At 42.8% G+C, this 89,290-nt stretch carries 71 protein-coding genes, 4 tRNA genes, 1 other RNA gene and 1 pseudogene; 19 read left to right on the top strand and 58 right to left on the bottom strand.

Annotation, left to right across the window (positions count from 1 at the left end):
* Positions 1 to 302 precede the first annotated feature (302 nt).
* From EO93_RS13295 to EO93_RS13280, 4 genes are all read right to left on the bottom strand, one after another.
* The gene (locus EO93_RS13295) at positions 303 to 1,409 is read right to left on the bottom strand and encodes a rod shape-determining protein (protein WP_048162979.1); all 1,107 of its coding nucleotides are present in this window, start codon (positions 1,407 to 1,409) and stop codon (positions 303 to 305) included.
* Positions 1,402 to 2,199 carry a hypothetical protein gene (locus EO93_RS13290; protein ID WP_156161325.1) on the bottom strand — a complete coding sequence of 266 codons (798 nt, stop codon included), beginning with the start codon at positions 2,197 to 2,199 and terminating at the stop codon, positions 1,402 to 1,404. The genes EO93_RS13295 and EO93_RS13290 overlap by 8 nt, the downstream gene beginning before the upstream one ends.
* A 489-nt stretch (positions 2,200 to 2,688) precedes the next feature.
* Positions 2,689 to 3,438: a cell division protein FtsA gene (locus tag EO93_RS13285; protein ID WP_200898120.1), complete on the bottom strand. Its 750-nt coding sequence runs from the start codon at positions 3,436 to 3,438 to the stop codon at positions 2,689 to 2,691.
* Between the two features lie 794 nt (positions 3,439 to 4,232).
* Complete coding sequence (locus EO93_RS13280) at positions 4,233 to 6,221, bottom strand: cation:proton antiporter (RefSeq protein WP_048134032.1); 1,989 nt, start codon at positions 6,219 to 6,221, stop codon at positions 4,233 to 4,235.
* 604 nt (positions 6,222 to 6,825) lie between these two features.
* Here EO93_RS13280 and ablA point away from each other — a divergent pair.
* Both ablA and ablB read left to right on the top strand, forming a co-directional pair.
* Positions 6,826 to 8,085: a lysine 2,3-aminomutase gene (gene ablA / locus EO93_RS13275; protein WP_048134030.1), complete on the top strand. Its 1,260-nt coding sequence runs from the start codon at positions 6,826 to 6,828 to the stop codon at positions 8,083 to 8,085.
* 144 nt (positions 8,086 to 8,229) lie between these two features.
* The gene (ablB, locus tag EO93_RS13270; RefSeq protein WP_048162976.1) at positions 8,230 to 9,105 is read left to right on the top strand and encodes a putative beta-lysine N-acetyltransferase; all 876 of its coding nucleotides are present in this window, start codon (positions 8,230 to 8,232) and stop codon (positions 9,103 to 9,105) included.
* A gap of 42 nt (positions 9,106 to 9,147) precedes the next feature.
* Here the strand turns inward: ablB and EO93_RS13265 are convergent, their stop codons facing one another.
* The 6 genes from EO93_RS13265 to ffs all read right to left on the bottom strand — a co-directional run bounded on the left by EO93_RS13265 (position 9,148) and on the right by ffs (position 16,349).
* A complete protein-coding gene (locus tag EO93_RS13265; RefSeq protein ID WP_048162973.1) occupies positions 9,148 to 9,765 on the bottom strand; it encodes a hypothetical protein in 618 nt (205 codons plus the stop codon).
* Positions 9,766 to 9,977: 212 nt separating this feature from the next.
* On the bottom strand, positions 9,978 to 11,927 hold the full coding sequence (locus tag EO93_RS13260; protein WP_048162972.1) for a type II secretion system F family protein: 1,950 nt from the start codon (positions 11,925 to 11,927) through the stop codon (positions 9,978 to 9,980).
* Between the two features lie 10 nt (positions 11,928 to 11,937).
* The gene (locus EO93_RS13255) at positions 11,938 to 14,382 is read right to left on the bottom strand and encodes a type II/IV secretion system ATPase subunit (RefSeq protein ID WP_235284266.1); all 2,445 of its coding nucleotides are present in this window, start codon (positions 14,380 to 14,382) and stop codon (positions 11,938 to 11,940) included.
* Between the two features lie 495 nt (positions 14,383 to 14,877).
* Complete coding sequence (locus EO93_RS13250) at positions 14,878 to 15,576, bottom strand: ATPase domain-containing protein (RefSeq protein ID WP_048134025.1); 699 nt, start codon at positions 15,574 to 15,576, stop codon at positions 14,878 to 14,880.
* A gap of 222 nt (positions 15,577 to 15,798) precedes the next feature.
* Positions 15,799 to 15,883 (bottom strand) — tRNA-Ser (locus tag EO93_RS13245).
* A 151-nt stretch (positions 15,884 to 16,034) separates the two neighbouring features.
* An RNA gene (gene ffs / locus EO93_RS17000) (signal recognition particle sRNA) lies at positions 16,035 to 16,349 on the bottom strand.
* A 430-nt stretch (positions 16,350 to 16,779) separates the two neighbouring features.
* Between ffs and EO93_RS13240 the strand changes: the two genes are divergently transcribed.
* Positions 16,780 to 18,405 (top strand): methylamine methyltransferase corrinoid protein reductive activase, encoded by a 1,626-nt coding sequence (locus EO93_RS13240; protein ID WP_048162970.1) that lies wholly within the window; start codon positions 16,780 to 16,782, stop codon positions 18,403 to 18,405.
* Positions 18,406 to 20,258: 1,853 nt separating this feature from the next.
* Here the strand turns inward: EO93_RS13240 and purB are convergent.
* Complete coding sequence (gene purB, locus EO93_RS13235; RefSeq protein ID WP_048163018.1) at positions 20,259 to 21,605, bottom strand: adenylosuccinate lyase; 1,347 nt, start codon at positions 21,603 to 21,605, stop codon at positions 20,259 to 20,261.
* A 556-nt stretch (positions 21,606 to 22,161) separates the two neighbouring features.
* On the opposite strand from purB, the gene EO93_RS13230 reads away from it, so the two are divergent.
* The 4 genes from EO93_RS13230 to EO93_RS13215 all read left to right on the top strand — a co-directional run bounded on the left by EO93_RS13230 (position 22,162) and on the right by EO93_RS13215 (position 25,857).
* Entirely contained in the window at positions 22,162 to 22,311 is a 150-nt protein-coding gene (locus tag EO93_RS13230) for a 50S ribosomal protein L40e (protein ID WP_048134021.1), read from the top strand.
* Positions 22,312 to 22,317: 6 nt separating this feature from the next.
* On the top strand, positions 22,318 to 23,061 hold the full coding sequence (locus EO93_RS13225; protein ID WP_048134019.1) for a geranylgeranylglyceryl/heptaprenylglyceryl phosphate synthase: 744 nt from the start codon (positions 22,318 to 22,320) through the stop codon (positions 23,059 to 23,061).
* Between the two features lie 256 nt (positions 23,062 to 23,317).
* A complete protein-coding gene (locus tag EO93_RS13220) occupies positions 23,318 to 23,608 on the top strand; it encodes an MTH865 family protein (protein ID WP_342764210.1) in 291 nt (96 codons plus the stop codon).
* 512 nt (positions 23,609 to 24,120) lie between these two features.
* Positions 24,121 to 25,857 (top strand): ABC transporter ATP-binding protein, encoded by a 1,737-nt coding sequence (locus tag EO93_RS13215; RefSeq protein ID WP_048134195.1) that lies wholly within the window; start codon positions 24,121 to 24,123, stop codon positions 25,855 to 25,857.
* Positions 25,858 to 26,025: 168 nt separating this feature from the next.
* On the opposite strand, the gene EO93_RS13210 is transcribed toward EO93_RS13215, so the two are convergent.
* The 3 genes from EO93_RS13210 to EO93_RS13200 all read right to left on the bottom strand — a co-directional run bounded on the left by EO93_RS13210 (position 26,026) and on the right by EO93_RS13200 (position 29,003).
* Entirely contained in the window at positions 26,026 to 26,763 is a 738-nt protein-coding gene (locus EO93_RS13210; RefSeq protein WP_048162969.1) for a flavodoxin family protein, read from the bottom strand.
* Positions 26,764 to 26,925: 162 nt separating this feature from the next.
* Positions 26,926 to 27,534 (bottom strand): flavin reductase family protein, encoded by a 609-nt coding sequence (locus EO93_RS13205; protein WP_048134007.1) that lies wholly within the window; start codon positions 27,532 to 27,534, stop codon positions 26,926 to 26,928.
* A 254-nt stretch (positions 27,535 to 27,788) separates the two neighbouring features.
* Positions 27,789 to 29,003 carry an ABC transporter permease gene (locus EO93_RS13200; RefSeq protein WP_048163016.1) on the bottom strand — a complete coding sequence of 405 codons (1,215 nt, stop codon included), beginning with the start codon at positions 29,001 to 29,003 and terminating at the stop codon, positions 27,789 to 27,791.
* Positions 29,004 to 29,595: 592 nt separating this feature from the next.
* Between EO93_RS13200 and EO93_RS13195 the strand changes: the two genes are divergently transcribed.
* A complete protein-coding gene (locus EO93_RS13195; RefSeq protein ID WP_342764209.1) occupies positions 29,596 to 30,936 on the top strand; it encodes an ATP-binding protein in 1,341 nt (446 codons plus the stop codon).
* Positions 30,937 to 31,379: 443 nt separating this feature from the next.
* Here the strand turns inward: EO93_RS13195 and EO93_RS13190 are convergent, their stop codons facing one another.
* From EO93_RS13190 to EO93_RS13145, 9 genes and pseudogenes are all read right to left on the bottom strand, one after another.
* Positions 31,380 to 32,636 (bottom strand): COG1361 S-layer family protein, encoded by a 1,257-nt coding sequence (locus EO93_RS13190; RefSeq protein ID WP_048162967.1) that lies wholly within the window; start codon positions 32,634 to 32,636, stop codon positions 31,380 to 31,382.
* A 241-nt stretch (positions 32,637 to 32,877) separates the two neighbouring features.
* Positions 32,878 to 33,504 carry an ABC transporter ATP-binding protein gene (locus EO93_RS13185; RefSeq protein ID WP_200898121.1) on the bottom strand — a complete coding sequence of 209 codons (627 nt, stop codon included), beginning with the start codon at positions 33,502 to 33,504 and terminating at the stop codon, positions 32,878 to 32,880.
* A gap of 392 nt (positions 33,505 to 33,896) precedes the next feature.
* The gene (locus EO93_RS13180) at positions 33,897 to 34,382 is read right to left on the bottom strand and encodes a GbsR/MarR family transcriptional regulator (RefSeq protein ID WP_162198708.1); all 486 of its coding nucleotides are present in this window, start codon (positions 34,380 to 34,382) and stop codon (positions 33,897 to 33,899) included.
* A gap of 255 nt (positions 34,383 to 34,637) precedes the next feature.
* Positions 34,638 to 35,852 carry an ABC transporter permease gene (locus tag EO93_RS13175; protein WP_048162961.1) on the bottom strand — a complete coding sequence of 405 codons (1,215 nt, stop codon included), beginning with the start codon at positions 35,850 to 35,852 and terminating at the stop codon, positions 34,638 to 34,640.
* Positions 35,853 to 35,895: 43 nt separating this feature from the next.
* On the bottom strand, positions 35,896 to 37,143 hold the full coding sequence (locus EO93_RS13170; RefSeq protein WP_048162959.1) for a COG1361 S-layer family protein: 1,248 nt from the start codon (positions 37,141 to 37,143) through the stop codon (positions 35,896 to 35,898).
* Between the two features lie 12 nt (positions 37,144 to 37,155).
* Positions 37,156 to 37,860: an ABC transporter ATP-binding protein gene (locus EO93_RS13165; RefSeq protein ID WP_082107659.1), complete on the bottom strand. Its 705-nt coding sequence runs from the start codon at positions 37,858 to 37,860 to the stop codon at positions 37,156 to 37,158.
* A gap of 3,195 nt (positions 37,861 to 41,055) precedes the next feature.
* Positions 41,056 to 41,195 (bottom strand): annotated as a pseudogene (locus EO93_RS18260) (IS1634 family transposase); the annotation flags it as partial.
* Positions 41,196 to 41,500: 305 nt separating this feature from the next.
* Positions 41,501 to 43,297, bottom strand: a complete 1,797-nt coding sequence (locus tag EO93_RS13150) for a DEAD/DEAH box helicase (protein ID WP_048131495.1) — start codon at positions 43,295 to 43,297, stop codon at positions 41,501 to 41,503.
* Positions 43,298 to 43,810: 513 nt separating this feature from the next.
* Entirely contained in the window at positions 43,811 to 44,239 is a 429-nt protein-coding gene (locus tag EO93_RS13145) for a hypothetical protein (protein WP_048131494.1), read from the bottom strand.
* A 321-nt stretch (positions 44,240 to 44,560) separates the two neighbouring features.
* Between EO93_RS13145 and EO93_RS17605 the strand changes: the two genes are divergently transcribed.
* Positions 44,561 to 44,725, top strand: a complete 165-nt coding sequence (locus EO93_RS17605) for a hypothetical protein (protein WP_156161324.1) — start codon at positions 44,561 to 44,563, stop codon at positions 44,723 to 44,725.
* Positions 44,726 to 44,756: 31 nt separating this feature from the next.
* On the top strand, positions 44,757 to 45,098 hold the full coding sequence (locus EO93_RS13140) for a carboxymuconolactone decarboxylase family protein (protein ID WP_048162956.1): 342 nt from the start codon (positions 44,757 to 44,759) through the stop codon (positions 45,096 to 45,098).
* A gap of 108 nt (positions 45,099 to 45,206) precedes the next feature.
* Here the strand turns inward: EO93_RS13140 and EO93_RS13135 are convergent, their stop codons facing one another.
* Positions 45,207 to 45,512: a helix-turn-helix transcriptional regulator gene (locus tag EO93_RS13135; RefSeq protein ID WP_235284265.1), complete on the bottom strand. Its 306-nt coding sequence runs from the start codon at positions 45,510 to 45,512 to the stop codon at positions 45,207 to 45,209.
* Positions 45,513 to 45,928: 416 nt separating this feature from the next.
* Here EO93_RS13135 and EO93_RS13130 point away from each other — a divergent pair, with 416 nt between their 5' ends.
* The gene (locus EO93_RS13130; protein WP_048162954.1) at positions 45,929 to 46,633 is read left to right on the top strand and encodes a class I SAM-dependent methyltransferase; all 705 of its coding nucleotides are present in this window, start codon (positions 45,929 to 45,931) and stop codon (positions 46,631 to 46,633) included.
* Between the two features lie 421 nt (positions 46,634 to 47,054).
* Positions 47,055 to 48,476 (top strand): hypothetical protein, encoded by a 1,422-nt coding sequence (locus tag EO93_RS13125; RefSeq protein ID WP_235284264.1) that lies wholly within the window; start codon positions 47,055 to 47,057, stop codon positions 48,474 to 48,476.
* Positions 48,477 to 48,554: 78 nt separating this feature from the next.
* On the opposite strand, the gene EO93_RS13120 is transcribed toward EO93_RS13125, so the two are convergent.
* From EO93_RS13120 to EO93_RS13070, 10 genes are all read right to left on the bottom strand, one after another.
* On the bottom strand, positions 48,555 to 48,875 hold the full coding sequence (locus EO93_RS13120) for a DUF6951 family protein (protein ID WP_048131486.1): 321 nt from the start codon (positions 48,873 to 48,875) through the stop codon (positions 48,555 to 48,557).
* A 318-nt stretch (positions 48,876 to 49,193) separates the two neighbouring features.
* Positions 49,194 to 50,246 carry an ACR3 family arsenite efflux transporter gene (gene arsB / locus EO93_RS13115; protein ID WP_048162952.1) on the bottom strand — a complete coding sequence of 351 codons (1,053 nt, stop codon included), beginning with the start codon at positions 50,244 to 50,246 and terminating at the stop codon, positions 49,194 to 49,196.
* Between the two features lie 124 nt (positions 50,247 to 50,370).
* Positions 50,371 to 51,348 (bottom strand): universal stress protein, encoded by a 978-nt coding sequence (locus EO93_RS13110; protein WP_235284263.1) that lies wholly within the window; start codon positions 51,346 to 51,348, stop codon positions 50,371 to 50,373.
* 240 nt (positions 51,349 to 51,588) lie between these two features.
* Positions 51,589 to 51,909 (bottom strand): DUF6951 family protein, encoded by a 321-nt coding sequence (locus EO93_RS13105; protein WP_048162951.1) that lies wholly within the window; start codon positions 51,907 to 51,909, stop codon positions 51,589 to 51,591.
* 146 nt (positions 51,910 to 52,055) lie between these two features.
* Entirely contained in the window at positions 52,056 to 52,286 is a 231-nt protein-coding gene (locus tag EO93_RS13100; protein WP_048162949.1) for a thioredoxin family protein, read from the bottom strand.
* Positions 52,287 to 52,437: 151 nt separating this feature from the next.
* Positions 52,438 to 53,409, bottom strand: coding sequence for a permease (locus EO93_RS13095; protein ID WP_048162947.1), 972 nt, complete (start codon positions 53,407 to 53,409; stop codon positions 52,438 to 52,440).
* A gap of 531 nt (positions 53,410 to 53,940) precedes the next feature.
* Positions 53,941 to 54,201 (bottom strand): helix-turn-helix transcriptional regulator, encoded by a 261-nt coding sequence (locus tag EO93_RS13085; protein WP_235282810.1) that lies wholly within the window; start codon positions 54,199 to 54,201, stop codon positions 53,941 to 53,943.
* A gap of 147 nt (positions 54,202 to 54,348) precedes the next feature.
* Complete coding sequence (locus tag EO93_RS13080) at positions 54,349 to 54,732, bottom strand: putative zinc-binding protein (RefSeq protein ID WP_048131479.1); 384 nt, start codon at positions 54,730 to 54,732, stop codon at positions 54,349 to 54,351.
* An 83-nt stretch (positions 54,733 to 54,815) separates the two neighbouring features.
* Positions 54,816 to 55,049 (bottom strand): thioredoxin family protein, encoded by a 234-nt coding sequence (locus EO93_RS13075; RefSeq protein ID WP_048131478.1) that lies wholly within the window; start codon positions 55,047 to 55,049, stop codon positions 54,816 to 54,818.
* Positions 55,050 to 55,165: 116 nt separating this feature from the next.
* Positions 55,166 to 56,218 (bottom strand): permease, encoded by a 1,053-nt coding sequence (locus EO93_RS13070; RefSeq protein WP_048162944.1) that lies wholly within the window; start codon positions 56,216 to 56,218, stop codon positions 55,166 to 55,168.
* Between the two features lie 495 nt (positions 56,219 to 56,713).
* Here EO93_RS13070 and EO93_RS13065 point away from each other — a divergent pair, with 495 nt between their 5' ends.
* Positions 56,714 to 57,649, top strand: a complete 936-nt coding sequence (locus EO93_RS13065; RefSeq protein WP_048162940.1) for a magnesium transporter CorA family protein — start codon at positions 56,714 to 56,716, stop codon at positions 57,647 to 57,649.
* Between the two features lie 173 nt (positions 57,650 to 57,822).
* Here EO93_RS13065 and EO93_RS13060 read toward each other — a convergent pair whose 3' ends face one another.
* The 8 genes from EO93_RS13060 to EO93_RS13025 all read right to left on the bottom strand — a co-directional run bounded on the left by EO93_RS13060 (position 57,823) and on the right by EO93_RS13025 (position 63,204).
* Complete coding sequence (locus EO93_RS13060; protein ID WP_048131475.1) at positions 57,823 to 58,107, bottom strand: hypothetical protein; 285 nt, start codon at positions 58,105 to 58,107, stop codon at positions 57,823 to 57,825.
* 213 nt (positions 58,108 to 58,320) lie between these two features.
* Complete coding sequence (gene tusB, locus EO93_RS13055; protein ID WP_048131474.1) at positions 58,321 to 58,620, bottom strand: sulfurtransferase complex subunit TusB; 300 nt, start codon at positions 58,618 to 58,620, stop codon at positions 58,321 to 58,323.
* Positions 58,621 to 58,676: 56 nt separating this feature from the next.
* On the bottom strand, positions 58,677 to 59,021 hold the full coding sequence (locus EO93_RS13050; RefSeq protein ID WP_048162938.1) for a DsrE family protein: 345 nt from the start codon (positions 59,019 to 59,021) through the stop codon (positions 58,677 to 58,679).
* A gap of 38 nt (positions 59,022 to 59,059) precedes the next feature.
* A complete protein-coding gene (locus EO93_RS13045; protein WP_082105886.1) occupies positions 59,060 to 59,440 on the bottom strand; it encodes a DsrE/DsrF/TusD sulfur relay family protein in 381 nt (126 codons plus the stop codon).
* Positions 59,441 to 59,477: 37 nt separating this feature from the next.
* On the bottom strand, positions 59,478 to 60,275 hold the full coding sequence (locus EO93_RS13040) for a (Fe-S)-binding protein (RefSeq protein ID WP_048131471.1): 798 nt from the start codon (positions 60,273 to 60,275) through the stop codon (positions 59,478 to 59,480).
* Positions 60,276 to 60,533: 258 nt separating this feature from the next.
* Positions 60,534 to 61,331 carry a (Fe-S)-binding protein gene (locus EO93_RS13035; protein WP_048162936.1) on the bottom strand — a complete coding sequence of 266 codons (798 nt, stop codon included), beginning with the start codon at positions 61,329 to 61,331 and terminating at the stop codon, positions 60,534 to 60,536.
* 323 nt (positions 61,332 to 61,654) lie between these two features.
* Positions 61,655 to 62,848: an ammonium transporter gene (locus EO93_RS13030; protein WP_048131469.1), complete on the bottom strand. Its 1,194-nt coding sequence runs from the start codon at positions 62,846 to 62,848 to the stop codon at positions 61,655 to 61,657.
* An 11-nt stretch (positions 62,849 to 62,859) separates the two neighbouring features.
* Positions 62,860 to 63,204, bottom strand: a complete 345-nt coding sequence (locus tag EO93_RS13025; protein WP_048162934.1) for a P-II family nitrogen regulator — start codon at positions 63,202 to 63,204, stop codon at positions 62,860 to 62,862.
* Between the two features lie 478 nt (positions 63,205 to 63,682).
* On the opposite strand from EO93_RS13025, the gene EO93_RS13020 reads away from it, so the two are divergent.
* Positions 63,683 to 64,564 carry a class I SAM-dependent methyltransferase gene (locus tag EO93_RS13020; protein WP_048162932.1) on the top strand — a complete coding sequence of 294 codons (882 nt, stop codon included), beginning with the start codon at positions 63,683 to 63,685 and terminating at the stop codon, positions 64,562 to 64,564.
* A gap of 89 nt (positions 64,565 to 64,653) precedes the next feature.
* Here the strand turns inward: EO93_RS13020 and EO93_RS18680 are convergent, their stop codons facing one another.
* Positions 64,654 to 64,935 (bottom strand): PEF-CTERM sorting domain-containing protein, encoded by a 282-nt coding sequence (locus EO93_RS18680; protein WP_048162931.1) that lies wholly within the window; start codon positions 64,933 to 64,935, stop codon positions 64,654 to 64,656.
* Positions 64,936 to 65,638: 703 nt separating this feature from the next.
* On the opposite strand from EO93_RS18680, the gene EO93_RS13010 reads away from it, so the two are divergent.
* The gene (locus EO93_RS13010) at positions 65,639 to 66,394 is read left to right on the top strand and encodes a hypothetical protein (RefSeq protein WP_200898119.1); all 756 of its coding nucleotides are present in this window, start codon (positions 65,639 to 65,641) and stop codon (positions 66,392 to 66,394) included.
* A 379-nt stretch (positions 66,395 to 66,773) separates the two neighbouring features.
* A complete protein-coding gene (locus tag EO93_RS13005; RefSeq protein WP_048162929.1) occupies positions 66,774 to 67,964 on the top strand; it encodes a geranylgeranyl reductase family protein in 1,191 nt (396 codons plus the stop codon).
* 80 nt (positions 67,965 to 68,044) lie between these two features.
* On the opposite strand, the gene EO93_RS13000 is transcribed toward EO93_RS13005, so the two are convergent.
* The 7 genes from EO93_RS13000 to EO93_RS12970 form a co-directional block, all read right to left on the bottom strand.
* Entirely contained in the window at positions 68,045 to 68,443 is a 399-nt protein-coding gene (locus EO93_RS13000) for a tetratricopeptide repeat protein (RefSeq protein ID WP_048162927.1), read from the bottom strand.
* Positions 68,444 to 68,751: 308 nt separating this feature from the next.
* Positions 68,752 to 69,669, bottom strand: a complete 918-nt coding sequence (locus tag EO93_RS12995; protein WP_048162926.1) for a hypothetical protein — start codon at positions 69,667 to 69,669, stop codon at positions 68,752 to 68,754.
* A 195-nt stretch (positions 69,670 to 69,864) separates the two neighbouring features.
* Positions 69,865 to 71,298 carry a pyruvate kinase gene (gene pyk / locus EO93_RS12990; protein WP_048131500.1) on the bottom strand — a complete coding sequence of 478 codons (1,434 nt, stop codon included), beginning with the start codon at positions 71,296 to 71,298 and terminating at the stop codon, positions 69,865 to 69,867.
* 98 nt (positions 71,299 to 71,396) lie between these two features.
* A complete protein-coding gene (locus EO93_RS12985) occupies positions 71,397 to 72,320 on the bottom strand; it encodes an aldolase (RefSeq protein ID WP_048162925.1) in 924 nt (307 codons plus the stop codon).
* Between the two features lie 418 nt (positions 72,321 to 72,738).
* A tRNA-Asn gene (locus EO93_RS12980) sits at positions 72,739 to 72,811 on the bottom strand.
* 73 nt (positions 72,812 to 72,884) lie between these two features.
* Positions 72,885 to 72,959: transfer RNA gene (locus tag EO93_RS12975), tRNA-Ile, on the bottom strand.
* 109 nt (positions 72,960 to 73,068) lie between these two features.
* A tRNA-Asn gene (locus tag EO93_RS12970) sits at positions 73,069 to 73,141 on the bottom strand.
* 894 nt (positions 73,142 to 74,035) lie between these two features.
* On the opposite strand from EO93_RS12970, the gene EO93_RS12965 reads away from it, so the two are divergent.
* Positions 74,036 to 74,275 carry a hypothetical protein gene (locus EO93_RS12965; RefSeq protein ID WP_048133506.1) on the top strand — a complete coding sequence of 80 codons (240 nt, stop codon included), beginning with the start codon at positions 74,036 to 74,038 and terminating at the stop codon, positions 74,273 to 74,275.
* A 357-nt stretch (positions 74,276 to 74,632) separates the two neighbouring features.
* Here EO93_RS12965 and cobT read toward each other — a convergent pair whose 3' ends face one another.
* From cobT to EO93_RS12925, 8 genes are all read right to left on the bottom strand, one after another.
* On the bottom strand, positions 74,633 to 75,682 hold the full coding sequence (gene cobT, locus EO93_RS12960) for a nicotinate mononucleotide-dependent phosphoribosyltransferase CobT (RefSeq protein WP_048162923.1): 1,050 nt from the start codon (positions 75,680 to 75,682) through the stop codon (positions 74,633 to 74,635).
* Positions 75,683 to 76,185: 503 nt separating this feature from the next.
* Positions 76,186 to 77,628 carry a proline--tRNA ligase gene (gene proS / locus EO93_RS12955; protein WP_048162921.1) on the bottom strand — a complete coding sequence of 481 codons (1,443 nt, stop codon included), beginning with the start codon at positions 77,626 to 77,628 and terminating at the stop codon, positions 76,186 to 76,188.
* Positions 77,629 to 78,104: 476 nt separating this feature from the next.
* Complete coding sequence (locus EO93_RS12950; protein ID WP_048133503.1) at positions 78,105 to 78,755, bottom strand: ZPR1 zinc finger domain-containing protein; 651 nt, start codon at positions 78,753 to 78,755, stop codon at positions 78,105 to 78,107.
* Complete coding sequence (gene sepF / locus EO93_RS12945; protein WP_048133502.1) at positions 78,752 to 79,132, bottom strand: cell division protein SepF; 381 nt, start codon at positions 79,130 to 79,132, stop codon at positions 78,752 to 78,754. Before sepF ends, EO93_RS12950 begins: the two co-directional genes overlap by 4 nt.
* A gap of 173 nt (positions 79,133 to 79,305) precedes the next feature.
* On the bottom strand, positions 79,306 to 79,791 hold the full coding sequence (locus EO93_RS12940; protein ID WP_048162919.1) for an RNA-binding protein: 486 nt from the start codon (positions 79,789 to 79,791) through the stop codon (positions 79,306 to 79,308).
* A 174-nt stretch (positions 79,792 to 79,965) separates the two neighbouring features.
* Positions 79,966 to 81,129: an MFS transporter gene (locus EO93_RS12935; RefSeq protein ID WP_048162917.1), complete on the bottom strand. Its 1,164-nt coding sequence runs from the start codon at positions 81,127 to 81,129 to the stop codon at positions 79,966 to 79,968.
* A 227-nt stretch (positions 81,130 to 81,356) separates the two neighbouring features.
* On the bottom strand, positions 81,357 to 82,490 hold the full coding sequence (locus EO93_RS12930) for an MFS transporter (RefSeq protein ID WP_048162916.1): 1,134 nt from the start codon (positions 82,488 to 82,490) through the stop codon (positions 81,357 to 81,359).
* Positions 82,491 to 83,731: 1,241 nt separating this feature from the next.
* Positions 83,732 to 85,747, bottom strand: a complete 2,016-nt coding sequence (locus EO93_RS12925) for a sodium-translocating pyrophosphatase (RefSeq protein ID WP_048162915.1) — start codon at positions 85,745 to 85,747, stop codon at positions 83,732 to 83,734.
* Positions 85,748 to 86,795: 1,048 nt separating this feature from the next.
* On the opposite strand from EO93_RS12925, the gene EO93_RS12920 reads away from it, so the two are divergent.
* Both EO93_RS12920 and EO93_RS16995 read left to right on the top strand, forming a co-directional pair.
* Complete coding sequence (locus EO93_RS12920) at positions 86,796 to 88,823, top strand: sodium-translocating pyrophosphatase (protein WP_048136524.1); 2,028 nt, start codon at positions 86,796 to 86,798, stop codon at positions 88,821 to 88,823.
* Between the two features lie 368 nt (positions 88,824 to 89,191).
* The coding region (locus EO93_RS16995) for a helix-turn-helix domain-containing protein (protein ID WP_156161322.1) at positions 89,192 to 89,290 on the top strand (99 nt) is incomplete at its 3' end.

Below are 89,290 nucleotides of genomic sequence, written 5' to 3'. Positions count from 1 at the left end.
GAACGCGGGGAAGAGCTTGGGGACTTGCCCTCAATAGAGGGAGGAATGAACCAAGAAGCCACTCAGTCTTTAGCTGAGTGGTAGTTCACCTGCACACAGAGGGCTCAAGCTGCTTGCGGCGCACAAAATGAGGGGAGAATAATTAGATAATTTTAAGGAGAGCTGAAAAAAGAATGAAAAATGAAAATGAAAGACCGAATAAAAAGGGAATGAGAAGGGGTTTGGCCCCTCAAAACACATTACTCTGAGAATTCTGGGAAATTCTCTAAATTCTCTAAAATTCTCTGAAAATTTAATCCTGTTCAGTCCCCGCCTCCAGACCCGACAGCCACTGCTGCCTTGCCATGGGCTTTAGTCGCCTGGAATTTGGGTGCCTGGTTTTCCTGGACTTCCGGGATAAGGCTTGCTTCTTTTGTGAGGGCTGCGATCAGGCATCCTCTGGCGATTGCATAGATTGGGTCCCGGGAATCCGTACCTGCGGGGTTTACGAACTTGCTCTTCTTTACACCGGAAATCCTGATCGGGAGGTTAGCTTCTTTCAGCCTCCTTTCAAACATTTCCACAAAGCCTCTTGCCCTTGTACCTCCTCCGGCAATTGCCACCTGGAATTCAGCGTCAGGGGGGGCGGTTTCCGAGAGTTTGCGTTTGAGGTGCTGGAGGACGTATGTCAGGAGAGCATCATAGTAAACGGCAAGGGCTCCCTGAACGCTTCCTATCTCGTATTCGGAGCCTATTGAAAAGTCCGTTTCCTTAATAGAGGTGATTCTTTCCTTTGCCATGCCTGTGGCAATTGAAACCTGTTCATCGATCCAGTCTCCTCCTCGGGCAATACTGAAGGAGACTATGGGAGTTGCCATGTAGGCCACAGTGACGTTTGTCATCCCGGCCCCAATACTGACCCCTATTCCTGTAAAGTTTGAGTCGCTGAGTTCGGAGTACACGACTGCAAGCCCTTCATCAATCGGGAAGGTATTGTACCCAAGCTTCCTGGCAAGGGCTTCTACGGTCTTGCTGTGATAGAGCACATTTAGCTGGTTGTCCACAGGGTTTGCAGGGACAGAAACATACAGGACCTCGTCATCTTTTTCTGGAGTTCCGATCACTCTTTCGAGGATGATCCTTATCATCGGGATTGATTCTTTCTCATCTGGGCTGATGATCCCCTGTTTCATGGGCCTCCGGATATTCTTGTTGAAAACGGTGGAAAATTTAAAGGCATCTTCCCCGAGCACATTTAGCTGGTTGTCCTTATGTGTGTACAGAACTTTGGAATTGTCAAGCATGTGTCGTGTCAGGTCATTTGCTTCCATTTCCAGAAATGCATTTCTTTGCTGTGTAAAGGAGATCGACCCATCTCCTTTGATCGCACAGATAATGTTCATGGTTCCTACGTCAAGTCCTTTAGCCACTTTTGTGCCTCCTTATAAATTTCTTTTTGTTATCGAATATCCCTCTTCTTTTTTTATTCTTGGAGTCCGGACTGATAGCCCTGGCAAGAAGCAGCGATGCAGAATCAAGCCCGTCATCGAAAACTTCAAGCTTTCCGGTACTGGCAAGCTTCAAGCTTTCAACTTCAGAAATATCATCCTTAATAACGACCTTCTTCTCTTCCGAGTCGGTAAGAGCTTTTCCAAGAATAAAATCATATTCGGAATCTTTCAGCCCCAGGTTAAAAGTCGAAAAACCATCTTTTTCTGAGAGAGATCTCTCAAGGGTCTTCTGAACCTCTTTTTCGATCTCATCTTCACCGTAACCCTTCGTCTTTTCAGCTTCGGTTTCAAAAAGCTGTCTTGCCCTCTCCTCAATCTGGTTTAATACCGTGTTTGCAAAGGCATTTCCTGCGAGCAGGCAGATCCCGGAAGCGTATGCAATTGCCACATAGGTAACATTCGGATATCCCCAGGCAGGGTATCCTCTGGGATAGAGCGTAAGAAAAGCTCCAGCCCCAATCCAGCTGAGTGCAAGCCCTGTTCCCACAACATACAGGTGATATTCCTTCGGGTACTTGATCATCAGGTTAATTCCCGTAAGGATCAGGGATAAACCGAAACCGATGAAACCATAAGTTATGGCTATTTCCCCCGGATCAGACTTTCTCGTAAGATGTACGGAAAGGGCATAAACAATACCTGCTAACGCCAGGAGAAATCCTGACAGCAGGGTCATCGACGCAGAATAGTGGTTTAATTTAGATTTCATCGAGATCCACTATCTAAATTATCAGAAGGAGATATATACGTTTCTATTTTTTTTATGATGTTTTTCTGGAGTATTGAGAATTTTTTTCCTGGGACAAATATTAAAAAAGATAAGCAGCCATATAGAAACAAGGACTCTACACAAGTAGAATATACTTCAAGATTACGTTTTTACACATTGATGCATCTGGGGTAACCACAGATTCAATTGGAAAAATGACTGTAGAACTCGAGCACAAAACAAAACAAGAATATCTCTGACTAGATATATTTATAATGAAATATCCAATACGGCAGTAAATTATTTGAATTAGATGTATTCCACACTTGAAATTCCCGGCAAAACCGGAATATTTCATCAAATCTTTTATTCTACTAAATCTATAATAATCTTAAAAAAATGGTTTGAAAAAGAGGTTTGAAAAAGAGGTTTGAAGAAATAATATTTGAAGAAGGGTGTTTTCCTTCTTCAAATTTATCGATATAAGTTTCAGTCAGGTTCAGCTCTTGTTAGCGATTCCGACTGGCTCTGGCTTTTGAGCTGAGAATTTTGAGACGTGGGGTTCGGGGGAGGGCTCGGGCGAGGGGCGAGGCTTGCCTCCTTAGAGAGAGCTGCAATCAGGCATCCCCTGGCAATCGCGTAGATAGGATCTCTGGAATCTGTTCCCGAGGGGCTTACAATCCTGTTCTTCTTGACACTTGAAATTCTTATTGGCAGGTTAGTTTCCTTTAATCTTTTCTCAAACATTTCCATAAAGCCTCTGGCTCTGGTGCTTCCGCCAGCAATTGCGACCTGGAATTCAGCATCTGGAGGAGCAGTTTCCGAGAGTTTGCGCTTGAGGTGCTGCAGAACGTATGTCAGGAGGGCATCGTAGTAAACAGCAATTGCTCCCTGGACACTTCCGATTTCGTACTCTGAACCCAGTGCGAAATCTGTTTCTTTTATTGAAGTGATCCTTTCCTTTGCCATGCCTGTGGCAGTTGCGACCTGCTCATCGATCCAATCCCCTCCACGGGCAATGCTGAAAGAAACAATGGGAGTTGCCATGTAAGCTACAGTTACGTTTGTCATTCCTGCTCCTACACTGATCCCGATCCCTGTGAAGTTGGAGTCACTGAGTTCGGAATACACGACTGCAAGCCCCTCATCAATAGGGTAGGTGACATATCCTAGTTTATTACTATGGGAGCGCAGAGGGTCACGAATACCCTGACCTTTAGAGGTTGTCCGACAATTCAATTTCAGGGCAAAAATATGTATAAATAAGGCACCTAAAGCCTTTAAATCGAAAACAAATAAATTAAGATATTACTGGCAGTAATTGTCGGACAGCCTGTTTAGGGTGGGGTGGCCGCACGCAATTTGATTGCTTGGGCATTATCTTTCTTAAGTGGGCTCTATTATTCGAGTCAACTGTTTTACTTATTTAAGTATATCTATTCGGGCCGACTTCTTTTGACTGTGGCATTTTTCAAAAATCGTAAGTCGGATTGCAAAACCGATCAAAAATACTAAAAAATATTGGGGCAGAAAAATACCGATTGAAAAAGTTGAAAGTCCGAAAGACAAGAATTCAAATGTTTAAATCTGCTCAGCTGTCCAAAACCTGCTCAGCTGTCCATCAACAATAGTTCATCTTTTTCCAGGATATTCTTTAATCACACTCAATGTCTTATTTTTTATTTGCGCACATTCTCTATATTGCAGGGCCTCATCCTGTTTTAGAGCGTTTTTCGCATTCAAATCCAGACTGTGGAAATAATTTATATAAGATTGGAGCACTATTAAAACTATGGAGGATAATTTTTTAAGATATGCTGAAATTATATTTTGTATTATCCTCTTTGTACTTTTTCTGATTTCCTGCAGTAATACGCCTGTTTGAAATCAATTCGCAAACAGATTACAGTAAATAGATTGACATCCCTGGGTTTACTCCTTCAGTTTTATAAGAACAATTGATTTTCTGCTCTATCATACAGGAGTACGGGATTATACAGGAAGAGAAAGTATTTGCGAAAAAAAGAACCTTCTCAAATCCTATCTTCAAAAAGCTCTCTAAGTTCCTCAAGCCTTTCCGGAGGGCTTATTACAAGCAGGATATCATCGGGATTAAGTTCTGTTTCAGCTCCCAGATCATAAATAAGTTTGTGGTTCCTGGAAATTGCAAGAACAGAAACTCCATACTTCTTCCGGATATTAAGGTCCCCCAGACTTTGTCCTGCAGCTTCGGAATGTTTTCCTACTCTTATGCTTCGGATATCTACATCCGTAAAGTCAAGGGAAAGTTCACAGAGACTTTTCCGGCGCATTTCAGGGCTGCGAAGTATCATGTAGTGGTCAGCCCGGAGTTGCTCACCCATAGTTTCAATCTCACTGTAAGGAACCATGTACTTGTGAAGCACCCGGGAAAAGAGTTCTATGGAGCTTTCAAACTCGTCCGAGATGACCTCATCAGCGCCCAGAGCATAAAACCGATCGAGTTCGCTCAGGAAGTGGGTTCTTGCAATAATATGGATCTCCGGGTTCAGCCTCCTTGCCGTTTCAATGATCCGCTTTGCACTTATAGGGTCTCCTGCAGTCACAACAACTGATTTTGCAGCCCTTATGTCCGCATGTTCCAGCACGGCTTTCTGGGCTGCGTCCCCGTACATAATAGGTTCTCCTTTTGACTTTTCCTTTCTTACGGTATCCGGGTTGATATCGATTATTTTGTAGGGAATCAAAGCTGCTCGGGCAGCGGTCGCAACGTTTTTCCCGTTGACTCCGTAGCCTATTATGACCAGGTGGTTTTCAAACCTTTTTTCCAGGCCGGACTCCACAAACTCCCTGTACCGGCCGGATTTCAGCACCTGAGGAAGGGAAAGCCTCTGGGCGAAAGCCGCAGCCTGATGTCCCATTCCCATGATGAAAGGGGTAAGCGCCATAGAAAGTACTGCCACGTTCAGGAACTCCTGATAGATTTCCGCGGAAAGGAGTCCGTTTGCAAAACCAACATTCGCAAGGATCAGGGAAAACTCCCCCACCTGGGCAAGGGAAAAGCCTACCAGAATCATCGTATTCAGGGGAAAACCGATAATGAAGGTGCTCAGGGCATTTACAAGAGCCTTGAGAAGTAGCACCGCAAAAGTGACAGCCAGGATCAGGAATAAGTGCTGCCTCAGGATGTCCAGGTCAAGCAGCATCCCTATGGATATAAAAAAGATGCTCATGAACATGTCCCTGAAGGGGATCACGTTTCCAAGAGCCTGGGTAGCATACTCTGACTCGGAAATGATCAGCCCTGCCAGAAAAGCCCCGAGGGCAAGGGAAAGCCCTGCCATGGAGGTCAGCCAGGCAACGGAGAGCCCTATTACCACCACGCTCAGGAGGAAAAGTTCACTGTTGCGCGTCCGTGCCACCTGATGCATAATAAAAGGAACCAAATACCTGGCGCTGAGAAGGGTAAACAGGACAAGCCCCAGGGCCTGCAGGATAAGCTCGAAAAAGCCGTTTTCTTCTCCCGGAACGCCTGCTAGTAGTGGGGTCAGGAGGATAATTACCACTGCTGCCACGTCCTGGAAAATCAGGATTCCCAGTGAAGTTCTCCCGTGGGCACTGTAGATTTCTCCCTTTTCCTGCAGGATTTTAAGGACAATTGCCGTGCTGCTCAGTGCCACCAGCAGCCCCATAAAAATAGAAGTTTCCCTGGAACTCCCCAGCAAGAAGGTAATGAATGCAACAACAAGAGTGGTAATTGAAAGCTGAAGCCCGCCCCCCAGGAGTACAATGCGCCGGAGCTTCAGGAGGTCGCGCAGGGAAAACTCTATCCCTATGGTAAAGAGCAGGAGCACAACCCCTATCTCAGCCAGCATCTCGATTTCCCCGCTCTCTTGAATCAACCCGAACCCAAAAGGTCCGGCAAGGATACCTGCAAGTAAAAAGCCCACAAGCGGAGCAATCCTCAGTCTGGAGAAAGTAAAGACCACAGGGATCGAAAGCCCGAAAATTATCAGGAGGTCCCTCAGAAGCAGAGATGACATCAATTGTAGATTGACTTTTCAATTAATATAAATTTCATTGGCGTGAACCGAGGATGGCCCTATACAATAAAATAATTTATGCGGATTATATCCAAAAATAAGGGTAAAATTGGATTATTGGGCATTAAAATCCATTTTTAACCCTTAAAAATTGAAATCTGCTCTATTGGGTAATTAAAAGGATATTCTAGCTTTTAAAAACTTCAGAACGCATTATTATTCCCCTGATACTGCTAATAAAAGAAGTAATTGTTTTTCTTCCTTTTTATGCGCATATAATCCCCTAAGAAGATGTAAAATCGAGAATGCCAGAAGAACTGTAGTTTTAAATGAGTATAAACGGGCAGGAAAGCGTAAAATCAGAAACAGTGTCAAATAAATAGAGCGTATTATGAATTATTTTTAAAAAAGGAGATTTATTAAAACTTCTTTAGACAATAAGTATTTAATATATGTATTAAATCTTAATGTTGTCTAATTTATGACGCATTTTTCTTCAAATAAGCTGGAAAAGATCGGATTTCATTTGCTAAGCAGGATTCCATTTGCTATATTCTGGACCTCGGTCCCTTAATTTTTCTTCCAGCTTTCACGAGGGTTGAACGTGATATCTAAAATTAAAGACTGTTTTAACGCATCTAATGAAGAATTTTCAGACTGGAAATGGCAGTACAGGCACAGAATTACGACCGTAGAAGAGCTTGAAAAACTGATCCCGCTCTCGGAGCCTGAAAAAGAAGACATAAAAAAAGCTCTTGAAGTATTTCCCATGGCGATATCTCCTTATTACGCTTCTCTTATTGATCCTGAAGACCCGGAATGTCCCATTCGGATGCAGGCCGTGCCCCTTTCAGCCGAACTTCAAAAATCTTCCGGGGAACTTGAAGATCCTCTCTGTGAGGACAGTGACTCCCCTTCGGAGGGGAGCTGCATAACCCACAGGTATCCGGACAGGGTGCTTTTTCTGATCTCAAACCGCTGCGGGATGTACTGCAGGCACTGCACCCGCAAGCGCAGGGTCGGCAACAGGGAATATGATTATTCTGAAAAGGTAATCAGGGAGGGGATCGAGTACGTCAGGGAGCACCCTGAAATAAGGGATGTCCTGCTTTCGGGGGGAGACGCCCTGCTTGTTTCCGATGAGAGGCTGGACTGGCTCTTAAGGGAACTTTTTGATATTCCCCATGTGGATATTGTAAGGATAGGCACAAGGGCTCCTGTAACCCTTCCCCAGCGCATAACCCCGGAACTATGCGAAATCCTTGGGAAATACCCTTCGGTCTGGCTCAACACCCACTTCAACCACCCAAAAGAGATCACTCCTGAAGCTAAAAAAGCAATGAATATGCTTTCACGTGCCGGAATTCCCCTGGGCAACCAGTCCGTACTTCTCAGGGGAGTAAACGACTGCCCTACGATAATCAAAAAACTCTGCCACGAACTCCTGAAAATAAGGACCAGACCTTACTACCTCTACCAGTGCGACCTTTCCTTCGGGCTGGAACATTTCAGGACATCGGTTGCAAGGGGCATAGAGATCATAGAGATGCTCAGGGGGCATACCTCGGGGCTTGCTGTCCCTACTTTTGTGGTCGATGCCCCGGGTGGGGGAGGAAAAATCCCCGTCGGGCCCAATTACCTTATCTCAAATTCGGACAATGGGGTCACCCTCAGGAATTACGAAGGGGTGATCTGCATGTACTCGGAACCTGCAGAATACTCTGCGGTGTGCCAGCAAAAATGTTCAATCTGCGATAAGCACCCCGGGCTTAAAAGTGATACGGGCCTTGCAAAACTCTGCGACGAAGAAAACGATATCATATCCCTCGAACCCGAAGGCCTTGAAAGAAAACAGCGGTTTTGAAGGAAAAACCCGGAAAACCCGGTGTTCCGAATGCAAAAAATGTGTTTAAATACTTAAGGAGGAGTTACTGCGGAAAAAAACGTTCCCTTAACGCTTGAGATTAAAGAAGAACTCCCCGACTACTGGAAAAAAGCAGAGTTGAAGATGCCCGGGGCAAGGGCTGAACTTGTAATTGATTACTACAATAGAAGAATTAAAGTCATGGATTTTACCGGGCTTTTTGAAGAAATCTCCGGGACCCTCGAAGCCCTTGCCGAAGCAGAAGAAATGGGTAAAATAATCGTATACACTCCTCCGGAAAAAGGAAACGAGCCCAAAACCTGCGGATATGCGGAGGAAGGGACCATCAGGGGATACTACGCCGGAAAAGACTGCCATATTTTCTCAAGCTATCCTAAAAACTCCAGGGGAATTTCCTTTCATAAGGAAAAAGAAGACCAGGTAATCAAAAATTGTTTGAGAAAGGGTAGAGGAGAGGGAAAAAACCCACATAAATTAGGAGACTCCCTGAAAAAAGGGCGCTGGAAACTACAAAAAGAGAATATCCGGCTTCCGGAAGAGTACACGCTCAGGCCCGCAGTCCAGGCCGATGCCTCCACAATGGCAACCCTTTACAGTCAGGGATTTCAATTCTATCCCACTCCCCTGCACATGGAAAGCTACCTGCTAAAAACCATGGATTCCAATGTCCTTTACCTCCTTGTGGAAAAGCAAGGGGAAATCGTGAGCCTTGCCTCGGCAGAAATGGACTCCGAAACCGGGAGTGCTGAAATAACCGACTGCCTGACAGTTCCTTCAGAAAGGGGAAAAGGGCTGATAAAAGAGCTTATCACAGCCCTGGAAAATGAACTTTCATGCCGAAACTTCCTGAGTTCTTATACCCTTTGCAGGGCTTCGTCTCCTGGCATCAACGCAGCCTTTGCTTCCCAGGGCTATGCCTACACAGGCAGGCTTGTGAACAACTGCAGGATCGAAAGGGGATTTGAGGATATGAACATCTGGTGCAAGAGGCTGAAATAAATGCCCCTGCAAAATTTATTCCTTAATTTTGCATTCTGTACATCAGGGAAAAACGCTGATTTGCTGCTGGAGTTGTTCTACTGTTTTCCTTGCAGCTTCTTCAGCCAGGTGCATCCTGTGGGCTTTTTGCGAGACAATCCCTTTTGTTGAGTCCTGCAATTCCAGATCTCCCCGTACCAGTTTTTTCCCTTCCGGAGAGCCAGTGTTTACAAAGGCTACAGTTACATTTCCTTCTTTGAATTGTTCAAAATATTTTGTGTCCTCTCCTGTGGAAGTATAGAAGAACAGGATATTCAAGTCCGAAGAAGCGTAAACAGGTGTATAGAGCCCTTCGGATTCGGTTACATTAACCAGCAGAGTCTGGGAATCATATTTTTCCTCCACACTATCTACAACCAAAACTTCCATCCCTGATTTTTCCAGTTCATCCCCGAGGCTTTCAGTTAGGGATTTTAACATGAAATCGTCGCCTTCGACATAGAGGTAGATCCTTCCCGGAAAGTCAATTTGTGGGTCGCCTGTGGAGTAGGCACTTACGACGGAGTTAGCTAGGGTCTCGCTCCGTGCCGCCTTGAAGTCCAGGACATAAAAGGAAGAGAGGACAACTGCAAGGACGAGCGCGGAAAGGACTATTTTCTTTATTGCTGCGTTTTCTGCCATATTTCTCAAAATTATATGTTTATCGTTAAAAAGAAATCGGATTTATGGGGATTAAGGGTTTAAAATGGGAAATAAGGTCTTAAAATGGGAATAAATAATTGTCGGGAAATCGGGACGTACCTGAAAAGAAAATATAGAAAATCGTGTTAAAAAAGAGAAATGAGAATTCCGGATTTGAAATCTCCTGAAGGACAAAACCGGAATCCCGAAATTCAGATAAACACGATGAACAGCACATAGGACACCGTCATCATTGCAAGGGAGTGCTTGAGCCCTGAAGCCGTACTTCCCGAACCCATTTTTCCTGCAACCAGCCCTGAGCCTAAGCCCTGCAGAAGCGCTGCATGGAAGAAGAGAAGGGTATACTCCTTCAGATCAAAGCCTCCCATGGACATTGCCGGATTGCTGGAACCGTCGAGGGCAGGGAGGAAGAACGCAGCAAGCACATATACTATGACCAGGAAGACGCAGAAGGTCACGAAGATGATAAATACATAGATAAACATCTCTGCAGAGCGCTCTTTTTTAAGGTATTTCTCAATATCGGCATCATCCGCAACCGTGCTGATTACCTGGTGGATATCCCCTGTGGATTCGCTTGCTTTGGCTATGAGGGTCAGGCTGCGCCGAGTCATGTTTGTCCGTATCCTGGCTTCAAAACGTTTCAGGGCTTCTACGAGGTTTGAGTTCCAGCGGATATCCGCAACCGTACATTTGATTTCGGATTTCAGCCTGCCCATATTTGACTGGGCTGTAATGGCAATAGCATCGGCAAGTAGAATCCCTGTCCCGTTTATACTTGCAAGCCTTTTAAGGAACTCCGGGACCTGATCCTCAATCTGCCTGATCTTCCGAACTTCGATTTCGTGGAAGATAATGTAAGGAATGAAAAGGACAAGAATGGTTACATAGATATAGTCGTCAAGGGTAGATGCAGTTTCAACAAACCCTCCATAGTAAGGCCTGTGTTCCAGGAAAGCAGAACCAAAGTACACGAGTGCAACGGGAGCGCTTATTACAAAAGCACATGCTGGCCTATCAAGCATAGTCTTTATAGGGTGCAGGAGCACACTTTTGACCCTGTATACCTTTTCAAAAAACTCCATTTTCTTAAGCAGTTCCTCATCTTTTTCTGTTATTGGCTTTACCCTGACATCACTGAAAGAATCCTGCTTAACTCCGGAGATTTTCTCCTCAGGCATCTTTTCCGCATCTCCTGTAAGCATATCCAGGAAGACAAGGAAGATCATTGTCCCGAAGGGAATTGCTCCGTATACAAGGATATACAGGTTTGTCGCATCCCCGCTATCAATCATATTCATGACCACGAGGATAACCATAAGGAACAGAGGGCCCACAACGAATACAGTAATATAAACCTCTGCCAGGAGCCCAAGAGTCTCAAGGAAACGCTTTTGTTCTTTATTGGCATTGGATTTATAGAGGTCAGTCTTATTTTTCAGGTAAAGGGTAACGTCTCCTCCGCTGGAAACTATTGAAATCAGGCCGTCTACAAGGTCTTTGAACTGTTCGGAAGGCGTCCTGTCGGCTGCATCCCAGAGAGATGCTTGAAGGTCTTTTCCAAAATATTCTATGTCCCTTATAATATTTCCGAACTCCCTTGAGGCAGTCCCGTAGAGGTGAGAATATTTAGAAAGTGACTTCATGATCTCAAAGATAGTCATGCCCCCGCCCCTCTGCATAACATAGAGAAAAGCTGTTGCATGGGGCATTGCTACATTGATAGCCCGCTTCCTGCTATCAGCTTTCATGGACGGGTATGCCATAATAAGCCCGTAGGTAAGGGCTCCGATCATCGAGAACAAGAGGAGGCCCCCTACAACCGTAAGGATGAAGGGAAGCTGCGCTTCAATAAAAGTAGGGGTATCAACTGCCCTGGTTACCCTGCTCGAAATGCCAAAAGTCGAAACAATGCTTTCCGGGGTGATGCCCCTGAAAATCTGCCCTCCTATCAGTAAACCTGTAAGCCCGCCGAAGACTCCTGCAAGCAGGGAATATAAAATTGCAGTTGAGACATACTGTTCCACAGGCAGTGGAATCTGGGCCTGGCGAAGCTTTATCCTGAACAGGGAAAACCTGTCTTCTTTCTCAAGGATTTTTTCTCCGAAGATCCTGAATGCCAGGGTATTTATAGCGTTCATGGATACCCCCTTAACCGTGGTGCAGTACCATATCCCGCAAGGTGTCATTTTCAACCGCTTCCATTACAAGCTGCGGGTTTATGGCATACATGTGCACTATCAGGGAAACACTCACGTAATCACGGATCTGTTTTGCTGTCATGTAGGCAAGGATCTGTTCCCGGTTTTTAAATTCAATAAAGAGCTTCTCTGGTTTCCAGCCCCTTGCTTTCATAATCTCATTAAGCACATAGGAATCCCCGGCCCGCTTGAAGTTGTCATGTACCGGGTCCCAGCGGTAAAATTCATTGATCCTGAGACTTCCTGACCTTGCATCAAGCCCTGTAATCTCTACAATGGTGTTGGTTCTCCTTACCCTGGTCTCATTGACATAGGTCTGTATCTGGATACTGATTACTCCAAGGGCCTGCATCATCACGTGTGGGACATTGATTGGTTCGTTTTCAAGCCTGTTAACCACTGTCTGTACATCGCTCGCATGCATTGTCGAATAGGTAGTGTGCCCTGTTGACATTGCCTGGAAAAGGGTAAGAGCCTCCTTTCCCCGGACCTCACCCACAATGATATATTCCGGGCGCTGCCTGAGGGCGGCTTTCAGGAGTTCGTACATGGACACCTCTCCGGTACCACCTACCGTGAACGATTTCCTGGTTGCACCTGCGATCCAGTTTTCGTGGTGGAGCATGATTTCCCTGGTATCTTCAATGGACACTACCTTTGACAGCCTCGGAATGAAAAGAGAAATCGCATTCATAAGGGAGGTCTTACCCGAAGCAGTACCTCCTGCCAAAAGTACACTGATGTTGTTTTCAATGGAAATCCAGTAGTAAGCCATCATCTCGATGCTGCATGTCCCATATCTGATAAGGTCAATTGGGGTTATGGGGTCTCCTTTGAATTTACGGATTGTGTAGGAACTGCCCCTTGTTGTGATCTCTTTTCCAAGGATTGCCTGAATCCTTGAGCCGTCAGGAAGAGTTGCGTCTACAATCGGTTCTCCTATGGAGATATGCTTGCCGCTCCTCTGACAAAGCTTGACAACCAGAGAGTCCAGTTCCTTCTCCCCAAAATTGATATTGGTCACGATGTTATTGTGCTTTCTGTGGTAGAGATAGATCGGGATCTCAATACCTGAACAGGAAATATCTTCGATATTCGGGTCCAGAATGAGTGGATTTATCCTTTCGTATCCGATGAAATTTCTCCTGAGGAAATACATTATCTTGTGAATCGAGGGAACTTCCAGGGTACTGTAATACTGGTCCAGAAGCCTCATGCCTCTGTTAATGAGAATAACGTCCTTCTCCTGTCCGGATATCATATCATCCTGGGTAAGAACATCTTCCAGATTGTCCCGGACCCTATCAAGAACGGCTTTTTCATAGGTGGTGAGAGTGGGCTCAACAGCATTATAATATTTCATTTCCATGTTTTCAATTATGCTGATAAAGGCGTAAGGCTCCTCTACCCAGTAGCGTTCTATTTCAGTAAATCCTGCAGGAATTTCATACTCAAGAAGCGGACCGTAGGTATCAGGGTCATATGGGGGGAGAACCCGGATCTCCTCATCCTTAAGACTCTGGATTATTTCTGCAAACTTCTTTTTTGCCCCTTCAGGGGTTTTTACTTCTTTAAAGAACTCTTTAAGCTTATCACTTAATTTTTCGCCTTCTTTGATCCCAACTATATCACGGCCCAGATCCTTCAGATTCCCGGCGAATCCGGATTTTTTCTTAATTTTTGCTTTTTTGGAAATCTTTTTATTTTTACCTGAAGTTCGGACTTTTTTATCCTTTTTTGTTTCCTGCAAACTCTTTAATTCTTCAACTCCACCTTCGTAATCTGGGCTGTTCTCATTGCGAGGGCCGGATGGAGGGAAAATACCTTTGTTTTCGGTTTCAAGAATAAGTTCAACTTTCTTTTCAGGAGCAGTTTCTGCAGAAACAGTGGGTTTTGGTTCAAGAGCTACTTTTGAATAAACGGAAGGGTTCGGTTCAAGAGCCTCACTTTCTTCCGGTGAGGTGGTTTTTTGAGTTCCGGTCGCTTCTACAAACGGAGGAGTTTCCGATATGAATTTATTTATCGGGTTTTCCTCATTCTCAGTTTCCTGAGAAATATTCGTAAATTGAACAGTTTCGAGTACAGGTTTAGGTTTCCGGCTTTCAATCTTGATTTTCATGTCAGGAAGGTCGGTATTCGCGTTTTCTGTATTTTCATTCCCTGTATTATCAGTTCCTGAAGCTTTCGGAAGAATATTTTCCAGATCCCTGTTGTCATTATCAGCCTGAAGGCTGTTAATATTAGCTCTATTCAGAGTATCTTTATAAAAAGTCCTTTTGACAGGCACCTGTAGAAGACAGGATTTCCCTGCCAGAACATCTTCTCCCTCACCTTTATGTATATTCTTGTCTGGTTTTTCTGAGTCATCCGGAGATTTCTCGTTTTTGGAAACCATAGAAGCTCACCCCATCAAGGATTTGTCCCCTCTCAAATTTAGTTATCAGTGTAATATAATGCATAATAAACTGTTTAAATCTTTTCTCTAAGATATAACAACTTTTCAATATTCCTAGTTATATTACTTAATACTTTGTGTATTCTTATATGGCCTTTTTTATTCCTTTTATTGGTATAATAAGGGGAATTTCTGGAATTTTCATTTTTTAATCCTATAAGAAATAGAGTTCAATAGTATTAACCTTTTCATTAATTTATTTCATATGTCTATAATTATCTTTATGCTGTAATATGGGAATTAAATGTATAAATTAAATAAGTAATCGTTTACAGTTTGAAACACAAAAACGAATGTTTTAAAAAGGACCGGAAAATCAAAAGAGATGAAGGGGAAATAAAGTAGAAGTAAAAAGAAGCAAATGAATGAAAAAGAAGCAAATGAATGAAAAAGAAATTAAGAATGAACAATAAGATTAGAGGGAATGTGGATTTTTCAAAGGAGTTTAATCCCCGATGAGGTTATTTCAAACCTGATCGGATTCAGACTGAGGCATGTCCTTCGCATTTTAGGAATCCTTATGTAGCGCTCAATATTCCCTGTATAGGGATTTTCGTCTACCATAAGTCGGAGAGAACCGCTTACCGAGTATTCTGCAAGGTTATGGGTCATCTTTAATGCAGTATCGTCCATGACGAACATAGATGTGCAACCTGCCTTTGTACTCAGGATGAAGTTAAGAGCATCAAACTGGTCCCTGAAATCCTGGGTCGAGAGGCGAAGAGTAAAAACGCCGATATTATCAATGACTACAATATCGGTTCCTTCAGGCACATAATCCGAAAGTGTGGGTAGATCTATCTCCAGACCTTCAGGAGTAAACCCAAATTTGGAAGTCTGGACTTTCTCGGAACGTTTTTGAAAAGCCTTTTCGATGGTCAACTGACCGGATTCATAATATTTAGTAAGCCCAAGGTCCAGCATTTCAGACAGCTCGAGGATATCTTCGGGAAGTTCTTCTGTTGCGACCAGGACACATTTCTTGCCATCAAGGCACGCCCTATGCAGAAAATGAACCGTAAAAGTAGTTTTGCCAGTCCCTGTATCTCCGGTGATAAGAAGAACTCTGCCTGGCAGGTATCCGCCGCCGATCCTGTCGTCAAATCCAGGTATTCCTGATGATATCCGTTTCATTGTTTTGACTCAATCCATTTCTGTGTAGTAAAGCCTTAAAACTCTTGAATTATGAGATTGATGAGAGAGGAAGTAAATGATGAGTGAGGGAGTAAAACTGAACTTTTACTTACTGGGTATAAGGCGAAGTCTTATATAAAATTTACATACAGATGGTTGGGGAAAACTGTAGTAAATAACGGAATATGAAGTGTCGAGAAAAAAATATTTGAAAAAAAGAAACGACGAGAGGGGGACTCGAACCCCCGGGATGCGGGGCATCACGGGATTAGCAATCCCGCGCCATACCGGGCTTGGCTATCTCGTCATATCGAACTTTAGAAACGCGATCCCTAAAATGCATTTCATATATTTAACCTTTTCCGGAGAAAAATACTTTAAATAAATTGTTCATCCAGAAAAATTACAGTTCTTTTATATTACCAAGCTCTTGAAAACTACTAAAGTAATGTGCTTAGTGATGAGCACACCGCAGGTTGTTGTACCTCGAAGACTTCAGTAGGCTGAGATCTCTTCTCCACCCCGCGACCCCGCAAGCGACGGTTGCCCACGGTGAGTCTGCTCCCTTCCGGGCCTCGACCGGTTTCCGCGGTTAGGGCATGAGAACCTGTTTTCCAGCAAGTCCGCATACCTGCACTATCCAAGCAGGACGGGGTTTCTCAGTTGAGATCACAGGCTGAAATCTCTTTGACGCATCTTCCTTTGGCTTCGTCCCCCGCATATCGGCGATTTCGGGTTATAGGTAACGCCGGGCTACCCGGACTAGCTCATCAGCTATACAAAGACATTAGTCACTTATAAAACTATCCCTTCCGATATGTATTTTAAATCCCCCTTTCATAAACAGACAATGCGTCCGGGTAAAATAAATAAACATATCATGAAAGCATTTATTGAGAAAAAATACATATGGGAAAAACCAATGGGCTGGAAGGTTTTTTATAGAATCCTTCTTTAAAATCGATTTTTAAAAGCTATTTTTAAAAGCTATTTTTAAAAGCTATTTTTAAAAATCAACAAAAGGTTAGTGAGAGAGCTTTCCTTTGAAATATATATTATCATGAATAAAACGCCTTATTTATTTATATGCCGTTTTTCAAAGTAATAGATACATAAAATATATGATAAAATATATGCATAAAATTCCAAACGCTTGCAGGGTGTTAAAACACCCTGCAAAATAAATCCACTAGGGGAGTTTGTATGAGATATGGAGTTGCAATTGACCTGGGGACAAGTGGGTATCGGGCTCAGAAGATTGACCTTGATACTCAGGAAATTAAAAGGACAGTAATAACATTGAGAAATCCCCTTCCCGGAGCGAATGTGGTGGATCACATGGACTTCGCAATTCACTATGGTCAGGATCTTGCGCACGGGCTTTCCGTAAATGCGGTAAAGACCCTGCTCCAGACCCTTGATGTGCAAAGCGGAGAACTTGACAGACTTTCAATCTGCGGAAACCCTATTCAGTTATCCATTTTTCAGGGAATCAGCATTGAAGATCTGGCTTATGCAGGGGAACGGAAGAAAAAAAAGTACAATATACAGGAACAGAACAGGAATGCGAGAATAATATCCAGCAGCGAAATTTCGGGGCTTGAGGAATTTAACTGTGAAGTTGTAGTCCCTCCTGCAATAAAACATGAAGTTGGAGCCGATGCCCTTGCCCTTATTATTAAATCGGGCATGCTTAACAGCGATGAGATTTCGATTGCAACGGATTACGGGACAAATGCCGAGATGGCACTCAAAGTAAAAGATATTATTTATACAGGTTCGGCAGCTGCAGGCCCGGCTCTTGAAGGGCAGCAGATAAAGCATGGGACCCTTGCTTCCCCCTTTGCAATTTCTGATTTTGAATTCGAGGACGGAGCATTGAGGAATTATGTATTAAACGAAGAGATGAAACCTTATCCCGGAGATCTTGTAGACCCCAAAACCGGAGAAATTCTTGAAGAGGGGCAGATCAAAGCAAGAGGAATTACGGGTACAGGAGTGATCGCCCTTATAGAAAAAGCCATGGGTCACGGCCTGGTTGAACTCCCAAAAATCAAGACTCCGGACGAACTAATTCACCTGCAGAACAAAATCACTTTCTCGGAAAAAGACCTCAAAGAAGCCGGAAAAGCCATTGGTGCGATCAGGGCGGGGCACATTACTCTCTGTGCGGTTTCAGGTATCGAACTGACAGATATTGATACCGCGTATATGGCAGGCGCTGCCGGCACATATATGGATGCGGAAAAAGCCCAGAAAATTGGCTTGATCCCTTTCTCTACAGGAAAAATTGCCCAGCTAGGGAACACCTCTCTTGCTGTTGCAAGGGAAATCCTGCTTTCGGAGGAAAGGCTGTGGGAACTTCAGGATATTGCAAGTCAGATTATAGGCACTCACACAATGTTTGCGACTGCTCCGGAGTTCCGGGACGCCTATGTCCTTGAACTTGCGTACTGGGAAGAGGGAATGCCCTTTAAGATGTTTAAGAAATTCCTTAAAAAGAAAGGGCTTCCGTCACTTGATGAGCCCATAGAGAACCCTGTGGTAGATAAGCGCGTGGAAAGAGATATTCCTGTACTTGGTGAAGAAGGGCTGTATGTGCTCGAAAGGGTCGGGACCTATATGACAATGGTTGTTGACTGTCCCGAGTGCAGGCAGTGCATAAAAGTCTGCCCCAACGACGCCATTACAATTGACGAGGAAAACAGGGTTATGATAAGTACCGATCTCTGCGAAGGTTCACACTGCCAGAAATGTATAAGAGCCTGCCCACCTGACAAATTTAACTGGGCGAATCTAGAGGTCTTCAAACCACAGCAACAGGAGTAAGATTAATCTGATTGTCAATGGATCAGCACTCAGGTACTTATGATATCGAAAAACGTTATTATACAACACACTCAACAATTAATTTGAGTGATGACGATGGGCGAATCCATCTTAAGGTATTTAAAAGTACCGTTCAGCATTACTCTGGTCTTTATGTATGGCTTAGCAGAATTGACATGAATATTAAGGGATAAACAGGTAAACAAATAAGAACACAATCTGAAATAAATACTATTTGAACCTCAAAAAGGGCAGAATAAGCAAGAGAAATAAGAGAACCCGTTTGTGAAAAGAACACGTTTGTGAAAAGAACACGTTTGTGAGATGAACCCGTTTGTGAAAAGAACACGTTTGTGAAAAGAACACGTTTGTGAGATGAACCAGTTTGTGAATTCAATGTAAAAGTGAGGAGCAACCTTTTTACAAAAAATGAGTTTTGGGCGGTTGTGTACACAATGAACACAAATTATATAAATAACCTCATCATAACGAATTATTGAGGCATCTAATCCACTTTCACACCATAAATCATCTACCACATCTAGCCCAATTAGATTTTTAAGTTACGCAACGCAGTTTTTTAGATGCCTCATTACCCAAATAACGCGAAGCTAACTGGGATAGAAAATCATCATATATAACCTTTTATATTCAATGTTTAAAATACTAATCTGATTTGCGATCTCATCTAGCAGAATAAGTGTATTTTGTACAGAATATTGTACAGAATAAAGCATTAAAGCTCCTGATAATTCAAAAGCTTTAATATCTCTACACAAAATATTTCTCTTTTTATTTCGGTGCATTCAGGTCAGGGCATCAGGAGTACGACTCATTATTCGTGAATACTGTATCTATTTTCTCTACTATACTCATCAGGGTTTAGTTTTTATAATTATATTGGGCTGTAGCTTTGTTTTTTGAGGCAAAAAATTCTATATTCTAAAGCTGAATGAGTATAAATCCTGACATGTAGAGATTTTGATCGAAAATAGATCGGAAATAAGCCCGATAGAAAGAATATCTACGCTTTACCTATGCTTTGAATGATACCTGTAAAGGCTGAGATTTTAAATAATATGCCGTCTTGCTGAAAAATATGGGAAAGACGCTGAAAAGGGTGAATGGGAAAATGAATTATTTAGGAAGAGTCAGGGGTAAAACTAGCACAAATTTTATAAATAACCTCTACATAGGAGTTAATGAGGCATCTAATCCACTTTCACACAGTAAATCATCTACCACATCTAGCCCAAATAGATTTTTAAGTTACGCAACGCCTATTTTTTAGATGCCTCAATCACCCAATTTGAATGAAACTTTTGATAACATCTTCTATTAGTAATAGAGTTTCTCAGATATAAATATTTATATTTAACTCTATCTATAATTATCCCGGGTATTTAGGAGCGTTGAAGGCTAATCTCCGTCATTTCAATGGCGGGATACAGCCGTCAACTGTATTTATTTCGGTATGTTGTGATATTTTTCTTCTTCTTCCTCATCCTATGCCATATTGTCGTTTTTTCCAGCAGCATAATAGGCTCAAGTATGTCAGTTAGACTTTGCTCTTAACTCTAAGTATGAGATTCTGTAGGGAAGTCCTGCATGTGAAACTTTGAACAGTGTTGGCGAGACAAGAATAATAACTGCTCCATGGCGGTATAGCATCGGTTGCGATATCGTAGATGCCTGCGAATTTATTCGCTGGAGAAGTCACTTGTTTGTAGAACTAGGTGCCTGATAAATACAGATTCCAGAAGGAAAACACAGACTATAAACCTCAGTACACAAACATGTTCTTTTATAGATGGATAAAAAAGGGAAATAAAAGGAAAAAGGAAAGGAAGAGGTCAGAGGGAATAAGCTTCACGAAGTTTTACAACGAGTGCTTCGACCTGTTCCACTGCTGTTCCTATATACTTATCAGGGTTTACGAGGTTCTCAATATCTCCTACACTCAGGTACCTTGAAACAGCAGGAGTATCCAGAAGTACCTGTTTGAAATGTTTCCCTGTATCATGGGCTTCCATCGCTGCATTCCGGACAAGTTCATGGGCTTCCTGTCTGCCCACACCTCTTTTTGCAAGTTCTATCATTACAGCTTCACCCATATTCAGGCCTCTTAGCAGTTCCAGGTTCCTGCGGATATTTTCTGGATAGAACCTGAGATTCTCAAGCACACTGATCCCAAGTTTTATGATATGGTCCGTAAGTACACAGGCTTCCGGGAAGACAACCCGTTCACAGGAAGAATTTGTAAGGTCCCTTTCGTCCCAGAGGGTATTGTTAAGAAGTTCAGGCTCAACCATTGCTCTTACGATCCGTGAAAGCCCGCAGATCTGCTCGGACTTTATGGGGTTGCGCTTGTGAGGCATGGTAGATGAACCGACCTGCTTTTTCCCGAAGCTTTCCTCAATCTCGGCGATTTCACTGCGCTGAAGAGTCCTGATTTCTATGCCGATCTTGTCCAGAGTCGTAACAGTATTTGCCATCCACATAACAAACTCGGCATGCCTGTCCCTCTGGATGATCTGGTTTGATACATCCACAGCCCCGATTCCGAGGTGCTGCATTGTAAGTTTCTGGATCAGGATTCCGGATTTTCCAAAAGCTGCCTGGGTCCCGACAGCTCCGGTCATCTGCCCTACGGTAGCTCTCTGAGTCAGCTCGTATAAGCGGTCCAGATGCCTTGAAATCTCAGAAGCCCAGATTGCAAAACGGAGCCCATATGTTGTGGGAACGCCGATCTGCCCATGTGTCCTTCCGCAGCAAACCGTATTCTTGTGGGCTTCTGCCTGGTTTACCAGAACCCTGAGCAGGATTTTGAGTTTATCTTCCAGTATATCGATTGCGTCCTTTATCTGGAGAGCTGTTGCTGTGTCAAGGATGTCGTTTGAAGTAGCTCCGAAATGGACCCACTTTCCTGCATCGTCTCTGCACTGCTCAGAAATCGCAACAACAACCGCCATCATGTCGTGGTGAATCTCGGCTTCGATTTCGTCAACTCTTTCAGCTTTTACAGAGGTAATGCATTCGGAGATGACCTCAGCCGCTTCTGCGGGGATAAGTCCCATATCCGCTTCTGCCCGGGCAAGGGCTGCCTCGGTCTGTAAGATCCTAGCAAGTCTGTTTTCCTGACTCCATACGTATTTCATTTCTGCTGTACCGTACCGGTATTCTATAGGATGAATAGCCACATCAATCACCTTACTGGAATCGGGAATTTTATTTAATCCCGGATCTACTTTAAGCCTTAATTGTTCTTAGTTTTTTAATAGTCTGAATTTTAGTATTTTTTCCTGAATAACCTTAAACTAAATTATCCTTTAGGCTAAATTATCCTTAGCCTAAATTATCCTTAGCCTAAATAATTCCTGGCAGTATAGAGTTTCAATATTCACTTCACAAATATCATATAAACCTGCTAACCGGTAGTCTAATATTTCAGTTACTGCCGGAACTGCAAATCTTAACAATACCACTGATGTCAATAATTCTAGTATCATTACTGTTCCGCAGCCGTTAACTTCAGCTTGCAGAGTACGGAATAAACAACAGAACCAATAAATAAACTTTGAGTCTGCAGGATCGAACAAAATCGGGGCATGTGAATGAGAAGAGAATAGACGAAAAGAAAGGGTTACAAATTCAGCAGGTAGCGTAATTTTTTAATGAAAAACATTATATGCCTTAACATCCTTTAAGCGGGCTATCTACCGTATCAATAATAAAAAATAATAGCAGGTGACAAAAATGGCTCGTTTTCCAGAAGCAGAAGAAAGATTATTAAACAAAAAAATCTGCATGAAGTGTAATGCCAGAAACGCTGTAAAGGCAACCCGCTGCAGAAAATGCGGCTACGGTGCTCTTCGCGTGAAATCTAAGGAATCCAAGGGAGCATGATCTTTTTTGCAGGTGGAAGCACACCTCCAGAAAATTATTGAACAGGACGGAAAAGTTCATCTTACCCTTATCGACCCGGCGTCCCAGACGCCCGAACGAGCCGCCGAAATTGCTCTTGCAGCAGTTGAAGGAGGCACAGATGCCATCCTGATAGGGGGCTCAACCGGAGCGTCGGGAACCCTATTAGATGAAACTGTAATAAAGATTAAAGAAAAGGTAAATGTCCCCACCATCCTTTTCCCGGGAAGTTCAGCAGGGCTCAGCAGGTATGCAGATGCCGTATTTTTCATGAGCCTCCTGAATTCCAGAGACTTAGGGTATGTGATTACAAACCAGGTGCTTGGAGCTCCGCTTGTATACAGAAGCCAGATTGAGCCAATCTCCATGGCATACCTTGTGGTCGAACCCGGAGGCACTGTTGGCTGGGTAGGGGACGCAAAACTGATCCCCAGGAAGAAACCTGAAATTGCTGCGGTCTATGCCCTTGCAGGCAAATATCTTGGCATGCACTATACCTACCTGGAAGCAGGATCCGGAGCCGATACGCCTATCAACCCCGAAATGATAGGGGCTGTCAAACACGTACTCGGAGAAAACAAACTTATTGTTGGCGGCGGGATCAGAGACGCAAAAACCGCAAAGCTCTGTGCTTCTGCAGGTGCGGACATGATTGTCACCGGCACGATTGTTGAAGAAGTAAAGGACGTAACTGCAAAGGTGGCTGAGATTGTATCTGCCATCAAAACCTGAACTCTTATAAAAGTTCTCACGGGTTTGCTGCCTGCTTTTCGGCAATCAAAAAGATTCTTTTTATTATTTTACTATTTACTTTTTACTTTTTTGAGTTTCGTTTTTAGAGAGCTTTGTTTCGTTTTTAGAGAGCTTTAGCTGTCTCGACTTCCTGCTCTCTCCGGCTGAGTGAATTAAATAGTATTCGGCAGTTCAGTCACGGTGCAGATTAAGTATAATAGCGATGACCTGCCAATAAAAACCGGGGGCCTGGTCTCTGAATAAAGGCCAGAACCAGCAGAAGAAAGGACAAAATAGGAGGAATAATCTGGACGTAAGAGAAGAAGTCCATGAACAGATTCTGGAAATCCTTACAGGTGCAAAATTTCCAATAAACACGCTGGAGGAATTAATTGCTGCTTTGCCCGAGGGGCTGGACACCACATGCATGATAGGCGGCACTGAAGTCACGGCAGCAGAGGCGAGAAGCCTGATTACTGAAAAGGACTTTCCATTCAAAGATGCAAAACACGTAGCAGATCTCCTGGTTGAAAGAGCAGGGCTCTAAGTTTGAGTTATGTCTTTTACATGGATTTCAATACCGTCGGTGGGGAAACCAGCCTGTGAAGCGTCAGGCTGAAATTATTTTTTAGCTCCTGAGAAAGCCTGAACTCTCATAAAAAGGTATTAAAACTGTTCTGGAAGTCGCCTGCTAAAAAATTGTCTATACACACCGGGATACCTGCTGCATTACAGGACTTCACTTTAATGTAACCCTTACTTATACCGAAACTTTTTATTTCTGAAACCGTTTTTATACTTATAAACTATCCTAATGCTTAACTTTCTGGAATCTGTAACAGCATCAATTTACAGGCAGCCGATTGTAATAAATAGTTTTAAAGGTAATATCTCACTCCTATTTTAGTATCATTCTCCTGTTAACACAAAATGTTCTATTAATATGATAGGGTCCGAAGGAGGCATGTTCAGAGCAGACAACTCTTCGTGCAGCGAATACAAAGTCTGCAGAAATCCGGAGGACCCTTTAACTTGCAATAAACACTAAGAGGTATGATTATGATCAGGATTTCCAATCTGGTAAAGGATTATGAGGTACGTTCCGACAAAATAAGAGTATTGGACCATATCGACCTCACGGTGAAGGACGGAGAGATTCTCGGAATTACAGGTCGAAGCGGAAGCGGGAAATCGACCCTGCTCCGCATTATCCGGGGAGTTGAGCCCTTCGATGAAGGAACTGTGGAAGTTGATGGGGAAACTGTGAGCCATGATTCAGGGATTGAAGGAGTAAATTTCCTGAAAAGCGTTACCGCGATCCACCTCCAGCGAAATTTTGGACTCTGGAACGGTCCTGCAATAGAAAACATCATAAGGAAACTGAATTACCTCCGAATAGGGCATGAAGCCCTTCCGCATAACGAGACTGAAGTTTATGACGATCTCTTTGCCGAGGCGATGGAGTACATGAAACTTGTGGGCCTGGAACACAAAGCCCTTCACTCTACCAATCTCCTCAGCGGAGGGGAAAAGCAAAGAGTTGTAATGGCAAGACAGCTTGCTGCAAAGCCCAAAGTCCTTCTCCTGGACGAGCCTGTAACAATGACGGGACCGGATACAAAGCAGGAAGTCCTTGATGTGATAAAGGGCCTGAAAGAGAAACTGAATATCCCGATTATAGTGGTCTCCCATCTTCCTGAAATCCACGCCTATCTTGCAGACAGGCTTATATTCCTCGAAAACGGAAAAATCGCAGCTGATGGAGAACCTACCTGGGTTCTTAAAAACTTCCTTAGAGACCTGAAACCCAGGGAAGAGCTCTCAGAGCCCGGGAATAAGGAAGCCTGCATAAAAGTAAGGAATATTTCAAAACGCTATTCTCTTATCAGGATGGGGGAAGTCCTCAATATCAAAGACTTCTCTCTGGATGTTTATGGGGGAGAGATTCTGGCATTTATCGGTCCGTCAGGAGCCGGAAAGACAACCATTATGAAATTAATGGAAGGGCTGGTCACGCCAAAAAGCGGGTCTGTCGAGTATTTATGCAGCGGGGACTGGGTGGATGTTACCGAGTATAGTGAGAAGCGCATGGAACTCCGGCGGATCATGAGCGTTATGAACCAGGAGTTCTCAATGTCCGTAAACTCCACTGTAAGGGAACAGATCCGCTTCAGGCTGAGCATGAAAAAACAGGGTGCAATTGAATATGCGAGAAATAAAGCCAGGGAAATGGGACTTTCGGATGAGACTCTGGATACTATCTACCGCCTGCCCGATATGCCTGAAGAGGAAAAGACTACCGCACTCAGGGAGCTGAACCTCAATGACACGGTTTACTTCGAACTCTTCCCCACAATTCCGATAACTGATATCGATACCTATGCAAAGCCGGTATTCGAAGCCCTTGATCTGCCAATGGAAGTCCTTGACAAAACTCCTTACCAGATAAGCGGGGGAGAACATGTCAGGGCTTTTATTGCCCTGAGCCTCGCCACCTCTCCAGAATACCTTATGCTTGACGAACCTTTCGGAGACCTCGACCCTGTAACCCTCAGGGACGTGACAAATTCATTAAAAAGGATCAATGAACGCTTCGGCACGACCATTGTACTCGTGAGCCACCACATGGACTTTGTCCGGGAAGTTGCCCACAGAGCGGTATTAATCGAAAACGGAGCCCTTGTAATGGATGGAAAGCCGATTGAAGTCTCTCAGGAACTGATCAACAGGAGCAATGCCCCTTACATGGAGCACAGCCTGGAAGACCTCATTGAAGGCAACTTAGAAAGCCAGTAATTTAAGAGTCTGCTCAAGACTCTTTTTCTTATTTTATTTCGGCATTTCCAATTGAGTTCCTCTTCTTTAGATTGTCTGCCAATTGAGTTCCTCTTCTTCAGATTGTTTGCCAATTGAGTTCTTCTTCAGATTGTCTTAAAAATCGGGGCAGATAAAAACACATTATATTTATGCCTTCTTTTTTTTATATTCTTCTCGAAGTTTGTCCCACTCCTCGTTTCCGAATTTTATGTACAGGCTCGGAGGTACGATTTGTTTCTCAAGATCTTTAACTGTTTTTTCAGAAAGTTCCTGATTTTCAATAACCTCTTTTCCGGCGGAGATGAGCAGCTTTTTGTATTTTCCTATCAGCGGTTTTAGAATGATATTGTTTTTGCCCCTGAATATTTCCCCTTCTCCCCTGTAGATTTCTGCAATCAGTTCTGTGTGAAAAGTTCTTGCTAGCCGCCTGAAATAAAGGCGTTCGACCTCAAAATTTGTTTGTCCGGGCAGCCCTGCATTCGAAATCACAACGAATTTCGGATACTTCTCGTAACGCTTAGAGTGCCTGTATTCCCCCATTGCATCCTCTTCAAAGTGGGGCAAAAGGGCAGGAGTAAGTCTATCTATGAATTTTTTCATTATGGAAGGGACGTTATCAAAATATACGGGGCATGCAAAGACTACGATATCCGAAGCCATAAATCTGGGAAGCAAATCATCCATATCATCGCGAATAGTACACCTTCCGGGTGTCTTGAGCCAGCACTCAAATTTCCCCCTGCAGTGCCTGATATCCTTCTCGGCAAGGATTATATTTTCAGTTTCTGCCCCGGCTTCTTCTGCTCCTTTCAGAAATTCCTCAACCATGATGAGCGTATTTCCTTCTCTACCTTTATGGCTCCCGCTGAACACTGTTACTTTCATATAACAACCCCCTGTTACTCCATTAAATTAAAACTGGTGAGCCGTCTCTTCTCCGGCTCAGAATCTTCCGAATCCTTTGAATCCCCCGAATCCTCCGAATTCCCCGAATCCTTAACTCGTTTTCAAAATCCTTTATCTGCACCCGTAAAGAGATCCTTCTTTCTACCTACCAGTTTCGTTTCTGTCCTCATTAATGTTTTCACTAAACTTTTTTCCCACGCACCATGCTTTTCCCAGATGCTTTCCGATTCCCCAGTAGTTATTGTCGTACATTGAAAAAACAATGGGTTCAATCTTTTCTATATCAGGAACTCCATTACAGAGATACCGTTCTTCTGCATAACTTTCCACAATCTCCCCGATGAAAACCTCGTTAGTCCCGCCGAAGTCAAGGGTTTCCACGAGCCGACATTCAAGGTTTACAGGGCATTCCCGGATCATTGGAGCTTTTTCGAGCTTTCCGTAGAAAGTTTTGAAGATACCTGATTTGTCTACCTTTTTCCCGGAAACTATGCCACAGTAGTCTGTAGCTTCAACTATGTATCTGGAAGGAATATTCACGCTGAAGCAATTGTTTTCCCTGATTCCTTCATTTGTATAGTGCATTTTCCCCAGGGTAACTGCGATCATAGGGGGACTTGCCTGAACAATTCCGCAAAAAGCAATTGTCAGGTAGTTTGGCTTTCCTTTCACATCGGCACCCACGAGGGTAGTGGGCATAGGATAAAGAAAATTCTTGGCTCCGATGGCTTTTTTCTCTCCGATTTCCATCCTTTCATCCTCCTCAGAGGTTAAGTAAATTGAAATTCTCCTGAGATGTAATTAGTATTCCGGTTTTGAGCGATATCTTGATAGATATATAATTCATCGAAATATAAATGCCCTGTGAGAATTTGAAATGGAACCTGGCGGTTAGGGGAAAAAGGAATTGAAAACGATTCAGTGGGACAGAGGTACAAAAAAGGAAAGTTTGCAAGCAGGAAAAACGATGGGCTGGTGTGAACAATAGCACACCTGTTAGTCGTTTACTCATGCCTCAAAGCATCTACAGGAGCCAATTTTGCGGCCTTGCTTGCGGGATAAACCCCTGCGGCAACGCCCACAACTATAGCAACTATGAGGCCTGCCACAAAAATGTAAGGGGAATAAAGGAAGGGAAGGTTAAGGAGGTTTGTGGCGGCATAAGCCCCTCCTACTCCCACTCCTACTCCAAGGAGACCTCCGAAGAGGCTGATGATAATGGATTCTATGAGAAAGAGCAGAAGAATATCAGTGCTTGAAAAGCCAAGTGCCTTCATGATCCCTATTTCCCTGGTGCGCTCAGTAACCGTTACAAGCATTATGTTCATTATTCCTATCGAGCCCACAAGCAGGGAGATAAGAGCTACTGCAACAAGGAAATTTCTCAGGGTATCAGCAAGCTGGTTTGTTTGCTCAAGGACATCCGCCTGATTGAAAATCCGGTAGGGCTTCGCGTCTTCATCGTTGATATCCCTTGAAGATACTCCAAAGTTCCGGGCAAGCCGCTTATCCACCTCTTCCGAGACTTCTACCACTTTCTCGATGTTGTCGGACATGGCAAAAAAGGCCGAGAAATCATCTTCTTCTAGCATCTGGTTGATGGTTGAAACTGGGATAAAGATGCTCACATCCCTATCAATCCCCCCTCCGACGAAAGATGTAGCAGGGCTTTTAATGATGCCTTTCACCTTGAACTTCCGGGTCACCGTCCTGCCCCCTTCAAGACGCAGGGTAATGTCTATAGAACTGCGGGTGGATATGTTCCTATCAAATTTTTCGTTTGCAACTTTGGACCCGATTGCTGCAGAAAACGCATCCTGGTCACTTATGAAACTGCCGCTTTCCATAATGATATTGGCAGTATCCTCATAGTCTCCAGTTACTCCCGCGATGTCTATATTTTTATTCTGGGAAAAAGAGGTTACCACCCCAAGCTGCTGTTTTATGGGAGAAACCCCGCTGATGCCGGGAGTTTTTTTGATTATTTGAAGCTCATTGTTGTAAAAAAGGTTAGGTTCCTGGCTGTAAATAATAATAAAATTGGAACCCTGGGCATTTATCTCCTCTTCAAAAAAAACATTGAAACTCTCCCCAAGAGAGACGTTCGCCACCACCGCAGCAATCCCTATGATAATGCCAAGGGTAGTCAGGCCTGAGCGGAGCTTTGCACTCGCTATGCTCCCAAGAGAGATACCGATAGCTTGCCTTACCTTCAGCATACATCCTCCCATTTTAGAGTTCCGGGCTGCTTAAGCTCTGAATCCTATTTTCGACAGGTATATAGGGAGATTAAGGGTCTTCAGCCCTCAGGCAGTCCATTGAGGATTAATTTCTACAAAACCCAGCAGATATTAATGTACAATATTTTCCCGTAAATATTAATGTCCAATATATCCCCGTAAATATTAATGTCCAATATTCCCCTGTAAATATTAATGTACAAATATATAATAAATCATTGTTGGAAGAAATAGGGGTTTCGATGGGTACTCTGCTCTAAGGTACTCATGCAACACAGGCGTTAAAAACAGAACAAACTTCCAAACATTACAAATTAGCACATTTCTTATATATGCTGATGTTATATGATAGGAAATATAAGCATATGTATGAAATACTGAAAGTTAATAAGAAATAAAAGATAAATAAATATCATTTTGAGAATTTTATAAACATTTTCTAAACACTTTAAACTAGATTTTGAGTGCTGAATGTTATCATTTATACCTCCACCGCCTCTGCTTCATGCCCCATTCAAACCTTGACTGTGCGCTGAAAGATGCACTATTGTAAACACATGGAGGGGGAAAGATTCTGACAAAAAATACTGACAAATACCCCGAACTTTTTTCAAGCATTCCACAGAGCTCACAGCTCTCCGCCGTATATCGTGATCTCGAAGAACTGGCAGAACTACACGTTGCCTATTTTAAACAAGGGATTGAAAGGGGAGATCACTGCCTCTGGACCGTCCCGGATTCGCTTTCAGCCGAAAGAGCAAAAAATGAACTTGAGAAGGCAGGAGTGGATGTCGGGAAATACATCACTTCATCTCAATTAGAGATTCTACCAACCGGCACACTTTCGGAAAGTATCCTCCTGCTTGAATCTGCAGTAAAAGAACTCATGGGGGCGGGGAATGAAAAAGCCCTTTCCGAAGAGTTTCCTGGATTCCGAACGAATATCGGTGTTAAGGGGGCCGGAAGCTCCTTCAAAACCTGCTTTGAAGGGTTAGAAAAGATCCTTGAAGAGATCAGTCAGGGTAATAGAGTAAATCTCACATTTCTCTGTACTTTCCCGCTTGAAGAATTGTCAGGCAGTGCACTTCTTGAGCTGGTGGAGGAAAAGGGCGTTCTCGTTAAAAGAAAAGGCAAATGGGAATATCTGGTGAATACATGCAACTTAAACGGGCACAAAGAACTGGAAATCACCCTTCTCAAAGCAAAAAATGATGCTGAAGCTACAAACAGGGCAAAAAACAGTTTCATAATGAATATGAGCCATGAGCTTCGGACTCCTCTCAATTCAGTAATTGGCTTTTCTGACCTGCTGCTGGAAGGAGCTTTCGGGCCCATGAATACAAAACAAGCAAAGTACGTCAACAATATCCTGATAAGCGGGAAAAGCCTGCTGGAGATTATTAACAACTTGCTTGACATCTCAAGGCTTGAAGCCGGTGAAAAGACCCTCAAATATGAGGAAGTGGATGTTGCAAGCCTCATAGGGGAAGTGAGAATGAGCCTCCTTTCGCCTGCTTCGGTTAAGAAGATCACTGTTGAACTGAAGATCGATCCTTCTGTAGGAAATGTTCGGGCTGATATTACAAAATTCAGGCAGATCCTGTACAACCTGGTCAGCAACGCCATAAAGTTTACTCCAGCAAAAGGAAAGGTCATCATCAGTGCCTGCAAAAAAGAAGGAGTTCTTGAGGTCAAGGTTTCGGATAATGGAATAGGGCTTTCAAAGGAGAGTCACGAAAAGATATTTATGCCCTTTACACAGGCAGATTCTTCTGCAGCCCGCGGGTACGGTGGAGCCGGTCTTGGGTTATATATTGTCAGGAATTTTGTAGATCTTCACGGCGGGAAGATCTGGATTGACTCAGAGATCGGAAAAGGAAGTACGTTTACCTTCACCCTTCCGGCAGAATAGGAAAATACCTCTCTCCCGGAGAATAAAACGAAAAAAGCAAACTCTTCCCTTAAAGGAAAAAAATCGAAAAAAATGGGCTCGGCACCTGAACCTGAAAATTGAAATTAGAATACAAGCTACTTAATAAGCGAATTGAAATTAAAAAATTCTGCAAAAAGAAGCCGGGTCCAGCGGAAGACATCTGCCATAAAAAAATTGATCGAAGCTGGTTCAGGGATACACTGGGCGTTTCCGCAATAATCTCCTTTATGGGCCAGGGTTGTAAAGGCAGTGAACAATCTGGCACTGCCTATACTTCCGATGGATCAAAAAAGATAGATTTGAACTTCTATCTTCTTATCGCCTCTAACATATCCGATTTAAGGATTATTCCTAACATATCCGATTTAAGGATTATTCCTAACATATCCGATTTAAGGATTATTCAGGGATCTCCAGAGCATTCATTTGTTTTTCTGCTGCTTTTTTCTGTAAATCAGTACACCGGCTGCGATAACGGCGACAAGCAGGATACCGGCTACAATCATACCTGAACTGGCTCCCTGATTTTCCTCAACCTGCTGAATCTGGAGATTGCTTACCAGATTTTCGTGTTTGTTTATGCCATTGCCGTAACTTGCAGAAAGGCTAAGATTTATCGGTTCAGAGGTTCCCCCTATGTTTTCCGAAGATGGATCTGCTACAGCATCAAACTCTATTGTGAAAAGCTCATCAGCATCCATGGGGCCGATGAAATATTCGGCAGGGTAAAATTTCACTCCTTCAGCTTCAGGTCTGATGCTTACGGAGTTAAACTCATTAGGATGGGTATTTGCCACATCAAACTCGAGAGCAGCTTCGCCATTTACCAGTCTGAGGGCCTTTGAAGGGATCACCTTTACATTCGAAGAGTCAACTTCAAGTGGAATGTTCTTCCGGCTGTTGTAGTCAAAAGAGTTGCCCTCAATTGCAAGTTCAAGGTTGTGAGTTCCCTCACTTGCATCTTCAGAAACCATAACGTTAAATGTCAGTTTGATGCTATCCCCGGGACCAAGAAGCCCCATTTCTCCGTAGGGGGCATCGAGAACAACTATTCCCTCAGACATCGGTCTCAAAACTGCGGCCTGGATTCTCGCATTGGTATCATAGTCTTTTCCATCAATGGTGACAGTAGGAGTTGTTGCGGTATTGCTGAGGGTCACTGTAACAGTACCCCTATCTCCAGGCATGAAAGCTTCAGGGTAAGAGATCACCTCTTTGAGTTCCAGAGTACCTTTGCTGTCAAAGGTTTCAGTCCCTATCCTTATATCAAAAGTTTTCTCACTCCAGGGGCTGGTTTTATCGATCCTTGTACGGATGTCAATTGACCTGATTCCCTTCTGAGCATTCTTGTCCACGAAAAGGTGAAACTCTTTGGATGCAAATTTGTTGGGAGCAAGAGCCCCTATATTCTGTACTGCGTTTGCCTGGGAATCAAGGGAAAAGGGATATTCAGGGACTATTTCAATATCAACATTTTCTGCCCTGTCTCTACCTACGTTTTCTACCTGAACTGTCAGGTCAAGATACTCCCCTATTTTAGCAGGGTAAGGGTTTGTTTCAACTATTGTAACTTTCAGGTTTGCACTTGCAGTCGCAGCAGAAGCAGGTGCTGCAAAAATAAATGAAACTAAAAGTAGAAATATAACGACAAAAGTAATTGGGTTTTTCAGTCCTGTCATTTTAACTCATCCTGATTGACTAAATTTGGAAACTTAATTATTAGGTGTAGGCTGGGTTACTCTGGATTGTTCTGATTTCCTTGGTTATTCTGAGCATTGGATTATTCTGAGCATTGGATTATTCTGAGCATTGGATTATTCTGAGTATCATATTATTCTGAGTATCATATTATTCTGAGTATCATATTATTCTGAGTATTATATTATTCTGAGTACACTGAATCTTCCGAATTATTCTAGCTTATTCCGAATTTCTCTGGACTATTCCGTCTTTTACGAGCACTAACCTGTCAGCATACTTCGCAATATCTGGATCATGCGTAATCATCACGATAGTCCTGCCATCTTCATTCAGTTTGGTAAACATGCTGAGGATTTCGCAGCCTGTTTTAGAGTCCAGGTTTCCTGTAGGCTCATCCGCAAGGAGGATTGCAGGATCATTGATAAGAGCTCTGGCAATAGCTACCCTTTGCGATTGCCCTCCCGAAAGTTCACCTGGTTTGTGGTGCATACGGTCTTCAAGCCCTACCATTTTTAAAAGGTCTTTTGCCCTTTTGCGCGTATCCACACCTTCTCTTGTGTTAGCGTAGGTGGGCAGTTCAACATTTTCAAGAGCTGTAAGCCTTGGAATTAGGTTGAATGTCTGGAATACAAAGCCTATCTCAAGCCCCCGGAGCTTTGCAACCTCCCTATCAGATAGTGTATTGATATCAAGGCCTTTAATTATGATCTTCCCTTCTGTAGGTCTGTCAAGAAAACCTATGAGGTTCATAAGTGTACTTTTTCCTGATCCTGAAGGGCCCATTATAGCAAGAAATTCCCCTTCCCGTACTGTCAGATTGATGTCGCGAAGAATAGGAACTTCCATATCTCCCAGGGTATAACTCTTTTTAACATTGATGATTTCTATTACCGGGGCTCTTTTAAGCAGATTTTCTCCTTTGGTATCTTTTGCCGGGCGACTGGAACGGGGCAATTCACACTTAAATTGCTCTTCATCTGAAGTTTCATCCGAGGCAAAAAGGCTTTCTTCCGGAGATATCTTTTCTTCAGTTTCCCTACTTCTACCTGCTTCCGGGTTCGAACTTCCGGGAGGAGATACTTCATGATCGAGTATTTTGGTCTTCATGTCCACTTCTTCACTGTTCACACTTTAAATATATTATTCTACTGAGTACTGTACAATATCAACATTTCCTTGTTTTAAGCTTTAAACGTTTGTTATACATATCATTTTATAATATCAAATCTGCAAAATAATTATTTTTCCCGATTCAGATTTTCAAGTTTTTCGATTACTTCTTCAAGTATGTTGTCAAGCTTGAGCATATCTCTGTGGTATCGTTTAAGAATTTCTATTTTTTCCTTCTGTGCCTCGCTGAGGTCTTCATTCTGATAATGCTCGATCATACGAGGGATTTCAATAGTTGCAGGTTGAATTTCACATGCCTGTGCTCTTATCAGCTGTCCGATAGCAACCCTTAAGATGTCCTTGTTTGCCCTTACATAGACTTTCCTTGTGCCGGGCTTTGTCCCTCTTACAATAAAACCCGAAGGCTCAAGCTGACGGATCTTGTTGCTTACCGAAGCCAGGGAATAGCCGGTCTCCTCAGCAAGCTCTTTCATTGAAACCTCTCCCGGTTCGATAAAAAGCCTAGCAACTATAGTTGCAGTGAGACTGTCCATTCCGTAGGCTTTGCCAACCCTTTGATAATAATTAATAAACTCCCTGTCAATCTGATCCATAATCATTCATTCAATCATTTATTACTTTTAGTATTTAGTAAAAATAATGTAAATAAAAGTTACTTAAAAGTTATTCTTACTCTATCAATTTTTAGTCGGTCTGGCAAAAAAGAAACGCTGGAAAAGAAACACTGGAAAAGAAACGCTGGAAAAGAAACGCTGGAAAAGAAACACTGGAAAAGAAAAAAGCTGAACGATGCTGAAAAAAGAAAATATTGAAAAGATAAGGGTCATTTCTTCAAACTTGAAAGACCCTTACTCATACCTTAAGGCATCCACAGGATTCATGCTTGCAGCCTTTCTTGCGGGATACAGCCCTGCACCTACACCTACAAGGACCGAAACCAGAATCCCGATTTCGATTAGCTTGAATGGAAAAACCGGTGGAAGTTTAAGGGCATTTTCAAGGATATAAGCTCCAAATCCGCCTATTGCAGTCCCCATCAGTCCCCCGAAGACGCTGACCATCACGGACTCCAGCAAAAAAAGAGATTGAATATTGGAGCTGCTATAACCTACGGATTTCATTATACCAATTTCTCTTGTACGTTCGGTAACTGTTACGAGCATGATATTCATAATCCCTATCGAACCCACGAACAGGGAGACTAAAGCAAGGACGAGCAGGAAAGAACTTAAGGCAGCTCCTAATGCTTCGGTCTCTTCAAGGACATCTACCTGATTGAATATGGTATAAGGCTTTGCATCTTCATCCTCAATATCCCTTTGAGGAATTCCGAAGTTCCTGGCAAGCCTTTTATCCACTTCATCCGAAATCTTGCGGATATTTTCAGAGCTTTCTGCCATCGCAAAGAAGGCTCCATAGTCCTGTTCTCCGGTCATCTCATTCATGGTCGAAATAGGGATATAAATTATCATGTCTGTACTGCCGTCTCCACCGACAATAGTTTCTTTTGAATCCTCCAGAACTCCTTTTACTTTGAAGCTTTTTCTTACAAGCGTACCGTCTTCCTGTCGGAATGCAATATCAACAGTGCTTCTATGCGAGATACTCCTGCCAAATTCCTCTTTTGCAAGGTCATACCCAAGAACAGCAGAGTAAATGTCCTTATCAGTCAGGAAACTTCCTTCTTCCATTTTAATTCCCTGGATTTCCTGAAAGTCCCCATTTACACCCACAATGCTCACACTTTTAGTATCTGAAAGATAGTTAATCTCTCCAGATATTATTTTCCTGGGAGAAACTCCTAAAATTCCTGGAGTATTTTCAATTATTTCAAGCTCACTTTCATAAAATAGGTTTGGTTGGTCACTATATGCAATTATGAAATTTGAGCCTACAGAGGCGACCTCATTGGTAAAAAACTGGTTGAAGCTGGCACCAAGGGATGCGTTTATGATTACTGCTGCAATGCCTATCACAATTCCGAGCGTTGTGAGTGCAGACCGAAGCTTGGAGCTGCGTATACTTCCAGAAGCAATATGGGCTGCCTGTACAAATTGTATCATATTTTACCCCCCTAAATATGATATTTAGCCAATCTTCATCTGCTTATTGTTTTTTCTTTCTGTAGATTAGAAAGGCTGCAGGGATAAAGACTGCAATAAGTCCACCTGCAATTGCAACTGTAGAGTTTGTCTCAGGAGTCCGGGAATCCGTTTCAAGGTTCAGATTACCTGCAACATTTTCGTGCCTGTTGATGCCATTGTTGTAGTTTGCAGTTACATTCATGCTTACGGGTCCCGAAGATTTTTTATAGGTATCCGAGGAACTGTCTATCATTGCATCAAACTTTATTGTGAAAAGTTCGTCAGGATCCATAGGTCCGATGAAGTATTCGGCAGGGTAAAACTTTACACCTTCAGCTTTAGGTCTTATGCTGACAGAGTTTAGCTCATTAGGGTGGGTATTTGCTACATCAAACTCTACGGTAGTTGTCCCATCCACCATCTGTAGTGGCTTTGAAGGAATTACCTTTATATTCGAAGAATCGACTTTAAGCGGAATGTTCTTCTTGCTGTTGTAGTCAAAGGAGTTTCCCTCAATTGCAAGTTCAAAATTGTGAATCCCTTCCCTCGCATCCTCTTCAACCTCTACATTGAAGGTCAATTTGATACTGTCTCCCGGGCCCACAAGTCCCATTTCATAATATGGAGCTTCCGAAACTCTTATTCCGTCAGACAGAGGTCTCAAAACCGCAGCCTGTATTCTGGCATTGGTATCGTAGTCACTTCCATCGATAGTAACTGTAGCTGCAGTTGCTGTATTCTTAAGAGTTACTGTAACAGTGCCCTTATCTCCAGGCATAAAGACTTCAGGAGATGAGACTATTTCTGCAAGCTCAACAGTACCTTTGCTTTTAAAGGTTTCAGTACCTATCCTTATGTCAAAAGTCTTCTCACTCCATGGACTGCTCTGTCCAGCTCTGGTGCGAATATCAATCGAACGAACTCCCTTCTGGGCGTTTTTATCAACATACAGATAAAACTCTTTTGTGGCAGTTCTGCCAGGATTAAGAGCTCCAATGTTCTGCATAGTGTTTGTCTTGGAATCCAGAGAGAAAGGATACTCAGGGACTATTTCTATGTCAACGTTATCGGCTTTGTCCCCTCCTACGTTTTCCACCTGTATGTTCAGGGTCAGGTATTCTCCTATCTTTGCAGGATAAGGATTTGTTTCGACGATCGTTACTTTCAGGTTTGCACTTCCTACAGCTGCAGAGGCCGGAGACGCAAAAATCGAGGCGATCAGAAGTAAAGAAAAAAAAGCTGCAATACCACGCTCTTTAATCAATTCCATGTATTCCCCACCTTAGTTATATTGAATTACTCCATCTTTTACAAGGACAACCCTGTCAGCATATTTTGCAATTTCAGGGTCGTGTGTAACTATTACTACTGTCCTTCCTTCATTATTCAAATCCATAAATATTCGGAGGATCTCAGAACCTGTTTTCGAGTCAAGGTTCCCAGTCGGTTCATCTGCAAGGAGGATCGAAGGATCATTTATGAGTGCCCTTGCAATTGAGACCCTCTGAGATTGGCCTCCGGAAAGTTCTCCTGGCCTGTGGTGCATACGGTCCTGCAGTCCCATAAGTTTCAGGAGTTCCGTTGCACGCTTTCGTGGATCGATGCTCCTCGAATTGGCAAAAGTTGGGAGCAAAACATTCTCAAAAGCGGTCAGACGAGGAACAAGGTTGAATGTCTGAAAAACGAAACCTATCTCAAGCCCCCGGAGATGGGCAAGTTCTTCATCTGACATTCTGTGCAGGTCCCTCCCCCTTATAATCACCTGCCCTTCCGTAGGTCTGTCAAGGCAGCCTATAAGGTTCATTAAAGTACTTTTCCCTGAGCCAGATGGTCCCATTATAGCCAGGAATTCTCCCTTTTCGATTTTAAGGTTAATACCTGAGAGTACCGGAACTTCCATGTCTCCAAGCACATAACTTTTCCTTACATTGGAAACTTCGACAATAGGGTACCTATCCTCAGGTAAACTATTCTTATTAATGTTCACATCCCCCTCCCCAATTTTACTGAGATATGATCAGAAAAAATCACATTGAATAATCTCAATTGTTTTTACTCCTTATGTAAGAAAATCCATTTTAATCTATGCTCTATAAATTTTTTTCAAAAACTGAATTTCAAGTCCAACTGTTATCGATTTATGTCTGCCAATGCAGGCTTTTAAAACTGAACTTTGAAAATAAGCACTAGATACACTGTTTTTGACTCTTGGATAGACTATTGAGTTTCAGACCTGATTTTTGCTTAAAATCACCGGGCATAAAAATAAGCATAGTTTTGGACAGTAGAATTCGGAAGTTGAGATTTGTTTCTGGTAGCATGAGGCTTTTGCAGGAAATTTGTGCTCTCATCCTGAGACTTATCTTTGTTATTTTAAACTGCTTTCTCTCATACATCGGTTGTATAAATGTAATGGACAAAATCGAAAAACCGCAGTCTCTGAACCAATCAGTTTCAAAAAGTTATTCTTTCGCCGGGGCAGGCATCCAAATATTTAGGTCAAGGTTAAAACCTAAGTGAAACATTCAAACATCTATTGTATTAAAAAATATATACTCTGTTATACAGGGGCTTGCCTCCAAATATTTGAGAACTATTATTCATAAGGAGATGTAATTCTGTCCAATTTATATAATCTTGTATATATAGCTAAATATAGCCACTGCCAGTTAGAAATTTGAACTGTAGATCTTAAGAATAAAAGAAATTCTCAGCAATAATCTTTCTAAGTGGCTGAAAGAGTCGCAAGCTTTGGGGGCTTGATAAAGAAGGCTGTAAATAAATGTTTCAGAGAAGTGCACTCAAAAGAGTATGTACAAGAAGTATACTCAAAAGAGTGTACTCAAGAACCGGTGTGGAAATAATATGAGATGTGGAGGGAGTAAATATGTTTTTTGCAATTGATCTCGGTATGCTTTTTGCGATTATTTTTGACTTTGATCTCGGCCTGGTCTTCGGCTTCTAATCGCGATTGCTAGATTGAATTCTCAGTTCAGTCGATTGTACGTATGATGGAATCTGGATAATTACAGAAACAAAAATCTGGATAATTACAGAAACAAAAGAGGTAATGAAAATGTTCTTCAATTTTGTATATTCTAAGATCATAAGCTACTATGAGGCAACTTTCCTCAGCTTCATTTACTGGATCTGATGAGGTTACATTATAATAATCATGAAGGTCTCTGCCTGGATGTTTATCACGGATATTGGGAATTATTTATTAACAATTTTCCGATAATCTCGATTGCAGAAGACTGTGTATAACGGGGGATGAACAAAATGCGGGAAAAGAGTGGAGGGGACTGAAATGTTCTTCAGCCTTGTATATTCAAAGATCATAAGATACTACGAAGCAACCTTCCTCAGCTTCACTTACTGGATCTGATAAGGTTACATTGTAATAATCATGAACGTCTCTGCATGATGGTTATCAAGGATATTGGGATTTATTTATTAACAATTTTCCGATAATCCCTATTGCAGAAGACTGTGTATAACGGGGGATGAACAAAATGCGGGAAAAGAGTGGAGGGAACTGAAATGTTCTTCAGCCTTGTATATTCAAAGATCATCAGATACTACGAAGCAACCTTTATCAGCTTCACTTACTGGATCTAATTAGGCAGCAATGCCGGTGAAAAAATTAGATGCTTATATGAAGTTGCCTGCTTTTCAGGCAACTTTATCTTTACAAAATAAGTGTATAATTATAACTTTTTTACTTTTCCTATCTTTCATAAATATTTCCTTTATTTGATGGGTTTTTTACTTTTTTTAATAGCTTCTTCTCTTTTAATTTACTCTTTAAAATATAATATAAAAGACATACGCAAAATTTGAAATTACATTAAAAGCATCAATTTAGGGAGGGGTTCAATATTTTTTAGACATTGTAATTTCCTTTATGGCATTCTGTGAGATGAATCAATTAGTTAAATGAAAAAAACGGAATGCATATACGGTCTAGTTGTTTGCCACAATGAATGATTCTGTATCTAAATACTCAAAGACTACTATTTGTAATGAGTAGTCGTTCTTTACATTATATATAAATTCATAATATACCTGTATATTGATACTCCTTTAGCAACTAAAATTGGAGTCAAGAGTCTTAAAATAAACGGGCACTTTTAAATATAGTCATCAATCCAATACAAAGTTTCTAGCTATTGAATCTAAAACCCTTAAAGCCCTTAAGCTTTTTAGCTAGATATCTCTGCAATTGTTTGATGTCTGCTATAGTTCAAGAATAGGTGTCTGGGAGTATAAAGCGGAATGGGGGGGTTGGAGAAGAGAACCGGTAAATCACTGAAAATTGGGCTCAATGTCAGTTTAAGAGCTTATCTCAAAACTCACAATTTGCTCTTTGAATCTTGGAGTTTGGAGAATCAGTCAAGTTTCGGATAATTATAGATAACCCTGAAATACCTTAATAATTAGAATAAAACAGGTTTGAGATTGGCTCTAAAGGAAATGGCTTTGAACGAGGAAGAACAGCATTCTAGGAGTGGAGGGAATTATAATGTTTTTCTATTTAAACTACATAAAGATTACTTTCTATCTGCAGATCGAAAGGTTAAGAATAATGTATATAAGTGGCTATGGAGTCCTCAACAGGTAAAGTGCATGTTTAGATGTTGAGCTGATCCCAAAACTCAATATTTGCTTCTTTGGATCTCGTATTTTAAGTGACAAATCGAGCTTCTGATTATGAAAGCAATCCTGAATAATTCTGATAATTAAGATTAAAACTGGGTTTTGGGATGAACTCGTTTACTGGTTAGCCTTTGAATAATGGGACAGTAAGGGCTCAAAGTGCTTGTTCAACGAAAGATGGTGGCATCCTTACTGTTCCATTGGCAATGGTAATCCAGAAAATCGTGTGAGATAAACTATTCAGAAGGAGAAGGAAGCATAGAACTTCAGCCGGAATAAATCTATTGCATGTGACAAATTTTCCTTCTGGGCTTAGTTAACCCGATCTAGAGATTTATTCCGGTTGAAGATCCAAAATCTTGAGGGTTTTTGATACCTCAATAAGGAATATGGAATAACTTTTCTGAAAAACAGGTATTTTTCTTAAAAGCGTCTTTAGGTTGTCCCTGGTCAATCGGTTGATATTATTAAAATATTCGAAAACCTACTTTCTATTCGAAAACCTACTTTCTGCACTATTTTTTCACACATAATATTTTTCGTATTTTTACCCCTAAATTTAAGGACTTTAATGGATTTTTTATCCCAATTCAATATCTTTTTGACCTTCTTTCCCCCCATTTTAATTACTAATTCTGTTATTCTTCCGAACAGGAAGAATAATGACCAGATGAGTTGTGGATTCAGATCTAAGAGGGGGTCATCATGGTAAAATGGAAATAACTTTTATAACAAGTACTTGAATGATTTCAAAAATATAAAATTAAGAAATTTTACTGCGGAAAGTCGGATGCAGTGGTCAGAAGAGAATTAGGGTCCAAAGATAATTCAAAGTCAAGAAAGAATCAAAGCTAGAAACAAATGTCTTCGTAAAATTCTGCTATCAAAAAATTACCCGAATTCCGAAAACTTCACTGCTCCCGGAATCCTGAAAAATAAGAAAAAGAATAAGTTTAGAAATGGAAAATTTATTTTTTCACACTTCTTGAGCTACCGCTGCTTCTTGAGCTACCGCTGCTTCTTGAGCTGCCGTCACCTCTTGAGCCACCACCGTTGCCTCTTGAGCCACCGTTGCCTCTTGAGCCACCGTTGCTTCTTGAGCCACCGTTGCTTCTTGAGCTGCCGTTGCCTCTTGAGCCACCGTTGCTGCTCCCATCGTTTGAGCCTTTTGTGCTTCTTCCCCTGGATTTCTGGGCAAGTTCCACGAAAGGTTTGCTTCCTTTTCTTTTATTTTTGAAGATGTCAAGCAGGGCTTCAGCCTGAGCAAAGGGGATGGATACGAAGGAGAAGTGGGGGAAAATCTCTGCGTCCCTTAAGTTCATTTCGCTGTCCCCGATTTCCTGCTGTATGAAATCGGCCAGTTTTTCCGGAGTCATGCCGTCGGCTTTTCCCATGGCTATGAAGATCCTGGTTTTGCCTTTTCTGTCGACATAGGAGCTGCCTTCGGAAATTTCCGTGTACATGCTCTCGTCGAACTTTTCCTTGAAGGCGTACTTTAAAAGGGCAGCCAGGATTTTTTCTGCGGGGTATTCCTCAAGGAGCTTTTCGCTCATCCCAAGGCAGTCCCCATATTCTTCTGTCTTTATAGTGTTTTCAAGTTCGGCTTTTACTCTTGCCCTTTTGGCTTTTATTACATCTTTTATCGCAGGGATGCGGCCTTTCTTCATTTCTGACTTTGAGGTCTTCTGTATGTAAGTGAGCCGCCTGAATTCCGAGGATGTAACAAAAGTGATAGCAGTTCCCTGTTTGCCTGCCCTTCCTGTCCTTCCTATCCTGTGCACATAAGACTCTGGGTCCTGGGGCAAGGTATAGTTGATGACATGGGTCAGGTCCATGATATCGATTCCTCTTGCTGCAACATCGGTTGCTGCGAGGATGTGTATCTTCTGCTTCCTGAACTTGTTAAGGATTTTTTCCCGCTCCTGCTGGGAAATGTCTCCGTGAAGGGCATCAGCTAAATAACCCCTGTCGCTGAGTTTCTGGGCAAGCTGGCTGGTGTCGATCTTTGTCCGGCAGAATACGAGCCCGTAGAATTCATCTTCGATGTCGATGATTCTGCAGAGGGCTTCAAACTTGTCGCTTTCCTTAACCTCAAAATATATCTGTTCGGTCAGGTTTGCTGTAATTTCTTCTTTCTCAATTGTAACATGCTCGTAGTTCCGCATGTACTTCTTGACGATTCCAAGGATTGTCTTTGGCATTGTGGCTGAAAAGAAAAGCATCCTTTTATCAGGGCCTGTTGCCTTTAAGATCTCCTTTATGTCATCAATAAAGCCCATGTTCAGCATTTCGTCGGCTTCGTCAAGTACGAAATACGAGATATGTTCGAGATTGAGGCTCTTTCTTTCAATGTGGTCGATGACCCTTCCCGGGGTCCCTACGACAATGTCCACACCAGTTTTCAGCATGCGAAGCTGCTGGGTCATGGACTGCCCACCATATATAGGGGCAATATACAGTTTTTTGTCTCCTTTTAGGGAGTTAAGCTCTTCTGAAACCTGGATTGCGAGTTCCCTTGTAGGGGTCAGGATTATTGCCTTAACATGTCCTGATTTCTCAGGAATTTTCTCTATAATGGGGGCTCCGAAAGCTGTTGTTTTTCCTGTCCCTGTCTGAGCCTGCCCTATAATATCAGATTCTCCTTTCAAAAAAAGCGGGATTACCTTTTCCTGAATCGGGGTTGGTTCTTCAAACCCTTTCTTTTTGAGGGCTTTCAATGTACTGTCCGAGAGCCCAAGCGCCTTAAATTTTGCTAATTTTTCCATGTACTCACTCTATAATTTACAATTATTTTTCTACAAGTCTTGCAGATTGCAGACCTGCTGTTTGCATACTGTCTGCCGCATGCCCGGCAGTTTCCTTTGCGGAAAAGCCCACTTATCAACATCGGTACATGATACCGCTAAAAACAGGTAAACACGCCGTATAAATGGTTGATCTCCCCGGGACTGCGAAAAGTTGCCTAAAACCAGGGAAATTCAGAATTGACATGCATAAACTTATACAGCAAAAAAATAGCTTTCTTGGATAAGTTCCGGACACTTTTGAATTCTTCCCCGTGATACAGGCAATAATGAGTAACCAGACCTGTGGTCTTTTACTCCAGTGGATACTCACTACACCTCTTGCCTGTATATAATCCTTTGCTACCTTTCGGGCAGGAACCTCTCAGAAGACGCTGTGAACTTCGGAGATAAACCATGATTGAAAGTTTATAAATCCAGAATCAAAAACATGTTGTGTTTTAAATGTATTAATTCTCACAGGTAAAAGCTTACTCAGTACCAGCCTTTCAGGTGAAGCTCACTTGTTAACATTTCTTTTAAAAGGTTCATCCTGTCTATGGAGTTCCGGATCTGCTCCGGCTTGTCCAGCAATTCTTCACATCCGGTTTCTTCCTGAATGGTCGTAACCCTCAGGAGCTCGGCAAAGTTTACGCATTCGTCCAGAAACCGGTTAAAAAGCCTGCGAGCCTGCACAAAATAATCCGAAGTTCTGAAATCCGGCTGGAGGGTTTTTTCGTATTCTGCTCTCTGCTTTATCTCTGCAGCCAGAGTACGGGCTTCAACATAATCCCTGGCATTCAGAAAGTTCCCCAGATTTTGCAGAGTTGTGCCTGTGTGCTGGATAAAATAAGCGACTTCAAAAGCCCACTGCTTATCGTAATTTGTCCCTGTGCCGGGATTATTAAATCGGGGGGTGTCCATCTTCCAGGTTCATCTCCTGTTAAATCTTCCCTTTCAGCTTCTGATAATAATAACCTTTCTACTTTGTCTGATTGGTATCGACCTTTGATTTTCTCAATATTAGCTGTGTGAAGACCTGATTAAACATTTTAATAGATTTTTGGACTTCAAGTTTAGGCTTAGTTAACTCTAAATCCACGGATATTCTCTTTTTGCCGGATTGCTTTACATATGTATCAAATATTCTTGATACTCATCGAGGCTGTTTTTTAATATGTGGTTCTTTAATAATACAACTTATTATTACTGGTTTTTGAATTTAATTATCCCGGAGGCTGAGAAATGGGAGACGAAAAGGAAGGAATTCAGGAGAAAAAGGCAGAAAAAGAATATTCTAAGAACAGTGTCGAACCCGATGAAGAAGACCTTCTGTATACGCATAAGCCTGAATCCCAGGGCAATGGAATGCGCTGGAACACCAATTTATGCAGAAAGCCGGGTCGTTAAAAATATTTTATCATTACCGGAGGAGATTTTAATGTCATTTTTAAACGAAATGTTGCCTGAAACTGCCGAAGCTTTTGGACAGTTGAGAAATTCTATTTTCAAGGACAGTTTCCTTGACATTAAGACAAAAGAACTGATTGCTGTTGCCTCGTCGGTACTCATGCGCTGCCAGTACTGCGTTGATGTGCACTCCCAGAGGGCAGTTGAAGCAGGGGCTACAAAAGAAGAGATTGCCGAAGCCATTTCAGTTGCCATGTTTGTAGCTGCAGGGTCGCAGATTGGGTGGACGAACATATACGGTGAAAACGTCTATGACAAAATTTTTGAAAAGGATAAGGACGAAGAGGAATGCTGCTGTTGCTGTGAGGACTGAAACCCTCCAGGCATTTTCATTTCCAGGCTTTTTCCTGGTTTTTCTTATCTTCTTTGTTTTTGTTTTTTCGGTTTTGTTAGTCTTTTTCTTCGGTTCGAGTTTAACCTTTTATTCTAATTTTTTGTTTTGCATCTGCGAGATGATGTTCAAAATATTTCCAAATTCAGGGTTTAACCTGTAAAACCTCCATTTTGAGCTGCTGTAAGCTTCGACAATCCCGCAGTTTTTCATGATAGTCAGATGATGGGAAACAAGGTTCTGCCTCTCGTTTAACTTGAATATCAGTTCGCAAACACAGTGGTCTCGCTGAGAGAGAAAATAAGCAATTTTTAATCTCATCGGATGCCCGAGAGCACTGAATATCTCACTGGCTTTTTTAATGTCATTGTCCAGAAAATCTATTTCCTGGATCATTTTCTCCTCCCATTCCTTTTTTTTCTCGGGATCCGCAGGGCAGCAATAGCTCATAAATAAAAGAAGTTAAGCTTTCTAAATAAGTATTTTCATATCAATTTTGTTTGATGTCAAACATGTTATTATTTATATTTGATTTTTTCAGAACCGCGGTTCATTTATACTGATAAACTTTTTTTCAAATTTTTCTGCATCTGTGTGAAAAGGCGGTAAGGCTGTGAAAATTAACAGTCCAAAAAGAAGGGTCTTTAACCCGAAAGGTATATATATTTATGTACATATGGGTGAAATTACATTTATTCTCCTCTTGAAATCACAACTCAGTGAGCTTTAAAAATAATATATTACCCAATGTGAAGTCCTGATTATATGGAGAAAAGGTGTCACAAGAAGTAAGACTTGGGGGTATACAAAACATGTCGAAACCAAAATCTGTCTGGGAAGAATTTTTTGCAGATAAGAGAAGCGGAGGTCACAGGTCTTCATCTGAGGAATTTATTTCCAGAGAAGCCCGGGAAAAACTCTTCCATCTGGATGGGGGCAAAACACTTCTTGACTTTGGTTGCGGGGCCGGAGAGCTCCTGGTTTATTATGCATTGGAATATGAAAGGCTTGTAGGAACCGATTTTTCCGCATCAATGCTTGATGAAGCAGGTAAAAGAATCCGGAAAAGAAAGTCTGAAAATATAGCTTTAATCCTTGCTGACGATAAAACTGTCTGGGAAAAGCTTGATTCCTCCTTTGACCGAATAACTGCAGCTGGAGTGATCCAATACCTCACAGATGAAGAAGTTGATACTTTTATTTACAACTCATCAAGGTATCTTAATAAGGGAGGTAAAATAGTCCTTTTTGACCTACTGGATCCTCGCTTATATCCATTATGGAAAATAGGGTTCTTTTCACGCGACTTCGGATACTGGAAAATCTTTCATAAAATAGGCTTTGAAGTTCTCACCGTTATATCAGCAAGCTTAAAAAACCGCCCTAAAGATATTCTCGGATATAGTCATAAACCCTGCATAATAGAAAGCATTGCAAATAAACATGGGTTTAAGATGGAGTATGTGCAGTCCATGTATTATGAGTACAAGTACCATGCAATAATATCTCGTGAGTAATAAGACACTACTATTCAATAATATATATTGAGTTTAGTTATTTCGATTGACTAAAATGATTTCTTCCCAGATTATTCATTACTTGTCCTGTATTGGAGGAACTGGTATATCCCCTTGCACAGTTAATCCCGAAAATCCTGAAAATATTGGTTAGGGTAGTATTATCCTGTTTTCACAGGATTACTCTAAAAATGACAGTGTTCAAAATAACGTTTTCATGGCCAAACTTCAAGGGAATAAGCCTTATGACCGGCTATATTCAGTAATTTACGGGACGCTGAAAACGCAGGTTCTTTTTAATGGTTTTTCAAGAGGGCTAAAGTATAAAACTACAAAAGACCCCGGTTTATCTCCCTGCGGTTTTCTTCAAGTTGCAGATTCTGTTTTTGGTTCTGGAATAAACAGGTGCATGGGAAGCTTAATGAAATCTCCAGATGCCCACAGGTTCTGTGAAGCTGCTTCTTTTCAGTATATTCACTACCAGGGACAGCCAAGGCAAACAGGGTCGCTCTACATATACAGGCTTACACCAATGGTTAAATGTACTTATCACATTTCGATGGATATAAAAACGGACAATCCTCAAAGTTTTGTTGAGCTTAACAGCCCGGGTTCAAAGCTGGTAATTCAGGAGATTAATAACAGGATTATATTAAAAAGTTATTTTGAAAGTTCTTCCGACGATCTCGGGTCTGAAACCCTATTTCTGGGGAATGCAGCAGAGAAGCTGGATTTTGAAATTACGTTTGACGGATGCAGTAAGACAAACACCATATTTGCAAAAGACGGAAAATATATCACGACTCCTTTTTATAATTTTGAGAGGCAAAGATTGCCGTATATTGATTTTTCAAATGGGTACCTCAAGTTCACATCTTTTCTCGCTGGAAAAGGAAGATACTTCGATGTCAGTATATACCGCATAAGTCAGAGAGCAGACCGTAAATTCATAACCGCAATAGGGGATAGCGCGCTGGTTCCTTTCGGGCTTGACGGGCCTCATGTAAGAAATACTACCGAGAAGGGTATAAGCTACCTTAACAGCAAGAATAATAGAGGCACCATCTGGTTTGATATAGCGCTTCTTGGGCAGTGCAGTGAGTCAGGCCTTGGATACCTGCGTAACCTGGTTGTTAATTATTCCTGGGACGTAGGGGTACACTACTCTGAAGAATTAAACAGCCTCCCTAATGAGCAGGCCTGTAAAGTAATGGATGAGGGATACTCATATGTTTATGAAAAAATAGGGAGGAAGCCGACAAGCTGGTGCTCCATGAGAAACAGGGACAATGTTACACATGCAATTTATGCATATGAAAATCTGGGGATGTTCTGGAGAAACGGAGACTCGGGAATTCATGCGGAAAGATATATTGGAAATCTGGATGATGATGCTTGGGCATGGTGGGAGCCAGCATCCGGGGCGGGCCTGGTTTATCCGGCTTTCACCCACGAACTCGACCTGGAACCCGCTATAAAATACTCTATCAGCCGCTCAAAATTCCATAACTGGGTGGATAACTACAATTCAAATAAGATGACCATAGTATCATTTTATGAATACAACCGGATAAGCCGCAATACATATGATGCCAGTTTTGACATTTTGAAATACACAGATCATTTTTTCGTGTTTAATGCACATACAAAAGGCTTTGATGCTCTGGTAAATGTAAATATAAGTGCTGGAGAAAACACCAGGGTATGCGATAATACCTTAGAACAGTTTCTCAGTTATAAACTCGAGCAGGATAAATCGATTACGTTCCGGGTAAAAAACAATCATACTTACAGTGTGTATCTGGATAGCGTAGATAAAGAGTGTGATGGTCCTGTAGGCTAATTGCGAGTCCACGATATTTTTTGTAGGCTGGTAGTCTGAAGGCTGCTTTTTGTTGCCTGGTCCCTCTCACCTATAAGTTCAGATACTATTGAATTCAATACTGATGCTGCCCGCCTTTTTTGCCAGGGACTTTGCCATAAAACCACTTTCAAGCTTGCAGAGGTTAAGTACGGCACAGGGGACCAGGCAGTTTGAGGAGCACTGTGCTTCCTGTGCTCTATCAATCACGTAGTTGTTCTTGATGTCCAGGGTTTCCATCATGGGAATTTCCATATGCGAAAACTTTTTTATTTTTTCGCAGGGGGTTTCGATATCTACAATAATTTTATCGCCTTTCATACTCCCCATAATTTTATGGGTAAAGCCACAGATGGTAGAGTTTACTGTAATTTCGGTCAAGTGCTTATCTCCTGATGTTTTTCTTTAATAGTTTTTTTTTCTAAGCAATTTTCGGCAATGGGAGTGAGTCATTGATCAAATATGAAAAAGAGAGCGCTTCTCCAGTGTTTGGAGAAACTGTAGGGAGATTCTTATGTTTGCGGTTTTCAGTAACTCACCCCTACTACCATTTATTTTTTCCTATCAGACCCGCTTTGCCTAAAAAATGACTTTACCTTAAAAATATGCTGTGAACCTAAAAAATCCATAAGATACCTAAAAAATACTCCTTGTACCCGGTAAATAGCTCTTTTCAGGGGATTTTACAGGCAAAGCGTATCAGAACCTGAATTTTTCCCTATTCCTGTTCATAATCTTCACAAGGGAAAGCATAACAGGCACTTCCACAAGCACTCCCACAACGGTTGCGAGTGCAGCTCCTGATTCCATTCCGAACAGAATTAAGGCTACTGCCACTGCCAGTTCAAAGAAATTACTGGCGCCGATAAAGGTTGAAGGCGCAGCTTCCCTGTAGGGAATTTTCAGGTATTTTGCTCCTGCATACCCGATTCCGAAGATCAGGTAAGTCTGCAGCACCAGAGGGATCGCGATCAGGAAAATATGCAGGGGGTAATTTATGATGTTGTTTCCCTGGAATATAAAAATCAGAACAAGAGTTATTAAAAGTCCGGCAGGAGTAATCCACTGTGTTTTTCGGATCAGGCTGTTTTCAAACCAGGTAATGCCTTTTTTCCTTATCACTACCTGCCTTGTCAGCACAGCAAGGCCTAGAGGAATTGCCACATAAAACAGGACCGAGACGAAGATAGTCATAAGAGGGACCGGAAAGTCAGTTGTGACCCCGAGGAGAAACTTTCCCAGAGGAGCAAAAAGGACCAGGATAATAAGGTCATTTACTGAGACCTGAATCAAAGCATAGTTAATATTGGCTCTTGCAAGGTAGGTCCAGACAAGTACCATAGCCGTGCAGGGAGCAATCCCTAGCAGGATCATGCCTGCAATATACTGCGCCTGAAGGTCAGTAGGGATAAGGGATTCAAAGAACACGCGCATAAAAAGCCATGCAACAAAAGCCATCGTAAAAGGCTTGATCGCCCAGTTTATGATAAGAGTTAGAAGGAGGGGCTTTAAATTTGCCTCAACGTTCAGGATTTCTTCAAAATTAATCTTAAGCATGATCGGATACATCATGACCAGGAGCACGACAGCTACAGGGATTGAGACATTTGCAAGCTCAATACCTCCAAGGGTGTCCGCAAAACCCGGAAAAACATAACCTATTGCGGTTCCGAGCATGATACAGATTGCAACCCAGATAGAGAGATATTTACTGAAGAAATCAAGCTCCCTTTCTTCATTCTCTTCAGGCATATCCTTCTCCCTTATCCCACTCTTCTTTCATTCTCTTCAGGCATATTCTTCTCCCTCATCCCACTCTTCTTTCATTCTCTTCAGGCATATTCTTCTCCCTTATCCCACTCTTTTTTCATTCTCTTCAGGCATATTCTTCTCCCTCATCCCACTCTTCTCCCTCTAACTCTTTGCTTGCAGGGATAATCAGCACGGGCTTTGTGGTTTTCCGGAGTACATTTTCGGCCGTACTTCCAAGCAGGAGGTCTATTAAGGCTCCTTCCCCGCGGGCAGTCAGCATAATCAGGGTGACATCTTCTATGCTGGCAAATTTAACAATCTCATCTGATGGGATTCCTTCAACGACAAGGTACTGGCTTTTTATATCTGCAAACTGCTCCTTTATTCTCCTGAGCCTTTCTTTTGCCTCTTCTCTCTGTTCATCCAGCAGGTCCATATCTTTTATGTCATCTATTACATGCAGGAACAGAACTTCTTTTAAGATTTCTTTAAACTCCTGAAGTTGTTCTATCGCCTTCATTGCCTCTTTTGAAAAGTCAAGAGGCACAAGAATTCTGGAGAAAGTTGCCCTGCATGCCTTCTCATAAACTTCCTTTCCTTCTTTCATAGCTTCATACTTTTCAACCAGCAGTATTTTCTTTGAACTACGTGTTATGTATTCCGTAGTTCTTCCGAGAAGTTTCCCCTTTATGAATCCTTTAGTGGTGGCCCCCATTATTATCGCATCAACGTCTTCTCGGTCTGCTATCTCCGCAATTGTCCTTCTGACGTCTCCTAAAACTACCAGGGTTTCGGTTTCAAGTTCAAGTTCCCTGGCAAAACCTGCATAATCCTCAATCCTTTCCTTTGCATTCCGTTCAAACATAGGGGCAAGCCCCTGGCTTTTATGTATGTCCACTACATGCAGCAGGATAACTTTCTTCAAGCCGGCGTTTTTAAGTTCTCCTATGCAGCCGAGCAAATCTTCCGTTTCGATAGTAAAATCCGCAGGAACAAGTACTGTGCTTATCATCTGCTGTCCGCAACCCCCTTTTGCTCTATTTGCTTTCCAGTTCTTACTTTTCAGCATCATCCTGTAGCTTTCTGCTGATCCCCAGTTCATAATTATGTCTTTATCGCTAATAGCTTGATGCACTGAAATAAAAAAAGAAGAGGTGTTTTTAAAAGAATAACTATTTTTAAAATGGATAGCTGTTTTTAAAAGAATAACTATTTTTAAAATGGATAGCTGTTTTTAAAAGAAGATATGTTTTTAAGAAAAAAATGTTTTGGAAAATAAGGTTCTGCCCGAAATTTCAAGATATGAAGGGTCAGGGGTAGATCCTTACTTTTCAGAAATATCTCAGACTTCATCAAAATCGATACTGAGGCTTCCTGCTTTTTTTGCAAGGGACTTTGCAAGAAATCCGCTTTCCAGCTTGCAGAGGTTAAGCACCCCACAGGGTACCAGGCAGTTCGAGCAGATTTTTGCCTCTTTTGCCCTCTCCATCACATAGTTGTCTTTGATGTCAAGGGTTTCCATCATGGGAATTTCCAGGTGCGAGATTTCCTTTATTTTTTCACACGGAGTTTCGATATCTACAATGATTTTTCCGCCTTTCATGCTTCCACGAATTTTGTGTGTAAAGTCGCATATTGTGGAGTTGACAGTAATTTCAGCCATATGACCACCTCAATTCGTTTTCGAATTCAATTTTCAGGTATCTGGAATGCTATTAATTGTATCTGGAAAGCTATTAATTAATCCTCTCCGGAGTTAATCCTTTCTTTCAAAATAAAACTAGTCTGGATCTGGTCGGGTCAAGATGTTCATTCAATCCATTTCCGGATTTCTTTTTCATCCGGAATTTTGCCTGCAAGCTTAACTTCGCCGTCAACAACTACTGCGGGAGTTACCATCACACCGTAGTTCAGGATGGTTTCAAAATCCTCAACTTTTACTACTTCGGCTTCCACACCGTTTTCTTTGAGGACTTTTTCGATAGCTTCCTTTGTTTTCTTACACTTTGTGCATCCGGTTCCGAGTATTTCGATTTTCATGTTTTTCACCACTTTTTGTCTTTTGATTTCAGGTTTTAATTCAGATTTTGATTCAGATTTTGATTCAGATTTTGATTCAGGTTTTGATTTCAGGTTTTGATTTCAGGTTTTGTATTTTCAATCGCTCAATTTTCAAAGATTTCTGATATAGTTACAGCAATATGTTGAACAGGTAGCCCGTGAAGATGATCGACAGCGCCACAATAGAGACGAAGATTGCAATCAGTTCTTTTTTCAGCACCTTTTTAAGGATGATCATTTCGGGCAGGGACACCGCAGTAACCGACATGAGGAATGCCAGGGAAGTCCCGATCGGGAGTCCTTTTCCTATAAGGCTCTCCACTATTGGGATCATGCCCATGACGTTTGAGTAGAGGGGAACCCCAATAAGGACAGCAATCGGAACTGCAAGCAGGTTGTCCTTTCCGGCGTATTTTTGGAGGATGTCTTCCGGAGCATAACCGTGAAAGATGCCTCCTATACTTACCCCTATGATCACGTAGATCCAGACTTTTCCCACGATGTCTTTAACGGCTTCGAAAGCATCCCTGGCTCTCTCCTTCGTAGTTATGTTTTCTTTTTCAGATGCCTGTTTTCCGACTTTAATTTTGTAGACGAACTCTTCCACATACCGTTCCAGTTTCAGGAAGCCAATCAAATAGCCTCCAAATACGCCGAGCAAAATACCCGATACTACATAAATTACAGTTGCCTTCAAGCCGAGGGTTGCCCAGAGTGCGGCCACAGCAGCTTCGTTTACCAGAGGGGATGTTATCAGAAAGGAGAAGGTAACTCCGAGGGGCACTCCAGCTTCCACAAACCCGATAAAAAGGGGCACTGAGGAGCATGAACAGAACGGAGAGACTGTCCCTATCAGGGAAGCTATCAGGTGGTAGCGGAGCCCTTTCTTGCCTCCGAGCACCTTTCTTGTTTTTTCCGGAGTGATATAGGTCCTGAGGTAGGAGATCGCGAAAATCATCACGGACAGCAGGATGACTATTTTCAATACGTCGTAGATGATGAAATTAACACTGGCTGCAAGGTGAGTAGCGGGTGTAATCCCGAAAACCTCGTATGTCAGTTTGTCTGCAATCCATTGCAGAGGATAAAAGATATCAGCCATTTTGAGTCCCTTCTTTTCTGTTTTATTTTTGCCCTATTTGGATGCCCAATTCACATTTTATTATATCAGCATATATTGATATAACAATTCATTGATATAAGGATGTCGCTTCAATGAAATTTTTTACAGGAATACATGAGTTAGAACCTGAACGTTCAATCCAGCAAAATCTCAAAATATGCCGGGTTCAATACCTTATTCCGGATATTTTTGAGAACGAAAAGAGACCACAGTACGTTGGGATAAAAAATTTAGCTGAGGTTCTAAAATGGTTAGATGTTCTATCTGTGGGAAGGATGAAAATTCGCTGTTAAAAGTAAAGCACAGAGAACTTGGCACAATAAAGCTCTGTTTTGAATGCTGGGAAGTTGAAAGGGGCAACCAGAACCTTCTTCCCACATGTAGTGGGTGTGATTGCTGCAGATAAGTCTGCCTTCAGGCAGGCAAGTTTCAGAGACTCATTTTTTAAGAAATCTGCCGTGTCCTGCTACCCATGATGCGAAATTTTTGGAAGCAACCGAAAAAAATAACTTATTCTTCTACTATTTTCAAAATCTCCCTGACTTTTTCGTTGTCTATGGAATAAAGCCTCATCTTCCCGTCCTTTCGTACTTTGATGATATCCCAGTCCTGCAGTTTTGCAAGATGCATCGAGGTGTTGGACTGGGTCTTGCCTATGAGGTCAGGAATCTCACAGGCGCATTTTTCCCCTTCAAGCAGAACTTTTATGATTTTATATCTGGTCTCCTCGCTCAGGGCTTTGAAGATCTGTATATTCTCTTCATTAATCATATAATCAATCATTGAATTATCGCCGTATAAATACTTTTCTTACGGCACGGTAGATAGTGGCCCGGGGATTTTTTCGGGTTCAATGCATTTCGGATATACGAGACAAAAACGTGGATGGATTTCAAAAATCAAAAAATAGGAAGGAGATCATTCGGACTGCAGGATCTCCATAACTTTTTCAAGGACTTCAGCGACTTCTTCTTCCTTAAGGTCTCTATCCTTCGTTTTCTTTATTCCAAGGTCCGAAATCACAATCTCGCGATCCACTTTAAAGCCGGCCAGTTCCATAGTTTTGGTTGCACAGTTTACGGGACAGCCGTTAATGGCTATGATCCGGTCGGAAGCTTCGGCAGACTTCATAATCCCCGGAGCTCTGGCACCGATCCCTACTGTACACATCAGGTTTCCCAGTCCCTGCTTATCGAGCTCAACTGCTATTTTGTTTGAAAGCTGGCCTACATTTGCAGCTCCTGCACAGGGAAAAATTGCCACGTTTGCCGAACCACATGCACATTTTGTTTCTTCTACCATTTTTTACACTACCTTAAATTTTGTTTTAACTTTTGATTTCAATTTGGGTTTCTATCAGTGTTTCAGGTCGCTTTGTATGTCTGTTACTTTGTAATCCACTTTTTGATGTCGTCAATGCTTGGGACCTTGCCTGCGACTTTAACATCTCCGTCAATAACAAGTGCAGGAGTGATCATGACTCCGTATCCCAGGATTTTGTCAAAGTCTTCTACTTTGATGATTTCGGCTTCAACACCCATTTCCTTGACAGCTTTTTCGGCCATTTCCTTTGTCTTATTGCATTTTGCGCAACCTGATCCCAGTACTTCGATTCTCATGTGTTTCACCTTGTTACTTGATCCTGTTAATGTGATAGCTTTATATGATTATTTAGAACTTTATCTTAGAACTTTATTTTAGAACTTTACTTATTTGATTCGATTCTACTTCTCTTTTATACAAACAGAGCTCCGAATATATACCCTGATGCAGTTGCAATCAAAACCACAAGGGAGATGTAGGTCATGCCTTTTTTTGTCCCCATTATCCTGTTGATTACAATCATGTTCGGCAGGCTGAGTGCGGGGCCTGCAAGGAGCATTGCAAGGGAGGGGCCTGCTCCCATTCCAAGCAGGGTTAGGGCCTTTATGATAGGCACTTCCGTGAGGGTGGAGAAGTACATCAGGGCTCCGGCTACTGAGGAAATAAAGTTTGAAGTCAGAGAATTCCCTCCCACAAAAGCTGCGACATACTCTTTGGGGAGCACTACAACTGCAATCCCGGCAAAGAAAACTCCCAGCAGGAGCAGGGGGGTGATCTGTTTTATCAGGAACCAGGTTTCGCCCATCCAGCTGTCGATTTCTTCTTTTGAAAACCATTTTAAGGATAGGTAAGCTGTAATCCCTATCATGGGAGCCCAGACAAGCAGCTGGGTTGTGTACTTCCAGCCCCAGGAGGACATCAGCTCGGGAGCGATAAGGACTGCAATTAGCAAAACAAAGAGTTCCACGCTGTGTTTATGCTCTTCTTCTCCGAAGGTTTTTATGGACTTGCGTTCGGTTACTTTCCCTTCATACAAAAGGGCCATCACTAAACCAACAAGTACGGAAAGAAGAATTGCTGCAAAGGCACGGGCGGCTCCGAGGTCATATCCCAGGATTTTTGCTGTATAGACAATTGCAAGGATATTGATCGCAGGGGCAGAGAATAAAAATGTGGTTGCAGGACCTATGCCTGCTCCCCGCTTATATATCCCTGCAAAGAGGGGGAGCACTGTACAGCTGCAGACTGCAAGTAGGCAGCCTGAAACCGCAGCTACCGTGTACGAGACATATTTGGGGGCGTCCGCTCCGAAAAACTTCAGTACCGATTCCTTGGAAAAGAGGGAGGCAATCGCACCAGCCAGGAAAAAGGCGGGCACAAGGCACATCAGTACATGGAGCGCCAGGTACTCCTGCACTGACTGAAGCCCTACGGATATGAGATAAGTGATATAATCAAGAGTCATTTTTCCACCAGGGGGATTTTTCCAGATTTTTCCTGTTATTTCAAATATATTTGAAAGAACCTATATAAAATTTCCTATTTCAAATTTATTTGAAATAAGTTTCCGGTCTATATTCATTCTCCCGTTTTGTCTCTTTCCGGAGCTTCAGTGCTTCTGTTCATGCCCGACAGGGGCGTTTGCATATGAGTGTTTATTGTCGAAAAGAAGAAACCTGACAGATCTGAAATTATAGGGACATTGATTGCACTTATAGGTGTCTTTGTAATGTTCTACATCCCGCGTTAAAATGCGTCAATTTGAATTCCTCTTTTAAGTGATCTCACTGATCAGAATTCCTTAACAGTGGGTTTATGCATGGACTCGCAAAACTATTTATATATTTATGCTCTGCTTTAGGGCTTATAAACTGCCAATTGATTTAGAGTGGAAAAATGTAATCTCATATAATACAGGAAAAGGATCATATAAATCAGGAAAAGGAAGGGGGAAATTAACATGCTTCAGATATTCAAATCAACAGATGCTGGAATGATAAATCTGGATCAAGTTGAAAATGGAGCATGGATTAATCTGGTAAATCCCAGTGAACGGGAAATTTCATATGTTTCGGAAACTCTGAACATTCCTGTTGACCATATTAAAGCTGCCCTTGATGAAGAGGAACGTGCAAGGATTGAAGTTGACGGGGACTGTACTGTTGTATTGATAGACACTCCTGTGCCGAGTATGAATGTTCAGGAAGGGGGAATCTATTATACCGTCCCGCTTGGAATTATTATTAATGATAAGAATATTGTTACTGTTTCTCTGAGAGAGAATTATATCATAAATGAGTTTATTGAACGAAAAATAAAATCCTTTTATACATTTAAAAAAACACGCTTCTTTTTGCAGATTCTCTATAAAAACTCAAAATTATATCTCCAGTACCTCAGAAATATTGACAAAGCAAGCGGGCTTATTGAAAGCAGACTGCATAAGTCCCTGAGAAACAAAGAGTTAATTCAACTCCTTGAACTGGAAAAAAGCCTTGTATATTTTTCCACATCTTTGAAAAGCAATGAAATGGTCCTTGAAAAAATTCAAAGATCCAATCCTATTAAGATGTATCCGGAAGATGCCGAACTGCTTGACGATGTTATTATCGAAAATAAGCAGGCAATTGAAATGGCAAATATTTATAGCAATATCCTGAGCGGGACAATGGATGCATACGCATCGGTAATCTCAAACAACTTGAATATTGTGATGAAATTCCTTACCTCTGTCACTATCGTCATGTCGATTCCAACGATGGTTGCAAGCTTTTTTGGGATGAACGTTAGTGTTCCATTCCAGGGTAATCCCCATGCTTTTACAATTATTTTTATAATCTCTATGTTCTTCTCGGTGATTCTGGCGATTACGATGTTGAGAAAAGAAATGTTTTGAATCCGGAATTGTTTTGAATCTGGAATTGTTTTGAATCCGGAATTGTTTTGAATCCGGAATTGTTTTGAATCCGGAATTGTTTTGAATCCGGAATTGTTTTGAATCTGGACTTTTACGAACTGTTCTATATTCAGAAGTTTTCATTTTTTAATTTCTTCAAAACCTTTTACTTTTTATTTTTCTGCTGCCTTATGTGTCTCTTTTACTACATCTTTCATCATTTCCCCGACAAGCGTTGATTTTTCGCAGTGAGATGCCTCTTTTGGGCTGCAGTTTATGAGGATACCCATTAACCTGTCAGCTGTCCGATAAAACTTCATATCCTCGAGCCTGACCAGAAGTTCGGATAAGCTTTCGCTAAATTTCCTGCATTTTTCGTGGTCACAGATCGCCTGTTCATGCAGCTGGCTAACGCATTCTAACTCCTTAATAACCTCATCTGGAAGTTTTTCGGTCATATGAACCTGTCCTGCTCGGTGACCCTTTTTAATGCTTTAATTTTCTTCTAAATGCTACAAGTAAAAATATACCTCTAAATTTGTACAGTCAGCTAAATATCTTTAAATTTGTAATGTCAATTCGCACATATTAAAATGTATAATGTCAACTATTTAATATGTAAATGTGTAATGCCAACTACTTAACCATTTAAAATGTATAATGTCAACTACTTAAAATGTATATGCGCATTTGCAGTGTTCCATCATATCCTCTATAAAAGCAGCGTAAAAGTTGTCCGGAACTGTAACTTTTTCTCTGTCCCCTATCGCTCTGGCCTCGAGGTCTTCCTGACAGGCATAGACTTTGTATCCCGGCAGTTCCTCTATTCCGGAAAGCAGGTGATAGACTCCATCTCCTGCAAGGTAGAGTCTGGCATTTCCGGAGCGAGCAGCCAGTTTGAGGCATAACTCTGACCTTGGACTGAAAGGGGGCTTTGTCAGCAGGAATATATCATATTCTTCTCGTTTCACATTATCACTCCTGTTTATCCTTACTCAAGAGCTGCGAATTTTTAATAGCTGCCACTTTAAAATACGAGAACGCAGTCCGAGCTTTCCATAGCTTCGAGAAAGTCCTCTTCATCGACGAGTTCCACGGTCTCTATCAGGGTTTCCCCAAAAAGGCCTCTCTCAAACAGCGAGGGTTCATGCACAAGTACTCTCAATTCCCCATATGAATAGAGGATATCTGAAAGGTTTGGTACTCCAAGCTTTCTGCTGTCCTGGCCGGCAGCTACAAGATAAACTCCATCTCCGTAAAGGCCAAGGGTCACATGCATCCTGTTAAGGCTTACTGCAGCCGCATTCAATGCTCCGAAGGCTTTTTCACTGCCGTAGGGGGCATTGTCCAGCAGATAGAATACTGATTTCATAAGAATCCGGACCTCATAAAAACCCTATTCTTCCAGCCTCATCTCGGAAGTGAGATTACTCTATCGCTCTTACTTAGCATTTCTGAAAGTTCATAGAGACTGGTGATCTTTATTCCAGGAAAGTAGTCTTTGCAGTTACTTCCGTTCGCAGTTTCCTCTTCTGCTATGTAACCTCTCGCAGCAGCACACCGTGCACAGGCTCTGATTACAGCTCCTTTCTCTGCAAGTCCTGTGAAAAGTTCGCCTGCACTGGTAAAAAAGGACGGGATCTGACCTTTTTTGGGGATATGCACTGCGTCCAGGTACAGGAATATGTTCACCTGATACCGTTCTAGGGCGTTCTCGGCGAGTTTGCAGGCAATCTCGGCGTATTCGGAAATATAAGGGCCGTCAGTGAGCACGATAGTAAGCGTCTTCAAAACTTCCTCCGAATAAATTGTTTTTTAAGTAACAGGCTCAAATATAAGCGGTCAAAATTTGAAGATGTTCCTGATTATTTGCGTACTCCGGTTCTTTAAGAAGTACACACCTGTCCAGAGTGACCTGTCTGGACATAAGCTTGATGGCAAAGCTGTAACAGCCCTGCTCGCTGCACTTACGACAGTTGGTCTGGGGCAGGTATTTGTAGATCTCCATGAGATCAACCCTTACCTTTTCCCTGGGAGCCGGGGCTACACCTTTTGCAATAGCCTCATTGATAATGGTCTTCAGGCTTTCAAGTACTTCTTTTGCTTCATCCTCATTTTTAATCATCCTGATGGAGACTTTTCCACTACCGTAAATAGTTGTGATAATTTCTCCTTTTTGAATTATCAGGCTATCTTTTCTATCCGAATAATTACTTCTGGGAAAGAGGGGCTCAAGGAGTTTCAAGATTCCACCCAGGGGTGGTATCATATTTGCACTCACCCTGAGTCTTGAGGAATCAGCTATGCAGGGCGAAAGCTGTCTGATCTTTGCAATCTCCACTGGCTTTGCCTGAGAAAAGTCTGCAGTTTTCTCTTCATTCTGTCCTGTTTTATTCTTCAGGAACATCTTGCCATATTCACTTAGCTTCACAGTTCCTTCTTCTAACTCAATCAGACCTGCCTGTTGCAAAACCTTGAGATGAAAGTCAAGCGTCTTCTTCCCGATTATCTCCTCTATTTCCCCGGTATTTCTATAGCCATTTGCCAGGAAGTTAATTATCTTCCTTCGGGTACTATTGGCCATAGCAAAGTTTACGAGCTTTGTCTCATTCGGATTTCCTTGCATCTTTTGCACCTAACAAGCTATTGGAACCAGATTCTGCGCCTCCTTATGCTTCAATCAGAAAGCCTTTCCTTCTACCAGGCAACCTCTTTAAGCAACAGATTGCGCACAGGCTCTGATTACAGTCCCTTTCTTTGCAAGCCCGATGAAGATCTTCCCGCGCCAATATAAAAAGGAAGGGTTCTGACCTTTTTAGGAAATGAGCACTGCGTCCGGGTACAGAATTTATTTACTTGATATCATTTTTTAAGTAACGCTGGTTCAAATATACGCAGTCAGTACCTGCAGGTGTTCCTGATTGGTTGAATATCCCGGTTCTTTGAGGGGTGTACACTTATCAAGGGAGGCCTCCCCACTCATTAGTTTTATAGCAAAGGTGTAACAGCTCTGTTCGCTGCACTTCCCGCAGTTTGTCTGGGGTAGGTATTTGTAGATCTCCATGGGTTCGACTCTGACCTTTTCCCTGGGGGCCGGAGCGACACCTTTTGCGATGGCTTCATTGATAGTGCTCTTCAGGTTCTCAAGCGCTTCTCCGGCTTCGCCCTCGTTTTTAATCATAGTCATTGTAACTTTTCCAGTGCCGTAAATAGTTGTAATAATTTCCCCTTTTTGCATTATCAGAGCATTTATTCTGTCTGAATATCTGCCTCTGGGAAAGAGGGGCTCAAGAACCTTCAGGGTTCCACCCAGAGGAGGAGCCATGTTTGCGATCACCCTGAACTTCGAGGAGTCTGCTATGCAGGGTAAAAGCTGCCTTACCTCAGCAATCTCCACTGGCTTTGCCTTAGAGAGGTCTGCATTTTTCTCTTCACCTTTGTCTTCCTTACCTTTCAGGAAATTTCTGCCGTATTCACTTAGCTTCGCAGTCCCTTCTTTTAACTCAATAAGACTTGCCTGTTGCAGAACCTTGATGTGAAAATCGAGCATGGTCTTCCCGATTTCTCCGCCTATTTCCTCTGTACTTCTCTCGCCATTCTCCAGGAAGTTCATTATCTTCCTTCGGGTGGCGTTGGACATAGCGTTATTTACCAGCTTTATTTCATTCGGATTTCCCGGCATCTTTAACACCTACCAGAATTATGAAAATTTAGTCCCACATCTTTTCTCGATGCTCATCGCTTTCAGGCATCATTAATCTCAAAAATAAAGTCCAATTTTTCTAATCAATTATGGAAGCCTCAAATTCTTCTATTAATTATGGAAGCTTCTAATTATTCTATAATTAATTATGGAATTCACTTCTTAAAAACCCGGAAGCCCAATATCAAAAAAGATTGATACGAAATTTAAAAACTGCAAGTTTCACCTTAAGCCGGCGTGTGCTCTCAGGTATGTAATAACAAGGTAAAATTAGAAAGATATGGGTGAAGAGTCACCCACATTTAAATGTTGTACGCAGCTTCACCGTGCTGTGTCCGGTCAAGCCCGATATTTTCCTCACTTTCAGTAACTTTGAGGCCTATTGTCTTGTGGAGCACAAACCCGATAACGAGGGTGCAAACACTTGCGTAGATAAGTGCGATAACAACGCCTTCTACTTGGAGCAGCAGCTGCTCGGAGTTTCCGAGAAGGAGTCCTGCAGACCCCACGCTTGCAAATACGCCTGTTAGAATCGCACCTGTTATTCCGCCTACCCCGTGAACTCCGAAAGCATCAAGGGAGTCGTCATAACCGAACCTTCCTTTGAGCATTACGGCCTGGTAGCAGACAAAGCTTGTAATTGCGCCCATCGGAATTGCTGCCATAGGGGTAACAAAACCTGCAGCCGGTGTTATTGCAACAAGCCCTGCCAGGATCCCGGTTGCAAACCCGAGTGCAGTAGGGCGCCCTAAATGGATCCATTCCATGGCCATCCAGACAAACCCTGCGGCTGCAGGCGCTATGAGTGTCGTAATGAATGCAAGGGCCGCGATCTCATTTGCAGCAAGGGACGAGCCCGCATTGAACCCGAACCATCCGAACCAGAGAAGCCCGGTCCCCAGGAGAGTAAGGGTAACATTATGCGGCTTTATCGAATCTATCCCGTACCCTCTCCTCTTGCCAAGGAAGAGCAAAATTGCAAGTGAGGAGATGCCTGAGGTTACATGGACTACAGTGCCGCCTGCAAAATCAAGGGCTTCTCCTGTAAGGAACCCACCGCCCCAGACCCAGTGGCAGACCGGTGCATAGACAATAAGCCCCCAGAGTGCAATGAACGCTATGTATGATTTAAACTTAACACGCCCGACAATGGCTCCTGAGATCAGGGCAGGCGTAATTATTGCAAACATTCCCTGAAATGCTACAAATGCATATGTGGGAATTGTGCCCGTTACCGAGTAAGGGTCAATTCCTCGCAGGAATATGTGATCGAGGCCGCCCACAAATCCGTTGCCTTCTCCAAAGGCAAGTGAGTAACCTATTATTACCCATTCGAGAGCCATGACGCCCATTGCAACAAATGAGTGCATCATGCTGCTCAGGACATTCTTACGCTGAACCAGCCCACCGTAAAATAGTGCAAGCCCCGGAAGCATTAATAATACAAGTGCAGATGAAATCAATACCCATACGGTGTCTGCTGCTACAATAGCCATTCTCGTCCACCTCAAATAGCAGAAGGTCCGTTTTCGTTTGTGCGGATCCTTATTACATCCTCAAGCGGGAACACGAATATCTTGCCGCTTCCGATGTGCCCGTCATTGCCCTTTGCTCCTTTCTTTATTGCTTCAATCGTTGGATGCAGGAATTCATCGTTTACTGCAATTTCAAGCTTGATTTTCTCAAGAAGGTCTGCTTCAAACTCCATTGCTCTATAGATTTCCAGATGCCCTTTTTGCGCGCCATAACCCGAAACGGAAGATACTGTCAATCTATTGACTTCAACCTTCTGAAGTTCTCGTTTGACCGCATCAAGCCTTTCCGGCCTTATTATTGCAATTACGTACTTCATCAAGACCACCAATAGGTAACCCTCATCCGGTTTTATATTATTTAAGTATATCCCCATTGGTTTTAAATATTTGCGTAGTTCAGAGTAACTGTCAAAGTATGCGAGACTTCTGGCATCTCAACCTGATTCCAGGTTTTACGGGATTGAGCTGTCGCTTTTTTCAGGTCCGATACTGGTTAAATCCGGTTAAAAACAAAAAGAAATCTAAAGAAAGCTAAAGAAAGCTAAAATAAATCTAAAAGAAAGCTAAGAGAAAGCTAAGAGGAAGCTAAAGGGAGCTAAGAGAAAGCTAAAGGGAGCTAAGAGAAAGCTAAAGGGCGCTAAAAGAAAGCCAAGAGAAAGCTAGACAGAGCTAAAAGAAAGCTAAAGAATTTTGAAAAAAGACAGGTTCGATTCCTGTTCTTTGCCTGTACCGTACCGTTTTCTTATCAATTCTTTCCATAAGAGAGCTTTTATCCCTTAAATCAAATTTAGAAGTATGTTCGGAGAAATTGGAAGCGTAAGAAACGAGGCAGACGAAACTTCCCTGCAAATTCTCGCCCTTTTCAGGGAAAGCATAAGCGAAATCCGCCTGAAAGAGCCTGAATCCGTATCAGCATATTTCAGCCAGGACTACTCACACTATATTGTAGTGCATACTCCTCTGAATATCCGGTTCCCTGAAAAAAGGGAGGAGTGGAATTTGCGCTTTTGTAAGGATATCGGAGTTTCGGTTGTAGAGCTGGTCGTAGCCGAAACCGGCAGTGCTTACGTACGGGGCCTGATGGCAGTTAACGGGTCAAAGGTCTTCGCTATCCTTCCTTTTACATCAATAGATGCAGAAAAAGCAAAAAAGGCGAAATTTCCTGAAGACCGCATGGCCCGCGTGAGGGCACAGGTGCTTCCTGTGGTGCTTCCCGGAATAAAAGGAGAATCTATCCTTGATATCGGCAGCGGCTTTGGAAGCCTAACAATGGAAATCGCAAAAAATAACCCTGATTCACAGGTTTACGGCATTGACCTACACGATTCCCTCACAGGCCAGGCACGGATGAATGCAGAAGTCCTCGGCATCGAAAACGTTGAGTTCAGGACAGGAAGCGCCTATGCTCTGCCTTTTGAAAGGGACTCTGTGGATGCCGCTACCTGCTTTTTCATGCTCCACCACCTTGAAGACATTAAATTCGCTCTTTTCGAAATTAAGAGAGTGCTGAAAAAAGGTGGGTTATTAACTGCAGTTGAGCCGCTGGCACATCAACACCACCACGGGCCTCAACTCTCGGAAGCTGCATGGAAGAACCTTTTTGAAGATGTGGGTTTTGATGCGGAAACCGAAAATCTGGACGGAGCAGTTGTTCTGAAAGCTGTAAAAAGAGAATAAAAAAGGGAAATAATATTATCAGAAATGGATCGAAAGACTGACCGGAGCACGAATCTATCCTTTACTATCTTTTTATCCATCTCTACAATTTAGTTTTTCCTGCGCTGGAATATAAATAGCATACCGATTACTGCAATCATTGGAATTGCGATAGCGGGGTACTCCGGGATCTGCTGATTACAGGGATTCTCAGGTTTTGTATTATTTTCACATGAAGGGTTCTCCGGTACATCCGGGAAATTGTTATTGGGTTTTGAATCATTCCCGTACGAAGAGTTCTCTGATGACTCCGGGACTTGCTTATAACAAAGATTCTCAAACTTTATCTTTTTTGAATATGGTGATTTGCCGGATACATAAACGGCCCTCATCAAATGTTACAGAGACTTCTCCTGCATTTATTGGCATAATTACTATTGTAATGGCAGACTCAGCATTAAAAACAGATCTGAGTAATTTGCTCTCATGTTTTTCCTCCCCGTCTTTATTATTCTAATTAGGCAATAATTATTCAAATCAAATTATATATTATGATGTATGACTGCTGATGAATGTTATCTGTCTATGGGAACATTGTTTCTTGAAAAGTCGGGAAGTGACATTCCTTTTCAAGATCCTTTATAAGTTTTTTATCGCTTGTCTCCTGATATATCAGGTATTACTGAGCAGTGAATAAATTCTGACGTTAAAATCTCTCAAAACAATTAGTTTATTTTCATAAAGTAGCTTGCAAAAAATCAAACTTAATTTAAAAAGTTGTATGGCTGATCTATTTGATCTGCGAACTTATTGAATACTAAAAAGCGGGCAAAACACTCTACTAACTTATTTATATTTCCTGAATTTTTCAAAAATGGATCGTTATATAGTTATATATATCCCTTCAAATATTGGTATAGTTGCCTGTAATTTAATTTTAAATGTATTATACTTCAAATGCTCTTATTTTTTCAACATATTGGGGGAAAATAAATTTCACTCATTTGCTGAAAATTTATGGATTGAATAAAGTCTTAAAAATGTACTCAAGAGGGTGGGCATGACGGTACCACCTATCTGAACGACACACAGAAGGTGCACACCACGGGAATAGATACTTTATTTTTCATCAATCAATTCGTTCTCTCATCAATCCTTTTTGGCCTCTACTATGTAACCGGCAAACTGGTCAGCCATAATGGAATCAAGGTGAATTACACACGAAAGATCAATCATTTCGCGTTATTCTTCCTGCCGACTATCCTGGGCCTGGTGTTTGTCTACGATAAGTCCCCAGTAACGCGGGCGCTCGGACTGGTCGTTGCCATATGCACAATATTTATCTTTATTCAGCCGTTACGGGAACGGAGCGGAATTCTCCGGACCATGTTCCTGTCCTTTGACCGGCCCGAGGATCGCCCCCACACCCTGCGCTGGCTGATAACACAATATATCGCGGCTGCCATTGTTATCATTCCCCTGACGATGTATCTCACTTCTGTGAACCTGGAGGCGCTCGTGCTTATTCCTATCCTGATCAACGGGCTGGGAGACGGGCTTGCCGAACCCGTCGGTGTGAGGTTTGGCCGGATAAAATATAATGCTCGCGCTCTCTTTTCCGATAAAATGTATCAGCGTTCGATTGAGGGGAGCCTGTGTGTTTTTGTCGCAGGTATCCTGAGTATCGTCGTATTGAGTCACGAGTTCACCTCCTTGCAATTCATCGCTGCACTCGTGACAATTCCACTTGCAACGACACTTGCCGAGGCTTTTTCGCCACATACCTGGGATTCCCCATTTATCTTTGGAGTTGCCGGCGTGTTGCTCATCGGGATCGTGAATCTTTTATAAGAATCTACAGAGGGGAATACCCCACTGGTGGTTCCAGCCCGCAGGATCAACCGATCCGAACCCCACGCACACCTGTGAGGTCGCGGGCATGTATGCAGTGACATTGCAGGCGTCCAATGCCGGCGAGTACACCAGTAAACGGAAGACTGGGTATGTTTTTGTTCTCCCTGCTGTCGAAAAGAAAACGAGATGAACAGGAATAAATAAGGTAACTATTTATGGTGTGATTAGCGGCGTTCCCTCGAGTGTCGCGAAAAGCTTTTTATCGCTGATAGCGTTTTTTAATGATTGAATCTCTATTTTTGGCTTCAGGAAAGTATTTATAAACAATTCCTCAGTAAATTGCAGAGGCAAAAATAAACAACAGGAAGACTCTTTCATGATTCCAAAAGCCTCTTACGATGTCATCGTTGTGGGTGCAGGCCCTGCGGGTTCCACTGCTGCCCTTTATGCCGCAAGGAATGGAGCCTCTGTCCTTCTTCTTGATAAAAAAAGGGAAATTGGAAGCCCTATTCAGTGTGCAGGTTTTCTCCCCGATGCCTCGGAAGTTCAGGCTCTTCTCCCGAATGCCGGGCTTCCGGAGGCCCTGATAAACTATCCTGAGTCCTGCGTACTCCGGCATATCAAAACCCAGCGCATCGTTCCCCCCAACTGCAGCGTGAAAGAATTTTCCGTGAGGGGTGCTGTCCTTGACCGGCGCAGGTATGACCAGTTTCTGGCCGAGCAGGCTGCCATGGCAGGGGCTGAACTTATGGTAAAAACGCGTGTAACAAAAGTGGAGGGCACAACTGTTGAGACCTCCGGAATTTTCGGGAAGCATACGATCAAAGCAAAAGCGATCATCGGAGCTGACGGCCCAAATTCCCTGGTCGCAAAATCAAAAGGCCTTTCCTGGAAACCTGAGTCAAAAGAGACTTCTGTTGCTATCGAGTACCAGGTCAGGAACGTTGATATTGACCCGGATGCCCTTGAGATGTACTTCGGAAAAGACTATGTTCCCGGAGGCTATGCCTGGATTTTCCCCGAAGGCGAGGGGCGTGCAAATGTAGGAATAGGAATCCGAAGCGGAATGGCTGAAAAAGGGGTCTCTGCAAAAGAGTACCTGCACCGTTTCATGCAGGACCACCCTCTCGCTGCCCCTAAGCTGAAAAACGCCATCATTATGAATGTTATCGCAGGCATCATCCCTGTAAACGGAGCCCCCGCAAACACTGCAACCGAAGATTCCCTTATTGTAGGGGACGCCGCAGGCCACATCATCGCAACAAACGGAGGTGGAATCCCTCCTGCAATGATCGCCGGTAAAATCGCCGGAGAGACCGCTGCCGAATTTGCAGCCGGAAAGTGCAGGCTTGAAGAATACGACAGGCGCTGGAGAGCTCAGTTCGGATCAGCGCTTGATACTTCAGTACAGGCGAGACAGATCATGGACGGGATAATGAAATCTGATACCCTCATGAATGCGGCTTTCAAGTTTATTTCCCCCGAACAGATGAAAGTCATGCAGTGTGGAAATCTTCCGGGACCTGTAAAACTCGGTCTTCATGCCCTGAACCGCGGGAAAAAATAAATGGTGGTTTCAAATTGTGACCCTGGCAGTCAGGCAAAACCTGCCTGTCCGAATACTATTTTTTATCCATTTTTTGGTTTTTAACTTTCTTCCCCCTCAATTTTAGTTTCTTCTTCCTTCTCCTCGTGTGTATCCGTTGAGCCTTCTTTCTCCCCTTCAACCGGACTTTCTGTTATCCTTATCTTCCTTAATTCAGTTTCAACATCTTCTTTATTGTACCTTGCCTCCGGATAGCCGGGTCTTATTTCAAGCGCTTTGTCAAAAGAGGCAATGGCTTCTTCATACCGTTTCAGGACCACAAATTCAAGTCCCCTGAGGTTCCAGGCTCCTGCAAAATCAGGCTTTAACACCAGAACCTTATCGAAATACTCAATCTTCTTTTCCGGGTCTGTTTCACCCACAGCAAGCCCGTACCATTCTTCTACGGTTTTTCCTTCTATTTTCTTTTTGAACAATTTGTCCAGAAATCCCAATAGCATCACTTCCCATTGAATATACGCGAGGTCGGCAGAAATAGATGGCGATGATTATTGCTTCCCCTGTTTTTAATGTGCGGGTCAAAAAACAATTTTCTATACCATGAGCCGTATTTTTCAGCACCGATGGTATTTCTTTTCCATAGGTTTGGTAACTCTTAGTTGCATACGGGTTCGTCTGTTGTTTTTTATGGGGGGTCGGTCAGCTTCAGCTCTGTGAAACGCAGAAGAGAAAACCTGAAGATACCAGAAGAACAAAAGTATAAGGTAAAAATAAAAACAAAAAAGTTTAAAAAAGAAAGTTTGCCTGCTTATATTGAAAGCAGGGCACTTTCGTTGTAAAGGCTTTCAAAGTCTGAGCTTATTACCAGTTTAGTAATATTATCCAGTGTAGTTACGTTGTAGGTAACACCACGTTCGCTCGAGTTTGCCTGGAAAGCTGTGATCTTTTCATTTACTTCAGGCTTCGGGTTAAGGTAGATGGATGTCTGCATGTAACTGCCGTCGTCCAGCTTTTTGAGATCTCTGTAGTATTGTTCGGCGGACATATCAATAGAATTATTTGTTCTTTTGGCCACTTCCTGGTAGACGTTTCCTTCCGGATCCGCCTGGCTCAGGAGCTGATCGAATTCAGTAGTGGCTGTCGCATTTCCTTCAAGGATACTGATTACGTTCGCTACATTCTGGATGGGGCCTATAATTGTGGGGCTTCCAACGGCGTTCCAGATGTTGTAGGTGCCATTTGTCCGGTCGAGGATCTGATATCCTTCATATGGCATTACCTGCGTATTCGCGGGCACACTAATCTTTTGCTCAGGGATCTGGTGCAGCTCAAAACCACTCTCATTGCCATAACTTGCACCGTATCTCTTCGTAACATCCGCACCGTAGGAGAAGGAAACATTCATAGTTTGTCTGTTTCCGAAGATAGCTTCTAAGGGTGTACCTTCTGTTTTTTGAAGATCAACATACACCGCATTCGTCACTCCTTCTGGTGACATTTCTAATCCGTCGATAATGGAGTTAAACTCATGCTGGATGTGTTTGCCCGGGATCTGGGAGAATGGGACTGTGATAAGTTCTTCTCCAGTTTCCGGAGTGGGGACATCATCATTATTATTGTTTGTTGAGCCCTGAATCAATACCACAAAGACTGAGAGAAGCATTGTTGCGGCCAGGAAAATTGCCAGATACTTCTGGTTTTTTGTTGCAGAATCCTTTCGTTTCATGAATGAAACCTCATAACATAAGTAAAATTATTAGGAGTGTGAAAAAACACACATGATATCTAAATCTATTGCCATGAAAAAGGTTTCGTATCCGTTTTCTGACAAAAGATAGAATTTGGGATAAATTAGGGATTATAAGTATTAACTTCTCTTAACTACTCTTCTGTTTTTGAAGGCTTCTATCCGATCTTCAGTTCAGTCCAGAGTCAGGATCTTGAGCATATTTGTGCCTCCGGGTTTTCCGGAAGCAGGGCCCTGGGTGAAAACTACGAGATCTCCGCTTTTTGCAAATCCCAGTTCCTTTGCTTTTTCCGTGGTCTCCTTTTCCCAGTTTTCAAAGGTTTCTTTTACGATTACCGGGTAGACTCCATAAGATAGAGCAAGGCAGCTGCAGGCGTTCGGGAAGCGGGTGAATGCCAGGATCCAGGGCTCTGGCTTGAAGCGGGAAAGCCGGCGTGGGGTCGCTCCACTTCGGGTGGGGGTAAGCACAGCGGCTACAGGAAGCTTTTGCAGGGCTTCGTATGCCTGGAGGGCGATTACTTCATCCACTGACATTTCCTGTGCCGTGATCCCCTTGAGCATTGTGTCAATCCCCCATTTCGTCCGGGAACGCCAGTTTTCGGTGGTTTTTGCAATTTTTGCCATCATCTCCACAGTTTCCACAGGATAGTTCCCAACTGCGGTTTCTTCCGAGAGCATAACCGCATCCGTCCCGTCCAGGATGGCATTGGCAACGTCTGTGGCTTCAGCCCGGGTGGGCCTGATGTTGTCGGTCATGGAGGCCAGCATGTGGGTTGCAGTGATTACAGGGATACTCAGGAGCTTTGCACTCCGGATGAGTTCTTTCTGGACTGAGGGGACTTCCTGGATAGGGATCTCGACTCCGAGGTCTCCCCTGGCAACCATCAGGGCGTCGGTTTCCTCCAGAATCTCATCAATATTCTGGACAGCCTGTCTCCGTTCGATTTTAGCGACAATATATACAGGCTTTCCCATGGCTGAAGCAAAATTCCGGACTTTGCGGATATCTTCGGCCGTTTCCACAAAAGAGATGCTGACAGCGTCAACTTCCTCATTCAGGGCAAACTCAAGGATTTTGAAGTCCTTTTCCGTTACCGGGTCCAGGAATATCTTTGCCCCGGGCAGGTTCAGTCCTTTATGGGAATAGAGCTGGCCCCCTACCATAACTTCGCAAAGTACATCTGTTCCCGAGATTTCCAGGCAGCGGAGCTGGATAAACCCGTCGCTCAAGTAGATGAGGCTTCCCGGGGATACGCTTTCCGGGAGCTGTTTGTAGCTGACCGGGATGCGGTCCTCGCTTCCGGAGGCTTCGTCTACAGTAAGGGTTATCCGGTTACCTTTATGGAGCATAAGCGGCTCTTTTTTGAGCTTGCCTACGCGAATTTTAGGGCCTGGCAGATCGGCAAGGATGGCAACTGTCCTGTCAAGCTCTTCTGCAACTTTTCGGACCCTCTGGATAACTTTTCCGTGGCTCTCGAAGTCCCCGTGGGAAAAGTTAATCCTTGCCACGTTCATGCCTGCAAGCACCAGTTTCCTGAGGACTTCCTCAGAAGAAGAAGCAGGCCCTATGGTGCAGACGATCTTTGTCTTATGGTCAGGGATTTGCATATTTTCACGGTCGTTGATATTCAATTTGATATTCAATACCGTTTTTGGGATTGTTATTTTTAGCAGTATCAGAACTTACGCTACTTAGTGTGATCTGCTTATTCTTTCCTGTAGATCTTCAGGGCTTCTTCAACGCTTGCTTCTTCTACGGTTATGGCGTAGACAGCGTTGCACATGCGTACAGCTTCATCCAGGGATTTCTGGTGGATATTTCTTCCGGTTGCATTCCCCTGGGCTCCGGAGATGTGGATCTGGTCGTGGAGTTTTTTGAGGAAAGCCTCGGCGTCATCACTTGAGCCGCCTGCGCAAACGACTTTGGTGCGCCCGGCTGCTTTTACGGCTTCCTTGAAAATCTCGGCAGATTTTGCCCCTTCCTTTTTCGGGTAATTGACCTTTACAAAGTCAGTCCCCAGGCAGGCTCCGACTCCTGTTGCCCCAGCGATAAGGTGCGGGTCCTTTTCGTCTTTTACGGCAGTTCCGCGGGGGTAGATCCAGAGTACGGACATCATTCCATGCTGATGAGCATCATAAACTACCTGGGCGGCCTGCACAAGCATCTCGGCTTCAAACTCGCTGCCTAGATAGATCGTATACCCAACGCCAAGGATATTGAGTCCGCTGTTTTCCTTAAACTCGGCCACCTGGTCAATGTCATACCAGAGGTTGCTAAAAGGATCAGCCTGGGAAGTTTCCACGAGGTGGGTCTTGGAGTTTACCTTTACAAGATAGGGGATATCCCTGTAGTCCATGCCGTAGCGGGCAATCAGCCCGAGCTGAGTTGCAAAAACTCCTATCTTGCTCTGGGATGCGACCCTGAAAAGGTGTTCCGGGTCAGCATCGTCTTCAGGGACCCCTTCTCCAAAAAAGTCATCATTCAGGTGCTCTACTTTCTGGTCTCCGGCAAAAAGCATGAGCTTGCCGGTGCCTTTGGTAATCTCCATGTAATTTTCCACATATGTGTCACGCATTGTTTTCGGGACATCTAAAGGCACGATTACGTCTTCTTTGTTAATTGAAACCATGTGTATAAACCTCAGTCTGATTGAGTAGCAGTCAATTGGATGATAAGTGGTACTGGATGATTTAGTTAAAAGGTAGGTAGTAATACGAGAAATGATTTATCTAGTTTATTCTTCTCAACTATATTTAATTATTTTCTCAGTTGAACTGCTGGTGCATTGCATCAGGATCCTCCCTGCTCCAAACTTCCTGACGCTTCCCAATCTCTTTCCTATTGTTGTTAAAAAACTATTCGATTAAGAATTATTAAGCGTTTCGGAAATTTAAAACCGGATCAATTACAAGGTTCAAGTAATGAAAAAAAGTAAAGCATAAAAATTGCATAAAAACTCCCGTGTAATAGAATATTTATGGGTATAAAATGAGGTCCTGAAAAGGCCATGTGAAAAGTAAATTAAAGCAAAAAAGTATGAGTTTTTACGCCGCTTGCAGGGCTCGAACCTACGACATTCTGGTTAACAGCCAGACACTCTACCAACTGAGTTAAAGCGGCTTTCTGATCGGTATGTTTATTATTTTTACCTTAGAACCTTCTTATACAAGAGATTCTTTGGATATAAAGTTTATGGGCCTGACCGGATTTGAACCGGTGACCGCTCGGTTATGAGCCGAGCGCTCTAACCTGACTGAGCTACAGGCCCGAATTGTTTCTATGGCGCTTTGGTAGTTGTTAGTAAGGCTTTAATTATAAACTTTTTGCATGTGTTTCTATTTTCTAGAAAAAGCGCTATAGTATATGCAAAAGTTTTACGCCGCTTGCAGGGCTCGAACCTACGACATTCTGGTTAACAGCCAGACACTCTACCAACTGAGTTAAAGCGGCTTCTGGTATCGGGTGTGCTTTTTTGCCCACCTCTCGCGAACATTCCTAAAGCGATGATCTTATTTATATATTTCGCTTGACGCCCTTCTCACAAACTGTAGTAAGGGGTAACCTTGGGGAAATCTGCCGGCAGTAAGTACATTCTATTCGACATAATGTCATTTTACCAATGCCTTTATTTGATTTTCTTTCAATTTACTTTTCATTCATCTACTATATCTATTTGATATCTTTGAATTTAATCTTCATTCACCTGCGATCTATTATTTGATTCCCTTCCAATTTAATATCTATTCAACTAATGTCTTAATCCGGTCTATATTTTCTTTTTTCTTTAAGTTTCTGCTCCCTTTTTATATTATCTCCAAGGATTCCTTTTTCCGCCTATTTTAATGTCAATATTTATTTGCGAGACAAACCTTATATCCTATCATGAATAATATATTTGATTAGCTTTTTACAGCTTTAAGTATCGAAGTCGGATAGGCTTTGTTTTAAGCAACGTAAATTCATTTTAGCTTAAAACTCCTTTATTTAAGGACCTGTCCGGGGGATTTCAACCAGTATAAAAGCCGCTTCGGGCTTTATAGTAATGTTAGCATCAGGGGTTTAAGGTCAGTTGCTCTCTGTACTGTTGGGTATCTTTTCAGGCTTTTTCTGATATTAAAGGCACTCTTCGGGTCCTATCGCGCTTCTGGCCTCTTAACCTCACAGGTTAAAAATGGAGAATAAGGGGGCTTATTCACGAAACATCTAAAAATATGTCCAAAATGCAACGCTAAGCTTAAATTGAGTCAAGATGGTGGAATGCAGTACTGTAGCATTTGCAAGTACTGGACAAAAACAGGCACTGCAAGGCTCGACTCAATCATGATATATGACTGAGGAGTCTGCATGGAAAATTTCAGTGTTCCTATGGTTTGCAGTGAATGCAAGGTCCAGCTGAAACGCCAGGTTATAGATTCTAATGTTTTCTACTACTGCAGGAGTTGCGGACGCATGAGTTCTGAGGTCTGTTTCTCCGGGGAAAGTGGCATGACTCATGCTCAGAAACCACTGGCTGCCCAAAGGGTGTCTTCTGTTACAGAGCTGGAGGTCTCTGAAAACGCCCGGAATGCTATGGTAGAGACCTGACCTGAAAAAAGTTTTTGGCACGGGAAAGTTAGAATATTCAAATTTAGTTTTTTGAAAATGAGCCTGAAAAGGCTCTAAATTTTTACTTTTTTAATAGCTATAATATTTTTTAGCTCTGGATATATGAAACTCATCATTATTCATTTCCAGGTTTTCTGCTCTTTTGCTCTATTTCTCAACTGGAGTCGGACTGGATAAAGCAAGCTAGTTTTTGTCGGAAAAACCTGTCGGACAAAACGCGTAAAAAAGTAAATCTCGTCAAGATGATTGATTAAAAATCTCTCTGCAAAAAAATGAAGAGAAGTGGAATCTGTAAAAAAGAAACGTTATATTTTGCTGAAAAAACCGTTTACTTTTTCACTGTCCGGCTTTGAGCAATTTGCAAACGTTTTCCACTTCGGTCCGGAACTCATCCTGGGAGATCCCGAAAAGGCCTGCAAGATACATGGCACCTCCGGCACCTGCGCCTTCCTTGATTGTGCCTGTCTCGTACCTTTGAAGCCCTTTAAGGGATGATTTCCCAAAGCCAGGGTCAGCAACATAGACTACTGGTACGCCCAGGGCTCTTGTGATCTCGACAAAATGTGCGGATTTATCTTCTACTACATAGCGGGTTGTTGCAATTGAGAGCTTTTCGGTGTTAAAGCCCAGGTGTTTGATAACCGCGTAGACTGCTGCCATCTGAGTTCCGCCGGCAAGGACAACACTGATCTCGGTGCCCTGGAAACCTGCAACAAGGCCCGCAACAGCAGGCATCATGGGGTCTCCCATGCAGGCAACAGCTTTCATAGGGTCATCTTTCAGACAGCCAAATGTCAGGCATGAGGCTTTCATGCCTTCTTCAACAACCCTTTTCTTGAGTTCAAGAGGGTTTTCATCTGCACTGCTGCTGACGTTTCCGTTATACCCGAGCGCTGTTAAAACTCCCATTGCTGTTGTTGTGCCTCCGGGGATGCTTTCCCCGATTATTACGTGGTCTGTCTGGTTTCTGAGCCTCTTGGCAAGGAATTTTGCCCGCTCGTAGATGCCCTGTACATCTCTTACTGCAATCGCCTCCCGGATGTCCTCTCCGGGCTTTGCTTTCAGGTCAATGCACGGGACATCCGGAGTAACTATTAGACCGGAATTAATGAAATGGTAGGGAGCGTCCGTAAGCTTCAGCGCTGAACGGGTCATGATCGCAGGAGTAGGAGTATCATAAGGAGGAGTCATGGGAAGCACCGGTACACTGATAATGTTCCCCGTTTCCATAAGTTCCGCGTCCCCTGCAGGCGTATAATCCGTAAGTTCAGCCGTTTTCCCTGCTGCAGAGAGCTTCGGGATGTGTGCGGTTTTGGTATTGGAAAGTACGCATAAAAACATCGGTTTTTTAGGCTTTTTCGTTACTTCCGGTTCGATCCAGGACATAATATCTCCTCTATGAAATTAACGTAAGTTTCACACAATATTAAGATAAATTGATGTAAATCTCCTCAAAGTCTAGTGAAGAATTCTTCGACTTAGTATTTAATATTTATCGGCACTCAATTATAATTTGATTCTACTCAAATTAACTTTACTTTATTTTACTCCTATTTCGTGGTCTGTTGCTTCGTCGCTGTGAACTGCATAATAAAGATCAATTGAGTAAAGGTTTGAGGGCACTTTCAATGTATAAATGTGGTACTGTCTCCGGGTGTTTAAATGGATGTTACTGCCCTAAAAGGGTGCCTTCCCGGGAAGGGTGGCCATCTTTTTTGAAAAATAGAATTATAATTGTCTGATGGATTTTTTTTGTTTAATTTCCACTTATTTCTATAAGTCCGGATTCTTTTAAGTAAGCGGTATAAGAAGAAAATGTCCGGAATATGGGGTGCAGCTGCCCCATATTCTTTTCCGGCTGAATTTCTAAGAAAAGGCGTTTACCGGACTCAGTATGTTCTTGCAACGTAAACGCGGGTTTCGGTTTCTTCTCCGCAGGAAGGGCATTTCTCCTTTCCTTTTCCTCTCGGGGTCAGGGGAATTCCCAGGATGCCTGCTCCTATCAGGTCTTCCATTGCAAGTCCGCACTCTCTTTTGCCGCACCAGGGTATTGTTGCAACCCCTTTCTGGATCTTTTCCTTTACTTCCTCAATTTCAGTGCAGTCATAGATGCGGTTTTCAAGTCCCGTTTTTGCCTTTTCGTAGAGGCTTTCATGGATTGCCTCAAACTTCGAAAGCACTCCGGCTTCAATTTCAGGCAGAGGGATCTGCTCTTTTTCTCCGGTGTCTCTTCTTACCGCCACAGCCACATTATTTTCCAGGTCTCGAGGCCCGATTTCAAGCCTTAGGGGCACTCCCTTCATTTCCCACTTGTAGTACTTTGCCCCAGGGCGCAGGTCGCTTGCATCGATTTCAACCCTCATTCCTGCTTTCTTCAGGCGCACCTGGACATCCTTGCAGGCCGCAAGCACCTCGGCTGCTCCTTTCTTGAAGATGATCGGGATAATGACTGCCTGAACAGGTGCGATTTCGGGAGGCAGGACAAGCCCTTTGTCATCTCCGTGGATGGAGATTGTGGCTGCAATACACCTCTCTGAAATCCCGTAACAGGTCTGGTGGGCATAACGTTGTTCGCCATCAGGGGCTTCGTACTTGATATCGAAGGTCTTTGCGAAGTTGTCGCCAAGGTGGTGGGCAGTGCCTATCTGAAGGGTCTTTCCGTCAGGCATCATGGCATCAATAGCATCGGTGTAGTCGGCGCCCGGGAACTTATCCCAGTCAGGTCTCCTTGAGCGGAGCACAGGAACTCCCAGCCTGCGATATATCTCGGTATAAAGCTCAACGGCCTCCTTTACCTGGGCTTCGGCGTCTTCCCAGGTGGCATGCACGGTATGGGCTTCTTTAAAGGAAGTAATCTCCCTGAGCCTTATCAGGGGGCGGGTATGCTTTGTCTCGTAGCGGAAAGTATTGACTATCTGATAGATCTTGAGGGGGAAATCCGCATGAGACCTTATCCAGATTTTGTACATCGGATAGATGGCAGTCTCACTTGTGGGGCGGAGAGCCAGAGGCACGTCAAGAGGATCTTTTCCTCCGTGGGTGACCCAGTATACCTCATCCTCAAAGCCTTTTATGTGCTCGGCTTCTTTCATGAACTCATTTTCGGGGATAAGCAGGGGGAAGAGAGCCTCCTGGTGCCCGCTGTTATCCATAATTTCCCTGATGATGTTGTAAGTGTTTCTCCTGATGGCAAAACCGAAGGGGTACCAGACATAAAGCCCCTTTACAGGGTAGCGGACATCCATTATTTCTGCCATCCACAGGAGATCGTTATACCAATCGCTGAATTCCTCTTTTGGAGGGAGTGCTGCTTCTTTTTCGCTTTCTGCCATACCTTCACCGTATTATCGTGATCTCAGTTAATTTTTATGATAAACCTTATATGAAACGTTTTAGTCCAGATATAACGCGTCATAAAACCTCAGCAGGAAACTCCTGAGTCTTTATTCAGGGTAGTTGACTTGTTACCTTATAATGGGACGTTGTTACGTATTCTGAGCTACTGTTGTGTATTATGAAATGTTATTACTCTAATAATGGAACTTTGGGAAATGTGGCTTCCGGGTGCCGTAAAGGTCTGAATGGTCAGGCACATAGATATTTTTCCGTCCGGTTGCCTATCCGGAAGATTCTGCATATGGCTTTTCTTTATTTTGCACCTTGTGCGGCATCCCTGCTACTTTATCTGGACAGAAAAATGCCTGTATAGCCCTTGACGTGTTTGCCTTTATTGAATTAAAAGTAAATCAATTATGGGGGCTCGACCCCCGGAATCATGTCAGGGCTGTTAAAAAATCGGATAAAAGAATTAATCTCCTCCGAGGGGCTGTACATTGTCCGAAACATCATGTGCAAGTTCGGATTTGTCAACATCGAAAACTATCATGCCGGTGTTTAGCTCCTCAGCCTCTTCCTTTGAGAGTTTGGTAGCAACAGCCTTTTTCGAAATTATTGCGCTGTTTCCGAGCGGGTCTTCAATGATGATTGTGATCGTTCTCTTGCCATCGATTACTTCATTGAGCATGCACAGGAGTTCCTGGCTGCGGGCGAACTTCTCTTCATCTTTATCTTCCTGTACCCATCTGCTCGCAGTCATAAGGACATTCTGAACCCTCTGCAGCACACCTTCGACGTTCGTTATATACGAATCAGACGCCGGGCCGGGTTCGACAGCAATCCCCATTTCCGGAATGCGAATCGTTCCTGAGGTTGAGCGGACGACTCTTGCATTCAGGTCTTCCAGATTCTCAACTAACAGCTCATAGCGCATGGGCTCTTTACTGGAGAGGATCATGGTATCTGTAAAACGGAAACTGCACTGGCAGTTTGCAGTTATGTACATGATCTCCCCTAAATAGGGAATATTATCTCTCTGCCACTTCATTACAAGGTCTTTCTGACACAGAGGGCAGATGGTCCTTGTCTCAAAGTTTTCATTCTTAAAATAATCCTGATTCAATATTTTCCACCAATAATCTTTGATCTGTCGATTTTAATGCCATTAGGAGTTACAATCACAGTGTTTCCTTTGACCCCTGCAATATCTCCATGAACATCGACAACAACATCTTTCAGCTCTTTTAAAACCCTGTCCCTAAGCAGGTCATCGCTTCTGATGTTTGAGATGTCAATCATAAGGATGTTCCCGTTGTAAATCTCCTGCTTGAGTGCGGATATCTGGTTGATGCTTGAAACTTCTGCAATTTTTACGTAAGTCTCTGCAGGCTCGGCCTCAAGGACTTCTTCATATTTGCTGAGGTCAATTTCAGTGTAATCTTCGGCACTGGTTGAACTTTTTACATTGCCGCCAAGGAGTTTGTCTATGAGTTTTGCCATTTATGCACGCCTTTTGTATTTTTTTAAATTTGGATAGTACTGTCCTATATTGGGATCTATATTAATTAATTTTGCTATTATAAAGCCACACTGGTTACCAGCTTCTGTTCAGGAATTTTTCCGTTTGCTACAGGGACATTTTCTCTCAAACAGAGTCCCTCTTATGAGCTCCCTCATAACTCAAAATTCCAGAGTTTGTCTCCTACATAGGTTATTGACTTTATGGCTTTTCCTGAATCTGCATCAACCATCTGTTGCCCTTCCATAAGGGCTTTTCCTATGGCAAGAGGTTTTCTGTGTGTCTCTTCAACTATAATTACGAGATCCCCTTCTTTTATTTCGGGGTCAGCTTCCAGGATACCCGGGGCCATAATATCCGCTCCGTTTGAAACGAAACGAATAGCTCCTTTGTCTACAACAACAAGACGTTTCTGTAGCCCCATCTCAAGAGCTCCGCGGACTGTAGGGAAAAGAGTCCCCTCCATTTCAAACAGAAGAGGTCTGCCTTCCACAAGGATAAGGGAATATTCATCCAGAGTAACCTTTTCCAGAGTTTTGTTTTCCAGATCTGCCATCTCTTCACCGAAGGCGGATTCAAGGTCTTTTAACATCTTGTTCTTTGCATTTTTCCTCAGCTGAACTCTTGCCTTTATTTTCAATCAATCACCTGATTTCAAAAGGGTACGGTTATTCATAGGATAGGGTTTTTGAGCTTTTTAAAGCTTCTGTGGGTCCTCAGAGGTTCCTGCTGCAGGATATTTGCTACAGGATATTTAATCTCCCTTAAAAGTTTTTATCTGATTCTTATGGCTTTTGCCTGGTCTTTACGGTTTTTATTCAAACTTTATGCAAAGCATCATAAGAAGCACCAGAGAGCTTCCGAGAAACACCGTTTCATAGCCTAAAGGATCTATAAATAAACTTCCAAAAACCGGTACCAGCCCGAGGCCTGCATAAATTCCTGTATTAAAGATCCCCATTGCAAATCCACTTGAACTTATCCTGGATACGGCAGTAACAAGCCCTATCACTGCAGCCCCTCCCCCTGCACCAATAAATAAGAATGCCAGCAGAGGTGCTTTTATGGAGAGCAGAACACCTACAGCTGCAAGGACTATTCCTGTCCTGATTATTTTCTTATAATCCGCGCTTGCTCTCCCTGCAGCTAGGGAACTCAACATTGCAGCTATATATGAGGCTGAAATTGCAAGCCCCAGCTCCGGTTTTGTCAGGAAGTCCGCACTGTAGTCCGGATAGTTTGAAGTCAACAGGCCGGTGGCTCCGTAGAGGAGGACTGAAATTCCCCATATCTTCCAGAAACCGCTTTCCAAAAACGCTTTCCGGGCTTTTTTCAGGTGCCCGGCAGGTTCGAAGGTCATTAAGGTCTCAGTTTGCTCTCCTGAATATTCTTTATTGTTTGAGGCGCCGGATTTTTCCTTCTTCCAGCCAGAGCTGCCTGAAGATATCAGTTTCCAGGCTTCCGGAAGAAGTAAGGCAAAGGAAAAACCCGCGAGAATGGTAAAGATACTTATTGCGGTTTTGATTCCCATTTCCGCAAGCATTCCGGAGAATAAAACTCCTGCAGCCAGTCCGGCATTTAACAGAAAATTAAATTCTCCCAGACTTCGCTGGCTGTCTTTCCATTCCGCAAGCATGGAATAAGCCGCAGGAAAAAAAGCCCCGCAGCCCATACCTTCTACGAATCTTGAGGTGCCGAGAATCCACAGGTTGTCAGAAAATGAAATAAAAAGCCCCGAAATAACAGTAAGTATGATTCCCAGGCCTGCTACCTTCAGGTTTCCTATCCTGTCTGCAAGGATTCCGAATGGAAGTAGTGTAAGAAAAGCCCCTATAAAATATCCGGAGTAAAGCAGGCTTGAGACCGCAGGGCTCGCGTTTCCCTCTCCTGCAAGCTCGGGAAGGACGGGAATTGCTGCATTAGAAAGTCCCTGGATCGCAAAGACTGAAGAGTAGAGTATGAGTTTTTTCGAGTTCATGGTTTTTTTCTGTTCTGTGTGTCTGACCAGTTATTTAATTTTCTATAATTCTACTTTCCACAATCTTATTTTTCCTGCAAGCTTTAGATATTTCTGGTTTCTCAGGGATCTATTTCTTTCTGGTTCTTATTATGAATTTTTTCATCTTTTTTAGGGGATAGGGGTACCACCGTCCGGGAAGCGTCTTCCAAAGACCTTACTGTGGATACTACTGTGGATACTATCTTTCAGTTTTCTAATAGAAGGGTTCCTGCCAGGATACAGCCAGTTGCGACAAATATTTTTTCAAAGCTCAGGATACCTGTAAGGAGCCCTGCAGCGATCGGAAGCAAGGAAAGGCCTGCATATATGGTTGTGTTAAAAAGCCCCATTGCAAGACCTTTATCTGCATCCATTCTTGTAACAGCCAGGGCAAAACCTACCATTGCAATTCCTGAGCCTCCCCCGAGGCTTGAAAAACCCAGAAAGGGGTATTTGATAGCAAAAAGGGCACCAAGGGCAGAAAATGATAATCCTATCCTGATGATTGTCTTTTCCTTGACTCTAAAACGCCCAACCAGAAGAGAAGTGATCATGGCGCAGATATATAAGCTCGCAATAGCGCTTCCAAGCTGGGCTTTTGTCAGGACTCCAAAACTGTAATCAGGGTAGTAGGCTATAAGAACTCCTATTGCTCCGTTGAGCAAAAAAGAACTCAGCCATATCCCTGAATTGTGGCGGTTAAGAAGCCCTGCAACTTCGCCGAAAGAATGTTTGAAATGGTCTTTGAGAGAACCCGGACCTGGCAGTAAATCTGATTTTCCTCCCGTCCCTTTCAGGTTAATGAGCTCTCTGTGCCTGGGAAGAAGAGGGATAACCGAAAGTAAAGCCATAAAAGTGAATATAAGGATGGCACCTTTCAGGTAGATATCTGCCAGCAGTCCTGAAAATAAAGCTCCCGAAGCCAGCCCTGCATTGAATAGAAAGGTGAATTCTCCCATGCACCGTCCTGGATCTTTACACTTTGAAAGTGTAGAAAAGGCTGCAGGAAAAAAAGCTCCGCAGGCAGAGCCTTCCATAAACCTGGAAATCAGGAGGACCCACAGGTTTTCGGAGAAAAGGATAATTAGCCCTGAGATGGCTGTAAGGATAATGCCAAGTCCTATTAACCTGAAGTTTTCGAATCTGTCAGCCAGAATCCCGAAGGGAAGCATTGTTGCAAGGGCTCCCAGAAAGTACCCTGAAAAGAGCAGGCTTGATGCAAATTCTCCATACGTACTGTGATAGCGGGCTGCAAGTTCTGGGAGGATGGGGATTACAGCATTGGAAAGCCCCATAATTGCAAAAACTGCAATATAAATCAAACGCCTCTCAGGGTTCATAGAATTTAAAACTCGCAATCTCGTATAAGTTTTTTATCGTGACTACTCTCCTGAAACCTGTTATTCCTCTTTCAATATTTACGGGTTCTTCTCTTAAACATCTGTTAAATATATAATATAAACAGAAAATTCCCTATAATGTTCTTACCTGATCTCCTATAACTATTAAGCCTGTACAAACCAGTCTATTGATCTCGATTTTGGTGAAAATTGGCTGTATGGTTACTAACCGGGGAGAAATGAATAAAACACAATCAATAGTCAACAATTAAATAAAATAAATTCACCTAAATTGGCCCATCAATTTTTTTTAAAAATGGCTCTTGATGTTGTTTTTCATGGGCCGCATAGTCCCGATATTTTCTCTATTATATTTAACTAGAAAGAAATGCATAGCTATTTATATAATTACTTTGAATAGGGGTTATGTGAGTAATGTGAGCGGGAAACTTTTTTCACATACCATACCCCCCACTCCCCATATGACCCCCCACTCCCCAACCCGCTCACACTACTTCTAACTTATTTCTAATTATGCAGCTCTTTTTTCTGTTTCTTTCCAGACTCAGTTACTTTTCTGCTGCTTTTGCGGATCTTTTAGGCAGGTCTAATTTCCTTCTTTTATCTTTTCTATTATTTCGCGGTGATTTGTTTCGTGCCGTCTGCTGAACTATCAAATGTGTAATTACAGGGCACTTTGGCACTTTTATTTGGCATTTTCACCTGCGAATCTCACCTTCATAACTTATTTTATTTCTAAACGTTTATTAATTCCTTAACTCTTTTCATATTTTAATTTAAATCATATTTTTATTCATAATATAATGAGATTACCTATTATATTACCTATTATATTATCTTTTCTATTTTTCTGATCATGTTTGAGTATTTTTTAAGTCATATTCTTCTCTATAATGACTATTTATCCCATAATGGACAACTTTAATCTCTTCTTATATTGGAAGAAATTTAGTCTATAAATGTAAAATTCTCTGAAAAATTTCTATTCATCTATAAAAGCATGAGTATGCCATTCTATAATATAGATGATTTTTGCAGGAAAACTGATTGAAAAATATAATTTGATTCATGGGGTTTACTTAAAAAAACGAGTCTGTTTTTAAGGGGAAATTGCCTGAAAAAGCGGATCATCCGATAAAATAAAAAACCAGGATAAAAATGAAATGTGAAATTGGGGAAATGGATTCCCGGATTAAGGGATTCCAGATCCTTCTCTTCCCTTAGAAGAGGCCGCTGTGTATTATAAGGGATGAGAAGAGAATTGCCACCATATTCACAACTTTGATCAGGGCATTAAGGGCAGGCCCAGCAGTGTCTTTGAAAGGGTCACCTACGGTATCCCCTACTACTGCAGCTTTATGAGCTTCTGAGCCCCTTCCTCCGTGATTTCCATCTTCAATCAGTTTTTTTGCGTTGTCCCAGGCTCCTCCTCCATTATCCATCAGGAGGGCGAGCATAAACCCGACTATAATAAGCCCTATGAGAAGCCCTGCAAGTGCTTTCGGGCCAAGGATGAACCCCACAAGCAGAGGCACAATTACGGCAAGGAAACCGGGCATTGCCATCTCATGGATAGCTGCTTTTGTTACTATGTCAACACAGCGTCCGTATTCTGGCTTAGCTGTCCCTTCCATAATTCCAGGGATCTCCCTAAACTGCCTGCGGACCTCATTTACAACCTCAAAAGCAGCTTTTCCCACCGCGCTCATCGTAACTGCACTGAATATGAACGGCAGCAGTGCTCCGAGAAGAAGTCCTGCAAGCACCACAGGGTCGTCGAGGTTCAGGGACTGTCCATTAAGGTTTACCTTGTTGCGGTAGTCTGCAAAGAGAGCAAGTGCACCCAGAGCTGCAGAGCTTATTGCATATCCTTTGGTAACCGCTTTTGTGGTGTTTCCCACGGCATCAAGGGCATCCGTGACTTTTCTGACCTTAGCTGGAAGGTTTGCCATCTGGGCAATTCCACCGGCGTTATCCGTAATAGGGCCATAAGAGTCCAGAGCAACTATCATACCTGTGGTTGAGAGCATTGCAACGGCAGCGATGGCAATTCCGTAGAGCCCTATCCCCGCGTCTGCTGCTCCTCCCACGATAAAGTACGAAGTAAGTATACCTATCACAATTATTACAGTAGGCACGAGCGTGCTTTCGAAGCCTATTGATAACCCTGAAATAATATTGGTTGCAGCCCCTGTTTCTGAAGCAGCTGCGATTGTTTTTACTGGTCTGTAGCTTGTGGAAGTGTAGTATTCCGTAATCATCACCATAAGCACCATGATAACGATGCCTACGATAGTGGCATAGAAAAATCTGATGTCACCCATAAGGGAGTTGGTTACGAAATAGAAAGCAACCAGGCTGATAATTGCAGAGCCGCCTACGCCCTTGTAGAGAGCCTGCATGATCTTCCCTTCTTTTCCTATCTTCACAAAGAAGACAGATATGATGGATGCAAAGATTGCGACAGAACCCAGTATCAGCGGGTAGAGTATAGCGTTTTCGTAAGTGCCGAGAATAAGGGAACCAAGCAGCATGGCAGCCAGAGAAGTAACCACATACGTCTCAAAGAGGTCTGCCCCCATCCCTGCGCAGTCGCCCACATTGTCACCCACATTGTCGGCAATAACTCCTGCATTCCTGGGATCGTCTTCCGGGATCCCGGCTTCGATCTTGCCTACGAGGTCTGCCCCTACATCTGCAGCTTTTGTAAAGATTCCTCCGCCAACCCTGGCAAAAAGGCTGATAAGGCTGGCTCCGAAACCAAATCCGACAACTAAGTCAACGTTCCCATAGAGGATGTAAAAGCCACTTGTCCCGAGCAGTGCAAGTCCTACCACTGCAAGTCCTGTTACAGCCCCCCCACGGAATGCAACTGACATGGCTTTTTCAATTCCGTTTGATGCAGCATGAGCAGTCCGGACGTTTGCCCTGACTGAGACGCTCATTCCTATATAACCGGCAGCAGCCGAACTTATGGCACCTGCCAGGAATCCTATGGCCATTTTCAGCCCATCATCGAGCAAAATAAGAATCAGGAACGCGAGAATGATCGAAACTACTGCAATCGTTTTGTACTGGCGATTTAGATAAGCCATAGCCCCTTCCTGAATTGCACCGGCTATTTCCTGCATTTTCTCATTGCCGGTATCTTCTTTCAGGACGCTTTTTGCGAAAAAAGCAGCGAAGACCAAACTTATAATGCCTGCTAAAGGAGCAATAAATATTAAACCTTCCATAAATTTCCTATCCTTTGGTTTTGATACCCTTTCACATTATCATTTTTTTATAATTCCTTTTCAGAGTTCCTATCCTTTAGCTTCAATCTCTCTCATTATCTCCAACATGTATTTATTTTTATTTTATAACGATTTTTACATATCAATCTAGTATTAATTCTAAAATATTATTTTGAATTGGTAAAGCCTCATCTTCGATGACAGCGTAAATAGTTATTTTTTATATAAACGTTTGCGCTCCTTTGCCTCATCAAAGGTCCCTTTCAACTCCCTAAAATACGACCATTTTTTTCCTATACTTGATATTAATAAAATTCAAATCTGCAGGATCGAGGGGGGCATGTCCGGGGGCAAAAAGAGGGTTTGATAAGGGTTTTCTGAATATAATCTCCGGAGAAACCAGTGATTTTTTCCTGCATCTTTTTCGGTAATTTTTTTGACACTCTCAGTTCCGGCTATAATTCTTATAAAGAAATAGTGGATAAGACTGGAAATGTGAACGAAGAGACCATCTTTTCCTTTTGCTCATCTAATTTGGATATATATTTATTCTACTAACAAGGTAATAAGTTTCCGTATTCATCTGGCGGGGGAGAACCCCGGGTTTTTGCCCTGAGATAAATGGGTCGGACCAGATATGAGCAGGGACCGTTTGACCGTTTAACTCCCAGAGGTCTCCTGTATCAGTAAGAGTTGTTTAACCAGGATGAATCTCCTGAATAATTGGACTGTTTAACCAGCAAAAGTCGTCTAAATCACAGGAGTTGTCTAAAAAAACAAACCGATAACAAAAAAGAAGGAAAAGTCTAATCTATAAGACCGGCGGAATATTACTGTCGAGTAGATTTATATAAAATTGTAACAACGTGTCAATTCGCAATGAAATATTTTTGTTGTGCGTGGGCTGAATTCTCAGTTTCTCCAGAGTTTCAATGGAAAATCCAGTATCAATTTATATACAAAGACCCATCTATTATCACAAAAATACTTCTGAGGATATCTTTATTGAAATGTTCCTGATGTGTTTTCTGGTAGGATGGTTGAAATTATGGATATGTTAATCTACCTTGCACCAATATGTGCTCTTATTGGTCTGATTTTTGCAGGTATCTCCTACAAAAACGTCCAAAACGAAGGCGAAGGTAATGATCTTATTAAGAAAATTACTGCGTTAATTCACGATGGAGCCATGGTCTATCTTAACAGGCAATATCGTGCAATCGCTGTTTTTGTCGTTTTCCTTGCAATTGTAATTGCATTAATTCTGCCTAACGGAGTTCTCACTGCAGCATGTTTTGTTTTTGGTGCAGTGCTTTCCGCAACAGCTGGATATGCAGGGATGCTTACGGCTACTATTGCGAATGGGCGGACCACAAATGCTGCCACAAGGGGTATTGGTCCTGCTTTCAAGGTTTCATTTGCATCCGGTGCCGTTATGGGGATGAGTGTTGTAGGTCTTGGTCTTTTTGGGCTGTCTGTTTCATTTATAATTCTTTCAAGTGCCTTAGATCTGGGTCTGCTCACCACCGTGAACATTGTTGCGGGCTTTTCACTCGGAGCTTCTTCTATCGCTCTCTTTGCTCGCGTAGGCGGTGGGATATTTACCAAAGCTGCTGATGTCGGTGCAGACCTTGTAGGCAAGGTCGAAGCCGGGATCCCGGAAGATGACCCGAGAAACCCTGCTGTAATTGCTGACAATGTCGGAGATAATGTAGGAGACATTGCCGGAATGGGGGCTGACCTCTATGAATCATATGTAGGCTCAATCCTTGCAACGATGCTTCTTGCAGCATCAACAGCAGCAACTACTTTCCCTGGCATCCCGGTTCAGAACGTTGTTCTAGTTCCGCTGGTTATTTCAGCTGTTGGAATTCTTGCATCTATTATCGGTACTTTTTTTGTCCGTACAAACAAGACCGAGTCTTCAGCAATCCACATGGCATTTAATATGGGGTTGATTGCTGCAATCGTTCTTACTGTCATTGCTTCATACTTCGTTACAGGCCAGCTTCTTGGAGAGTACGGGCTGAACGTATTCTTTGCAACCGTTGCAGGGCTTGTTGCAGGTTTCCTCATCGGGCAGATTACGGAGTACTACACATCGTATGATAAAAAGCCGACTCTCAGGGTTGCAAATTCCTGTCAGACAGGCTCAGCTACAAACATCATCACAGGTTTTTCAAAAGGGATGGAATCAACTATCTGGCCTGTTATTATCATCAGTGCTGCAATCTATATTTCGTTCCAGCTCGCCGGCCTCTATGGCATAGCTATTGCAGCTGTCGGAATGCTTGCAACGCTCGGGATCTCCCTCTCAGTCGATGCATACGGCCCCGTAGCTGATAACGCAGGAGGCATTGCAGAGATGTCTCACCAGAAGAAAGAGGTGCGCCAGATTACCGATACTCTTGATGCGGTAGGAAATACTACGGCAGCTATGGGTAAGGGTTTCGCAATTGGTTCCGCAGCTCTTACTGCACTTGCCCTCTTTGCTTCATATGGTATTGCAGTGGGGCTCGATGCTATCGATGTTATGAATCCGAACGTATTCATCGGGCTTACTATAGGTGCAATGCTTCCTTTCCTCTTCTCATCAATGACCATTCTGGCTGTCGGAAATGCGGCAGGTGAAGTGGTGGTTGAAGTAAGGAGACAGTTTAAAGAGATTAAAGGTCTGATGGAAGGCAAAGCTGATCCGGATTACAGCAAATGTATTGCAATCTCAACACACTCTGCTCTTAAAGAGATGGTTGCACCCGGAGTCCTTGCCGTTGTTGCACCCCTTTTAGTCGGACTTGTGCTTGGCCCCGGGGCTCTTGGCGGACTCCTTGCAGGTTCCGTGGTTTCAGGTTTCATGCTTGCAATCACAATGTCTAATGCAGGAGGTTCGTGGGACAATGCAAAGAAATACATTGAACTCGGAAACTTCGGCGGAAAAGGATCTGATGCTCATAAAGCAGGTGTAACCGGCGATACTGTAGGCGATCCGTTCAAGGATACAGCAGGTCCTGCAATCAACATCCTCATTAAGCTCATGAGCATTGTGGCTGTTGTGTTTGCACCCTTGTTTATGTGATTTCCTAACTTTTTCCCTTCTTTTTTCTTTTTTCTTTTTAGCCTTGTTTCCTCTGTTCTTTTAGCCTTGCTTCCTCTGTTCTTTTAGCCTTGTTTCCTCTGTTCTTTTAGCCTTGTTTCCTCTGTTCTTCTTTTCCAGTGGTTTCTTTTGCTTAAATCTTTGGTAGGTTGTCTATTTCCTGTGTTTCGTATTGCCCTTTTTTGAGTATCAGAAGAATATGCCTTTTCTTCCAGTGCATCGATTCCAAATTATGGAACTAAATCTTTAGGAGCAATAAGGGCTAATCCCCGCCATTTCAATGGTGGGATACAACCCGTCAACTTCGACATAGTAACATTTATTTAAGTCAAATTGCCTAATTCCTTATTATGCCTAAAGTAACTCGTTATAGAATCTATCCAACAAAATCACAAGTTACAAAGCTGAATTCTACTTTGGAACTGTGTAGATGGGTATATAATGAAACT

This window comes from Methanosarcina sp. 1.H.A.2.2 (assembly GCF_000979975.1).
GTDB lineage: Archaea > Halobacteriota > Methanosarcinia > Methanosarcinales > Methanosarcinaceae > Methanosarcina.
Note: the sequence above shows the minus strand (reverse complement) of the source record. Positions and strands in the feature narration are given on the sequence as shown.

Bases quoted from the DNA above. Each gene is read 5' to 3' on its own strand.
- EO93_RS13290 (WP_156161325.1), bottom strand. From the start codon at position 2,199: ATGAAATCTAAATTAAACCACTATTCTGCGTCGATGACCCTGCTGTCA.
- EO93_RS13280 (WP_048134032.1), bottom strand. From the start codon at position 6,221: ATGTCATCTCTGCTTCTGAGGGACCTCCTGATAATTTTCGGGCTTTCG.
- ablB (WP_048162976.1), top strand. From the start codon at position 8,230: ATGCCCGGGGCAAGGGCTGAACTTGTAATTGATTACTACAATAGAAGA.
- EO93_RS13265 (WP_048162973.1), bottom strand. From the start codon at position 9,765: ATGGCAGAAAACGCAGCAATAAAGAAAATAGTCCTTTCCGCGCTCGTC.
- EO93_RS13260 (WP_048162972.1), bottom strand. From the start codon at position 11,927: ATGAACGCTATAAATACCCTGGCATTCAGGATCTTCGGAGAAAAAATC.
- EO93_RS13255 (WP_235284266.1), bottom strand. From the start codon at position 14,382: ATGGTTTCCAAAAACGAGAAATCTCCGGATGACTCAGAAAAACCAGAC.
- EO93_RS13250 (WP_048134025.1), bottom strand. From the start codon at position 15,576: ATGAAACGGATATCATCAGGAATACCTGGATTTGACGACAGGATCGGC.
- EO93_RS13240 (WP_048162970.1), top strand. From the start codon at position 16,780: ATGAGATATGGAGTTGCAATTGACCTGGGGACAAGTGGGTATCGGGCT.
- EO93_RS13230 (WP_048134021.1), top strand. From the start codon at position 22,162: ATGGCTCGTTTTCCAGAAGCAGAAGAAAGATTATTAAACAAAAAAATC.
- EO93_RS13215 (WP_048134195.1), top strand. From the start codon at position 24,121: ATGATCAGGATTTCCAATCTGGTAAAGGATTATGAGGTACGTTCCGAC.
- EO93_RS13210 (WP_048162969.1), bottom strand. From the start codon at position 26,763: ATGAAAGTAACAGTGTTCAGCGGGAGCCATAAAGGTAGAGAAGGAAAT.
- EO93_RS13205 (WP_048134007.1), bottom strand. From the start codon at position 27,534: ATGGAAATCGGAGAGAAAAAAGCCATCGGAGCCAAGAATTTTCTTTAT.
- EO93_RS13200 (WP_048163016.1), bottom strand. From the start codon at position 29,003: ATGCTGAAGGTAAGGCAAGCTATCGGTATCTCTCTTGGGAGCATAGCG.
- EO93_RS13190 (WP_048162967.1), bottom strand. From the start codon at position 32,636: ATGACAGGACTGAAAAACCCAATTACTTTTGTCGTTATATTTCTACTT.
- EO93_RS13185 (WP_200898121.1), bottom strand. From the start codon at position 33,504: ATGGAAGTTCCTATTCTTCGCGACATCAATCTGACAGTACGGGAAGGG.
- EO93_RS13180 (WP_162198708.1), bottom strand. From the start codon at position 34,382: ATGGATCAGATTGACAGGGAGTTTATTAATTATTATCAAAGGGTTGGC.
- EO93_RS13175 (WP_048162961.1), bottom strand. From the start codon at position 35,852: ATGATACAATTTGTACAGGCAGCCCATATTGCTTCTGGAAGTATACGC.
- EO93_RS13170 (WP_048162959.1), bottom strand. From the start codon at position 37,143: ATGGAATTGATTAAAGAGCGTGGTATTGCAGCTTTTTTTTCTTTACTT.
- EO93_RS13150 (WP_048131495.1), bottom strand. From the start codon at position 43,297: ATGGAAAAATTAGCAAAATTTAAGGCGCTTGGGCTCTCGGACAGTACA.
- EO93_RS13145 (WP_048131494.1), bottom strand. From the start codon at position 44,239: ATGGACACCCCCCGATTTAATAATCCCGGCACAGGGACAAATTACGAT.
- EO93_RS17605 (WP_156161324.1), top strand. From the start codon at position 44,561: ATGGGAGACGAAAAGGAAGGAATTCAGGAGAAAAAGGCAGAAAAAGAA.
- EO93_RS13140 (WP_048162956.1), top strand. From the start codon at position 44,757: ATGTCATTTTTAAACGAAATGTTGCCTGAAACTGCCGAAGCTTTTGGA.
- EO93_RS13135 (WP_235284265.1), bottom strand. From the start codon at position 45,512: ATGATCCAGGAAATAGATTTTCTGGACAATGACATTAAAAAAGCCAGT.
- EO93_RS13130 (WP_048162954.1), top strand. From the start codon at position 45,929: ATGTCGAAACCAAAATCTGTCTGGGAAGAATTTTTTGCAGATAAGAGA.
- EO93_RS13125 (WP_235284264.1), top strand. From the start codon at position 47,055: ATGAAATCTCCAGATGCCCACAGGTTCTGTGAAGCTGCTTCTTTTCAG.
- arsB (WP_048162952.1), bottom strand. From the start codon at position 50,246: ATGCCTGAAGAGAATGAAGAAAGGGAGCTTGATTTCTTCAGTAAATAT.
- EO93_RS13110 (WP_235284263.1), bottom strand. From the start codon at position 51,348: ATGAACTGGGGATCAGCAGAAAGCTACAGGATGATGCTGAAAAGTAAG.
- EO93_RS13105 (WP_048162951.1), bottom strand. From the start codon at position 51,909: ATGGCTGAAATTACTGTCAACTCCACAATATGCGACTTTACACACAAA.
- EO93_RS13100 (WP_048162949.1), bottom strand. From the start codon at position 52,286: ATGAAAATCGAAATACTCGGAACCGGATGCACAAAGTGTAAGAAAACA.
- EO93_RS13095 (WP_048162947.1), bottom strand. From the start codon at position 53,409: ATGGCTGATATCTTTTATCCTCTGCAATGGATTGCAGACAAACTGACA.
- EO93_RS13085 (WP_235282810.1), bottom strand. From the start codon at position 54,201: ATGATTAATGAAGAGAATATACAGATCTTCAAAGCCCTGAGCGAGGAG.
- EO93_RS13080 (WP_048131479.1), bottom strand. From the start codon at position 54,732: ATGGTAGAAGAAACAAAATGTGCATGTGGTTCGGCAAACGTGGCAATT.
- EO93_RS13075 (WP_048131478.1), bottom strand. From the start codon at position 55,049: ATGAGAATCGAAGTACTGGGATCAGGTTGCGCAAAATGCAATAAGACA.
- EO93_RS13070 (WP_048162944.1), bottom strand. From the start codon at position 56,218: ATGACTCTTGATTATATCACTTATCTCATATCCGTAGGGCTTCAGTCA.
- EO93_RS13065 (WP_048162940.1), top strand. From the start codon at position 56,714: ATGCTTCAGATATTCAAATCAACAGATGCTGGAATGATAAATCTGGAT.
- EO93_RS13060 (WP_048131475.1), bottom strand. From the start codon at position 58,107: ATGACCGAAAAACTTCCAGATGAGGTTATTAAGGAGTTAGAATGCGTT.
- EO93_RS13050 (WP_048162938.1), bottom strand. From the start codon at position 59,021: ATGAAATCAGTATTCTATCTGCTGGACAATGCCCCCTACGGCAGTGAA.
- EO93_RS13040 (WP_048131471.1), bottom strand. From the start codon at position 60,275: ATGCAAGGAAATCCGAATGAGACAAAGCTCGTAAACTTTGCTATGGCC.
- EO93_RS13035 (WP_048162936.1), bottom strand. From the start codon at position 61,331: ATGCCGGGAAATCCGAATGAAATAAAGCTGGTAAATAACGCTATGTCC.
- EO93_RS13030 (WP_048131469.1), bottom strand. From the start codon at position 62,848: ATGGCTATTGTAGCAGCAGACACCGTATGGGTATTGATTTCATCTGCA.
- EO93_RS13025 (WP_048162934.1), bottom strand. From the start codon at position 63,204: ATGAAGTACGTAATTGCAATAATAAGGCCGGAAAGGCTTGATGCGGTC.
- EO93_RS13020 (WP_048162932.1), top strand. From the start codon at position 63,683: ATGTTCGGAGAAATTGGAAGCGTAAGAAACGAGGCAGACGAAACTTCC.
- EO93_RS18680 (WP_048162931.1), bottom strand. From the start codon at position 64,935: ATGAGGGCCGTTTATGTATCCGGCAAATCACCATATTCAAAAAAGATA.
- EO93_RS13005 (WP_048162929.1), top strand. From the start codon at position 66,774: ATGATTCCAAAAGCCTCTTACGATGTCATCGTTGTGGGTGCAGGCCCT.
- EO93_RS13000 (WP_048162927.1), bottom strand. From the start codon at position 68,443: ATGCTATTGGGATTTCTGGACAAATTGTTCAAAAAGAAAATAGAAGGA.
- EO93_RS12995 (WP_048162926.1), bottom strand. From the start codon at position 69,669: ATGAAACGAAAGGATTCTGCAACAAAAAACCAGAAGTATCTGGCAATT.
- pyk (WP_048131500.1), bottom strand. From the start codon at position 71,298: ATGCAAATCCCTGACCATAAGACAAAGATCGTCTGCACCATAGGGCCT.
- EO93_RS12985 (WP_048162925.1), bottom strand. From the start codon at position 72,320: ATGGTTTCAATTAACAAAGAAGACGTAATCGTGCCTTTAGATGTCCCG.
- EO93_RS12965 (WP_048133506.1), top strand. From the start codon at position 74,036: ATGGAAAATTTCAGTGTTCCTATGGTTTGCAGTGAATGCAAGGTCCAG.
- cobT (WP_048162923.1), bottom strand. From the start codon at position 75,682: ATGTCCTGGATCGAACCGGAAGTAACGAAAAAGCCTAAAAAACCGATG.
- proS (WP_048162921.1), bottom strand. From the start codon at position 77,628: ATGGCAGAAAGCGAAAAAGAAGCAGCACTCCCTCCAAAAGAGGAATTC.
- sepF (WP_048133502.1), bottom strand. From the start codon at position 79,132: ATGGCAAAACTCATAGACAAACTCCTTGGCGGCAATGTAAAAAGTTCA.
- EO93_RS12935 (WP_048162917.1), bottom strand. From the start codon at position 81,129: ATGAACTCGAAAAAACTCATACTCTACTCTTCAGTCTTTGCGATCCAG.
- EO93_RS12930 (WP_048162916.1), bottom strand. From the start codon at position 82,490: ATGAACCCTGAGAGGCGTTTGATTTATATTGCAGTTTTTGCAATTATG.
- EO93_RS12925 (WP_048162915.1), bottom strand. From the start codon at position 85,747: ATGGAAGGTTTAATATTTATTGCTCCTTTAGCAGGCATTATAAGTTTG.
- EO93_RS12920 (WP_048136524.1), top strand. From the start codon at position 86,796: ATGGATATGTTAATCTACCTTGCACCAATATGTGCTCTTATTGGTCTG.